This window comes from Virgibacillus oceani (assembly GCF_041521345.1).
Lineage (GTDB): Bacteria > Bacillota > Bacilli > Bacillales > Amphibacillaceae > Virgibacillus_N > Virgibacillus_N oceani_A.
Genome location: NZ_JBGOHB010000005.1, coordinates 1 through 115,343, shown reverse-complemented (window position 1 = coordinate 115,343; position 115,343 = coordinate 1). Strand labels below are relative to the sequence as shown.

Genomic DNA, 115,343 nt, shown 5'->3' with positions numbered 1-115,343 from the left:
GATCACTCTCCAAATAGCGAAGACTGATTTCCAGCTTCTTTGATTTTCTTTTATCGTCTAAATCCACTCCTGTTTCATCTGCTCCTGCCTATTTTCATCTACTTTTTAAATAAAGTTGAATGTCACGAATAGGTATAGTTGCTGTACGAAGACTGGCAATCAGCTTGACAATGGGAACTTGATCTTCTGAATACATACGATAATTGGTCTCTTCATTTCGTACTGTCTGCAGAAGATTGTTCGATAAGGTCGAGAGAAAATAGGAGACGCTTTCCAACTTGCACTTTTTAAGTTTATTATGAACTTTGGATTTCACTGCAATCTCTTAAAACAAATCTCACTAATACAAATCTTGTTTTTAACGTAAGCAAAAAGAGAGGCATCCACAATTTGTTTGCAGACTGCCTCACATTTTCTCTATTCTTCTTACCCATTACCAAACCTAGTTTTTCTGCACCCGGTGCAAATTGGCAAAAATCCCATTATGTTGCAATAATTCCTCATGTGTACCTTCTTCTTCAATTCCTTCCTTTGTCACCACCATAATACGATCCGCATTTTTAATCGTCGTTAACCGGTGGGCAATGACCAGGGTTGTCCGGTCTTTCGACAGCTCTGTCAGCGCTTTTTGAATGATCTTCTCTGTTTCCGTATCAAGTGCTGAAGTTGCCTCATCCAGTATAAGGATCGGCGGATTTTTTAAAAACATCCGGGCGATGGCAATCCGCTGCTTCTGTCCGCCTGAAAGTTTGAGTCCCCGCTCACCAACCTGTGTCTCATAGCCATCTGGCAGCTCGTTAATAAACTCCACCATATGCGCCTGCCGTGCAGCTTGCTCAATTTCCTCCTTCGTCGCATCGAGCTTTCCATAAGCAATATTTTCCCGCAGCGTACCTGTAAATAAAAACACATCCTGCTGCACAATCCCTATCTGGCTGCGAAGCGATTCCTTTGTCATACCCCGTATATCCATACCGTCTATCGTAATAGCCCCTTCATCCACATCATAAAACCGCGGGATCAATGACGATATCGTTGTCTTCCCGGCACCTGAAGGCCCGACAAATGCAACCGTTTCTCCGGCACGAAGACGAAAGCTCAAATCATTCAGTACAGGTTTTTGCGTTTTTTCATACACAAAGGTCACATCATGAAAAGCAATATTTCCTTTTAGCACATCCACTTCTTGGGCGTCCGGCAGGTTCTCTACATCCGGCTCCACATCCAAAAGTTCCGTAAATCGCTTGAATCCAGCCATTCCTTTTGGGTACATCTCCAAAAGGGCACTGATTTTTTGAATCGGACTCGTCAGCACATTCACCATCAATACGAAGAAGACCAGCTCACCCATTTGCATCTGGTCATTAAATGTAAACCAAGTTCCGACGACCAGGACGATTAATGTAATTAAACGCATTACCATATAGATACTCGAGTTCACAAGCGCCATTACCTTATAGGCGCCAACTTTTGCTTTACGGAAACTGTAATTATCTTTGGTGAAGCGATCCATTTCAAATGCTTCATTGGTAAAAGACTGCACAACACGTACACCGGAAACTGCGTCCTCCACACGTGCATTTACCGCAGCAATATCTTCATACATCTTTTTCCATGCTTTATTCATCTTAATATTACTGAATGCGATGAGAAAAATAAGAATCGGCACAGAAAATAAAATGATCAGCGCCAGTTCCAGATTAATCGTAAACATGATCATAAATGCACCGACGAAAGTCATGATCGCAATGAAAAAATCTTCCGGCCCGTGGTGGGCAACCTCGCCGATATCAAATAAATCATTGGTAATCCGGCTCATTATATGGCCTGTTTTTGTATTATCAAAAAATCGAAACGACTGCCTCTGCACATGATGGAAGAGTTCCTGGCCCATATCTGTTTCAATATTGACCCCGAGCTTATGCCCCAAGTAAGTCACAACATATTGCAATAATGTACTTATTATATAAACAAGCAATAACAAAATACTGACCGTTACGATCAGCCCCCAGTTATCACCCGGCAATAATTCATCAATAAACCACTGTACAGCTACAGGAAAGAAAAGCTCCAATATAGCCACTATAACAGCTGCGGTAAAATCAATGATAAACAAGCGGTGATGCGGCTTGTAGTAAGAAAAAAATCGTCTTATCACCAGTTGCACTTCCTTTTCTTGAATTCACTTCTATTATGAGGGTTTCCAAAGTATGAAAGCCCAAAGAAAATTATAGACATAATTTCACGACTTGGCAATATACCAAGCCGATTATAACCAAACTTTCTTCCAGGCTAACCACTTCTTTTAAAAAGCTTGTCAAGGTTGCCTCACTTAATGCATATACATGAAATCAAGGCGGGAATAGGCAGATGCTGATCAAGCCTTAGGACAGGAGGTGGAAACGGATGAAATGGAAAATGAATTTATCCATGGAAGCATGGATTTGTTACGCGGTAGGTTATGTTTTTATTGCTTCTGCTATTTTAAAATTTTTAGATGGCAGTTTTAAAGGCATGTTCTTTCAACTCGGGCTTCCCTTCCCTGAGACGACTTTATTTCTCGTTGCAATTACCGAGCTGGGCTGTGGAATGCTAATTGCCGGCCGTATGTATTTAAGACTGGCCTTGCCTCCATTGATTCTGATCATGTTAGGGGCATTGTACGTTACAAAAATCCCCATTCTTCTTAATGAAGGGATGCTGAAATTTGCCTTTGAAGCACGGCTTGATATCGTCATGCTTATTTTATTATTGCTTATTTGGCAGCACCGGGGACGCTATGGTTCAGAAAACCATTAAATATTACCCACAGCAATTGTGAATATCTATGGAAAATGAGGTGGATAAGCTGATAACAAGTCTAAAAACAGCATACTTATCCACATTTTTACACACATATGCACAAATGTTCGTAGCTATATTGACATAGAACATAATTTCTCCACCATATATTGAATAAGTCCAGATTGCTTACCCACTATTTGTGTATAAATCACCTTTTCTTGTGGACAACCTCCCCTCGCAGTCAAAACACAGATCTAAAACCCAAAAAAGCTATTTGCACTTGTTAGCAAATAGCTTTTTATTACAACGAAAGCTCTACAATAAGCCAAACTTTCGGCCATTCCGAAATGCTGGTCTCTTACTTCCTACACCGTTACTGGCTTCCCAACTCCAACGTTGTTTGCTGTTGTTCGCCATCCCTGTAAAAGGTAATGGATACTTCTTCCCCTATTTCTTTTTCCTGATACAAAACTTGTCGCAAATCAATCATATTATGGACAGGCTCTCCGTCCATTTCCGTAATGACGTCCAATCGTTCCAGACCTGCCTGGTCAGCTGGGGATAAGCGCTCTACACTCCAAATATACACGCCGCCTTCTACTTCTTCCGGCAGATTCAGCGTTGATCTCCATTCAGATTGCGGCACTTCATCCAATGAATAAATTTCCACGCCGAGATATGGACGGATCACTTCACCGGTTGCTTCCAGTTCTTCCATAATCGGAATGGCACTATCCACAGGTATGGCAAAACCAATACCTTCAACTGCAGCCTGATTAATTTTCATGGAATTGATGCCAATCAGCTGGCCATACATATTGATCAGTGCCCCGCCGCTATTTCCAGGATTAATTGCAGCATCCGTCTGGATTACTTCAGCTTGCCAGTCGGCACGTCCGTCCTGGTTAAAATCCTGTGGAATCGTTCGTTCCGTTCCACTGATCACTCCCTGTGTCACTGAACCGGAAAACATCAATCCAAGTGGGTTTCCAATCGCGATTGCCGGCTCTCCTACTTTTATATCGGAAGAAGATCCAATGTCAATCACATGATCGACATGCGCGGCGTCAATTTCTAACACTGCCAAATCGGAAAACAAATCTCCACCGATCAATTCGGCTTCGATATGTGTTTCATCGTATAATACGATTTCGACCTCATCAGCACCTTCTATAACATGTTGATTCGTTACAACATAGGCGGTATCACCGTCAACTTTATAAATGACACCGGATCCCTCACCGGCTTGGGCACTATCTCCTTCCTGCCAGAAATCCATGCGCTGCTGAATATTAATAATACCGACGACGGCAGGGGAGACTTCCTCTACAATTTCGGTGATTTGTGTGGAAACATCCACATTGACGGATGTATTAATCGTTCCTTCCTGTTCACTTTCCTTCTCATCGCCAGCTATTTGCGGCGATTCTTCTGCATTATCCTGCGTAAAATTTCCGGACTCTAAAAAAGCAGGGACCACGAAAGTGACAAGCAGAATCCCGATAATAATACCGAGCAGTACTGGGACTAAACGCTCTTTACGTTTCTTCCGGTGCGGATTAGGCGGGTAATTCTGATCATAGTAACCCATACATATTCAACCCCTTTTTATCTCTCCGTAATTTGAGAAAATTGCTTTACTGCAAATAAGTAAAATGTACTGAAAAATAGTCTCTATAATTTAAAAAAACTTATTCCATTACAAAGTTTATCTATATCTTATTTTACCCCATTCTCTTTAGTTATTCCTTATTTTACGGCGAAATAAACAACCAAATACTAGCTTACCTCGTACAGGGGGGTCGGGTTATTCGGATCTGTATCCTTTAAATCAAGTGTAATTCCTCTTTCTTTCAAAATACTGTCCACGGACATGCGCGCCAGATCCTTCATATTGTTATCCTGGCTTAAATGCGCCAAATAAATGCGGTTCGTATTATTGCCGATTATATCCGCCAATGCCAGACCAGCGTCTTCATTGGACACATGGCCAGAATCTCCGAGAATGCGTCGCTTCACATTCCATGGATACCTGCCCATTCTGAGCATTTCCACATCATGATTGGCCTCAAAAATATAGGCATCCGCTTCTTCCACCATCTTTTTAATCCGTTCAGAAACATAACCAAGATCTGTCACAAGCGCGACCTTTTTTCCTTCATGATGAAATGTATAAAACATCGGCTCTACAGCATCATGGGAAACACCGAATGAGGTGACATCCAAGTCATTAAAAGTTTTCACTTCTTCCAATTCAAACAAAAATTTTTGATCCGTGGTGATTTTACCTATAGCATTTTCCATCGAACGCCACGTTTTCTCATTTGCATAGATTGGCAGATTATATTTCCGCGCAATGATACCCAGCCCCTTAATATGATCACTATGCTCATGGGTTACTAAAATACCCGACAGCTCTCGCGGATCGACTTCAATTTCATTAAATAACCGATCCATCTGTTTACCGCTTAAACCTGCATCCACTAAAAGTTTCGTCTGTTTTGATTCAATATAAAATGCATTTCCTGTACTGCCTGATGCCAGTACGCTAAAACGTAATGTCATTCCATGTCACTCCGATTATCTTCATTTTCCCGCATACCATTCAGATGATCCTGCATATCCTCTTTCCATTCATGATCATCATCCAACTGCTCGATGACCCTGTTAGTTAAATCCAGCATTTCCAGAATAAATTCCGCTTCTTCACTTGGAAAAGTCTGTCCTTCAATCGCATTGACAAAATAACTGCGCTCGTCATTCACCGATATATGGTAGCTTGGAGCAAAAACTTGTTCCCCATTTGCAAGCGGGATCCTTGTGTGATAGCCAAGTTCTACCGGGTTTACCACGTCATCGGGGTAGAGATGATTTCGATCGTATAGCGTCCCAAGCGCCTGTATGGGCTGTATTAATGATTTTAAATCTTCCTGTGGCTCTGGTTCACCGAGCATCGACTGTGTATAATAAACCATTTCATTCTCCTCATTCAGATAAACCATCAGCAGCGCGTAAGCATTAAAGTAAATCGGCCTGTCCCTTGTTTCCTGAAAAAACAAAAGTACGTTCATTTCTTCATTCCACTCTCCGAAACTGTAAGATTCCGGAAAAACAATATGGTTTCTAACGATATTATTGATATTTTCTGGGGTGGCTGTTTCCGGAATGGCAATTGGATCATCCACTGCTGAAACAATAAAACTGTCGTCAAAAATCACCGGCGTTTGATCACTTAAATCCGCTAATTCTTCCTTTTCAGCATCTGTAAATATGTGCTGGGAAACGGAAATATACGTATCTTCACTTACATCAACATCTACATCCTCAATTGTTATATTTTCCGATTCTAGCTGCTCTTCAAGTGGTGTATCCTGATAGTTGAGTTCGACGAAATCCTGTCTGTCCTGCTTATCTATATACTGAATCAGCAAGTAAATATTAAGCACGAGGAAACTTAGGATAAATAAAGTTTTTATTTTACTCCATTGCATTCCTAACTCCCTCCCTGAATAGGTGAGTCATCATTCGTTTTAAACTGGATCTTCTGCCAGGAATTATTATATTCCATAAACCAACTCGGCTCGAGTGTGACATAATCATTTAAATCCGGATCATGGTAAGTTAAATCATAGCCTATCCTGATATCGGTAATATCCTCCAGGTTATAATCTGATTCCTCCTCATCAAGTAAAAAGTTATATAACCCTTCGCCCGATAAGATTTCCATCTCTTCTGTTCCAATTGAATTATTCAAACGGAAAAGTGGCCGTTCATACCGGTATAAAGAACTTTGATCGCGCCATTCCTGCACAATATTGGTCATTTGAAAATTATTAAATACCGGATAACCTTCATAATACATTTGATAAGTGATTTGATTACGTGCCTGATCCATTTCCTGCAGGTTGTATTCTCCTGTCCACCCCATATGATCATTTACATGTTGTATACTGGTTCTCATTAACTGTGCCATGCCCATGCGCGGATACTCACTTGCGGCTGGATTGAAGAATTCCATTGCTGTATCTCCCGGATCAACAGTTAACTCGCGAAACCCATCTGTGAAATAAACTCCGCCGGAATTCATATTCGGAGAACCAGTCCTGCTGACAATAGATGGTCTTGAAAATAAAGCATTCACCAGCATATCAGCTGAAGTATGAATCACGGACAGCGAGTGGCGGGTCAATGGATCTATTTCCTTTGGAAAATAAACCGGATTTTCCGCTTCATTTATGACCAACAGTTCAGCCAATTCTCCCTGGGTAGTGAGGTGTGAAAATAATTCATTATAGTGATCATTATTCGTGATCACCGCCCGTGCCTCACTCCGTTCATCTATGGATGGAATTGTCACCTCCAGCACTTGGGAACTTTGATCAAACGTGACATACATCCTGTTAAACGACCAGCTTGGCATATCCTCACTATTTTCTCCGGTAGAAAAAATAAGCGTCACCATTTCCATGGGAATATCCTCAGGGAAAAGCAGTTCCACTTCATAATCCTCCGGTGTTCTGTCCGAATCCGCCTCGTCAACTTCGAAACTGTCCATCTCCCATGACTGCATTTCACTGAATAATTCATGCTGGGAGGCTGGATCTTCAAAACCATAGTATTCGTCATAGTAATGGAAAACAATCGCATTTGGCTGAACCATCGTGTTGCGTCTTTCTTCCATTCCTCCAATATTTACTTCATTTACCAGTTCATCACTATTTAGTGGTTTATTATTCGGCTGGTATGTCCAAAGCGCAAATGTTAGAAGGAGGCTGGTTCCGATCAATATAATTAAAATAAATGTCTTTACTGTTTCGAACTTCATGAAGCACCCCTCCGCTTCTGATTCATCAGCGGCAATGTAAGGTAAACCGTCGTTCCTTTGCCTTCCTTACTCTCGGCCCAAACACTTCCATGATGTGCCTCTATGAGTTCTTTGGAAATAGCAAGTCCCAGTCCGGTTCCACCAAGCTTTCGATTGCGTGCTTTATCTGCCCTGTAAAAACGCTCAAATACTTTTTCCAGCTTATCATAAGGAATCCCAAGTCCCTGATCCTGAATACTGATTAAAATATGATGTCTTTCCCGCTCTGCCTTCAAGCGGATCGTTCCCCCTTCAGGAGAATATTTAATGGCATTGGAAATAATATTATCCAGCACTTGCGTCATTTTATCTGTATCCAGCCACACGAAATATTTCCCTTTTTTTGGTATCTCGCGTTTCAGTGTAACATGCTCCGGTACATTCATATCAAAACGGTCAATAACCTCATGAAAATACGCGGTAAACTCAGTGCGTTCTTTTTGCAGTTGATATTCATTAGCATCCATTTTTGAAAGCTGCAGCAGATCATTCACCATGCGGATCATACGATCAGTTTCATTTTGCGTCACTTTCAAAAACTTCGGTGCAATTTCCTTATCCTCCCACGCGCCATCATTCAAGGCTTCTATATAACTTTTCAATGTAGTTAATGGGGTACGTAGCTCATGGGAAACATTCGATACGAATTCCCTGCGCTCCGCTTCAATCTTTTCCTGCTCCGTCACATCACTAAGCACGGTAATAAATCCAGTCACTTCCTCTTGGTCATCCAAGACGGTGGAAAAGTTGGCCCGGACAATAAAGGTCTGTGTGTCATTACTGAAATCGATGATCATCGAACCGTTTTCCTGCAAGCCGGAGATATCCACCACTTTTTCTTCCAGCTGTAATACATCCAGTAAACATTCGCCGATGAGACTTTCCGGATTTCTGCCAATTTCCTTGCCGGCTGCTTCATTCACTAAGGTAACAGCCCCACTGCTATCAGTAGCAATAACGCCATCCGACATATTGGATAATACCGAACTCAGTTTTCTCCGTTCCTCTTCAATTGTTGCATAGGAATGCTTCAGTCTGCTGTTTAAGTCATTAAACGTTTCTGCCAGCTGACCGATTTCGTCTTTTCCATACACATTTACTTTCTGTGTAAAGTCTCCTCTTGCCATCGTTTGTGCCTGTCTTTGCATTTCACTGATCGGCTTGGTGACCGTCCGGGCCACCAGTATCCCGATAAAAGCAGCTACCGTAATGGCAAGCACCGATCCATTGAAGAAGATTTCATTAATATTTTGCAGCTGTTCGTACGCGTCCTCCTGGGAAGCTTCCGCATAAACGACACCAACTACATTCTCTTCATCATTAAAAAGAGGCTGGGCAATCACATATACTGGATTTCCCGTTTCTTGGTCATACATTGTTCTCTGCTGATGGGAGTCAAAAAACAACGCCTGCTGGATCATATCCAGCGTTGTTTTTTTTCCTATATCCTCCCTGGCAGTAAAATCATTGGTTGCGATAATCCGGCTCTGATTGTTAATCACCTGGATGTTCGTCACAATATTGGAGCCAACATCCGAAATGATGCTTTGCGCTTCCTGGGATAAGGTTGGTTCATCTTCATCTTCCTCATCACGTTCTCTGTCAAAAGCCTGCTCCAGATTATAGCTGATCAGTTCCACACGGTCATTGACAGATCCTTGGAAATTATCTATCAGATCCCGTTCCAGTTCATTTGTAAAAAACGAGCCAATCACCTGGAAGGCAACCAGTAACAAAAGAATGAAGATAAGGATAAACTTCAGTTGTATAGAGCGAAAGAAGCCTACTTTTTTCATTAAACCTACTCCCGGTCAGGATTACGTAAATAATAGCCCACCCCGCGGCGGGTAACAATCCATGTAGGATTGCTTGGGTTTTCCTCAATTTTTTCCCTTAACCGTCTAACGGTAACATCCACGGTACGTACGTCCCCAAAATAATCATAGCCCCACACGGTTTCAAGCAAATGCTCCCTTGTCATGACTTGTCCCATATGACGTGCTAAATAATGCAATAGTTCAAACTCCCGGTGTGTCAGCTCAACCTGCACACCATCCCTGGAAGCAACATATGCATCCGGGTGAATAGCGAGGGATCCGATTTCTATATCCTTTGTCGTTTTCACGTTATCTTCCGGGTCCACCTGCTGTCTGCGCATATTTGCCTTCACCCTGGCAATTAATTCACGATTGCTGAACGGCTTGGTAACATAATCATCCGCCCCAAGCTCCAGCCCAAGTACTTTATCAATTTCCGAATCCTTTGCCGTCAGCATAATAATCGGCATCGTTTGTGTTTTACGGATTTCCCGGCACACTTCATTACCATCTTTGCCCGGCAGCATAATGTCCAGCAAAATGAGTTCCGGCTCTTCTTCCGCCGCCATCTCAATTGCCTTATCTCCATCATGCGCCACGACTACCTGGTATCCTTCTTTCTCAAGATTAAATTGTAAAATATCTGCAATTGGCTGTTCATCATCGACTACTAAGATTTTCTGAGCCATTACTGCCACATCCTTTTCTATAGTTACGAAGTATTTATATCATGTATGTGTAGATTTAATATAGTTATCATTCATTGTATCCACTTTAAACATATGAAGCAACAGAGTGCAAATTTCATAAAAATACACTTTGTTCTATTTTATCTTACTTTCAGGAAAATGTCTGTAGTTGACGGTAAATTGTTTGCACAAGGGGACAGGTACATCGACCCATTTCTGAACTTTGGCGATCGGATTGTAAGGTTTAACTTAAAAAAATTGGCCTTTTTCACCTCAAGGTATCTCTTGGATAGGGAGTGTGCGTAAACCAATGAAGAAATCAAAAGGGAGCACGAGCTGCGCAGGGAATGGAAATAGTATTCATTCTACCAGCACCATAGAGAAATACTTTTCGAGAAAAAGCAATTTTATGTTAAAATAAGTGTGTTAATTGTGACTTTTTTGGATACTACATAAAGCAAGTTGAACCAACGAGGGCGTATTGAGCGAACATAGAAAGGGTGGTTTTTTGCGCGAATTTGTTAGGAGCTCCTTTTTAACTTTAGTAGCTGCTTTTTTGATTTATATATTTTTCAATCACGTGGAATTTCTGTACATTCATAATGCCATTCAGCTTATCATTTATGCTCTGGCTATTGTGATTATCATATGGATGGTGAAAAAGTTGAATAAATGGATGGCATCATTTCATCTGAAGTTTCCTGTCGAATTAATCATGAGTTTACTACTCATTCTTTTCTTCGCACATGAGTTTTTCACACCGTATTTTTATACTGATAATTATTTGAAACAAGCTGGACTTGAAAAAATTGAAATCTACCAGCAACTTTCCAATACGGAACTTCGTGGCGAGGAACGTGCGGAACTTGCTGAAGAAGCCGTAGTCAAAGGTTTAGCTGAAGCTTATTCTGCAATGGAAATCTACCCAACGTTCAGTGTATTAGAACAAGTTGAAATCAAAGATGTTACTCGCAGTTTTTATCAATATAAGTTAGTTGTTGAGGGACAACACCATGATCAGGAATTAGCCAATACATTTACATTTCAAAAGGATGGCCTGGAATTTAAAATCAACGGCTTTTCAATGCGATAATGAATAGTCAGGAGGTATCTCGTCCCAAATGATGGTAAAATGCGGTCTAACTCTCTATCCGCCGCTGCGGAGATACCCCTCGCTTTTGCGCGGGTGGCTGGTGAGCCTCCCACGGAAAGCGAAGTATATTTCCGAAGCGGGTCATAATATTAATGTTGTTCGGATTTTCGTTTGCTAAAATGGTTCTGTCCCAGCCTCAACTTACATTTTTAGTGTTTACGATAGATAAGAACCCGTTAGCTTAAAAGTCCCTATTCCAGCTCCCCACTCAAATAATAAATCTAACAAAAATAGAAGCCACCTCATAACGAGGCGACTTCTATTTGTTTACGGTCCATATACACTTCTCACCACATTTGTCTGCGAACGATCCGGCCCTACAGAAAAAATCGATAATGGAATTTCAGTCAACTGAGAAATCCGCTCCAGATAATGCCGGGCATTCGCAGGCAGTTTATGCAGACTTTTGACACCGGTTATATCCTCTGTCCAGCCTGGCATTTCCTCATATACTGGCTCACATTCAGCTAATGCTTTTAAACTTGCAGGAAATTCATTGATGACTTCCCCTTTATAACGGTAAGCTACGCAGATTTTCAAAGTTTCGATTCCCGTCAATACATCAAGAGAATTTAGCGATAAATCGGTAATACCACTCACACGGCGTGCATGACGCACAACAACACTGTCAAACCAACCGACACGGCGCGGTCTTCCTGTTGTTGTACCGTATTCCTTGCCGACTTCCCGGATTTGATCCCCGATTTCATCATGCAACTCTGTCGGAAACGGACCATCGCCAACGCGGGTTGTATATGCTTTGGATACACCAACTACATGATTGATTTTGGACGGACCGACACCGGAACCAATGGTGACACCACCCGCGACCGGATTGGACGACGTCACAAACGGATACGTTCCCTGGTCAATGTCCAGCATCACGCCCTGTGCCCCTTCAAACAGAACACGACGTCCTTTATCAATTGCATCATTCAGCACAACGGATGTATCACAGACATATTTCTTCATTTGCTGACCATATTCATAATACTCCTCTAAAATATCTTCCACTTGTATTAGGTCGCACTCATAAACTTTTTCAAACAGGCGATTTTTCTCTTTTAAATTTTGCTCCAGCTTCGTGCGAAATTCCTCTTTATCCATCAAATCGGCAATCCGGATTCCAGTCCGGGCAGCCTTATCCATATAAGCAGGCCCGATACCTTTTTTTGTGGTACCAATTTTATTAATCCCTTTTTCCTCTTCCTGCAAAATATCCAGCTTTAAATGGTATGGCAAAATCACATGTGCCCTGTTGCTGATCCGCAGATTATCCGTAGAAATGTTGCGTTCATGCAAATAAGCAATCTCCTCCATAAACGCTTTCGGATCGATCACCATACCATTTCCCAAGACACAAATTTTATCATCAAAAAATATCCCCGATGGAATTAAATGTAATTTATACGTTATGTTATCAAATTTTATCGTATGTCCTGCGTTGTTTCCCCCTTGATAGCGGGCAACAACTTCGGCATTCTGTGATAGGAAATCGGTAATTTTCCCTTTTCCTTCATCTCCCCATTGCGTTCCAACAACTACTACTGAGGACATTTGCGCACCTCCACTGATTCACGTTTTATTAATTACATGAGTAAGTTTACCAATATTAATGGTAATAGTCAATGCGAAACACGAACGTTATTAAATGAAATTCGTATATCGTTCGGTTAAATGTCGGTCTATGTTTTTCAAGTTCTTTTTTAAAAGAATTTGATTATAGTATGGTTTAATCAATCTATAACTCCACTATATATTCCAAATACCAATTATTAATAAATGATTTTTACATAAAGTAATAAGGCTTTTACTGGAACAAAGGAACTCTAGGAGCTCCCTTATCTTTTATATAAAACCAACAATAATAATTCTTAACTCCATTACCCTATCTTTCTTTGAAATATTTGATTCAACAGGATAAGCCACCCAATCGTAATAATCTTACCTATCAGGAAAGCATGAATCCAATCATCATTATGACTTATTAAGATAAACGTATATGCCGGCCAATACATCGGCAAAATCATCATCACTTTTGCCAGTGGATTTGTAATTGCATAATCAATCAATGGCGCCAGCATAGACAGATTAATCACTTTGGCAAGGGCTAAACCCTCCACTTTATTAGAAGCAAGACTAGCCATCAGCATCGTAATCAGTGGTGTTTGCAGTGCTAGTAATAGTGCAATCGGAACAAACATAATGATCTGCCATTCGACCACCCCTTGAATCAGGATGACGATGAAAGATAGAAAGAATGTTATGATCATCGGTAGTAGTAACCTGCAAAAGAGATAACCAACCTTCGTTAACGGAGTTACAGCATAATAAAGTAACACGCCCTCATCTCGTTCATCTAATATGACAAATCCATATAGCATGCCAATCATCAGTGGTGTCATCAGTAACACCAAGCCAACAATTAGAGGGAAATGTTGTGTTAATTCAAAAGTTGTATGTGTATCAATCAGTTTATCGAGCTTTGGTAGACCAAATCGAACAAGTGAAGCCAATAGTAAAATTCCGAACATCGAAAAAATGAGTAACGGATCCCTGCGAATATTCTTCCAATCGCCGATCGATAGTACGACAACCTTTTTAATCATATGCTTCCCCCTAAGTAAAGCAATTATCTTTTAAAAATTGTTGAAATGATCGGTACGTCCATAGGTACACTAGACCAATCCAAACAGCTAATATAACAACAGAGTACAGGTATATTCCAATCGATACTCCTCTAAACGCACCTTCCATCAAGAGCATAATTGCCTGTGTTGGCAAAATGAAAAAAATAGGTGTATCGTAAATCCCAATATAATCGACTAATGGCAAAAAAAACACAATCACATAAAGTGGGGACGTATATAGAAACGCATTGACTGACTTTACCCGAACAGCCAAGTTAATACCTAACAACGTAAAAAACATTGAACAAAGTATGACCGCAAGTAGAAACGGTACTACATGAAACGAAAATTGATGAATTACGACAAATAAAACTATGCTAGTAACTGCTGCGAGAAGCGTTAACGACATTACTTTACTAATTAAATACTCGTGAATCTTCAATGGTGTGACGTATAATGTACTGAAAATCGATTGATCGCGCTCAAGCAGGACGAGTCCACCAACAAAGAAGAAGCCTAAAACTGATGGGTCAGTGAACACAATTAGAATTGAAGCCGTTTGTACATAGGCTTCTGGGATGAGTAAGAGTACGCCAATGTAAAAAATAGTAACAAGTGCATAAGCATAATAAAATCCATGGCGCAATTGAAATTTTACATCCATCTGGAACAATTCGACTACTCTCATATAAGCTTCCTACCTGTCGTTTGAATAAAAATATCCTCTAGGGTTGCTTCCTTTGTGTGCATCGTAATAATCTCATAAACTTTTAGAATCTCCTGGAATCTAGCATTCTCATCTAAACGTTGCAGTGAGAACACCTCATTCTTAACGGATTCTCTATCACGGTACTCAACGTTTAACTCTTTTTTCCCGTTTGCTACCTTTAAATGTTTAGGAGAATCAATTAAAGATATGTTTCCATCGACGATAAAGGCAACACGGTCACAAAGTTCCTCGGCAGTCAGCATATTGTGAGTGGTGATAATAATCGTCTTCCCCTTGTCTTTCTCTGCTTGTATAAGTTCCCTTAGCTTCTTTGCGTTCACTGGATCTAAACCTGACGTTGGCTCGTCGAGAAACATAATGTCTGGGTTATTTAGTAAGACACGACAAAAATTCAAGCGCGTCTTCATCCCTTTTGAATAATTGCCAAACTTTACATCAGCAGCTTCCTTCAAACCAACACTTTCTAACAACTGCATCAGATCCTGGGTAGCATTTTCGTATAGCCGACTAAAAAACTTTAAGTTCTCCAACCCAGAAAACTTCTGATAAAAATTCGGAAATTCAAACCCAACACCAATCCGTTCATAATAGGAAGAATCAAGTGACTTTAATTCACATCCATCAATCATCACACTTCCCTTGTACCCTTTTAAAATACCTATAAGGATTTTCTGAGTCGTACTCTTTCCGGCACCAGAAGGACCAAGGAAGCCAAAAATTTCCCCTTTGTTCACAGTAAACGATATATCTTTAATACTATCTTCCTTTTTACTTGGATAGCGATAAACAAGGTTATTCACACTAATCATCTGTCGTTTCCCTCTCTAACTAATCCCGCCGATAAACACTCGGCAAGTAAATCAACAACATCTGGGTAAACTTCCTCACCGATTTCCTGTTTGTGAAGTAGCATCATGAAAAAGCCTCGAATCGCACCTGTGATAATAGCTGGGTCCTTGTCTACTAACACATTACTCCTTTGCCATTTTATTAACAATGGAGACAGTACAAATTCATCCTTTTCAAGATGCTGCTGGATTCTTTCTGGAGGTAACTTTCTTACTAGATGTTCCATACTCTCTTCTTGAAAAAGGCTTTTAATAATTGGATGTTGATCGATCATTGAGATCCCGAATAAAAGCATGTCCTTAAAAGCCTGACGTGTCATTGGCTCTTCACCAATTTTGTCCAGCAATTTCTGCTTTATTTCCTTTTCCTCGTCCTCTAAAATGTCAAAAAACAACTCTTCCTTGGATGCGAAAAACTGATAAAACGTCCCTTGCGCAATCCCAACAGCCTTCGTAAGCTGAGAAATGCTAGTTTTCTTAAGCCCAAAAACACTAAACAATTTTTTTCCTTCTAGAATTAATTTGCTATAGATTATTTGCTTCTCATGTTTACTAAAACCTTTAACCATTTCCACACCTTCTTGAACATATGAATTATATTATTTTTTATTCACATAAGATTATAAACCTAATTACGGGAAATGTAAAAGAAAATATAAAATGCTTGTATGTATATTTACTGTTAAATGAAACAGGAGGAGATTAAGCATGAATATATAGTGGACAATTGCACTGGAAAGACTTTGAAAGGTTACAATGCTAGATACTGATTTGAATGATGGGAGAATAAACAAATATGACGTGGTACCTAGGAAACTTCGGAAAGGGAGATAGCCATGAATGAAGAAATATAATCGATGAAGTAAAGTTCTTGCAAAACAAAATCCATCATTTAATTCTATTTTCAGCTCTGGAAAAATGCCTGGTGATATTTCATCGTTTTGATCATAAACTCCTGTCTGTTTATAAGAGCCTTTTTCCAGTTTATTAACCTCCACCGTCATGTTCATCGGACCCACGATCCAATACTCTTTCACGCCTGCTTTTTCATAGCTGTTGTATTTAATCCAGCAATCATTACTCGCAGTGGAAGGAGAGAGTACTCCTATTATAAAATCCGGAGCTCCAGTTATTTTCTTTTCCGTAATTTTATCAGCATCATATACTGCAAATATATCAGGCTGAACCCAGTCCTGAATATCTTTCTCGGCTGTTTCGTTATCTGCAAACAGGCAAACATCCATCGGAGCAGAATATGACTTACAATCTTCACCATGCAAAAACATTTTTAACTCTGCTGACAATTCACCACTAACATCCTGGTGTTTCTCTGTCGGAGATGGTGACATGCTAATTATTTTGCCGCTAATCACCTCATAAATCACATTATCCTCCATAACAGTATATTCTGCATATGTATATTTCTTTTTCCCTTACGGTAGCATATGAATATCCCTCATTTCAGTTAAATGAAAGTGCTTTCCTTTACTTATTAAGTCATATTTATTTGCAATTATATTCGAATCTAACAAAAAACCACGAACCAGGACACCACCCCTGATCCGCAGTTCTACTAACTTCTACACCGGCACAGGCGGCACATCACTCTCTTGATACCTGTGATCCAAGTCTACGAACTTATTATATTCCTTCACAAATGCAAGCTCCACGGACCCAACCGGACCATTACGCTGCTTGGAAATAATAATTTCGATAATATTTTGCTTCTCCGACTCTGTGTCATAATAATCATCCCGGTATAAGAACCCGACGATATCCGCATCCTGCTCTATACTTCCCGATTCCCGTAAATCCGACATCATTGGACGCTTGTCCTGTCGGGATTCCACACCACGGGAAAGCTGGGACAAAGCAATTAACGGTACATTCAGTTCACGGGCCAAAGCTTTCAATGAACGGGAAATTTCGGAAACTTCCTGCTGCCTGTTTTCCCTGGAATTCGCACTTCCCTGAATAAGCTGCAAGTAATCTATGAGAATCATGCCCAGGCCGTGCTCCTGCTTCAGACGGCGACACTTGGAGCGGATTTCCGCAACGCGAATACCCGGAGAATCATCGATAAAAATACCTGCATTGGACAAACTTCCCATCGCCATTGTCAGCTTACTCCAGTCATCTGACTGAAGCTGTCCATTCCTTAGTCTTTGCGCGTCAATATTTCCCTCCGCACAAAGCATCCGGGAAACAAGCTGCTCAGCACCCATTTCTAAGCTGAATATCGCTACATTTTCATCCGTATTCACAGCCACATTTTGCGCCACATTCAGTGCAAATGCTGTCTTACCAACAGACGGACGCGCTGCCACAATGATTAAATCATTTCGCTGAAATCCGGAGGTTAATCGGTCTAGGTCTCGGAAGCCGCTGGCAACCCCAGTTACATCCGCACTTTGATTATGCAGCATCTCTATATCATCGTATACTTCAATTAAAACATCCTTGATTGACTTAAAAGCACCGGTATTTTGTCTGGAAGAAACCTCAAGGATGTTTTTTTCTGCTTCATTTAAAACTTCTTCCACTTCATCTTCCCGCTCAAAACCGGAAGTAACAATATCCGTAGCCGTACGAATCAATCGGCGAAGCATGCCTTTTTCTTCAACAATTTTACTGTAATAGCCAATGTTTGCAGCGGTTGGCACACTTCCTGCCACATCGGAAAGATAAGAAACCCCGCCGGCTTCATCCAGCTCTTTTCGATTGTGCAAAAAAGAAGTCACCGTAACAAGGTCAATGGGTTCCCCCTTGTCTGCAAGATGCACCATCGCATTGAAAATACGTTGGTGCCCTGCACGGAAAAAATCTTCCGGCATCAGCACCTCCGAGGCAGTTGAAAAAGATTCCGGATCCAAAAAAATAGCACCAATCACGGATTGCTCTGCTTCAATATTATGGGGCGGTATACGGTCATTCCAGGCCTCACTCATCGTTGTCTCCTGGTTACTAAAACCTACAAAAAACTATATTTTAGTTTCAATAGTATATTTTCGCCCCCGAACCAGGTAAGAGGACTTCCGCGACGATTCTAACGTCGTTTCGTCAGGAGAGGGGTTAACCTCTGTCATGAACCTGTTGTCCAAGACTCCCCGCGACACTCTATTAGAGCCAGCATGCTCACAGCAAACCATTCCTTCCACTGTTCAGTCTGCTGCAAGTGGTTTTAGTACCAGGATTACACCTCCTTCAGTTGTAATTCCTGATTTGTTATTTTTAATGTTTTGTGGACTACATTCCATAATTTCCATTGGTGGTTGTTTTTGGCAGTTAAGAAATTATAAAATTAATTTCTTAACTGCATAAGTGCAACTAAGGCATTTGCCCAAGGGCTTGGCAAATGCCAAGTTTTCTAAAATTCATCAATGTTTTTTAGATATAATCCTAGCCGTTTCCGTCTCTGCTTTCCATATTTTGATTTTTTCGGCCCAAGCATGTTAATCAAATGTGGTGTTACCAAAGTCCGAAGTTCGTCCAGCAGTTCTTTCGGAATCTTTTCTTCAAAATCCATTCCCCTTCTTGCAATAACAAACGAAGCTGCCTCATGTTCAGACATGCCATATTCTTTATTATATTTAAATCGCCTTATAACAGAAGTATAGACTGGGTTTACCTCATTTATTTGAAATCCATTCCTCAAAGCACGAGAGTTTATTGCTTTTTGAAGTTTGTTTTTTGCGAATGTTTGGGTCAACCGGTTGAAATTTTTGTTTGTATCATGGTCTTGTTTTAACGTGATATCTTCTAAAACAATTTGCTCCAGCATTCCATGAAAGCATGTAATCCATCATTTCTTTAGCCAGTTCTCCAGCAATGTTATCTCTTTTATTCGATGAAACATATTCCATTTCGTGAAAATAAAAGATTTTATGATCAAGAAGATTTCCTTGTTTACTCACAATGGAAACAGCTACCCTGTCAATGTTGACATCAATGCCAGCAACAATGTCAGAAGTGGTTTTTTCTTTGAATTTTAGTTCGCAACCGGATGTTTCCATATCATAAGTAATAGCACAAGATATTGTCCGTTTTTTCTATCTTCTTTTGAATATTTTCGATGAGTGAAGGTAACAACTCTTTTTGGCTGCTAATAATACCTTGTGCAAACAGTACAGCATCTTCGGCATATCGTTTATTCAGGTCAAAATTAACATTTACCTTTTTAATCAAGTTACTTTTTGTTTCACCTTCTAATAAGCGATTAAAAGCATACCTTATTGCTGAAGAAAACACAGCCATCAAAGTAAATTTTTGTTATCTTTCTCAATTAAAATAGGAATTCCCCTTGTTATCTTCATTCCCTCACCCTTTTCAAACCTTTGTTCTACTTAGAGTATACCCTATTCTATTTCCTATTTGAATAGATATCTGAATTTTTTTATAAGAGCTTATTTTAGTATTTTAAATTTTTAATAGTAATTTGGAGACTGTTTCAACCTCCTGCTGGAAATTACAAGGCAAATAAGACTCACCCTAAAGTGAGTCCTGTATCTCTTATCTTACTTCTGCTCCGTCACATGCACTTTCACAGAACCTGAAACCTCCGGATGGAGTTTTACCGGTACTGTAGTATATCCCAATTCCCGGATCGGCTGATCCAATTCAAGTTTTCGCTTATCAATTTTATAGCCATGCTGCTTATTTAATGCCTCTGCAATCTGCTTGTTTGTGATCGAACCGAACAGCCTGCCGCTGCCTCCGGATTTTGCCTTCATTTCTACTGTTAAATCAGCTAGTGTATCCTTCAGATTCATTGCCTCTTCCTTTTCTTCCTGCTCCATCTGTTCATTTTTCTTTTTCTTTAACTCTAAAGCCTTCAAATTTCCAGCTGTTGCTTCCTGGGCGAGATTATTTTTCAAAAGGTAATTTCGTGCATATCCGTCTGAAACATTTTTGACATCACCTTTACTCCCTTTTCCTTTCACATCTTTTAGAAAAATTACTTTCACGCTTCTTCTCTCCCTTCAAAATACTCGGTTAAAATATCTTTTAACAGCTTTTCTGCATCTGATATGGTTGTATCTTCTATTTGGGTGGCAGCGTTGGTCAAATGACCACCGCCATCCATTCTTTCCATAATCACCTGTACATTGATGTCACCTAAAGACCTTGCGCTAATACCAATTCTGCCATCTTCCCGTTCGGAGATAACGAAGGAAGCACTCACGCCGCTCATCGTCAGCAAAGTATCTGCCGCTTGAGCAATGACAACAGGACCATAGGTAATACCACTTTCCGCTGCAGAAATCGCAATGCTTTCCCGATAGATTTCTGTTCTTTCAATCAGCTTGCTTCGTTTCACATAAATATCAATGTCTTCTTTCATGAACCGCTGAACAAGCACTGTGTCTGCCCCTTTGGAACGCAAATAAGAGGCAGCATCAAATGTACGGGAGCCCGTGCGTAATGTAAAACTCTTCGTATCAACGATAATGCCAGACAATAGTGCCGTAGCTTCCAGCATTCTCAGCTTTTTCGTTTTTGGCTGATACTCTAAAAGCTCGGTAACAAGTTCAGCTGTAGAAGAGGCGTATGGTTCCATATAAACCAAGGTCGGATTCTCTACAAATTCCTCCGATCTTCTATGGTGGTCAATAACCACTTTATGGTCGGTTAACTTCAAAATACGATCCGTTGCTACCATCGATGGTTTGTGGGTATCCACAATAACTACAAGGCTTCTCGATCCTGTTTTCTCTTCAGCTTCATCCGGCGGGATAAAATGCTGCCATAATTCCTCGTCCCCTTTTATCGCTTCAACGAGCCGGTAAACCCCTGTATCAACATCATCCTCATCAAATACAATATAGCCATCCACCTTATTGGCGTGGGCAATATTCAATATCCCTATAGCTGCACCGAGCGAATCCATGTCAGGCGATTTATGGCCCATAATAATCACATTATCACTCGCTCTAACAAGATCTCTCAACGCATGGGAAATCACTCTGGCACGGACCCGCGTTCGTTTTTCCATCGGATTTGTTTTCCCGCCGTAAAATCGAACTTTTCCTTGCACATCTTTAATGGCAACCTGGTCACCACCACGACCCAACGCCAAATCAAGACTTGATTGTGCAAGTTCACCAAGTGCGGGCAGGGTCTCCTCCCCGGAGCCAACGCCAATACTCAAAGTAACCGGATTTCCCTGCTCCACATCCAAGCTGCGGACTTCATCCAAAATATCGAACTTTGATTTTTCCAGTTTCTGCAATATTTCTTCCGTGCCTACTGCTAAAAACCGTTCCTGTGACGTACGTTTTAAGTAGAGGCCATGGTTTTTTGACCATTCATTTAATTTGGCAGTAACTTGCGAGTTAAGCTGACTCTTATGTGTATCATCCATGTTCTGGGTAATTTCTTCATAATTATCCAGAAATATAATAGCTAAAACCGTCTGTTCATTACGGTACAATTCTTGTAATTCCGATTGCGCCGTCCGATCAAATACATACAGCAGACGCTCATCTTTTCTTACTACGGTCAAAAAATCATGATTCTCCATGCTGAACCATAATTCCTCTTTATTTTCCTTAATCATCGGAATAAGGTTCTTAGATAGATCATTCAACGAATTCCCAACAAGATTTTCATCCTCGCTGAACTCACTCATATATGGATTCGTCCACTCGATCTTGTATTCTTCATTATATAATATAATACCAAACGGCATTTCCAGCAGTGCTTCCTCACCGACTTTTTTAATCCGGTGGGAAAGCGTGGTAATATACCTTTCCGCTTCACTTTGTAAGTTTTTTTCCTTTCGCACACTGTAATAAAAGGATACGCCGAGTAAAACAGTCATGATAAGACCCAGCACCCATTGGAAATACCAGATAACTGCAAGCAAAATGATAGATAATAAATAAATGATCCATAAATGGCTGCTAAATCTTGATTTTTTTTGTACATCCGCCATAGCCTTCAGCTCCTACTAACGGGTATAATTACAAATCCGGCTTGACTTTGCTGTTCCCTTTTTCATAAGGCAAGAAAATCCCTGCACCAGCACGGGCTAGAAATCATTCACTATGCAGGCTGGTATTTTTAAAGTTTATTTTCACCATGCTTTTTGATGAAATCCTTTGCTTCCTAATTCTCCGACATAGCCCTTGGGTATGCCAGGGCATCATTCTTTATCAGCAAGCCTATCTCTTAAACCAAATCCTAAATCAATTATACCTATTATTCGTATCAAATAAAGAAAAATCATTGGAAAAAGTACTGTTAAAATTATACTGAAAATCGGAAGTGCTTTTGTCATTTTTTTATGATGTGCGTAGAAAAAGATAAAGGAAAAACCTTGAACGGCCATGAATAATCCGGTAAGTACAAACAAGTTTTGCACCGCAATATACAAACTGCTTTCAGGATCCGTCACTAAAAACGACAGTATAAACGCCCCGAAATAAATCCAGATCAGTGATATAGGAAATCGTAAATTTCGGAATGGCGGAAAACGGTAGTCTTTCTTCTCTATCCTGTTGATGATCTTATAACTGACCCATTGACTAATCAGTGCAAGCATTACAGCAGCACCTGCCAGAAGTACAGGAAATAAATCAAGCATAACACCAATCATATCCTGCATCATAGCCTGTGTTTCTTCCATCTGTTCCCGTACAACAAACCCTTCGAACATATTTCCCGTCATTTCCAATGATTTATTCATCATTTGTTCCAGCTGCTCCAGCAAATTAATTTGGAAAACAAATTGCATGAAAACAAATGCAAATAACAGGCCGGCAACAAAACCAAGTGTACCTCTTGCCCATGTCTCATAAACAGACAGATTTTGATGTATCGCATTCCCAATAAATATTCCACCTAATGCCATCATAACAGCTATAGGGAGGGAAGCAAAGGTTGCCAGCAGCATAGACAAAATAAAAGCTGCTACAGCCATTAAAGCTGCGGACTTCCAATCATAGCGAGCAGCAAATATAACAAACGGTACAGGTAAGAAAAATAGTGCAAAAAACGATATAATCGGCACAAAAACCGCTACCATCAGCAATACAATAAAAATTGCCGTGAGCATCGCCCCATCCGTTATTTTCTTTGATTGATTCATAGAACACCTCAAAATGCGTATGCGTGTGTATTTTTATTTGTTATATTATGATAACATGTTTTTAAACCTAACGGCGAGAATTCTCCTTACAAACCTTTATTATGCATGTTAGGTTCGGCTGAAATATTTGTCGATTGGTATAGAATAAAATATTTCCCGGGTAATAATTTGACGGATTCGTAAATTATTACTGCCAGATCGCCTTTGTACATGAAATGAACAGGAAATACATTCGTTATTTACGAAATGTCACTTTTTGTCCAACCCCAAAGCAGGAATTTATCATCTTTTTGTCTTATAATGAGATTATGCTTTTTTCTGCATTTCACTAATTGAACAGTATATACTCAAAAATTTATATACAAAGGGTTGTAATCATGATTTTCTTGCAAGCATTTATATATAGTATCAAACTTCCAAATAAGAACGCAATATTTAAATTGAACAGAAGCGGTATGGACATTACTGTTATTTATATGTTCATTCTCCTTTTATTTGTGACAGTTCCCTCTTTTATCGATCAATGGGGAGGGGCGGACAATCTGACTGCAAATATGAACTTCCTTTTTTTCATCATTTATTTTTTTATATTTTTTTATTTGCCATTAACGATGATCGTATTTTTATTTCTTTCCATCCTTGCTTATATTGCCGTGAAGATAGCCCAGCTGATGGGGAGAAAACTCAGGTTCTCGATTCTTTGGAAAATGAGTGCCTATACGACGACAATCCCTGCTGTTTTATATACAGCGATTGCACTGTTCGTACCAGTAAGCAATTTCTTTTTACTTGCAGCCATGCTTTTTATTTTTGTGATGCTGCTGGCTATTATTTCTGTTTATCCAAAACGGAAAAAACGCCAAAGAAAGTAATGATTTCATAACCTTTCAGTGATGAAGGAGCTTTTCAATGAAGTATTTAGTCATTTTAATGGTTGGCTTGGTTAGCTTAACGAGTTGCGGTAATCAATCGGAGGATGAGCTATTTCAGCCTTCCACAGAGGAAAGTGAACTCTTTATATCCGCTGCAACGAGCCTTTCTGATGTAATGAATGATATTACGGAAGCTTTTGAAGCATCCCATCCTTATATTCATATAACTGTAAATTTTGGCGGCTCCGGTACCTTATCCCAGCAAATTCAGCAAGGGGCTCCGGTTGATGTATTTCTTTCTGCCGACCAGATACAAATGGATTTTTTAGAGGAACAGGATTTAATCCTTCCCGATATGAGGACAGATTTTACCGGAAACCGGCTTGTCATGATAGGGGAAAAAGACAATGGATGGGAAGTGGATTCAATGGAGGAACTGCATTCCCTGGAGGCAGATAACATTGCCATTGCCAATCCGGACAGCGTACCGGCAGGGAATTATACCCGAGAGGCACTGATCAGCAGTAATGTATGGGAAGATTTATCCGATCAGTTTATTTTTGCAAAAGACGTTCGGCAAGCGATGACTTATGTAGAATCGGGAAACGCGGATATCGGTTTTGTTTATTACACGGACGCACTAAAATCAAGTAATACAGAAATTATTATGGAAATAGATACTTCCCTGCATGATACAATCACTTATCCGGCAGCTGTAATGACAAATAGTACAAGCAGTAGAGAAGCGGAATATTTTATTGAATTTTTAGAAAGTCATACAGCAGAAGAAATTTTTGAAGCGCATGGATTTGCGAATGAATAATTTTTACAAAGGAAGTAGGCAGGGATGAATTTCACACCATTCTTTTTATCGTTACAAATTGCCGGGATCGCTACGGTAATTGTGTTTGTCATCGGAATTGTATTAGCGCGAATCATTGCCAGGAATGAATTTCCCGGCAAACGACCGCTGGAAGCTTTAATCATGCTTCCGCTCGTTCTTCCTCCTACGGTAGTGGGTTTTGGACTATTATACTTATTTGGCAGGAACGGACCGATTGGCAGTTTTTTGCTAAATGTATTTGATTTTCAAATTGTATTTACATGGGTGGGGGCAGTGCTTGCAGCGATTGTGGTATCTTTCCCGTTAATGTACCAAAGTGCCACAGCTTCTTTTCAAAAATATGATAAAACACTGGAAAATGCGGCATTGACCATGGGTGCTTCCAAAAGGAAGGTGTTCTGGACCATTTCTTTTCCCCTGGCCTGGCCGGGGCTGCTTGCTGGTTTAGTACTAACCTTTGCCAGGGCACTCGGTGAATTTGGTGCGACATTAATGGTTGCAGGATACATACCGAATGAAACAGAAACCATTCCGCTGGCGATTTATTTTGCAGTAGAATCCGGAGACACAGAAGCGGCAATGTTTTGGACGTTAAGTATCATCATCATCGGCTTTGCTGCTATTCTTTGGCTGAATTGGTGGAGCGGGCGTAATATTTTGCGGTTTACTTCGGATAAATGATGGGTGGTATTTTTAATGCTTTCAGTGACGATGACGAAAAAACTTAAACACTTTTCCATAGATGTTTCTTTCAAAGTACATAATGAGATTGTTGTTTTATTTGGCCCGTCAGGCTCCGGAAAAACAACCATTTTAAATGCGATTTCAGGAATCACCAGCCCAGATCAAGGTGTTATTCAGTTGAATAACCGTATTCTTTTTCAAACAAAAAAAAACGCACTTCAGATTCAGAAACGCCGAATTGGATATTTGTTTCAGGATTATGCTCTTTTTCCGCATATGACGGTGAAAAAGAACATTCAGTATGGAATGAAGGATAAGACGCTGGTAAAAAGATTAGTAGATGTTGTTGGCATTCATCCTCTTCTTAACAGCTATCCGCATCAGATTTCCGGCGGGGAAAAGCAGCGGATTGCTTTGGTTCGGGCACTGGCTACAAAGCCAGAGGCACTACTGCTGGATGAGCCTTTTTCCGCCCTGGATGAAAAAACACGCATTGAATGCCAGGATGAATTGCTGCGATTGCATGCGGAATGGAATATTCCTGTTATCATGGTAACACATAATGAAAGAGAAGCTGAGAAGCTTGGTGATCTTATTTTGCATATAGAAAAAGGGAGATTGCAGTAAAAAAAACACCATGAAAGAAATAATAATTATTTCTTTCATGGTGTGTTCACATTTACTATTCACTTTTTCTGTTCTTAAATATCATGGTTGCAGTTACAAAAGATATAATAAGCAATCCACCAAACCAGGCAATGGTCAGCCACAAGTTGTTATCAATTGGTGCACCAGTCAGAAGGCCGCGCAACGTTTCAATTAATGGAGTCATTGGCTGATTATCTGCAAAGACATGAAGCCAATCAGGCATTGTATCAGTTGGAACAAAGGCACTGCTTATATAGGGCAGAAACAACATCGGAAACGTTAATGCATTCGCAGTGTCCACACTTTTAACAATCAGCCCAATGAGTACAAACAGCCAACTGATGGATAACATGAAAAGAGCTAATACCCCGATTACACCAATCCACTCTAGTGGTCCTGCATTGGGCCGAAACCCAATGAGCACTGCAACAAGGAAAGTAATTGTCGTTGCAATCCCATTGCGGGACATTCCGCCAATTACATGGCCAATCAGTAAAGATGATGGAAGAACTGGCATGCTGCGTAAACGTTCAAATAAGCCACCAGTCATGTCCTGCGTAACATCTATCGCTATCAACGAACTGCCAAAAGCAACACAGGTAATGATCACACCCGGAACAACATAATTAATATAGTCAGTTCCTGTTTGGATCGCACCTCCAAAAATATAGACAAACATTAGCATAAGCGCTACCGGTAAGACAATACTCATTAATAGTGATTCAGCATTCCGGAAAATATGTTTTAAATTGCGCCGTGTCATTGTCCATCCATCCATAATAGCCCAATACCATTTTGTTTCAGCCATACTAAGACATCTCCTTCTGTTTGCGGTTTGTTATTTCCATAAAAACATCATCAAGTGTTGGTTTCCGAAAATTAATAGCTTTAGGTTCTATTCCTTTTTCATGCAAACTGTTCAGCAATTGACGTAAGTCCCCAGTTGATTCCGCTGCAATTGAAATACTTTGTTCCGTTTTGTTTACATGCCCTTGTAAAAGCTCTTGAGCTCTTTGCAATGTATCCTCATCAGCAAATTTCAATTCCAACTTTTCATCACCGACAATATTTTTCAGCTCTTCGGCAGTACCTTCCTCTACTATTTTTCCGCTATCTATGATGGCAATTTTATCTGCAAGCTGATCTGCCTCTTCCAAATATTGCGTTGTTAAAAAGATAGTTACGCCATCGTCTGCAAGCTGTTGAATCAAGTGCCACATATTTCTGCGGCTGCGCGGATCTAGTCCGGTTGTCGGCTCATCAAGGAAAATAACATCCGGTGTAGAAAGCAGACTAATAGCAATATCAAGCCTTCTTCGCATCCCGCCGGAATAAGATTTTGCAGGTTTTTTAGCAGCTTCTACGAGATCAAATTGCTCAAGCAATTCAGTAGTTCGCTTTTTTACAGTTTTGCTATCCAAATGATTTAAACGGCCCATCATCATTAAATTTTCTTCACCTGTCAGCAATTCATCTACAGTAGCATATTGTCCAGTTAAGCTGATTAATTTTTTAACTGACGCAGCTTCAAGTTTTGTATCAAACCCTGCAATCTTCGCATCTCCGCTATCAGCATGAATTAATGTGGATAGAATACGTACTGTAGTTGTTTTCCCAGCACCATTTTCTCCCAGCAATGCAAAGATGGATCCATGTTCTACTTTAAAATTTAAACCGTCTAAAACGGTAGACTTACCATAGGATTTTTTTAAATCCTTAGCAGATATAACAATGTTATGCATAAAATCTCTCCTTTTATGATTGACTTAGTCAGTCAATAAACCTATAAAAATGTGACTGAACTTTGATTGATTTGTTCAGTCAATAATAATTTATAATAAAACCTCCCTTTTGTCAATATCTTTTTCACTTTTGATTAAGGGGAGGAAATAGTTACATTATTAATGAGTAGAAAGCATTCGTAAAAAAATATCCACTTTCCAATCCATATTTTCTTGCCAGAAATCAATGTCATCTGCCATAACTCCAGAGATTATGGTTAGGAATAGCCCTACTAAATCTTCAGGATCACCCTGGATAATTTCACCAGACTCCTGGCCCTCTTTTACTATGGGAATAAAAAAATTAATATACATCAAGCCTAGACTATCCGTAAAATCCTTTACTTCCTTAGGAATACCTTCTGATCTCTCCAGATTTTGAATGATTCGGAATATATTGCTGGAAGTTGAATCATTTACTGAAAAGGCGAACTTGGTGAATCTCTTCATTTTTTCTAATGGCGATTGTGACATCTCGTTTAATTTTTGAAGGAAATTACGTGTTTCATTTAATGCCACTGCCCACTTAAGGCTTTCATAAAGCACTTCTTCTTTGGATGTAAAATAATGGTATACCAGTCCATGACTGACGCCCGCTTCTTTCGCAATCATGCTTATCTTCGTGAGTTTAACACCGTTATCTGCAAAAACCTTAATGGCAGCACGCATTATTTGTTCCTTGCGTTCATTACGTATATTATCTAATTGGTCATCAGGTAAACGTGCCATAGGAATTAAACCTCCTCAAGCTTCTATAGTATCCATTCTATCATACTTTGTTAATGTTTTTTTTGAATTCTATCTTCCTTATGCATATCCCGTTTCAGTAATAATTTATACTAATTGCTCCTCTTTGATTGTTTTATAACAAAATAAGCATAAACCCAATAGCCATATATTTTGGTGTGCTTTCATCATTTTGGCTGCAAAAAAAAGTCCATTCCAAAACAAAAACCTCCAAACCCGGATCCTATCCGAATTTAGAGGTTTTGTCATTACTCAGTCACATATGGCAATAATGCCATTTGACGAGCACGTTTAATTGCTCTTGTCAGTTTACGCTGATACTTTGCAGATGTTCCGGTTACACGACGGGGAAGAATTTTCCCGCGTTCGGAAACGAAACGTCTTAGCAAATCTACATCTTTATAATCAATGTGTGTAATTCCGTTCGCTGTGAAGTAACACACTTTACGACGCTTTGCACGTCCGCGACGAGCTGCCATGTGTATCCCTCCTATTTAGGATTTCTCAAACTATTTTAGAATGGCAAGTCATCATCAGATATATCAATCGGATCCCCGCTTGATGAAAATGGGTTTTCCTGATTCTGGTTTTGACTTGGGTTTTGATTTTGATTTTGACTTTGGTTTTGATTTTGATTCGGCTGATATTGGTTCTGGTTTCTATTTTGCTGGAATCCTGATGGTTCTTCTCCACCCCTATTTTGGGATGAACCCTTTGATTCTAGAAACTGAATGTTTTCTGCGAGAATTTCTGTGACAAATACCGTTTTTCCTTCCTGGTTATCGTACCTCCGTGTCTGTACACGTCCATCTACACCGATCATACTGCCTTTTTTCATATAGTTGGCTAGATTTTCAGCCTGTCTGCGCCAAGTGACACAATTGACGAAATCAGTTTCACGTTCGCCTTGCTGATTCGTAAAAGGGCGATCAGAAGCTACGGTAAAATTGGCTACTGCTGTGCCATTAGCTGTGTAACGTAAATCAGGATCCCTCGTTAACCTGCCGACTAGTACGACACGATTTAACATCAGAACCACTCCTTATTATTGATCATCTTCTCGAATTGCCATATGGCGAATGATATCATCGGAGAACTTGGCTAAGCGATCAAACTCATTGATTGCTGTTTCGTCAGCCTTAAAGTTGATGATAACATAATATCCATCACGGTAGTCGTTGATTTCATACGCAAGTCGCTTCTTGCCTTTTTCATCAACTTTTTCAATCTCCGCCCCGTTATCAGTCAAAATATTGTTGAAACGCTCAATTAAACTTGTTTGCGCCTCTTCTTCAATGTCCGGGCGGATGATATACATGATTTCGTATTTTCTCATCCGGTACACCTCCTTTTGGTCTTGGCGGCCCCTATTTTCTATAGGAGCAAGGAGTAATCGATATTCCATTACTCACGATAGTTGATTATACCAAAATAGTTTTCAAATAACAAGCCTTCGAGAGATCCTTTTTTACGTTAAGCTTTTTACACATTAAATCTAAAATGAATAACATCGCCGTCTTTCACAATATATTCCTTTCCTTCCAAGCGCACTTTTCCATTTTCCTTTGCCTGAATCATAGTTCCTGCTTCTGTAAGGTCATCATAAGAAACGGTTTCCGCACGGATAAAGCCTCTTTCAAAATCTGTATGAATGATTCCTGCTGCCTCCGGTGCTTTTATCCCTTGGCGGAATGTCCATGCCCGTACTTCCTGTTCTCCAGCTGTAAAATAAGTAGCCAGCCCCAACAAGCTGTAGGAAGCTTTAATCAATTGATCCAGTCCTGATTCAGCAATCCCCAATTCTTCCAGATACATTTCTTTTTCGTTCTGATCCAGTTCTGAGATTTCTTCTTCAATCTTAGCACAAATCACAATGACTTCCGCATCTTCTTTTACGGCATAATCCTTCACCTTTTGCACATATTCATTGGCATCCGGATCAGCTACTTCATCCTCACTCACATTAGCGACATAGAGAGCTGGTTTACTGGTTAATAAATGGAGCTCTTTAACTACCTTCCACTGCTCTTCGGTAAATTCAAGTGCACGAACTGGTTTTTCAGATTCGAGTCCTTCTTTCAATACAGAGAGTACATTGAATTCTGCCAATGCTTCTTTATCCTTTTGTCTTGCCATCTTTTCCACACGCTGATTACGCTTATTCACGGTTTCTAGATCGGCAAGAATTAATTCCAGGTTTATGATCTCAATATCATCTATCGGGTCAATTTCCCCTGAAACATGGGTAATATTTTCATCCTGAAAACAACGAACAACCTGACATATGGCATCGACTTGACGAATATGTGATAAAAATTGGTTGCCGAGACCCTCCCCTTTACTTGCACCTTTTACAATACCTGCAATATCTGTAAACTCAAAAGCTGTAGGTACTGTTTTTTTCGGTTTTACTAATTCAGTTAATTTATTTAAGCGATTATCGGGTACCTCTACAATCCCCACATTTGGATCAATCGTGGCAAATGGATAATTCGCCGCTTCTGCCCCCGCCTGTGTAATTGCATTGAATAATGTAGATTTCCCTACATTCGGCAACCCAACAATTCCTGCTGTTAAAGCCATGCTACTTTCCACTCCTTAAGGATTTCCATTCATATGAACGCGTCTACCATCTAATTATAGATATTGCCTGTCCACTTGACAAGTTCGCAAAAAACAAAAACAGGCATATTAATATGCCCATTTTTGCTTTTTACCCTATTATCTTTGTAATTTCTCTTTCTCTATGGTGCTATTTTACCATTTTATCAGCAGGTTCGTCTATTTTTATCTATTTTTAAAAGAATTATTTTGTAAAATATATCTCATATAACGTAAGTTCATCGTGCACAAATTTTATTTAAGAAAACACGCATGAATATTATTTTAAGAATTCTTAATTATGGACTAAAATATATTTTTCTTGAGGAGAAAAGGTAAACTCAAAACTGAAAATTATTGACAACATTAAAAATAGAATTTATAATACATATAACTAAATAGTTATATGTATAAAAAGAGGAATGTTAATGTCTAATATTTATCGTGCATTGGGTGATATTACACGTCGCCGTATTTTGCACATGCTAAAGCAAAAAGCTATGACACAGAAGGAAATTGTAGGGGAATTTACTATCTCACAGCCAGCTGTGAAAAAGCATTTAAAGGTGCTGTTGGAGGAACAGTTGGTCAAAGAAGAGATTATGGGCAAATATCGCATCTATCATCTCGATTCAAATATGCTTTGGAAAGCTTATCAAAAAATGCTTCATGATATCGGAGACTTGATGGATGATAAACTGGACAGCTTGAAAAATTTTGTAGAAAAGGGAGAGGATAGCAATGGACGAGGTTAAAGATTCTGTGAAGTGTGAAATTATGATTCGTGCACCACTCAATAAGGTGTGGGATGCACTAACAAAACCGGAATACCTGAAACGCTGGTATGCCAAACAAGCAGATGTAGATTTTCAAATTGGTGGAAAAGGCTATATTGAGCATGGCTGGGGTGTGGTGTCATCTGGTATCTACACGGAAATATCAGAAGGAAAAAAGTTCGTGCTCGAAAGTGAAGATGGCAGCTTTAAAACAATCACAATATTAAAGCAGGAAAATGAAGGGGTACGTGTTTCTATTGAATATAAGATAACGTTTTTGGGCGAAGAAGGTGAAGCTGTCAAAGAAAATATGCTATATGGCACCTATCAGTTCCTTAAAAATCTCAAAAGTGTATATGAAATGGATAATGACTTGCGATCTGAGATGTGGAAAGGCTGGATTGGAGCCGTGCATACAACCAGCAACGGGGAAACCCAAGGCAGCAAAGTATTAAAAGTGGGGGCTAAGGGACCTGCAGATCGTGCTAGTATACAGTCTGGTGATGTAATTACTGCTCTTGATGGTGAGGCGATTTCTGGATATGAAGATCTAGAAAATGCTGTAAACAAGAATGGTGCTGGGAGTATTGTTCAGCTGAAAGTTATTCGGGATGGCAAATATTTGGATATTGCTTGTGAAATTAGCGAATATCCTGTTGCCTATTAATTGATAAGGCTGAACATATTTGTTCAGCCTAGTCTTTAATCCCCTGCTTTTACCAACACTTTTTTCATTTTCTTCGTAAACTCTCGTCTCGGTAGCATAACACTATGATCACAGCCAAGGCACTTGATTCGGATATCCATTCCCATACGGATGATTTTCCAGCGGTTTTCTCCACATGGATGTGGTTTTTTCATTTGCACAACATCGTTTAATCCAAAATCCTTATCCGCCATAGATAGTACTCCTTTTTTTCTTACCATTATACCAAATATTATTGTTCCCGCTCACGGTTTTGTTCCCGTAATTTATTTTCTTCCTCTTTAGAGTACATAACCACACGCGGTGCTGGAATTTCAATACCTGACTGATAAAGTTTATCCTGCATTTCTTTGCGGATATTTCTTTCTCCCGCCCACTGGAAACCAGGTTTTGTATCTGCAATAACTCTAATTACAAAATGGGACACTTCCAAGTTTTGAACACCAATAATTTCCGGTGTACCTACTAGAAAATCGTATTTTTCCGGCAGCGTGATCGCCACATCATTTATTATTTTTTCTGCCTCATAGACACTGCTTTCATATGGTATATTGATATCTACCAAGGCCAGCCCATTATGGACGGAGTAGTTGGTTACTTGCGTGATATCCCCATTCGGGACCACATTCATCTCCCCTGTCCAGCTTAATACCTTCGTAGTACGGAGCCCGATTTCTTCCACTGTACCTTCTATCCCGGCTACAAAAATATAGTCTCCTACAGAAAATTGATCTTCAAATATAATAAAAAATCCAGTGATTATATCACGAACCAGGTTTTGTGCACCAAAACCAATGGCAAGTCCTGCAACACCAGCACCAGCAAGCAGTGCGCCAACCTGAAATCCTAACACATTATCAAGAATCATGATAATGGCAATAAAATATACAATATAGGCCACGACGTTACTGGCTAGCTTTTTTAATGTTTTTTCTCTGCGTTCCGAGATACGAATAGGACCCCTTTGCCTATTTTGAAATATCCGGTAAATTAACTTTCTTGTTACTCGAACAACGATATAAGCCAAGATCACAATAATTAACACGCGAATTAAAGCTGCTCCTATCGTAGCCCATAACTCAGGTCCTGTTATATACTCCCAAAAATCTGTCATTTCTCTATTCACTTCTTCCATGTCGAGTCCTCCTGTCTTTGCCACATTAAACACTTTTTCGTTTATACCATAAAGGGAATAGCAACAGTCTTGTTAATACATATAAATTCAACAATCCATAGATCGGATATAAATAGTTAACCAGAGTGGAAAAACCTAATAAAGATAAAGGGATCATTGTTAGTAAAATAATGACTACCATCAACCATAATGGTCCCTTAAAATATTCTTTCATTCTTGTAACCAGTCCCAGTATCCCTGCTGCTGCTGTGGTAAATATAGCAAACCATAATAGAATTGTCATGAAAATTACCATTTCAAATGGATAGTTTCTCAAAATAGCAAACAAAGGAATTTCATACAACAGTAATTCATCTGCTATTTGTATTAAGCTATTGTTATATATATAAGATACGACACCTAAAGTAGCTCCACTGCCGATCGATGCAACTAAAATTTCCGCTGTTGATTCCACCTTATTTCCTATCGCTCCGAGCACGGCAATTAAAGGGAGTATATTCAATGCAGTAAACGGAAAAGCTGCCATCCAATTCCGCTGTTCATGCCAATGAGAAAATAACGCAAGCTCCTGATCAAATGTAAATAATAACAATACATACAACAGCCCGATAATTAATAAAGGCAGTATGAGCTGATTTATGGATAATAACCCGTTTATCCCTTTAATAAACAGGAAAATCAAGGCAAGTACAATAATAACAATTCCCAACCAGTATGAAAAGTTAAACGCCTGTCCCGTCGCACCGCTTCCGGCAATCATGACGACAGTAGTTGTAAATAAATATAGAAATATCATTACATCATAAAACTTCGTCAATTTTAACCCAACAATTTCTTGTAACACAGGCAAATAATGAGAAGATTTTTTCTGATAGCTTACATACAAAATCACGGCGCAGGAAACTGAAAAAAATAAAGTGAAAATTAAAATAGCCAGTCCACTTTCATGGCCAAAAAATTGCCACAGTTCCCTCCCTGACGCATATCCTGCCCCTATCGTTGTACCTATGATTAAAAACATCCACTTCATACCAGCTCGCAGCATCGTTTCTCCCCCAATATTTTATTATCTATGTATACATTGCTTAAAAAATCCGTATACTATAACAATATGTTTTTGGAGGATAAGCTATGAATTTAAAAAGAAATTTAGCAGCGAAAAAGAACCAATTGCGTATGCTTCATTCAAAGGCAGAGATTTCGGAAATGATGAGTAACACATTAATTTCATGGCTTCCCGAAGTCCCCCGTGAATATGTGATTGTTTGTGTAGGTACCGACCGGTCCACCGGAGATGCATTCGGCCCACTTACAGGCTATTTCCTGTCCGAATTAAAGCCCAAGCATATCCATGTTCATGGAACATTAAAAAATCCCGTTCATGCAACGAATATGGAGGATCATGTTAGTCATATTAAAAATACATACCGCCGCCCCTATGTGATTGCGGTGGATGCCTGTCTTGGCAAAGCTTCTTCTGTCGGTCATTTAATTTCCGGATTAGGGAGTATTAAACCAGGTGCGGCGCTAAATAAATCCTTACCTGAAATCGGAGATATACATATAACAGGAGTAGTAAATGTCAGCGGATTTATGGAGCATTCCGTCTTACAAAACACAAGACTTTCTGTTGTAGTGGATATGGCAAAAAAAGCAGCAGATATATTATATAATGTCGATCAAGCCTTAACATATCAAATTACCTCCCCCTCCATTGTTATGCAGCGGAAACACCATGAAAGTTCCATTTAAAAAACGGGGCTGGGGTAGTAAATGAAAATCCAAACATTCCTAAACTTGCATTTAAAAATTGCTCCGGAAATATACTACGCTTTCACCGCGGGCACAAGTGCGACATCACTTCAAACTCCCTTTGGTCGTTTTCAGCGTGTCTTCTTTGCCGCGGGCGGCTGGTGAGCCTCCTTGCTTCGACAAGGGGTATCCCGACGTTGCTCGCAAAGGGCGGTTTTAGTCGGCCTTCATTAATAATACTGCGGGATCTCACCGATGCCTTCCCTCCCGCAAATCTTTACGGTGGGGCGAGCATTTAGCGCAGCCCCAGGAGTCTACGTATATTTCCGGGACTACCATAGTAGATTGTTCGTCTTTTCAATGTTTTCTTTGGCTATATCCAGTCTCAGTCATTAAATCAAGTAATACATAAAATAGATAGGAATAACCATGAATATAGCTGGCAGTAAATTCCCTATGCGTATATGAATGATTTTTAATAAATTCAATCCAATTGCTACGATTAATAAACCGCCTACTGCTGTAATCTCAATAATCATTCCTTGTAAAATATCTGCCGGTACCCACCGATCTATTTGCGTTGCCAGCAGTGCAATGGCGCCTTGGTAAAGAACCACGGGAAATACAGAAAGAATGACGCCTAAACCGAGTGTTGTTGTTAAAACAAGCGCAACAAAGCCATCAATAAATCCTTTTGTAATCAACACTTCATGATCCCCTCTGAGCCCTCCGTCCAATGCGCCGATAATCGACATGGCACCAACAACGAATATTAAAGAAGCCGTAACAAATCCCTGGGAAATACTTATGTCATCCTTTGAATTTGTAAACTTGCTCCCGATCCAAGTGCCAAATTGATTTAACCCTTCTTCTACTTTAAAGAATTCACCAATAATTGCGCCGGATAGTAAACTTAGTAAAACAATAACTATAATCTCAGTGGATAATGCCATTTGTAATCCGATCAATGTAACCACAAGCCCAATTCCATGCATTACTGTTTCTTTATATTTTTCCGGGATTTTAGTAAAAAACAATCCAAGTATACTGCCAACAATAATTAATATTCCATTAACTAACGTACCATATAAAATCATGCTTCCAACTCCAACAATTAAATTTCCTGATATGCTTCTGCTATTTCATTAATGGCTTGCAAAAACTGATCAATTTCTTGCTCTGTATTATAATAACTTAAACTTGCTCTGATTACACCCTGGTTTGAAGTATGCAGCACCTCATGGGCAAGCGGGCTACAATGCAAACCTCCCCTTACTGCAATATTATAATGCGAATCCAGTATGGCTGCTATTTCTTGTGAATGTATATTTTTTATATTAAAAGCTACGATAGGAAGTCTGTTCGAACTTCGCGGAGGTCCATATACATTTACATCCGGCACCATTTGAAGCCCTTCCAGCAGCTTGTTTGCCAGTATTGTTTCACGTGGAACATTTTCATCTTTGCTCTTCTCATATACTTGCAGTGCAGCCAAAAGCCCAGCAATCCCTGGTGAATTCAGCGTACCACTTTCTAATCTTTCCGGTAATTGCTCCGGCTGATCAGGCAGCTCCGAATAACTCCCTGTTCCACCATGATGAATTGGATTCAAAGGAATCTCCCCTTCCACCAATAACATGGCAATTCCTTGTGGCCCAAGCACGCCTTTATGACCTGGAAAAACAAGCATATCCATTTGCTGTTCCTTCATATGCAGGTGCCTATGCCCAGCTGTTTGAGATGCATCCACCAAGGTCGTTATATCATCCTGTTTAGCGAACTTCAATATGTTTTCAATTGGAAAAACACCACCTGTTACATTGGAGGCGTGTGTCATCGCAATCAATTTAGTACGCGGATTTATTGCTTTTTCTATTTGCTCTATGACCAAACTCTCGTCCTCATCCCAATCTATATGTGTAACACGGACGCCATAATTTTTTTCCAAATATACTAATGGCCTGCGTATAGAATTATGCTCAAAAGAAGTGGAAATAATATGGTCCCCTTTTTCCCATGTTAACCCTTTGACTGCCTGATTTAATGCCACCGTGGCGTTATTAAAAAAAACTGCTTGCCTTGGATCAGCGCACCCAAATAACTGTGCAGCTTTTTCTCTTGTCTGATTAATTAATTGTGCCGCCTGCCTTGCCAGTTGATGTGATCCCCTCCCTGGATTTGCAGCAGTTTCATTAACTGCTTTAATCATTGCCTCGGCAACTTCCGGCGGCTTGGGAAAAGAGGATGCAGCCTGATCAAAATAAATCATTTTGAAGTCCCTCTCTCTTTCGATTTTTTATGCTAAAAAAGCTAACGGCATTCGCGTTAGCTTTTTGTATATTTATTTTTCCAATACATCAATGATACGTTCCAAATCATTATCATTATAAAATTCGATTTCAATTTTTCCTTTTCGTTTGCCACGCTGTATGTTTACCGCGGTACCAAGCCGATCTCTTAAAACTGATTCCTGTTCTTGTAAAAATATATCTTTCTTCGGCTTTTCTTTTTTCTTCTTATCTGTACCTTCATTTAATTTAACAATCAACTGCTCTACCTGTCTAACATTCAATTTTTCTTTTCTAATTTTATTTACGAAAGGAACGATTTTATGCTTTTCTTTAATGCCTATTAAAGCACGTCCATGGCCCATGGATAACTCGCCGTTATTTATATAAGCTACTACCTGTTCCGGTAATGATAACAACCGAACGATATTTGCAATATGGGATCGGCTTTTTCCCAATCGTTTGGAAAGTTCTTCTTGCGTGATTTCCAACTCTTTCATTAAATTGGAATAAGCATATGCTTCCTCTATTGGTGTTAAATTTTCCCGCTGCAGGTTTTCAAGCAATGCAAGCTCCATCATGTTTGCATCCGACAGTTCTTTTTCAACTGCAGGAATGGTTTCCAGCCCAGCCTCTTTAGCAGCGCGATAACGGCGTTCTCCTACAACAATCTCATATCCTTTAATGCTTTTGCGGACAATAATCGGCTGAATGATACCATATTCCAGAATGGATTCCTTCAATTCCTCAATGGCATCCGCATGAAACGTTTTTCTCGGTTGATACGGGTTCGGTCTGCACTCTGAAATTGCAATTTCCTTAATCATATTTTCATCATGTTCTTCTATATCCGGAAAAAAAGCATTGATCCCTTTACCCAACCCTTTCGCCATTGGCCATCACTTCCTTCGCTAAGTCAAGATATACTTGTGCACCTTTTGATTTTGAATCGTACATGATGATAGGCTGTCCGTGGCTCGGTGCCTCACCCAGCCGAACATTTCTTGGTATAATAGAATTATATACCTTATCCTGAAAATACTTCTTTACTTCCTCAATAACTTGAAGCCCTAGATTGGTTCGTGCATCAAGCATCGTCAACAACACGCCTTCTATCATCAATTTCTTATTCAAATGTTTTTGCACCAGTCGGATTGTATTTAACAATTGACTAAGTCCTTCCAATGCATAGTACTCACATTGAACAGGGATAAGTATGGTGTCTGATGTGGTTAATGAATTAAGTGTAAGCAGGCCAAGTGACGGAGGACAATCAATAATAATATAATCATATTCATTTTTCAGATGTTCCAATGATTTTTTCAAGCGGACTTCCCTTGATATGGTTGGTACCAGTTCTATCTCCGCTCCAGCAAGCTGGATCGTCGCAGGAACAACATCCAAATTAGCTGTGTTTGTCGAAACTACTACATCATCAGCTGTCATTTCTTCAATAAGTACGTTATAGATACAATGTTTTACATCTGCTTTATTAATTCCTACCCCGCTTGTTGCATTCCCCTGAGGGTCTATATCTACCAGTAGTACTTTATTCCCCAAATGTGCAAGGCTGGCACTGAGATTCACGGAAGACGTGGTTTTTCCTACGCCGCCTTTTTGATTTGCAATCGAAATTATTTTACCCATTTGTGTTGACACCTTCCTAAAACTATATAACTATTATTCTATCATTAATTGAAGTAAAAAGAATAGATATTTTGTTTTTGTAAATCATTTTTAATTTAAGTAATAAAGTGAAACTTCATTCAGTGGGAGTTTTAGGCCTACAGGACGTAGGTCATGCAGACGTTGCCACAATGTTTTTCGGTGGGACGAGGAACCACTGTACCGTAGTCCCAGGACGTGGCGATTTTAGTCTGCGTTCCCCCTTCCCCCACTTAATGTTAGTACCTCAAGGGTATGACCTAAAGGCCCTTGAACGAATCGGGCCGTTACTGGCTTTTAGATCTCCCACTTAGCATTTTCATGTTTTCTACATTCTTGAAGTGGGAGTCTTACAGCCTGTTACACTGAGATAAATTTGTTCTTTTTATGAGTTAAAAATACCCACCTTTCTGGAGAGATGGGTATTTTAATTTATAATTAATAATGAAGTTATTATTTCTGTTTCGGTATTTTTATCGTTATCTGGTAGTAGTCATCCAGTTCCTTTTCATCTGATTCCACGTTCATACCGGTATCATTTACCATCGCTAATGATTGCCGAATTGTGTTCATTGCAATGCGTACGTCTTTATTAACGCCTTTCCATTGGTTACGCTTTTTCTTTTTTTCTCCTTTGGGTGCATTCAGCTTACTTATTCGCTCTTCTGTCTGTTTTACATTCAAATCGAACTCCAGAATATCTTGCAAAAGTTTTACTTGTTGTTCCGGATCACCTAACTTGATTAAAGCCCTTGCATGACGCTCCGTAATTTGTTTATTCAGTAGCGCCTCTTGAATTTCCTCAGATAACTTTAATAAACGCAGCTTATTAGCGATGGTTGATTGGTTTTTTCCAAGCCTTTGGGCTAATGCTTCCTGTGTTAAGGAATGAATCTCCAATAACTTCGCATAAGCATTTGCTTCCTCAATAACTGTTAATTCTTCCCGCTGCAGGTTTTCAATGAGAGCGACAGAGGCTATCTCCGTATCATTCATTTCTCTAACTATCACAGAAACATTTTCCCATTCCAGTTCCTGAACAGCTCTCCACCTTCGTTCACCTGCGATTAGTTCATACTTTTCTTCTTCTATTTGGCGTACGACGATCGGCTGGATCATTCCATGTGTATGAATAGTCTGTGCCAGCTCCTGAATTTTTTCCTCACTGAAAATTGTCCTGGGCTGATATCTATTTGGTTCAATAGATTGCACGGGAATTTGAACAACTTCATCCGGATGAAAGTTTTCCACTTCTCTTTCTTCACCCTTTTCACCCAAACCAAAAATTCGGTTAAAAGGTTTTACCATCTTGTTAACACCACCTTTTAAAGCAAAATGTTTCACGTGGAACATTTTGTATTATCTGTATAAGTACAAGAACCTTTAGGTCATGGCATGAAGCCGATATTCCTATCAAACAATATAAACACAACGAAGACTTTCACCGTGCTATCGGTGAAAAGTCCGTTAAATAAAATAAAGCAATATATGTAAACAGGCTATTAATCTATTATTATTCTATCATAAATGACCTGAAATGAACATTACAAAACCTGGCTCTTGTAAAGTCTTTGTAAAAGAACAAAAGCGCAAGCGCATGTTTAGCGATATACGAACTGCGCCTTAGGATGCGCTTAAACGCTCGTCCCACCGCAAAGATTTGCTATCACTGGAGCTGGCTATGGCTATTTCTATATTAAAAATTATCCCAGACCCTACGTTTTATCATTTTCCAGGCATTGAAACATGATTTTTCACTCTGCAATGCGTCAGTCCCTGCAGCATTTCGTTTGCACAAATGCAGGTGAAAACAACTTATTCGATGGGTTCTTTATTTGGTGTTCCTGCTTTCCTTGGGTATTTCTTCGGTGTTTTTCTCCTTTTATCGACAATGACTATGGAACGCTCACTTTTTTCTTCTGGGAGTAAAAAGGTATGTGTATCTTTTATGTTGCCCCCTAATACTTCAATCGCGGAATCTGCTTTTTTCAATTCCTCTATGACCTGTGCACCTTTCATTGCGAGAAAAGTGCCATTCATTCTCACCAACGGCAAACAGAGTTCTGCTAAAACAGACATGCGGGCTACAGCTCTTGCTGAAACAACATCAAATTTCTCCCTAAAATCGGCGTTTTTACCAAAAGACTCAGCACGATCATGATAAAATGCAACATCTTTTAAATCCAATGCAACGCCCAGCTGATTTAAAAAATAAATTCGCTTTTTTAACGAATCAACAATCGTCACTTTAATATGAGGAAAGCAGATCTTTAGCGGGATGCTCGGAAACCCTGCTCCTGCCCCAACATCACATACGTCCATTGGCTTTGTGAAATCATAATAAAAGGCTGCTGCAATCGAGTCAAAAAAATGTTTTTCATATACATCAGCCTCTTCGGTAAGGGCGGTAAGGTTTATTTTCTCATTCCATTCTACCAATGTTTTAAAATAAATCCGGAATTGTTCTAGCTGATGATCATTCAGTTCGATTCCCTGTTCTTTTAAACGCAGCGCAAATGTCTGTTCATTCATCTTTTACAATTCTCCTTATGTAGAAGAAGATCACCAGAAATTAGTGATCTTCCAATAAAACTTAATTTGCTACTCTCGCGATATCCCCTTGTTCAATATAGACTAATAAAATAGAAACATCAGCAGGGTTTACACCGGATATTCTGGATGCTTGACCGACGGATAATGGGCGAATACTTTTCAGTTTCTCTTTTGCTTCTGTAGCAATTCCATTTATCGCATCGTAATCAATATTCTCGGGTACTTTTTTATCTTCCATCTTTAGCATCCGGTCAACCTGATCCATCGCTTTCTTAATATAACCCTCATACTTAATTTGAATACCAACCTGCTCTTTTACTTCACCCGGCAAATCAGGGTCCGGCTGCAGGATACGTTCAATATTCTCATAGGCTATCTCCGGACGTTTCAGAAGATCATATGCTTTTACTGCTTCTTTCAACGCCCCAGCACCGGTCTCCTTCAGAAAACCATTTACTTCGTCGGTAGGTTTGATGATCAATTTATTTAATCTTTTCTTTTCCTGTTCTACCGATCGATTTTTTGCTGCATATTTTGCGTAGCGCTCCTCACAGACCGTTCCTGCTTGATAACCGATTTCTGTCAGGCGGAGATCCGCATTGTCATGGCGCAATAGTAATCGGTATTCTGCACGAGATGTGAGAAGACGGTATGGTTCATTCGTCCCTTTTGTCACCAAATCATCAATCATTACGCCGATATAGGCCTGAGAACGATCGAGGATGATCGGTTCTTTTCCTAATAATTTGGCAGCCGCATTCATCCCTGCCATCATGCCTTGTCCTGCCGCTTCTTCATAACCGGAAGTTCCGTTAATTTGTCCGGCTGTAAACAAGTTTTCGATTTTTTTCGTTTCCATTGTAGGCCAAAGTTGTGCAGGAACGACTACATCATATTCAATGGCATAGCCAGCCCGCATGATTTGTGCATTTTCCAGACCTGGAACGGTTTTTATCATTTCATGCTGTACGTATTCCGGGAGCGATGTAGATAGCCCTTGTACATACACTTCATCTGTATCTCTTCCTTCCGGCTCGAGGAAAATTTGGTGTCGTGGTTTATCATTAAAACGGACAATTTTATCCTCAATAGACGGACAGTACCTTGCTCCAGTTCCGCGTTTCACGCCAGAATACATGGCAGACATACCGAGATTATCATTAATTACCTGATGTGTGAATTCATTCGTATACGTTAACCAGCATGGCAGCTGATCAACGACCCGCTCTTCTGTTTCATAAGAAAAATACTTGGGATTCTCGTCGCCTGGCTGGATTTCCGTTTTGGAATAATCAATGGAATGACTAATCACCCGTGGTGGTGTACCTGTTTTAAAACGGGTCAGCTTAAAGCCGAGTTCCTCCAGATTATCGGAAAGCTTCAATGTGGGACGCTGATTATTCGGCCCGCTTTCATATTCCACATCTCCAATCAATACTTTCCCCCGCATAAAGGTGCCGGTGGTGATAATGACAGATGCTGAAGTGTAAACAGCCTTCGTTTCCGTCACAACCCCTTTACACATACCATCTTCCACGATCAGGGAATCTACCATCCCTTGTTGTAAAGTAAGGTTCTCTTCCATTTCCAGCAATTTTTTCGCTTCCTGCATATAAACGTTTTTATCAGCTTGTGCTCTTAGAGCCTGCACAGCAGGACCCTTTCTCGTGTTGAGCATACGCATTTGGATATATGATTTATCAATCAATTTACCCATGACACCACCCAGTGCATCCACTTCCCTGACAACAATCCCTTTGGCGGGACCGCCGATGGACGGATTACATGGCATAAATCCAATCATATCAAGGTTCAGTGTGAGCATTAATGTCTTCGCACCCATCCGGGCAGCAGCAATACTTGCTTCTATACCTGCATGGCCGGCGCCAACAACAATAACATCGTAATGGCCTGCATTATAAGTCATCATTTTCACCCTTTCTATCTATTTTTCTCGCGTTCCTTATTTTCCTAAACAAAACTGGGAGAATAGCTGATCAATCAGACTGTCGCTGGCTGTATCGCCAATAATTTCTCCTAAAAATTCCCATGTTCTCGTTACATCTATTTGTACAATATCAAGCGGCATATCAAGTTCGATCGCTTCCATCGCATCCTCGAGCGCCTGCTTTGCTTGTTTCAGTAATTGAATATGTCTTACATTGGACACATACGTTAAATCACCTGTGTCAATTTCCCCGGCAAAAAAGGTGTTTGCGATCACTGCTTCCAGTTCATCTACCCCTTTTTCCTCAATTAATGAAGTGGAAATGACAGCATTCTCCCCGGCTAATTCTTTAAGTTCTTCCATATCAAGCTTTAGTTCTAGGTCTGTCTTATTGACAATAATAATATATTCGAGTCCTTCTATCGCTTCAAACAGTTTTTTGTCTTCCGCTGTCAATTCCTCGTTATAATTCAACACAAATAAGATAAGATCAGATTCTTTCAGCACCTGTCTGGAGCGTTCCACACCAATTTTTTCGACAATATCTTCCGTTTCCCGGATGCCGGCAGTATCAACCAGTCTTAGTGGCACTCCCCTTACATTTACATATTCCTCAATAATATCCCTAGTTGTACCCGGAACTTCTGTAACAATTGCTTTATTTTCCTGAACAAGTGTATTCATTAAAGAGGATTTTCCCACGTTTGGCCTGCCTACGATCGCTGTGGCAAGGCCTTCTCGTAAAATTTTCCCCTGTTTTGCTATACCCAGTAGTTCCTCAATCTCCTGATGCACTTCCTTCGTATTCTCCCGCATCATATTATGGGACATTTCTTCTACATCATCATATTCGGGGTAATCAATATTTACTTCCACGTGGGCCACTGTTTCGAGCAGCTCCTGCCTTAATCGCTTAATCAAACCCGACAGCCGTCCGTCCATCTGTTTTAATGCCACAGACATCGCTTTATCCGTTTTCGCCCGAATTAAATCCATCACAGCTTCTGCCTGGGATAAGTCAATACGTCCATTTAAAAAGGCACGTTTTGTGAACTCTCCTGGCTCTGCAAGCCTTGCTCCCTGACTCAATACAATTTCCAATACCCTATTTACGGATACCAGTCCGCCATGACAGTTAATTTCAACAATATCCTCCCGGGTGAACGTTTTAGGGCCTCGCATGATGGAAACCATCACTTCCTCTGCAACCTCATTTGTTGCCGGATCAATAATTTTACCATAATGCATCGTATGGGATGCCACATCCAAGACATCTTTCCCTTGAAAAATAGCAGCTGCCATCTGAATCGCTTCAGGCCCGCTCAACCTGACGATAGATATAGCACCCTCACCTATTGGAGTGGATATTGCTGTAATCGTATCTGTTTCCATCTGCTGCACCTCCTTGCTTGCGCTTAAATCTATATTTAATTAGTAACTGAATTATTTTATTGTCACTAACAAAACAGAATATCACAATCTCATGCAAAAATAAAGTTATCCACAGAAATATATTATAGCAAGAAAGAGGGTCCCTATTCACATGTGAATAGACAACATGCTAATGACTAAATATTAACATGTTGATTACTTATATTGGGAAGGAGGGACAGATACATTTTACCAGCTGTCCCTCTCCCCAAATCAGTTTAAATAATATATGTTATTTTATTCAAAAGTGTATTAACTAAGATAACATTCCATAGGTGCAAAGTTAAGATGGGCTAACAGCATTGGTATAAATACCCCTTTTAAGTTTTAAAAAATATGGAACTGAAAAGAAACAGAGGTAAACTATTCCTCTGTTCCTGGTTTTTCTGCACAGAATGGTGATGTTAACTAACTTTCGTGAACTACTCGCCACTTAGCTACGTTTGAAGTGGGAGCTTCTCACTTCCACAACGAAAGCAAACTTTCTTCTCCATGAGCGTTACTTCGGAAAGTTCCTTCCCTAGATGTCCGACGATTCAGAGTTTCTTTCGTTACCTTGGATATTTTACGATGGAAGGATAGCTTGCTTTTCGCATTTAGTTTCGCCATACAACCACATATATCCAGTTATCAAAGAACACTTCATATTTTCATAGTATCTTATGTTCGGTCAATTAGCACGTCTAAAGACGTACTTGACCGAAGCTAATTCATCTCCACCTTACCGTTGGGCTATCGTGCTTTACACGCTTGAAGATGGAGACTTCTTGGCTAAAAACGTTAAAATGGTCTAACTGTAATTTCATTCACATTTACGTGATCCGGCTGTGTCACGGCATAGACGACTGCTTTTGCAATATCAGCTAATTCGAGCTTTTTCCGGCCATTTTCAAAAGGACTTGAACTAGATAAGTAAATACATCTGCTCTACCAAACTGGACATAGAACCTGTTCCGTATCCCTTTATTACCACTAAAAAATTAAATTATCAAAATCTAATCCAAAATAAAACTCGCACTAAAAAACCGTCATCCCACTGGAAATGACGATTTACTTAAGAAAATATCAGCATGTTACTTACTTTTCTGAGCTATTTCTTATTATATCTATCGTTCCATCTCTATACGCATTTTCTACCTGATCATGCGTAATAGTCAGTTCTTCCCCGTTAATATGATTTTCCGGATGATATGTTTTACCTGCAACTTTTTTTGCTTTCTCCTGGTGATCAGCATGCTCCCTGTTTTGCATTTTTCATATCTCCTTCCTGGTTCTGTCTTGCTTTTTACATTTTCCCTAAATTAAACAAAATAAAACGCCTGATAAAACATATCAGACGCCCTTTAGAAATTTATCACAGTGTAACTGGCTGGCCGACAAAAACCCCACGTCCTGGGACTAGGGACAGTAGTTCCTCGTCCCATCATAAAAAATTATGGCGATGTTGGCACTAGTACGTCCTGTGCGTCGTATGACTCCCGCTTCAAGAATGAAGGAAACATGAAAATGCTAAGTGGGAGAAACAACAGCCAATAACGGCCCGATTCGTTCAAGGACCTTTAGGCCATACCCTTGCCGTGCTTACATTCATTGGGGGAAGGGGGAACGCAGACTAAAATCGCCACGTCCTGGGACTACGGTACAGTGGTTCCTCGTCCCACCGAAATACATTGTGGCAACGTCTGCATGACCTAAGTCCTGTAAGCCTAAACCCCCACTGAATGAAGTTTCACTTTATTTAATTTGGTTTAATGACAATATGACGATGAGGCTCTGCACCATCGGAATAGGTTGTAATGTTCCCTTGATTTTGCAATACACTATGAATAATTTTACGTTCAAAGGCAGGCATTGGCTCCAGTGCTACCTTTTTATTCAACCGTACGGCTTTATCAGCCATTTTTCCGGCCAGCGACTCCAATGTTTCTTTTCTTCTTCCCCGGTAACCTTCTGCATCCAGTGTAACCGAATAATATTCCGCTGCATCCTTATTTAAAGCAAGATGCACCAAGTATTGCAAAGCATTTAATGTTTGCCCGCGTTTACCAATGAGCAGCGCAATATTTTCTCCATTCATTTCATACGTGACATGATTTTCTTCTATAGTGGTCGTAATGTCCACATCTACATTCATATTTTTTGTCATTTCATAAATGAATGTTTCTGTTTCTTCAATATGATTCTTTTTGATTTTCATTTTTACGTAAGCACGCTTGGATCCAAATACACCGAGTAATCCTTTTTTACCTTCATCAATTATTTCGATTTCCACTTGGTCCCTTGTAGTGTTTAACTGCTCTAATGCTGATTGGACCGCCTCTTCAACTGTTTGTCCACTAGCAGTTATTTCTCTCACTTTTTGACGCCTCCATTATCTGCAGATTTCGCCATCATTGGTTTACGGATAAGGATTGTTTGAGCAATCATAAAGAAGTTACCGATTACCCAGTACAATGCTAATGCTGCTGGGAAGAAAAACGCCATGACACCTATCATAATTGGCATGACCCAAAGCATGACCATCATTTGCGGGTTTTGTGATGCCGGTGAACCTGCCATCATTAATTTTTGCTGCAGCCAGGTTGTAGCTCCTGTGATGATTGGCAAAATGGGATCGGTTGTTCCCAGCTCAAACCATATAAATTTCCCTTGGCTTATTTCTTCTGTACGCATAATTGCGTGGAAAATAGCAATCAATATCGGCATTTGCACGAAGATCGGCAAACAACCTGCAAGCGGGTTTACGCCATGCTTTTGGAATAAAGCCATCGTTTCCTGCTGTAATTTCTGCTGTGTATTGGCATCTTTAGAGCTATATTTTCCCTGTAATTCTTTTAACTCCGGCTGTATATCCTGCATTGCCTTTGAGCTTTTCAATTGTTTTATGTTCAATGGCATAAGGAGCAAGCGGATAAGTATGGTAACAATAACAATAGATAGTCCGTAGTTTCCACCAAACATATCGGCAAAATACGTGATTAACCATGATAATGGATAAACAAACCAAGTATTCCAGAATCCTTCACTTTCAGATGTGATTGGTTGATCGATTTGAGTACAACCGGAAAGTATTGCTACGGTTATTAATAACCCCGCGAGCAATAGATACTTTTTACGCAAAACCTTTCCTCCTAACTATATTACAAAGCTCAAGGCTATCCCTAAGCAATAAATCAAAATGGTTGAAAAATGAAAGAATAAATCCTTTTACATTCTTCTATCTGCTATTTTAGCTTATATGTCCATAAGATTCTATACTAAGCAACAACTATTTTTTGAACAAACGTTCTTTATGTATTAAGTGAACCAGACTTTTCTTTATTTCTTCCAAATTCATATGTTTGGTTTGCTGTCTCGCTATGACGACATAATCGTATTCGTTTTTAACATTTCCATCCAATTCTTGAAAAGATGTACGCAAATAGCGCTTGATCCGGTTTCGCGTCACTGCATTTCCTATTTTTTTACCAACGGATAGTCCTACTCTGAAATGAGACTGCTCCGGTTTTTTTACATAATAGATGACAAGCTGCCGGTTTGCAAAAGATTTCCCCTTCTTGAAGACTGCCTGAAATTCTTGATTTTTTTTAATCCGAAATTCTTTTTTCATTACTTATCACCTTAGTTACGCTAACGTATATGCTTGTCCAATTTCATCTATGTACAAAAAGATTTTATTCCATCCTGAAAAAGACCACTGAGTAGTCAGTGGCCTATGCAGATAATACTTTTCTTCCTTTGCGGCGACGGCGAGCAAGTACTTTACGTCCATTTTTTGTACTCATTCTTGCCCGGAAACCATGCACCTTTTTACGTTTACGGTTATTCGGTTGAAATGTTCTTTTCATTTATGTTGCACCTCCAAAAAAAGGATGTAAAATCTTAGAAAACTTAGCTTATCGCTAAAGGAATTCTCGAAAGCGTACATTGCTTCCCTAGAAGCCCTTATGCTGTCAAGTGCAAGATCTAATGGCGAAAGCCCTAGTTGCACTTATGCAGCAAGCAAGTTTTATACTTACTTAGCTGCCAAAGTAAAAGTCATCCATAAGACAGTCTTTGTAATTATACGTAATGAATAAGGCATCTGTCAACATTGATTTTTAATATCTGGACAGGGTTGGTAATATATCGTGATTAAAACTAGTATCATACCGATTAACAACGTTTTCATATAAAAGCTACTGATAAGAATATATGAGGTGATGAAAAGGTCGTTGGAACGATCTACTATTTCACAAAGCTATTTTCTTTCATTTACACCTATTTATTCCCCTCTTCCACCTTGAATTAACTGCTTGTTTAAAATTATTTCTATATCAACATACAATTTTCACTCTTATAAATAAGATATTCACAATTAGCTGGACAATTAGCGCCTATCTAACAAAAAAAATCCTTTTTCTATAGCTAGTTTCCGCTATTAATCTACACCCTCTTTTTTTATCAACACTCCCTGTTCATCATTTTTCTCCTTTATTTTTTCATCCACAACAATTATCGACAAGAAAATCACAAAATATAGTAGTGTGCACAAACTTTGTCTACAACCTGTTGAATTTGTGGATAAGTATCTAAAAACCATTGCAGTGTCAGGTTATTTTTGATATTATAATTGTGTTTAACATGTTAAAGATGGATGAGGAAAAATAAGTTATCTACAGATTGTGGATAACTTGTGGATATTAATTCACATACCATAGTATAATGTTATCAACAGCTTTGTGGAAAACGTTTATAAGTTCTCTAACCTTTTTATTCGTCTCTATAATTCTGTCCACAGGCTTTTTTTACATCTTTTTTGGATATTTCCTTTCAAATCGATTTATTTATTAAGGATTTAGACCTTTATATGAACCCTAATAAAATAACAAGAGGTAAACCAAATATGTTTTTGGCACTATTCGACAAAATGCCTTTTTCATCTTTTTTGAGATAGAGAGAGGCTTTTTGTGTCATTTAAGCAACTATTTTCCAGAATCACAGTTTAGAAAACTTATTCGCCTCCAAGCCTCCCTAGCGGAGGTCTTAGTTGCTTAAAAAATTTGTCTTAGAAAGGAGTGAAAACATAAGTGGAGAATATAAATGATTTATGGGTAGCAACACTAGAAAAAATAGAAGAAAAGATAAGCAAACCAAGCTTCGAAACATGGCTGCAATATACAAAAGCATTGGATCTTGATGGAGACACACTGATAATATCCGCACCAAATGAATTTGCCAGAGATTGGCTGGAAAACCAATATACAAAATTTATTTCCGAGATTTTACTGGATATTACAGGAACGGAATTACACACAAAATTTATCGTTCCAGACAGCAGCCGAAAAGAAGACAAAGAAGAGAACGCTCAATCTAAAGCGAATTCGACTATGCATAGAGAAGTAAATAAAACCGTGCTGAATGATAAATATACATTCGATTCATTTGTTATTGGCGCCGGAAACCGTTTTGCCCATGCTGCCTCCCTGGCCGTTGCTGAAGCACCGGCGAAAGCCTACAATCCGCTTTTCATCTATGGTGGTGTTGGTCTGGGAAAAACCCATTTGATGCAAGCGATAGGCCATTATGTCCAGGATCACGATCCAGATGCAAGGGTCGTTTATTTGTCATCGGAAAAATTTACGAATGAGTTTATCAATGCCATTATGGATAATAAAACGACCGCTTTCCGCAATAAATACCGGAATGTCGATGTATTATTGATTGATGATATTCAATTTATCGCAGGGAAAGAATCTACGCAGGAGGAATTTTTCCATACATTTAATACTTTGCATGAAGAAAGTAAGCAGATTATTATTTCCAGTGACAGACCGCCGAAAGAAATTCCGACACTTGAAGACAGGCTTCGTTCCCGGTTCGAATGGGGGCTAATTACGGATATAACACCGCCCGACTTGGAAACAAGAATTGCCATACTGTCTAAAAAGGCAAGAGCAGAAGGCCTGGACATGCCAAATGAAGTTATGCTGTATATTGCCAATCAAATCGATACAAATATAAGGGAATTGGAAGGTGCACTCATCCGGGTTCAAGCATACTCCTCTTTGGTAAATCAGGATATTGATGCCTCACTTGCTGCAGATGCGCTAAAAGACATCATTCCAAGCAACAAACCACTCGTTATTACGATACAGCGTATTCAGGAAACTGTCGGGGAAAAATATAATGTCAAGCTGGAAGAAATGCTTGCAAAAAGACGGACGAAAGCTATTGCCTTTCCAAGACAAATTGCCATGTACCTATCAAGAGAGCTAACCGATTCTTCCCTTCCTAAAATAGGAGAAGAATTTGGTGGACGGGATCATACGACAGTGATCCATGCGCATGATAAATTAACCAGGTTAATGGAAAATGATACGCAACTGTCAAAAGATATCGAACAAATCAAAGAGCAGCTGAAAACTTTATAAACAAAGTGCCCTGTGAAAAGTGTGAAAAAGCATAGGAAATAACAAACAGTTTATCCACATGTGAATAACTGGTGTGAAATAACCGAAATGCATTTATCCACAGTAATAACAGCCCTTATTATTATTACTGTAATTAATATTAAATAAAATATATATAGTACTTCCACGAGGAGGATAATTGGATGAAATTCATTATTAAACGAAATCACTTAATGTCAGCATTACAGGATGTTACAAAAGCTATCTCATCACGAACAGTTGTACCTATCCTTACAGGGGTAAAACTAGATGCAGTACAAAGAGGTATAACATTAACCGGGAGTGACTCGGACATAACGATTAAATCTTTTATACCAGCAGAAGAAAATGATGAAATAATCGTTAAACAAATTGAAGAAGGCAGCATTGTTTTGGATGCTAAATATTTTCCCGACATCATTCGTAAATTACCAGAAGAAACTGTGGAAATAGAAATGGATGAACAATTAAAAGTAACCGTCCGTTCAGGAAAAGCTAAATTTAATTTAAATGGACAGGATCCGGATGAATATCCGCTAGTTCCAGAGCTGCAAACAGAAGACAATTTTGAAGTATCCACAAGCACATTAAAAGCTTTAATTAAACAAACGGTTTTTGCGATAGCAACGATGGAAAGCCGTCCAATTTTAACCGGGGTGCAAATAAAATTACTTGATAATAAACTGACATTTTCCGCAACAGACAGTCACCGGCTAGCCATGCAAGAAATTTCGGTTCCCGATTCACAGACTGAAATTACAAGTCTGGTTATACCTGGTAAAAGTTTGAATGAATTGAATAAAATACTAACCGATAGCGATGAACAAGTAGAAATAAGTGTAACGAATAATCAAATTCTATTCCGCACTAAAAATATTTATTTTCTTTCCCGACTGCTGGATGGTAAATATCCGGAAACTTCACGTCTTATCCCGGAGGAAAGAAAAACCGTCCTGCGAGTAAAAACGAAAGAACTTTTGCATACGATTGATCGAGCTTCTCTCCTTTCTAAAGACGATCACAATAATGTCGTGAGACTGACGACAAATGATATTAATAATGCAGAGATTACCAGTAATTCCCCGGAAGTAGGAACCGTCTCAGAGGATATTGCTGTTCAATCGATGGAAGGGGAAGACTTGAAAATCTCTTTCAGTTCAAAATATATGATGGATGCTTTAAAAGCAATTGATTTTGATGAGGTTGAAATAGAATTCACCGGCGCCATGCGTCCATTTATCATTCACCCTGTTGACGGGGAGAAAATCCTGCAGTTAATCCTGCCGATAAGAACGTATTAAGACAATCTCAGGGATCCAGAGGCCGGATGTCAACGCGGAAGAAATAAGGGGTTTCGTTAATTCGAGGATACAAAAACGATATGATTTATATTCTAAAAAATAAATACTTATTCACAACTAGGCTCATTATCCAAATCATTGATAGTGAGCTTTTTATTTTTTCGGCTGTTTTCTCATAGTTTTTCCTAGTAAGAACATAGATACCTTAACTTTAAAGTTATGTTCCAGATTCTATTTTATTTTTTTAGGTGCAGATAAATATATTTTAAATTTAAAACACTCAATAATAAATTAAATCTTCTTAAAAAATTCTCTATCGTATTTTTCATCTCCAACTTTCTACCCACTTTTAAAAACAATTTAAAGCCTAAATAAGCCTATTTGAATAAATTAAGGGGTAAACCTTTCAATAAAGCAAAAACTTTAGTAAAATAGGTTTATAAGACTTCTATAGGTAATATACTAATAAATAACAATAGAATCGGTGATGAAATGCATGAACAAGTTAACATAAGTACGGAATACATTACTTTGGGACAATTTATAAAAGTCATCAATATTCTGGAATCCGGCGGTATGGTTAAGCTTTTTCTTCAGCAGGAAGGTGTTATCGTAAATGGCGAACAGGAACACAGAAGAGGAAGAAAGCTGTACCCTAATGACTTAGTCGAGATAGAAGGCATCGGTTCCTATATCGTTACAAAAGAGGATTAACCATGCATATCAAGAAGCTGGAATTAAAAAATTACCGAAATTACGAGGAATTAGACATTTCTTTTGATGATAAAATCAACGTCATTATCGGGGAAAATGCCCAGGGGAAGACAAATCTGATGGAAGCGATCTACCTGCTTGCATTTACAAAATCTCACCGGACACCAAGAGAAAAAGAACTTATCCAATGGGAAAAAGAATATGCTAAAATAAAAGGCAGGGTAACAAAACGGAACCAGTCGTTTCCGCTGGAAATTATTATTTCACCAAAGGGAAAAAAAGCGAAATTCAATCATTTGGAACAACAGCGGTTAAGCAATTATATCGGTGCACTGAATGTCGTCATGTTTGCTCCTGAAGATTTAACGATCGTCAAAGGTTCTCCGCAAATACGCAGAAGATTCATGGATATGGAGCTGGGGCAAATCCAGCCGATCTATGTTTATCATTTGGGACAGTACCAAAAAATATTAAAACAGCGAAATGCAATATTAAAGCAGATGCAGCGGAATATTCATCAGGACAGAAGTATGCTTGAAGTATTAACAGATCAGTTAATTACGCATGCAACAACATTACTGGAAAGACGGTTTGTTTTTCTGGATTTATTGCGTAAATGGGCAAGTCCCATTCATTACGGGATAAGCCGAGAACTAGAGGAGCTTGACATTGCCTACGCACCAACGATGGAAGTTTCTGAAAATGACAGTGAGGATAAAATAGCATCTCTTTATATAAAAAAATTTCATGAAATGCAGGAAAAAGAGATAGAACGAGGCACTACGTTAATTGGCCCGCACCGGGATGATTTACTGTTTTATGTCAACGGCAAAAATGTACAAGTCTATGGTTCACAGGGACAGCAGCGAACGACGGCTTTATCTGTAAAGCTTGCTGAAATCGAACTTATTTATAACGAAGTTGGTGAATACCCTGTTTTATTGCTTGATGATGTATTAAGTGAATTGGATGATTACAGGCAATCCCATCTGTTAAGTACAATTCAAGGAAAGGTACAGACATTTGTCTCTACGACAAGTGTGGAAGGAATAAACCATGAAACGTTGAAAAAAGCGGAACTCTTTCATGTGAAAGATGGAAAAATAGATACATAATGCGAAAGGAAGATCCCATGTTTATTCATATCGGAAACGATAATGCGATCAGATCCCAGGATGTTATTGCCATTCTGGATTATAATTTAATTTCATCTTCCATCATTATGGAGGAGCTTATGGAAGGATCGGAAAAGGAAGGAAAAGTTGTCGGTCTGGAATCAGAAGCCAAATCGGTCATGGTAACAAGGGATATTATTTATTACAGTTCGCTATCTGTGACGACTTTGAAAAAAAGGGCAAGTATGATTTCAACGATCGATAAACTCGATGACTTTTCGGATGAGGTAAATGGCGTAGAAACGTAGCGCTCATCCGTTTTTAAAAAAAATAAAATGTATAAATTTGTTCTTCTGATCAGATTAAAGCGTTTGGATAAAGAAATCGCTACTGCGATGATTTTTCACAATCCGCCATCTGATCTCTGACACCTTGAAAACGAGGCGGAAGTCCGATTTTCTTATTTAGATAGAAATGGAAGTGAAACTATGTCAATGCAAGATAACGTTACAAACAATCAAGCATATGGGGCAGATCAGATTCAAGTCCTGGAAGGGCTGGAAGCTGTACGCAAACGGCCAGGGATGTATATTGGTTCCACTGCAGAAAAGGGCTTGCACCATCTCGTATGGGAAATTGTCGATAACAGTATTGATGAAGCGCTGGCAGGCTACTGTGACAAGATTGATGTCATTATTGAAAAAGATAACAGCATTACAGTGAAGGATAATGGCCGGGGTATTCCGGTTGATATCCAGAAGAAAACAGGAAGACCCGCGCTAGAAGTTATTATGACTGTGCTGCATGCCGGCGGTAAATTTGGCGGTGGGGGCTATAAAGTTTCCGGCGGTTTGCACGGTGTCGGGGCCTCAGTTGTAAATGCCCTTTCATCCATACTGGAAGTACATGTGCATCGTGATAATAAAATTCATTATTTGGAATTTAATAAAGGTATTCCTCAGGGAGAAATTGAAGTAGTCGGAGAGACGGATATTACTGGTACGGTTACCCATTTTGTTCCTGATGCGGAAATTTTTACAGAATCCATTGAGTATAACTTTGATATTTTATCTCAGCGTTTGCGTGAACTTGCCTTTTTAAATAAAGGACTTACGATCACCATAGAAGACAAACGGACGGATGAAGAAAAGATAAGCTACTACTACGAGGGTGGCATCAGTTCCTATGTAGAATTTATTAACCGTACAAGAGAAGTCCTTCATGAGCCTTTTTATGCGGAAGGAACTGACCAGGAAATCGCAGTGGAAGTAGCGATCCAATATAATGACGGATTTGCAAGCAATCTGTACTCCTATGCGAATAATATTCACACGTATGAAGGCGGAACCCATGAATTCGGTTTTAAAACTGGTTTAACCCGTGTGATCAATGATTATGCAAGAAAAAATAATTTATTTAGAGAATCTGACCCTAACTTATCAGGGGAGGATGTGCGTGAAGGTATAGCTGCAATTGTATCGATTAAGCACCCAGATCCGCAATTTGAGGGACAGACGAAAACGAAACTTGGTAACAGTGAAGTCCGGACTGTAACGGATCATGTATTCAGTGAACTGTTTTCCAAATTTTTATTTGAAAACCCGTCTGTCGCCAAGATTGTCGTTGAAAAAGGTTTAATGGCTTCCAGGGCCAGGGCGGCTGCTAAAAAGGCAAGAGAATTAACGCGAAGAAAAAGCGCTTTGGAAGTATCCAATTTACCAGGGAAATTGGCAGACTGTTCTTCAAGAGATGCGGAAATCAGTGAGCTTTACATTGTGGAGGGAGACTCTGCCGGCGGCTCTGCCAAACAGGGACGGGATCGTCATTTTCAGGCAATTCTTCCTTTGCGTGGTAAAATCTTAAATGTGGAAAAAGCCCGGCTGGACAGAATTTTATCCAATAATGAAGTGCGTTCCATGATCACTGCTTTAGGCACAGGTATCGGAGAAGATTTTGATATAACGAAAGCGCGCTATCATAAAGTGGTTATTATGACTGACGCCGATGTGGATGGTGCTCATATCCGTACTCTTTTATTAACCTTCTTTTACCGATATATGCGCCCATTGATTGAGCACGGCTATATTTATATTGCCCAGCCGCCACTCTACAAAGTACAGCAAGGAAAAGCTGCTCATTATGCTTATGATGAGAAGGAAATGGAGCGGATATTAGAAGAGCTGCCAAAATCGCCCAAACCAGGTCTGCAGCGGTATAAGGGACTTGGGGAAATGAATGCGGAACAGCTTTGGGAAACAACGATGGATCCGGAAAATCGCACTTTGCTGCAAGTGGAACTATCGGATGCGATTGATGCGGATCAGATCTTTGATATGTTAATGGGGGATAAAGTGGAGCCTCGGAGAAACTTTATTGAAGAAAATGCCCAATATGTAAAAAATCTTGATATATAAAACAGATGTAAAATGCTAGAAGTCAGAACAGATGTCAGGGGCAAGGAGTAAGAACCAGGAATGAATCCGATCTCTAACTTCTGGCCTCTGACATCTAGAAAAACGCAACAGCGTTTTCTCTATGGGAGGTAGGAAAATGGCAGAGGAACGACGGCCAAATGTTCAGGAAATAAATATTAGCAACGAAATGCGCACATCTTTTTTGGATTATGCGATGAGTGTTATTGTTTCGCGTGCTTTACCGGATGTGCGTGACGGGATGAAGCCTGTTCATCGCAGAATATTATATGCTATGCATGATCTCGGTATGCATGCGGATAAAGCATATAAAAAATCAGCCCGAATTGTCGGGGAAGTAATCGGTAAGTATCACCCCCACGGGGATTCTGCTGTTTATGAAGCCATGGTAAGAATGGCGCAGGATTTCAGTTTCCGTAACATGCTTGTGGATGGGCACGGAAACTTTGGTTCAGTTGATGGTGACTCGGCAGCAGCAATGCGGTATACAGAGGCCAGAATGTCCAAAATTTCTATGGAATTGTTGCGTGATATTAACAAAGACACGATAGAATATGCAGAAAACTATGATGGGACAGAGCATGAACCAGTCGTTTTTCCAGCCCGTTTCCCAAATCTGCTTGTTAATGGCGGTTCCGGAATCGCCGTTGGTATGGCGACAAATATCCCGCCGCATAATCTTGGAGAGACAATTGATGCGGTTCTTGCCGTCAGTAAAAATCCTGATATTAGCATCGATGAATTGATGGAAGACTATATTAACGGACCGGATTTTCCAACTGCAGGACAAATACTTGGCAGAAGCGGGATTCGCAAAGCCTATGAGACAGGGAAAGGCTCTGTAACGATTCGTGCAAAAGTAAATATTGAAGAAAAAGCAAACGGTAAAGCGACCATTATTGCAACAGAGCTGCCTTATCAGGTAAATAAAGCCAAATTAATTGAAAAAATTGCCGATCTTGTCCGTGAAAAACGGATTGACGGAATTACAGATTTACGGGATGAATCCGATAGAAATGGTATGCGGGTTGTAATCGAACTGCGTCGGGATGTTAACCCGAATGTGGTATTAAATAATTTATATAAACACACCGCATTTCAGACTACATTTGGTGTGAATTTGCTGGCACTTGTGGATGGGCAGCCAAAAGTGCTGACGATTAAACAATGCCTGGAGCACTATCTCGATCATCAGGTCATTATTATTAAACGCCGGACCGCATTTGAATTGCGTAAAGCAGAGGCAAGGGCGCATATTTTGGAAGGACTTCGGGTGGCGCTGGATAATCTGGATGAAGTTATCTCACTTATCCGAAGTTCCAAAACAGCTGATATTGCACGTGACGGTTTAATGAATAATTTTGATCTGTCGGAAAAACAGGCACAGGCCATCCTTGATATGCGCCTGCAGCGTCTAACTGGCTTAGAACGAGAAAAAATTGAAGACGAATATAAAGAATTGATGCAGCTGATTGATGAATTGAAGGCAATTTTAGCTGATGAGGAAAAAATACTTGAAATTATTCGTGAAGAACTAACAGAAATTAAAGAACGATACAATGATGAGCGCCGAACAGAAATTGTGATGGGTGGGGCAGGATTTTTAGAGGATGAAGATTTAATACCGGAAGAAAACATTGTCATTACCTTGACGCACAAAGGTTATATCAAACGTCTGCCATCCTCCACCTACCGTACACAAAAACGCGGTGGCCGTGGTATTCAGGGTATGGGCACAAATGATGATGATTTTGTGGAGCACCTCGTTTCTACATCAACCCATGATACGATCCTGTTCTTTACGAATAAAGGGAAGGTTTATAAAACTAAGGGGTATGAAATTCCCGAGTTTAATCGGACTGCTAAAGGGCTCCCGATCATTAATCTCTTACAGGTAGAAAAAGAGGAATGGGTTAATGCCGTTATTTCGGTTAGTGAGTACACAGAAGATGCCTTCTTATTCTTTACGACGAAATACGGGATTTCTAAACGGACGAGTCTTTCCCAATATGCAAACATTCGAAAAGGCGGATTAATTGCTGTAGGTTTAAGGGAGAATGATGAGCTTATTTCTGTACGTTTAACAGATGGCAACAAACATATGATGATTGCTACGAAAAACGGCTATTTAATCCGATTCCCGGAGGATCAGATCAGATCGATGGGAAGAACCGCAGCCGGGGTAAAAGGAATTTCACTCCGGGGTAATGACGAAGTGGTTTCCATGGAAATACTGCAAAAAGATGCCAATATCCTGCATGTAACAAATAAAGGATACGGGAAACAAACGAAAGAAACGGAATACCGAGTTACCAATCGTGGCGGCAAGGGTATCTTCACCAGTAATCTGACAGATAAAACAGGACATGTCGTTGCTGTTAAAGCAGTGGATGGAGATGAAGACCTGATGCTGATTACGATCGCAGGTGTATTAATCCGCATTCCAGTAAAGGATATATCTGAAACAGGGCGTAACACCATGGGGGTTCGCTTAATTCGCCTTCAGGAGGAAGAAGAAGTGGCAACTGTGGCCAAAGTTGATTTGGAGGAAGAAGAGCTGGAAAATGTATTAGAAGAAGAAAATGACATAGATGAGTAAACAGACGAGTAAGACAGGGAATCAGCAGGCAGCTGATTCCCTCTCATTTGCAGGATATAATTTTTTCAATGGTATGAATTTAGATATTGAAAACAGCTATTTTTGCTGATATTTACAATCCGGCTTCTGGGCTCAGGAAATACGAGGCGGCAGCCGAGTTTTTCTAATGGAGGGGGATTCTATACGGGTCAAACCGGCACAATTAATTCCTGGATGTGTTCTACTACAGTAGGTAATAGGAAAATCAAACAAACCATTAGTTCCCAAAGATACGGTTTTAACAGAAACACATATTACCTTTTTGGAGAAGTTTTTCATTTCTTCCGTGGACGTATCCTCAAAGCTTGCAGACGGGAAAACTTTTCAGCCAACAGAAATAGTTGAAGAAGAAAATAAAGTACGGCATAAAGTAAAAAAGGAACAACTGGCAAAAGAACTCCCCTTTCAAGAACATTATGATCAGGTCGTTCACATGTATAAAAAGGAATTTGAAAAATGGTAAAACGGCATGGCCATTGATATGCCTGATATAAGAAAACATGTGATTCCTTTACTCGAGCGGATGTATGACATAGAAGAAGAAGTATACATACTCCACCGCTACAGCAGGAAGGAAGAATATTTATATTACCATAGTGTTGCTGTAGCAGTGCTTTCTGCTTATTTGGGTATGAAAATGGACTTCAGCAAAGGAGAATGGCTGCAAATTGGCATTGCCGGTCTGTTAAGTGACAGCGGGATGGCAAAAATAGACTCCGATATTTTATTAAAAACACATGGTTTAACCGACATAGAATTAAACGAAATAAAGAAACACCCTACTTATTCGTATCGATTAGTGGAAAATATACCTACGATTACTCACAGCGTAAAAATAGCTGTATTGCAGCATCATGAAAGACTAGATGGAAGTGGTTATCCGTATGGGCTCAGCAAGGGTAAAATACATAGATATGCACGGATTATTGCCCTTTGTGATATGTATCATGCCATGACAAGTGCTCGTTTATATAAAGCAAGCAAGTCCCCTTTTAAAGTGATAGAAGCGTTACAAAATATAAAATTCATCAAGCTGGATCCGGAAGTTGTAAAAGCGTTTGTTGACAGCCTGGCGAGCTTTTCCATCGGTACAAAAGTAAAATTATCCAATCAGCTGACAGGAGAAATTGTATTTATTGATCATGATGATCCTGCAAAGCCGATTGTACGCCTGCCTGATGAGCAGATTGTATCCCTTCAGCAGGAAAAATCGGTTTTTATTGAAGAGATTATTAAGTGAAAGGAAACGAATTTAAAGTTAGCTTCTTTTCCAATTTATCCTCAAGCATCGCAGGAATCTTTTCCTGTGTGCATTGCAGAAACTGGAGGATAAAGGGGTAATCTATTTCTGACTTTGCGGCAAATAGATCGCCCCACCATTCTGTTTCATACCGGGAGAGCATACTCAAATTATATAATAATAAATAGTGAACGATGATTTCGGAAATGGGTAGCAGCAGATCTCTGTCTGCCGGAAAATATAAATGCTTTGTAGAAGCATGGACAAAGAAGGGTGTGTTTCGTTCTTCAATTGATTGAACCAGTTCTATCCGAATCATCTCTTTGTCGATATCAACATACTTAATTTCAGGTACAAAGTTTTTTATTTTGTTGATAAACGCTTTTTCCGTCAGATGATAGCTGTCCAGTAAGGAAACCGGGAATTCAAGCAGGGGTGAATGCTTTTTGCCTACAATAATGATCTTTTTCCTGTCTTGATATTGAAATAAAGGGAGCATTTCCGGAATGCATGCTAAAAGATCTTCCATTTTTATTTTTTCAAAAGGAATGGTTTTACTTGATAGAAGATGTGCCGCCATGTATGGAAATAGTCCTTTATGCTGAATTTTTACTTCATCCTTCATAAAAGCGTAGTTCTTTTTCTTTCGTTTTCTGGCTGTAACGCCGTGTGCGAGCAGGTTAGTGGATTCGGGATAATCCGGGCGAATCGTTAAAAGACACCCTTTTACCAGATGAACCATGCCATAGAAATATAATATTGGCTGCATGTTGGCTGATAGTTTTGCACCCTGCTCATACATTTGCATACCACGATCCAGATAATACATAAATGCACGGCAGTTTTCGTAGCTCTTCTTCTCCGCATCCACATTTTCCAGTCTTTGATAGCATTGTGCCAAATAGTTGCGTGACGTTTCTTCTGATTGTAAATACGTGAAGAACATATAATTTTCCTCTCATAGCTGGTTAAATTTTTTGAATCTATTTATTTTTTCATTTCCAATAACAGGTGGTTGAAAAAGGATTTAGGTTGGAGTAAAGTATATAAAAATACCATTACATTCCATAGTGTAAACAAAGTTATTTACTGACATACATACTAAAAATAAAGGAGGAGTAGAAATGCGGGAGGATAAATTTGCTAAAGAAGGGTTAACATTTGATGATGTGTTATTAATGCCTGCTAAATCAGAGGTGCTGCCAAAAGATGTCGAAGTGAGTACGCAGCTTACACCGGATTTAAAGTTGAATTCCCCATTTATTAGTGCAGGTATGGACACGGTAACCGAGGCGAAAATGGCGATAGCGATTGCCAGACAGGGCGGATTTGGTGTTATCCACAAAAATATGTCGATTGAAGAGCAGGCAGAACAGGTAGACCGGGTTAAACGTTCTGAAAGTGGGGTTATTACGAATCCATTTTTCCTCACGCCGGAACATCAAGTATATGATGCAGAGCATTTAATGGGTAAATTCCGTATTTCAGGTGTTCCAATTGTAAACACAATTGAAGAACAAAAATTGGTAGGTATTTTAACAAACCGCGATTTACGCTTTATTCAGGACTATTCCATCAGTATTTCAGATGTAATGACGAGTGAGAACGTAGTCACGGCACCGGTTGGTACAACACTTGATGAAGCTGAAAAACTATTGCAGCAGCATAAGATTGAAAAGCTCCCGCTTGTAGACGATAAAAATATTTTAAAGGGATTAATTACGATAAAGGATATTGAAAAAGTCATTGAATTCCCGAAAGCTGCAAAAGATTCCCTAGGCAGGCTCCTGGCAGGTGCGGCAGTGGGTGTTACAGGGGATGCTATGAAGCGGATCGAGAAACTGGTTAGCGCCGGTGTGGACGCCATTGTTATTGATACGGCACATGGCCATTCCCAAGGCGTTATTGACCAGGTAAAAGCAGTAAGGGAACAATATCCTGATCTTAGTATTATAGCCGGAAATGTGGCAACAGCTGATGCAACAAAGGAATTGATCGAGGCAGGTGCATCGGTCGTTAAAGTCGGAATAGGACCTGGTTCCATTTGTACTACCCGTGTCGTTGCAGGCGTTGGTGTGCCGCAGATTACCGCCATTCACGATTGTGCCCTTGCAGCAGCGGAATACGGGGTACCTGTTATTGCTGACGGGGGTGTAAAATATTCCGGGGATATTGTAAAAGCACTTGCTTCCGGAGCTCATGCAGTTATGATTGGAAGCATGTTTGCAGGGGTTGCGGAAAGCCCAGGAGAAACAGAGATTTTCCAGGGAAGACAATATAAAGTATACCGAGGCATGGGTTCTGTAGGTGCCATGAAAGCAGGATCCAAAGACCGTTATTTCCAGGAATCCTCCGAGACGAAAAAACTTGTACCTGAAGGCATTGAAGGCAGAGTGGCCTATAAAGGACCACTTGCTGATACGATTCATCAGCTTGTAGGCGGTTTGCGATCTGGTATGGGATATTGTGGTACAGGCACAATTACAGCCTTAAGGGAAGATGCCCGTTTTATCCGAATTACGAATGCAGGTTTGCGTGAAAGTCATCCGCATGACGTGCAAATTACGAAGGAATCACCAAATTATACCATTTCATAAATTTGTTGGAACCAACGGACAAAAAATAGAATCAGCTTTTAAAAAAAATTATAGATAGGGGCCAACCCTATCTATAATTTTGTTGTTTTATGTGGTAAAATAATTTAGGTGTATGATAAGCATATCTTTACATGAAGAACCCAAGGAAGGAAGCTTATTCCTATGGAAAATTTCCGGACTTGTTACTATAACGCTAAATTAGATTTTGGGGGTAAAGAAAGTTGAAACATAAAATAATGAAACATCTATCATTATTATTAACTGGATTAGTAGTAATGGTATTTGTACTTGTAAATCCTTTTTCAGTTGCAGCTCAAGACTTGGATGTAGAAGCTGAATCAGCTATCGTGGTGGAATATGATACCGGAAAAATCATTTATGCAAAAAATGCCGAACAAGCATTGCCACCTGCAAGTATGACAAAAATGATGACTGAATATCTGGTATGGGAAGCAATTGAAAATGGCGATATTACATGGGAAACGACAACACAGATCAGCGATTATCCCTACAGTATTTCAGCTAACAATTCATTTTCAGGGGTTGGCCTTAGACAAAATCAGGATTACACTGTGAGCGAATTATACGATGCGATGGCGATTAATTCTGATAACGCCACATCGATTGCCCTGGCAGAGCTGATTGCCGGTTCGGAAGGGGAATTTGTGAAAATGATGAATGAAAAGGGAGAAGAAATGGGTCTTCCTGAATTCAAATTTGTCAATTCCTCCGGCTTGAATAATGAATCACTCGGGGATAATTATCCGGAAGGGACAGAACCGAACGATACAAATCTTTTATCAGCAGAATCATCTGCATTGCTTGCTTATAATTTGGTCAAAGACTTCCCTGAGTCACTGGATATTTCTAGTGTGCCGGAAACAGAATTTGATGGACAGCAAATCCGCAACTGGAACTTTATGCTTGCTCATGATGCTGAATACCTGGAGCCGATGTACTATGAAGGTGTAGATGGTTTGAAAACCGGTTTTACTGAATTGGCAGGATACAGCTTTACAGGGACCGCAGAAAGAAATGGCGAACGTTATATTACAGTTGTAATGAAAACAGAAAGTGAAACCGAACGATTTGAGGAAACAGCCAAATTGCTTGATTACGGGTTTAATAATTTTTCAAAACAGGAGCTTTTCCCTGCCGGTTATCAGGTGGAAGGTGAATCAGCTATTCCTGTAGCTAAAGGAAAAGAGGACCAGGTTCAGGTGTCCATCAGTGAAGGAGTAACCCTTCCTGTGAAAGAAGAAGAGGCTGAATTATACAGTATTCAATATCATTTTGATGAAGAACATTTAAATGAAGACGGTGAATTGGTTGCTCCGATTGAAGCGGGAGATGTAGTAGGAGAAGCTGAACTCGTATATGAAGGAGAAAACGACTACGGATATATTACCAATGATGCAACAAACACCTTCCCCCTAGTCGCAGATGAATCAGTAGAAAAGTCTAATTGGTTCATGCTCACACTCGGAGCCATCGGCGGATTCTTCACCGACCTGTTCACCACCGTTTCCGACTGGGTGAAAGGATTATTCAGTTAATTGCAACACAAGGTTTTGTCACGAAAAACGGGATTGATGTTTCCGGCAAAGTACCCGAAATATCTTCCGAACCAAATATACATGAAAGAGCAATACCCAAGTTTAAATATTATAATCAAAAATTCCAACGCCTTCAATGGCTTTAAAAACAAGGGGAGAAAAGTATGACAAACACAGGGACTGAACGTGTAAAAAGAGGAATGGCAGAAATGCAAAAAGGCGGCGTCATTATGGACGTTGTCAATGCGGAACAGGCAAAAATTGCTGAAGAAGCGGGTGCGGTAGCAGTAATGGCACTGGAAAGAGTTCCATCCGATATTCGTGCGGCCGGCGGTGTAGCGCGTATGGCTGATCCAACGATTACGGAGGAAGTTATAAACGCAGTTTCCATTCCGGTCATGGCCAAAGCACGTATTGGGCATATCGTAGAAGCACGTGTATTGGAAGCAATGGGTGCTGATTATATAGACGAGAGTGAAGTTTTAACACCAGCTGATGATGTTTACCATATGAATAAATCCGACTTTACCGTTCCGTTTGTCTGCGGCTGCCGTAACTTGGGAGAAGCAACCCGCCGTATTGGTGAAGGTGCATCCATGCTGCGGACAAAAGGGGAGCCGGGAACAGGAAACATTGTAGAGGCCGTTCGTCATATGCGCGAGGTACAATCGGAAATCCGCAAATTGAGCGGTATGTCCAGAGATGAAGTAATGACATTCGCAAAAGAAATTGGCGCACCATTTGAATTGCTGCTCGGGATCCGTGAAGAAGGCCGATTGCCTGTAGTAAATTTTGCAGCAGGTGGAATTGCTACACCGAGTGATGCTGCACTGATGATGGAACTGGGCGCTGATGGCGTATTTGTCGGCTCCGGCATTTTCAAATCAGACAATCCGGAGAAATTTGCAAAATCAATTGTAGAAGCAACTACCCACTATCAAGATTATAAACTGATTGCAGAATTGTCCAAGGGTCTTGGCACAGCAATGAAAGGGCTCGAAATGAGCACGATAGAAGCTGGCGACCGCATGCAGGATCGCAGTGAGTGAAACAGAAAGAAGGAATCATGATGACAACAATTGGGGTATTGGCACTGCAGGGAGCAGTGCGTGAACATATACGGTCCATAGAGGCATGCGGTGCCAAAGCAATGGAAATCAAGCATAAAGAACAACTTTCTGAAATAGAAGGGTTAATTCTCCCTGGCGGAGAAAGTACAACTATGCGGCGGTTAATTGACAGCTATGGATTTTTTAATGCGATTAGGCAGTTTGGAAAACAAGGGAAGCCAGTTTTCGGAACATGTGCAGGGTTGATTTTAATGGCTAGTGAAATAGAAGGACAAGAAGAGCCGCATCTTGGCTTAATAGATATGAAAGTTGCGCGTAATGCCTTTGGGCGCCAGGTGGCAAGTTTTGAGGCAGCACTTGATATTCAGCATGCAGGAGATGATTTTAAAGCTGTGTTTATTCGGGCGCCGTACATTACTGATGTGGGCCCGGAGCTTGAAGTCCTGGCCACCTGGCAGGACAAAATTGTCGCAGCAAAACAGGACAATTATCTCTGTACTGCATTTCATCCCGAACTGACTGATGATAACAGAATTATCGACTACTTTATCTCTATGGTGAAACAGCGGGAGGGTTCTCCTGTTGGAGCAGAGGTATAAATATATAACTCTCATCCCTAAATAGATAGGGATGGGAGTTTTTTCAATTCAATATGGATAATTGGAAATAAAATTCCACAAGCTGGCAGCTCCATCAATATCCGGGATTTAAACAGAGCAATACACAGAAACATGTAATGTACTTTTGGATATGGTAAAATGATGTTAAGTATAAGTTGAAGGGAATGATTTGATGGCCATTCCGAACGAAAAAAGAAAAAACGTATATGCTGATTATCTCACATGGGATGAAGGAGAGAGAGTGGAATTAATAGACGGGGAAATTTTCAATATGTCACCTGCTCCTTCACGCAAACATCAACATGTTCTCAGAGAATTATCTGCAGCCTTTACGGATTTCCTGCGAGATAAAGAATGTGAAGTATATTTTGCCCCTTTTGATGTACGATTGTTAACAGAAAACAAACAGGTTGATGAAATAGATAATGTCGTACAGCCCGATTTGTCAATTGTGTACGATAAAGAAAAACTGGATGATAAAGGCTGTAATGGGTCACCGGATTTGATCATTGAAGTAATATCTCCTTCCTCTGTGAAATTGGATCGCTGGAAGAAATATCAGCTTTATGAAAAAGCTGGTGTAAAAGAGTACTGGCTTGTAGATCCAGTTAATGATTCTGTGGAAAAACATGTTTTAATTGACGGTCATTATGAATTTCAAGGAGTCTTAACAAAAAATGACTCTGTTTCCACTCATGTTTTAAGTGGATTGGAATTAGATCTGGAGCAAATATTTGGGATGTAACGTGTCAGATCAGAAACAAATCAAATCCGAAAAACAGTTGCATTAAGCTTTTAAATCAGATATGATATATTTTAAATTAACAGCAAAGTTACGATAGGAAACAGTAGCAGTATCACTTTCTAAAGAGAGTCGATGGCGGGTGAGAATCGACGTAAGTATATTGTGAATCCATCCTTGAACTGGTTTATGAAAAATGGAGATACTTTTCATATTTAAATAAACTCGGCTGGTGACCGTTAATAACCATGAGCCGGAAGATATTTTTCTTCAACAAGGGTGGCAACGCGGGAAATATAACTCTCGTCCCTATATTAGATTTAGGGATGGGAGTTTTTTTAATGCATAAAATTTATATAAGGAGGAAAAACCATGCTGGACATGAAGTACCTGAGAAATAATTTAGAAGAAGTAAAAGAAAAGCTTTCCAAAAGAGGAGAGAATTTATCCGAGCTGAATAGATTTGAGGAATACGATGAAAAGCGGAGAAACCTCATTTCTGAAACAGAAACACTGAAGGCAAAACGTAATGAGGCTTCCAAACAGATTTCCATACTGAAAAAGGAGAAAAAAGATGCTGAGCCAGCCATCCAGGAAATGCGTGCTGTTGGAGACAAAATTTCCGCCCTGGACAAGGAATTAAAGGAAGTAGAAGATAAACTGGATTATATGATGCTCTCCATCCCAAATATACCACATGAAAGTGTGCCAGTTGGTGAAGATGAAGATGATAATGTGGTGGAAAGAGAATGGGGAGAAGCTCCTGAATTCTCATTTGAAGCACAGCCTCATTGGGATGTAGCCACTAACCTGGATATTGTGGATTTTGAACGGGCAGGAAAAGTAACAGGAAGCCGGTTTGTATTTTATAAAGGCCTTGGTGCCAGACTTGAACGTGCCTTAATTAATTTTATGATGGACTTTCATTCTGATCATCACGGATATACAGAAATGCTGCCGCCGCAAATGGTAAACAGACAAAGTATGACAGGAACAGGACAGCTTCCGAAATTTGAAGAGGATGCATTTCTGATCAAGGATATGGATTATTTCCTTATTCCCACTTCAGAAGTGCCTGTTACCAACTATCATCGTGATGAAATTTTAATGGATTTACCGAAAAAATATGTAGCCTATAGTGCGAATTTCCGTTCTGAAGCAGGTTCTGCCGGAAGGGACACCCGCGGGTTGATCCGTCAGCATCAATTCAATAAAGTGGAGCTGGTGCATTTTGTGAAGCCGGAGGAATCCTATAATACGTTGGAAACATTGACCGGCCATGCGGAAAAAATGATGCAGCTACTCAATCTGCCGTACCGGGTTATGCGTATGTGCACAGGAGATTTAGGTTTCACCGCCGCAAAAAAATATGATATTGAAGTATGGATCCCGGCACAAAATACGTACAGGGAAATTTCTTCCTGCTCTAACTTTGAAGACTTCCAGGCAAGACGGGCAGGCATCCGTTTCCGCAGAGAAGCAAAAGGAAAACCTGAATTTGTACACACACTGAATGGCTCAGGGCTTGCCATTGGCCGTACGGTTGCTGCTATTTTGGAAAACTACCAGCAGGAAGACGGCACTGTCAAAGTACCGGAAGCATTACAGCCATATATGGGTAGCGTGGAAGTGATTAAATAAGTGTAATGCCCAGCGGGAAAAGATGATATTTCCCGCTGGTGAATACGCTTCTGTATAATTAAAATTTACCATGAGTTTCATTCTTGACATGAAAAATCATGCATGGTATATTATATCTTGTCGTCACGGAGGTATACCCAAGTCTGGCTGAAGGGATCGGTCTTGAAAACCGACAGGGGTGTCAAAGCCCGCGGGGGTTCGAATCCCTCTACCTCCTCCATTTATTAATTTAGCGCATAAAATTTGGAGATAAAAAACCGTTACATTTGTAGCGGTTTTTTCATTTAAAATGAAAATAGACTTGACATTTATCTAAGTAAAGCATATATTACATACAATAAAACAATTTAAATAAATACGATGATCAGGCCAGTAGTACAATAGTTGACCGAAAGAGAGTGGAATTCACCGGCTGAAAGATTCCATAGGCACCAGCATGTGCGAACCCTACCTGGGAGTTGTTAGTTAAAAACTAACCACAGCATACTGTGTTATCAATATAAAGCAGGGCATTTTTATGCCAACTTAGGTGGTACCGCGGAAACTCATTTCGTCCTTCTATGAAGGATTGGAATGGGTTTTTTTAGTGCAGTAAAAACCTAAAAGAGGAGGTTTTCCAGATGAATAAAAAAGTGGCATTTATTGGGGCAGGATCCATGGCAGAAGCAATTATTTCAGGTGTGATCTATAAAGATATATTGAAAAGTGATCAAATTACAGTGACGAATAAAAACAACCAGGAACGAATAAAAAGGTTGGAAGATAAATATCAGATTCAACGGATGGAAAATAAGCAAGTGCAAATTAAAGAAGCGGATATCATCGTTCTTTCTACAAAGCCATATGATTTGAAAGAAGCGCTTGATGTAGTAATAGATTATATAAAAGCCGATCAATTGATCATCTCCGTAATAGCTGGGGTATCGACAGCTGATATATCAGCACTGATTGGAAAAGACAATCCTGTAATTCGGGCGATGCCAAACACTTCCGCATCGATTGGTTTTTCTGCAACGGCAATTTCAGCAGGAAAATATGCATCAGATGAACAAGTAACAGAAGCCGAGAAATTATTTGCAGCCATTGGGACAACCGCTATCGTGGACGAGGAGGATATGCATATTGTCACAGGAATCAGCGGCAGCGGACCTGCTTATTTCTATTACATGGTTGAAGCGATGGAACAGGCAGCGATAGACTCGGGTTTAAATAAAGAAACAGCCAAGTTATTAATTACACAAACGATTATTGGAGCGGGAGAAATGCTAAAAAAATCGGATGAACCTGCTAATATGCTGAGGAAGAAAATAATGAGCCCAGCCGGTACGACAGAAGCAGGAATTAACACGCTGGAGAAAAATAATTTTCAACAAATCGTTATGGAGTGTGTAAGAAGTGCAAGAAATCGTTCTATTAAACTGGGGAGAGAATAAATAATTGTGTACAGTTTATGAGGATTTTTGTATGCAAGGGAGTAAATTTTTACCGGCTCCCTTTTCAATTGAACAGCTTTTTTGTATAATATAAATTGCTGAACAAAAAAATGCCCCCGTAGCTCAGGGGATAGAGCAATGGCCTCCTAAGCCATGTGCCGCAGGTTCGATTCCTGCCGGGGGCGTATCCAGGTCTTTTTTGGTCACGATATGACATTTGGATTTTACGCTTGAATGTTGATATATCAACGTTTAGGCGTATTTTATTCTTTTATAAGAACCCTACAGAAAACGATATAATTTGAAACCATTTTACACAAATTTTACACAAATTTTACACAAGCGCTTCTAACATCTTTTCTTCATCTTCTCTGCGTAGCTCTTTTACGATGTGCGCATAGTCCCTTATTGTCGTTTCAATATCACCGTGCCCAAGGAATTCTGAAACATAATATATGGATACACCCCTGTACAGCATGACACTGGCTTTTGTGTGTCTAAGTCCATGCATTGTTATCTCTCTAATCTTTAACTGTTTACATAATGAATTTAATTGCTTGTTTGCTGATGCGTTGCTTAACACTTTATATTTTGATTGCTGGCTAAAGAAAACGAGTCTATGTATATTGTCAGGCATCGTATCAAACAATTCAATAAACTCTCTCATTAAATCTGAATTCATTTTAATTTTCCGTACAGATTGTGGATTTTTTGTGGGTCCGAATCCTTTATGCATTTTTTTAGTGTGCCCCAGGTCTTATTGATGTTTATCGTATTGTTTACAAAGTCAAAGTCCTTACGAGTTAAACCGACAATCTCCCCGTACCACATACCGGATGTTAGACCGAGGAGTATCAGGTATAGTGTTAGTGTTTTATTAGGGTTGTCCATCAATGCATCGAGCAGCTTCTCACTTTCTCCATAATCAAGATGCTTTTCTTCTTTTGGTTTCCCTTCTCTCCCCGGGAACTTAGCATCTCTGGTAAAGTCTACACGGATAATACCCTCATCTATGGCATCCCGTGCGCAAGCTCTTATATGTGTATTTATTTTTTTAAGGGTAGCTTTAGCTTTATCTCCATCTTTTGCATAATCATTTAAAAAAGATTGATAAGCGGTCTTTGTAATTTGTTGTATCGGTTTGCTGCCGAAGTATTTTTTTACGTTATTTATCGAATCTTTATATCGAGCCATAGTGTTTTCTCCTACGTCGGAGCGGAATACCTTCACCCATGATTCGAAGTATTCGTCAAAAGGTATCGGATCCATTTGAGGTACAATACCTTTACGTAATTCAGATTCTATTTCAGCGGCAGCTGCTTCCGCTTCCTTTTTTGTGTGGAAACCCCCCTTACGAATAGGTTTTGACTTGCCATTTACCATACGGCTAATAACGTATTGCCATGATGGTTTTTTCTTTGTTCCACGGTTTGTAAAACTCGCCATAAATATCAACCCCACTAATAGTTTTAGCTAAGTATATCATACCAGATAATGCTTATATGAAATTTGATTTTGAAAATGGTCGTCCGCAAAAATCTGCCATTTTAACAACAAGTTCGATTGATATGGCAAAACAGTATTACCATGCGATAAAAGAGATGACGAAGGATCCAGAATGGTTAAAGAATGTGTTTGCTAATCAACCAATTCGAAAAGGAAGAACAATGGAAGATCCAGGTTTTCCGCGAATTGCAATCACATATTCTTTGGAAGAAAATGATGAAAAGGCAGCAGCAAATCAAGATGAAATGAAAGGGATTATAAAAGAATACAACGATTATTACGATACTGCATGGTCGCTCGAGAGTATCGATCGCTACAATGGTGATATTAATAATCGCTTGGCACGTAAGAGGGCAGAGTTTAAAGAGTTTGGAAAACAAGTGGATCTTGTTATTGTCGTTGAGCGTTTATTAACTGGTTTTGATGCACCAACTGCTCAGACTTTGTTTGTAGATCGTAATTTGGAATATGCCAATTTGATTCAAGCTTTTTCGCGAACGAACCGAACCTATCCTGGTAAAGAAAAGGGATTAATCGTGACTTTCCGAAAGCCAGCTACGATGGAATACAATGTCCAAGAGGCGACGAAAGTGTATTCTAATGAAGATGAAGCATCGACACTCATTTATCCAACGTATGAGGAATCAAAGAAACGTTTCAAAAAGGCGCATAAAAAGTTACAAAGTGTTGCGCCAAATATTGAAGAAATCGATGAGCATACACCAATTGAAACGCGAGTAGAATTTGTAAAAGCATTCCAAGAGTTAAATAATGCGTATGAAGCACTCGCTACTTATAACGAATACAATGATGATGTGGTATCTTCCAAATCGCTGCAAGGTCAAGTGAAGATTATTGAAGACTCTGTTGGTGTTTATAATACGGTGAAAGGTTCATTGATAGAGGAAGATGACCAGGGAGAAGAGGAAGTAGATTTCTCTGATATTGAATTTTACGGGGAAAATGCCGTTAAAATTTATGATGTGGACTCAAGCTATATTGATAAGTTACTAGAAACCTACTCAGCAAATAATAAAAATATTCGTGATGATATTGAGAATGCCTTGCAAAAATTAGAGAAGAAAGAAATCGTCAAAGAAGTGTACCGTGCGATTTTAAATGCGATTGATAATGAGGAAGTAGATGCAGATGAAGATATTTTCATTGTCAAACGTGCTTACTTCACAGATGCACAAAATAAAGCGATTGTAGAATTTTCGAATACATGGTTTGTTGACAAAGAAACACTTCATTTATCAAAGTTCAATATCTCGTTGGTATGGATCCAATACCAAATATTAGTGACATTATTAACAGTAGAGATTTTGAGAAGTATAAAGCTGAAAATCCGGACGCAAAACCATTAAAATACGGACCAGAGATGAAGCGTCGGTGGAGAAGGAAATTGGATGATGCAATTATTCCTTTGAGAGATGAGTTGAGATAACATGATTTTAAACTTAGGAAAGTTTGAATTTTAGCTTATTCCGGAAAGTGAATGGAAGAAGAGTATTAATGATATTTTTGAATCCAAAAAAACCATTTATATATTTTTTTATAAATGGAGGGTTAATCATATAAGCAATTTAAGGGGGAAGAATCCCCCTTTTTTCAATCATATAATATTTTTAGGTATTAATAATCCATCTTATAGTTAATCAGGTGTTGATTAAAAACAAAGTTGCAGTGATTGTAAAATAGATGCGATGATTATAAATGGCAAAAATAACATAATGTTATTCTTTTAATAGAGACAAATAATGGAATAACTCCAGGAAAAACGGAATAAGCATACTTAATTGTTAGAACATTTTTTGAAGTATGAGCCTTTTCACTATTCCCCCACTAGTAAAAAAATGGTACAATATAACTATAGATAATTTAGGGGGGAATGTTATTTTGAGTAAAACGTATAATCTTTTTATTAGTCACTCTTGGACTTATAGTGATAGCTATGGCAAATTAGTCTCGCTACTTGATAAGGGGTCTTATTTCAAGTATAAAAATTTCTCAGTGCCGAAGAACGATCCTATCCACAATGCCAGTAACGATAGGGAGTTATATGATGCAATTAGGCGGAAGGTAAACTCATGTCATGTTGTTATCATACTTGCCGGTGTTTATTCTTCTTATAGCAAATGGATAAAAAAAGAGATATTAATTGCAAACAAAGAATTCCTGGTTCCCAAGCCTATAATAGCTATAGAGCCTTTTGCTTCCGAAAGAACTTCAAAAATAGTAAAAGATGATGCAGATAGGATTGTTAAATGGAATTCTAGTTCGTTAATTAGTGCAATTAGAGAATTAGGGTGATTGCAAATGCGATTAAGAAAAGCGCTAGTCGTTGGTTTAAATGATTATGAAGCTGCTCCACTAGAAGGTTGTGTCAACGATGCAGTAAAAATGGAGACCATCTTAACTAAAAACGGTGACGGTTCACCTAACTTCCATGTAAAGCACATACTTGGCTCATCAAAAAGAAAGGAACTACGCCAAGCGATTGAGGAGCTTTTCGAAGGAGAAAATGATGTTGCATTGTTTTACTTTTCTGGTCACGGTCTAGTTAAAAGTACAGGTGGATATATTGTCACAACTGACGCCGAAAGCTATGACGAAGGTGTATCTATGGAAGAGATAATAAAATATGCCAATAAATCTAGGACCAGAGATAAAATTATTATATTGGATTGTTGTCACTCAGGGAATATGGCAGTCACAAACACAGAGCAAGATCAAGCAATATCACAGCTGTCAGACAATTTGACAGTCCTAACCTCCAGTCGAGGTCATGAATTTTCGATGGAGGAAGATGGTTCTGGTGTGTTTACTTCACTGTTATTAGATGCCCTTGAAGGTGGTGCAGCTGATTTAAGAGGTAATGTTACTCCTGGCAGTGTATACTCGTATATCGATGAGGCTCTTGGTGCATGGGAGCAAAGGCCAGTTTTTAAAACTAATGTGTCACGATTTACATCACTAAGACAGGTTACTCCGCTCATTCCTTTAGAGACTTTAATGAATATTACAAAATACTTCGAAGATCCGACTCAGGAAATAGCACTTGACCCATCATTTGAAGACACCGAACCTGGACATAATCCCGATAACGTTAAAATATTCAAGGATTTACAGAAATTCGTTTCTAAAGGTTTAGTAGTGCCGGTAGGGGAGGAACATATGTATTATGCTGCTATGAATTCCACCTCCTGTAAACTTACTGCGCTAGGATATCAATATTGGCGTTTAGTAAACGAAAATAAATTATATTGAGGTTAAATAGATTTGGATGCGCTCTTCTCATTTTTCATTCTAGGTATACCCGGGTTTTTGACTTACTTACTTTATAAGTACATAGGGGATTCTTCAACCAGTAATCGGTCTAATGTAGAACTGCTTGCAGTAACCTCTTTGCTGTGGGTTCCAACCGTGTTGATATCGATAATCATCTTTAATATTGCTATAAAAGTGACAGAATCGGCATTAATAGTTATGGATATAGGATATTTTAGAAAGAACAACATAGTGCCTATCTCCAACCTCAATGACTTAATAGATAATATTGAAGCGTTTGTATTTATAGGTTGGTTCGCGATAATATTGGTGTTTAGTAGTTTTATAGTATCTACTGCTATTCCTATACTGTCTGAATATGTAACTGATTTCATTAACGCTGTAAGAGTAAAGAAAGGTAATGCCAAACTTACATCGGGTGCTTCAGTGTGGCAATTATTTTTTGTAGCGAATAACGATACCCGGCAACAAATTAATGGAGAATCGCCAATGATTGTTGAAATTAGCTACTTAGATGATCCAGGTCATGTAATTTACGGCTCTTTGAAATATTATTCAGCAGATGGAAACCATAAAAAATTCTTCTATTTAGCAGCAGAAGAAGAATGGACAGCTTTTTTTGAAGAATTTAAGGATAGTAAAGGTAAGTCGATCCCTTATACGGGGACGTTCTTTGATGGGGATACAAAAGTAACAATAAGAGAAATAAATCAGGCTGAGCTATTTAGTATGATGGAGGAGGATACGAATGAGTGATAAGAAAAGAGTACAAAAAATTAAGAATACCGAAATAAAAAAGAGTTATGGCGAAGCCTTAGCGCGCCCGGTAATTAAGCCTCCCAAGAAAGCTATAGATAGAACAAAGAATAAATAGCAGCAGTATTTTTAATCTAGTCACATAAAGAATAGGATAAAGATAATTGTTCATGTTTTGTTCATGTTCATGTTTAATATTGGTCTTTTTTATGTTTGGTGAAAACAAAAAAACGCTGATTCAACAGGGTTTTAAGAGCTTGTTTGTTCATGTTTATATGGTTAATGTATGGGCGGCATGATGTAATAGTGTGATGCAGGTAGTATAAAAAGTGGATATTAGATTCCTAACTGTATATAAACCACCTTAAAGATACCTAGAAATAATACCATTATTTTATAACCCATCAAAATTTGTATAAGTGTATATGTATGATTTCCGGTGCTGGCAATTGGAAATGAAAATTACAAAATTCGTTTCAGGCTGCTGGATTTTCTACTAAAGACGGTCTGTAGGTCACAGGGGGAAGAAGAAGGAATAGCAGGTAATGGAGCGATTATCCGGCGGGAATTGGACACGTTCGCTCGAGCTGTTTTGGATAATCACGGGATTGTTCCTGGGTCTAGGTGTGGACTTTTGGCACGTGGGATTAATAAGACACTCAAATTCTTATAATGAATTAAGCAGAAATCCAGAAACAAAATTTAATAAATAGGTTTCCAGTATATAGCCTGCCAGCGTATGTATTTTAAATACCTTTTTGAATACCCTTTGCGGAAAATCAGTTAAAATCCCATGAAATACAAACAGGGAAAAATGTTGATTTAAAGCAGTTTATGAACTTCCATATAATATGGAAGAAAGCCGTCTGTGAAAGAGCGTAAGAAATACGGTCTTAAAAACGCACGTCGTTCACCACAGTTCTCGAAGCGTTAAAATCCCCTTCATACCAAGGGTTACGCCCTCTTTGCTCTCATAAAGTGGAGAGGGTTTTTTGTCCAAGTTTGGAATTTAATACCCCGAGCTAAAATGTCATAGTTCTGGAACAACTCCGCTGTTTTCTCCTTTGCTTCATCGGTCACATGTGTGTAAATATCCATCGTGGTTTGAATATCGGTATGACCAAGCCGAACTTGTACATCTTAGAAGTGCCGGCTGCAAACAATAAACTGGCATGTGTATGCCGGAAGGCGTGAACATTTATTTGTGGCAGCTCCGGGTTCTTATGATAAATCTGCTTCAGCTTTTCATTTAAGTAACTAAAAATCCCCATATTCAAATGGGCAAAAAAATTGCAGATGCATAACAATAACGAAAAAGCAAACAGAAATGCTAGTTTTAGTACACAAATTATACTGCCATTTTTACGTATCATGTAATACAACAGTATTCAGGATCTTTTATCATATTCCATATAACCTATGAAAATGGGAAGTTCAGGAACATGGTGGTATAATATATAAGAATACTTATATTGGAGTGGGATTTAATTCTATGACGTTAAAGTACGAGCAAATATTTAATTACTTTGAAAAAAAGATACCGGTTTATTACAAATCAGATTCGATAAGAACGTCTCAGGTACAAATGGCGATGGACATTGCGGATTTCGTCCAGAAAGACAATTCGGACGAAATCATGATTATAGAGGCACCGGTGGGAACAGGGAAATCCCTTGGGGCTATGGTTCCCGTATTAAACGAACTGAAAAATGACACATTTAATTCACGTTCGTTGCTTTATGCGACGGCGACGATAAATTTGCAAGGTCAGCTTATGGGCAGTGAGGTCCCGCTGCTTAATCATCTTTCCTTAGTGGAGAATTCGGTTGTGGCTAAGGGTAAGGCTCATTATTATTGTCATAAAAGATTCCTGCAAAATAAGGAAGGAGCTTTCTCCCCCAGAGAGAGAACCAGCCTTCAAGAGTTTTTTGAAAGGTCCAATACAGGTCAGAGGAGTGAATTGGAGGACGAGTATGGAGTAGAGTTATCTGATAATCAGTGGCGGAAAGTGGAATTGGAAGCCACTAAGGGTGAATGCGATCAATGTGAGTTGAATAAGGTCTGTACAACTATAAGTCACAGAAAAGGCTTTTTCTCTCCATCCAATGATTTAATGATTACGAATCATGACCAGCTGATTCAGTCGTACCTAAATATCAACAATGACCGAACTCCCATAATCCCTGTTACGCAGGGAGTCATTGTGATTGATGAAGCCCATCATTTCCTAGAGAATTTCCTTGGGCGATTGGAAAAATCTTTTTCACTAAGAAGGTTTCGTGGGATAGCAAAATCTCTGCAGACCAAATATAAATTAAAATTCAAAAAATTAATGGATTTGATCCAGCGGGATTTCCAGAGAGTTTCTGGTGAATTAAAGGGGTTTTCACAGGGGCGGTATAAAATCCCTGAATCTACCATTAGGGCATTTAAATCCGTCTATGATCTATTAAATGAATCCATTAATGATTACGAATCGGGTATAGGAAATTCGCAGCAAGCAATGGAATTGGACGAATGGACGGAAACCTTAGAATCGTTCATACATGAAGGGTATGTGACATGGGTGGACTATGAAAACAGTAAATTCAGCGCCATCTCTGATACCTTTCCGACGGACTTTAGGTGGATGATGGAATACTTGAGCCGGAGAAACAAAATCATCATCATGTCGGGAACGCTGACCGTAGGTGGTGATTTCGATAGTCTGATTGAGCAGTGGAGGTTAAAGGGGAGGAAGGTTGTCACCAAGCAATTCACTACACCCTTTGACTTCAAAAATCAATCAAAGATTTACGTGCCGACAGACATACCTCTACCCAGGGAAGAATCGTTTGTAAACGGTGTATTTGACACCATTGAAAGGTTAATTCGTCTTACAGAAGGGAAAACGCTCCTTCTTAACACCTCGAAAGAACATATGGACGTTTTCCATGAAAGATTAAAGCTGGTGACTGATGATTTAAGCGTGACCCTTTTCAAACAGGGGCAATACGGAGTTGAAAAGTTGACGAAGAATTTCCGTGAAGATGTAGACAGTGTACTAGTCGGAAGTGGAAGTTACTTTTCTGGTTTTTCAATCCCCGGTGTTTCTCTTACATCCGTTATATTGAATAAATTACCTTTTCCAGTGAACGATGACCCGTTCCTAGAGTTGATCGGTCAAGGATATGAAGGGGACGATTTTTTCGATTACATCAGGTTCCCGCACATGGTGAACAAACTCAACCAAGCCATCGGTCGGTTGATTCGTGGCATAAAAGATTTTGGGATTGTGACGATTTTGGACAAGCGCGTATTCACATCGAAACAATACGGACAATCTGTCCAACAAATTCTCGCTGACCAGGGTTACACCCTTACCAGGGATTGGTCTGAGGTTGAAGCGTTTTACGCGAGAAAAGTCGAGAGGGGTTCAGAGGCTGACTACTCAGCGTATTCGGATGAGCTGATCACGGTACCTCCAGCGCTTAATCGTCCTGTGAAATCATCCAAAGCAGCGGATCAGAAGACAACGAACGAAAAAGCCGAAGAAAAGAAGCCGAAACTCAATGGCGTGACTAAGAGGCAAAGGGAGTTTGTCAAAAAGGTTTGTGAGGAAGAAGGTATTCCAAAAATTAAGGGTAGGTATGTGGAGGACTTATATATAGAGTTTGTGTCTGCGCTTTATTTTGAATGGAAAGACATACAACCCATCAAAGATGACTTCCCGTTTAGGGATGAAAAAGAAAAGGCACTTTTGACGGCTTTTGTGCCGACAAAACGGAGAACGTTTTTACCGAAATGTACAAAGTTCGGGTGTAATGGAAATTGCAGCAGTAAAATAAAGGATGAAATAGTCCAATACTTCGAAGAAAAATATGACGCAGATCAAATATCATTTTCAGAATCTCCGAATCACTGCTGGGTGAATGTCACTCCTTTAACAATTCTATACAATGGTGAATTTAAACCGTCTAAATAAATTTGAATCGAAAAAACTGGAAATCTATTATGATTCTCAGTTTTTATTTTTCAGGAAAATTGAAATAAACAGGATTGAAGTAGGATGTTAAGCATAGTGAATCTAAAGCATAACAGACTATAAATCTCAGTCTTCAACAAACGGGACTATTGCGGACAAGACCGTATTAAATGTCTTAGTAACGATGCTTCCTTAATCTGACCTTTTCGACTGACTACTGTAAGTTATCAGAATAACAATATTATCAGCTTTATAGTACTTGCAGCCTGGACACTTTAGAGAAAGATAAGTATATTGCTGATCAGGGTGTAATGATCCACGACTCATAACATTATATTGCTCATATATTATGTATTCTAGCTGAATTGGGAACTGACTACTATGGTTCTTAGGGATGACCTTAATGGCTTGATTAATGGCTAAATAATTCAATTCTGATTTGATTTGTACTTTTTAGTTATTGTTCTCACCTATGTATAAGGACTTATTTTGCCGAAGACCATCAAGATAGTAATTTAAACGATCAGAGTACTAATTATGTAAAAGATTCTTTTTTCATGATATCACCTCACTTAATTAAATGAGGAGAGAGCAGAAAATATGCAGGTAATTGCTTCGCATTACGACGATGATTATACGTAACAAGTCAAGGTTTCAGAAGTTCAACAATACGATAGGGTGCAAGTCTGGAATAAAAGGCAGCCTCAAATTGCCATTGTTGGGCCATAATGGAAAAGTTATTTACGGGGAGATTTTATAAAGAGAGTTCTGGTATAGGCTTGTGCTGTTTTTTTCTTTTTACAACTTTATCAGCTTGCCATAAAGAATATATAGAATGGGTATATTTAAAAGTGGCCGTTATGGGGGACTAACCATAATATATGTTATAACCATATATCCTTGTAAACTTTTTTTAACCCCCTTTTCAATTAAAAGGTATGAAATGTGTTAACATATAAAAATTTAATGAAAGCAATGAATTTATGCACTGCGACAGCTAAAAAAACTGAATCTTTAAAGGTCAACATAATGAAATAAAATAAATGAAATCTTAATCTTACTATTGTAAGGGAATTACTGTTGACATTACGGGATTGTCAACAGTGAAATTGATTATCAATTAAATTATATCCAATGAAATGTACCAACCTTTTGCAAGTTTTTACCACAATAAAAGTAGCATCGCATCATGGAAGTTGGGTGCCGAGGTAGCAGACCGTGTTTTTCCTTAAGCATCACCCAGCATCTTTATTACTTCGGAAAGATCTGTAATCCAGAGTTTGGTGATCACGGGTAAGTCATCATTTACGGGTGTGGGAATACCACCAGAATAATGTTTTTGAAGCAGATTCATTACAAAATTCTGGTATGCATCGTGTGGAACAAAAACTGGTTTCAATATAAACACCTTAAATCATGGTAGTAAGGAAAAATATCCAACTACGATTATTCGGGGCTTAAGAAGTCAAGGGGTTTTGAGTGATTTTATGACAATTCTTTAACAATTTATCCGGTTTGAAAAATTGATTACAAAAGTGGGAGGAAATGAAAGTGATGGGGGTGGGAAATCCTTCACCCCAAATGGCTCGGTAAATACTGAGAGTCTTTATAATACGAGGGAGTGATATTAATGCAAAATTACTTCAATGAAACTAAAATAAGTTGGGGTTACTTAAGCATTACTGCTGAGCAGATTCATCATTACCCTTTTCATATAAATAAAAACCTCAGACTTATATACGTTTTTGAAGGTTCTATCAAAATAATTAACGTTTCTGGCAGTTCTATTTTGAATGAAAATGACCTTGAATTTATCAATTTAAACGAACCTTCTGAAATAATTGCAATTACTTCTGATAATACCGTATTGATAATGGAGATTGACCACAATTATCTATTCAGAATAAATCTCAATATCGATAAAATAATTCTGAATGTAGCGTCAACTCAGTTTTTCATTGCTTCTGAGCGCCATACTACACAAGAAAATAATAGAAAAAAGGAATTACTTAAAAGTATGTTTTTGGATCTACTACAGGATTTTACAACAAGTTATAACTCCAAAATTATCAAGCATAATTTGCAGTTTTTTTGCAATTTTATTTTAGAACACTTCGATGATATAAAAAAACACCTAAGTTATTTACCTCAGTTTAACAATAGTGTACTCCAGCGATTTCAACGGATTGATTATTATATTCAAGATCACCTCTCTGAAAAAATTGTATTGAACAACCTAGTTGACCTTGAATTTCTTTCACCTCAATATATTTCTGCCGAAATTAAAAAGAGGTACAAACGGACTTTCACGAGTATTATAGAATACTACCGTATCACAAATGCTGTTAGGTTTATTATAAATGATCACTCAATTAAATCTTATGAAATTGTGCAACGGAGCGGTTTTTCCAATAGTAAAAATTTTTATAGGGCTTTTAAAAGACATATGGGTTGCACACCTGCAGTCTTTAAAAAAAAGCTTGCTAGCGATGGAAACTTCACTACCAAGTTTTTGAATATCCAATCACATTACGTTGCCAAGCATCTAATAGAAGCAAGAAGAAAACCTCTTAAAGAAAACAACTTATCTACTAGCCTATCCCTACTTCAGGAGAGATATAATTGGTCGGAAGTACAGCCTGGTTATTGTGTCAGCTCTGTTGAATTAATAAATTTCCTAAATCAATATTATTCAATTTTTATGACCAGATTTAGATCAGTAGTAGAAATAACTCAAGATGAGATATGGTTTTATCATAGTGGAAACTCTTTAGAAATTTATGTTAAAAATCCATCCAATGTCGTTGAAAACAAACATATTGTTTTAGCAAATGAGAATGAAGGATCTAAAACCCATTTTATTTCTTTTTCTAAAGGAGATGTAATTTACGTTACTTCTGAAAAGGAAGAAGGTTTTACATTAATTAGCAGATTATTCCTTCCAAAAGAAAATAACGTTAATTAACTCAATGATGCTAAAAAAGTCTTTAAGATGATAAAGATGACCATTAAATGATTAAAAAAATACCTGTAAATATTAAAGAGGAATTGTTATCTTAAAAAATAAGTGATTATTTAAAATTCACTTAATTCTTATGGAGGTGAAGAAGATGGACATGAAAAACTATCCATTTACTACTAAAGGGTCTAGGATGATGGGAAATTCTTTTGTAGGAATTCCCTCATTTTTAATGAGCCCCTTATGCCTGGACCTAGACAATTTGGATGCGGATGTGGCGATAATTGGCATGCCCTATGATATGGGTACTGCAGTAAGAGGAGGGGCTAGGTACGGTCCAAGAGGGGTGAGAGAGGCATCAACATACTGGGCTTACGCACATGAAGGTTGGTATGACCCGGTACGAGAGGAAGAATTTCTTGGCAAGCAATGGAATATTGTTGATTGTGGAGATGTTGATGTTCTCCACACCCTATATGAACCTTCCTTCAAAAACTGCGAAGGGGCTGTGCGGAAAATTCTCTCTAAAGGTGCCATACCTTTCGTCATTGGTGGTGACCACGCTATCACTACTCCAATACTACGGGCTTTTGACAACTTTGAGGATATATGTGTCATTCAGTTCGATGCCCATATGGATTTTTCTTTTGCCCCCTTTGGAATTAGAGAGGGACAAGGAAGTCCCATGAGAAGAGCTTCGGAAATGGATCATATTGGTAAAATGGCACAAATAGGAATTCGTGGTATCGGTAGTTCTCAACTTTCTGATATTGAAGATGCAAAAAGGTATGGTAGCACAATTGTTACATCTAAGGAAGTCCGTTTGAATGGTGTTGAAAGTGTTATTGAGAAAATACCAGAGGCAAAAAAGTACTACATTACCTTTGATATTGACTGTTTAGACCCCACTTTAGCAAATGGTTGTGGAAGTCCACAAGCTTTTGGTCTTTATTATGAGGAGGTTATTCCCATTATAGAATCCATCACTAAGAAAGGAGAGGTGGTAGGATTAGATATGGTAGAAGTGTCACCACCGTATGATTCCACTCAGTTGATTGCTCAATATGCTGCTCAGATTATGCTGGATGCTTTGTCCTTTGTTTTAAAAAATAAAGAGATTAATGATTAGCGAAATTAAGGCCGTGTTTGAGGAGAGTAAGAAAATTTAATTTCCCCCATATTTATATATTATTGCTTATAATCATCTTTTTTGCTGGAGTACTAACATATATTATACCTGCTGGTAGCTTTGATACAATAACACTAGAAGATGGTCGAGAAGTTGTTGATCCAGATTCTTATACAAGTGTCGAACAAACTCCTGTTGGTCTAATGGATTTTTTGTCTGCAGTTCCGTTGGGTCTTGAAGATGCCGCTTCAATAATATTCTTTATTTTGATTATTGGTGGAAGTTTTAACGTACTTCAAGAAACAGGGGCATTGCAAGCAGGGTTAGGGCGTCTTACTCGGTTAGGTGGCGGTAAATCACCTTGGATCATTCCGATCTTGATGTTCGCTTTTGCTTTAGGTGGTGCTACTATTGGTATGGCAGAGGAGACATTGATTTTTATACCAATTATGATTAGCCTAGCTTTGGCTATGGGATATGACTCAGTTACTGGCCTCGCTATTGTATTTATAGGAGGGATGTCTGGTTTTGCTGCCTCCCTTGTTAACCCTTTTAACCTAGGAGTCGGTCAAGCAATTGCCGGGCTTACTCTATTTTCAGGAATGGGACTTAGGGTCGCATTGTTTAGTGTAACAGTATTGGTTTCCATCATTTTTGTTATGCGTTATGCAAAAAAGGTAAAAGCAAATCCAGAAAAAAGTGTAACTTATGAGATAGATCAAACTCGTAGTAATGACTTCGACCTAGAAAGTATGCCTAAATTTGGCCTGTGTGAAAAGGGGATATTTATAGTTGCCTTAGGTACCTTGATTCTTTTAATGATTGGTGTATTCCGTTATGATTGGTTTTTGACAGAGATTTCCGCCTTGTTTATAGGTATGTCGATGTTAATGGCGCCGCCTTGATTGTTGGTTTTGCAAGGGGAATTCTTATTATTCTGGAAAATGGAAACATCATGGATACTATCTTAAAATATGCTACTATGGGCCTGGAAAGTCTTCCGGGAGTACTTGCGGCACAGGCAATGTATGGAATCTTTTCCCTTATAAGTTTTATTATTCCTTCAGGGACTGGACAGGCCGCTGTATCTATTCCAATCATGACTCCGATTGCTGATATGGTTGGTGTTACAAGGCAAACTATGGTATTTGCATTCCAGTATGCGGATGGCGTCTCTGAGATTCTGACTCCTACATCTGGTTGGTTTATGGCTGGGTTAGCTCTAGCAAAAATTCCATATACAAAGTGGGTCAAGTGGGCTATTCCGATTCTTCTCATTTGGTATGCAATTGGAGCTATTTTTGTAATGATTGCACATATGATATCTTACGGCCCGTTTTAAAGTAGTGGTGGGGATTATTAGTTGCTTTACTATATATAAAGCGAATAAGCACTTAGTTTGAATATAACTATAACTATTAAGCTTGTAGAGAAGATAGGTATTTTTTCTCTACAAGCTTTTAGGGATATAAAGATAGATCTACCGAATAAATACCTATATTGTCGAGTTTTCGGTAAGTAAAAGGGATAGAGCATTGAACTTAAAAAATAGGTTGATGACAACAATTTGTAGTATTAATTTGCAAGCTAAATAAAAAACCGAGCAACATCCGAACTATATTGATTTATTAAAGCTCTAAGTTTTTCTTTTGGAAATCTTTGGCTAAATGAATGAGTTTTTTAATTTCTGGGGGTGTATTATATGTATCCCAAATAACAGATGTTTCAATCCTAGAAGTCTTTTTAATTTCTTTAAATGATATCTTTTTATTGTTAGAAAATAAATGTTGAATAGAAGATGGTAACAATGATATACCTAGACCAGCTGTGATTAATGCAATTATAGCTGTTGAACTATAAGCAGTAATTGTTTTAGTAGGATAAAAATTATTAATATTAAAGACTGAAAATGCAGCGTCATAATATGCTGGACTGACATTTCTTGGTGAAATAATAAATGTTTCATTTTTTAATTCGTTAATTGATATAGGTGAATTATAATTTGAAAGATAATGTTCTTTTGGTAAGACGATATTATAAGGATGTTTATTTAATACTAATGTATTATAGCGCCCTTGTGATATTGGTGTACATACAAAACCTATATCTATAAAATTATTTTCTATTGAAGATAGTTGGTTTGGTGAGCTGAGTCTATGCAATGTGATGTCAATATTATCAGATTTTTTTTTGAATGGTCTAACAATTGATATTAAATCTTCAAGAACAGTTTCAGAAAATCCGATTGATATCTCTTTTTTTTCATTTTTTTTAATTGTTTTCAAGTATTGCTTAGTGTCTTCTATCTCTTTTATAATTTTATACGATTTGAATAGAAAAGCTACTCCGACTTCAGTTAATTCTACTTTTTTATTATTTCTTATGAATAACTTTTGACCTAAAGAACCTTCTAAATCTTTTATTTGTTTACTCAATGGAGGTTGACTTATATTAAGTTTTTTTGCAGCTTTAGAAAAGCTTAATTCTTCTGCAACGGCTATAAAATACTTCAAATGTCTTATCTCCATATTATCATCATTCCCCTTTAAAAATCTATACGATATTTTATAAATATAATAACATGATATAGTAAGTATTGTACAATTTGATTATTATAAAGTATTGTAATTATTAAATAATAAAAAATAAACTTATCTTTTTAGAATATTTCTTTGTTTTGAAATGATAGGATTTAGGAAAAAGAGGTGATAAATAATGGGGTTTGGGAAATACTTACTTAGAAGAATTTTACAAATGGTACCTGTAATGCTTTTTGTAGTTATATTCAATTTTCTAATCATTAACTTTGCCCCTGGTGATCCTGTAGTTGTTTTGGCTGGAGAAAATGCTACTCAAGAATATATGGATGAGCTTCGAGAATCGTTTGGTTTAAATGAACCGCTTCACACTAGATTTGTAATATATTTTTCCAACTTATTACAAGGAGATTTGGGAGAATCTTATACATATAATGCGCCTGTGTCAGAAGTAATACAAGAAAAATTAAAAGTAACATTAATGTTGGTTATATTAAGTGAAACAATCACTATTATTGTTGGCACTATATTGGGAGCGCTTGCAGCAAAATATCGTGGAAGATTAATAGATAGTTCAATATCAAATATAACTATGGTTTTATATTGTTTGCCTGCATTTTGGATAGGGATGATTTTAATTTTAATTTTTGCTGTAAATTTACAACTACTTCCTAGCTCAGGTATGCAGAGTTTTGGTGGTGAATATACAGGTTTTGTAGACTTACTAAGGCATATAATTTTACCAGCTACCACTTTGTTTTTAGTTCAACTTCCTATATACGTTAAGATTACACGTTCTTCTGTTATAGAAGTAGCCCAAGAAGATTTTATTAAAACTGCACGAGCAATTGGATATAGTGAGAATGTTGTTTATAGAAAGTTTGCATTAAGAAATGCATTGCTGCCTACAGTTACTATAGCTGGATTGTCTTTAAGTACATTGTTTACAGGATCCCTACTTGTGGAGACAGTATTTTCATGGCCTGGTATGGGGAGAATGATATTTGATGCGATATCAGCAAGGGACTACCCCTTAATAATGGGTGGATTTATAGTTACAACATTTTTAGTTATTATTGGAACTTTAATAACTGATTTAATTTATACATACCTAGATCCTAGGGTGGTGAACTCATGAAACGATTTAAACAGTTATTTAAGGATAAATTTGCTGTAATAGGTTTTTCTGTTCTTGCATTATTATTTATGGTTGCTGTTTTTGCCCCTATTATTAGCCCAGGAAACCCACTTCATTCTGTAGGGGCCCCTATCCAACAGCCGTCTGGAGAACATTTTTTTGGGACAGATGAAATGGGAAGAGATGTATGGGATATGGTTATTTGGGGCAGTAGAGTATCGATGCAATTCGCTCTCGGTGCTGCAGGTTTATCTTTAATTATTGGTATAGTACTTGGAGCTTTATCAGGATATATTGGTGGTCTTTTTGATGATTTATTATCACGTACTTTTGAAATATTTTATGTAATACCAGTCACATTTTTAATTATACTCATGGTTGCTATATTTGGTTCTAACGTATCGTTAATGATTGCTGTAGTTGGTCTAACCATATGGCCTACTAATGCCAGAATTATGAGAGCACAGGTGTTAACTCTTAAAAACAGGTCGTTCGTCCATGCTGCAGATGTTGCAGGTAGTGGTAAGTTAAAAATTTTATTTAAACATATTGTTCCTAATGGTATGGGGCCAATTCTAACGAATTCAATGCTACAAATGGCACAAGCTGTTTTAATAGAAGCTAGTCTATCATTTTTAGGGCTAGGTGACCCTTCAGTTGCTTCATGGGGGAAAATACTTCAATCTGGTCAAGGTCATATTTCATCAGCACCATGGTTAGTTTTAATCCCAGGGTTTGCAATTGCTATGATGCTTTTATCTTTTAATCTATTTGGAACAGCTTTAGAAAGAAATCTTGATGTTAAACAAGGAATCCATGATTAAGAGGTAACAAAAAAAGTGAAATGTGAGGTGCCAAAATGGTTATTGATGTACAGAATTTATCAGTGGAATATAAAATAGGAGATAATTATTTAAAAGCAGTACAAAATGTTAATTTTTCCTTAAATAAAAAAGAAAGTTTAGGTTTTGTAGGAGAATCTGGTTGTGGAAAAAGTACACTTGCATATGCTTTATTAAATTTATTAGAAAAAAATGGTCGTATAAGTGATGGAAAAATAAATATAAACAATAAAGATTTAGTGAAATCTACTGATAAAGAGATTCGTTCCATTAGATGGAAGGAAATTGCAATGATATTTCAAAATGCTATGACAGCTTTAAATCCTGTTCAAAAAATAGGTGTTCAAATTATTAATGCGTTGATGGAACATGAAAAAGTGTCTAAAAAACACGCTACAGAAAGAGCAAAAGAGATTTTTAATAAAGTTGGTATCCCTCCATCAAGATTAATGGAATACCCTCATGAATTCTCTGGTGGAATGAAACAAAGAGCAGTAATAGCATTAGCATTAATATGTTATCCCAATATATTACTAGCAGATGAACCTACAACAGCATTAGATGTAGTCGCTCAGAGACAAGTTTTAGAATTATTATTAGAACTTCAAGAAGAATTTGATCTGACATTGATAATGATATCGCACGACATCTCGGTAGTAGATGAAGTTTGTGAAAAGGTCGCAGTAATGTATGGGGGAGAGATTATGGAAATTGGCAAAACTGATGATGTTTTTAAAAAAAGTAATCACCCTTATACTAAATTGTTAATAAATTCTTTTCCATCTTTATATCAAGAAGTAGCAGAGTTGGAACAAATTCCAGGCTATCCTCCAAGTTTGGAAGATTTACCTAAAGGGTGTCCATTTGCACCAAGGTGTTCTTATGCCAAGGATGTCTGTTTTTCGGAGAAACCTTCAATGCGTAATGTAAATGATAAAAAGTTAGTAAAATGTCATTTTGCACAGGAATTAGATTTTAATAAAGGAGGTGATTCTTTATTAGTGAAGTAGTGTTTGATAATGTAACCAAAAATTATACTTTAAAAACCAGTTTTTTAAAGCAATTGTTTGGGGAAAAAAATGTTGTTAGTGCCGTTAACAAAGTATCATTCGATATAAAACAAGGAGAAATTATAGGGTTAGTAGGAGAATCCGGCTGTGGAAAAACAACATTAGGTAAAATGGTAATGAAAATTGAAGATATTACAGAAGGAAATATTTTAATAAATAATGAAGGAATTTCTAAACTTAATAAAAAAAATCGTAAAAAGTTTCGCAAAAACGTACAAATGATTTTTCAAGATCCATTTGATTCACTTAATCCTAAAATGACAATTTATGACATTGTTGCAGAACCACTTAGAAGTTTGGGGTTAATGGAAAATGAAAAAGAAGTTAAAAGAGAAGTATTAGATATATTGCAACAAGTTAATTTGTCTCCAGCTGAACAATATTTATCTAGACACCCACATAGACTTTCAGGCGGTCAACGTCAACGTGTAGCAATTGCAAGAGCTTTAATAGTAGATCCAGACTTTATTGTAGCAGATGAACCAGTTTCAATGTTAGATGTTTCTATAAGAGCAGGAATACTAAATTTATTGAAAAGAATTAATAAAGAAAAAGGAGTTAGTATTTTATTCATAACTCATGATTTAGCAACTGCTCGATTTTTATGTGATCGAATAACAGTTATGTATTTAGGAGAAATAAAAGAAATATTACCTGCAAGAAAGCTAATAAATAATAATTTACATCCATATACCAAATTATTACTATCATCAGTACCAGATTTATTTGAACCAAAGAAAAACCGACTAAAACTAAAAGGTGAAGCTACTAGTGCAGTAGTTCCACCAAAAGGTTGCAGGTTTGCACCGAGATGCCCATTTGCTGAAAATAGATGCACCGAAGAGGAACAGATATTAGAATCTTATGAAGAAGACCATATGGTTGCATGTTGGAAAGCTGAGAAAATCAAAGAAGGAACAAATTTAAATGAGGAGGAGAAGTATTGGTTAAATTACAATTAAGTGAATTAGAAGAAGAAAGAGTAGATAAAATAATAGGTGAATCAATTTTTATAGATGGGTTATGCGGAAATTTAATTAATCCCGAGCCTCCCGTTAGAGATGGAAAAACATATATAGATCGTCTACTTGAATCTGGAATTACAATTCAAAGTATTACAATAGCATCCCCTGCTGCTAGCTTTGATTCGATTTTAAAAGAAATATATAGTTATTATAATTTATTTGATTTCTATCCTGATAAAGTGATGCAAATTACGTCTATAAAGGATATAGAAACAGCAAAAAAGGAAAATAAAATAGGGGTGATATTTAATCTACAGAATGCGTCAGCAATTGGTAGCGACTTTCATAAATGGAGTATTTTAAATAAGTTGGGATTAAGGATATGTCAACTTACTTATAATGAACCAAATATTTTTGGTTCAGGGTGTATGGCAGAAAGAGATAATGGGTTAACCTTTTATGGGAAACAAGCAGTTCGAGAAATGAATCGACAAGGAATAATAATCGATTTATCTCATGTTGGTGAACAAACAAGTCTAGAGGCAATCGAATTAAGTGAAAAACCATGTATATTTAGTCATTCAAATGCAAGGGAGGTTACGCCAACTACAAAAAGAAATTTAACAGATGAAATGATTAAAAGTGTTGCCAAAAAAGGAGGTGTAATTGGTTTAAGTTCACACGCATTTTTATCCCATCACACAGAAGGGATTCAACCAACCTTAAGTGATTATATGGAACATTTTAAATATTTACTGGATATAGTTGGTCCAGATCACATTTCAATAGGAACAGATATATATGAATATTACACTAAATTTTACTGGGAAACAAAAACAAAGTTACTTTACGATAGTCCATGGTACTTTGAAACTGTTTTCAACAGAGATTTAAAAAGGGTTGATCAGTACAAAAATGTTATAAGAGGGCTTATTCAATTGGATTTATCAGATGATGATATCCAGAAAATTTTAGGATTAAATTTAATGCGAGTAATGGAAGAGCATTGGAATGAAAAACTATAATATAATATTTAAAAAGGAATGGTGAATATGAAAAAACGATGGATGTTATGGAGTACATTATTATTCGTTTTTATAATGTTAGCTGCTTGTACAGATTCAGCTTCAGAGTCAGGTTCAGAATCAGATTCAGATACTGCTGAACAAGAGGATAATTTAATTATAGCAACTAAACTAGAACCAAGTAGTTATGTGATTAACTACACTTGGGATGGAGCAATTCCGTATATTAATAGAAATATATTTTCAAAACTAGTGGCTTATGATGACTCCAGTGGAGAATTATTCGGAGATTTAGCGGAAGATTGGGACCAATCAGAGGACTTAAAAACATATACTTTTAATTTACGGGAAGATGTAAATTGGCATGATGGAGAGCCATTCACATCAGCGGATGTAAAGTGGACTATTGAAAGTATAGTTGAAATGGGTGATGCTGCTAGTGGATATCCATTAGTTAGCAATGTTGATGATATTGAAACACCTGATGACCATACTGTTATAATCCATTTAAACGAGGAATCAGGTGTGTTTGTCCAAAAATTAGCTGACTATCAAGGTTTTGATATTTTACCTAAACATCTCTATGAAGATACAGATATAGCGGATAATCCATATAATACAGATCCTATTGGTACAGGACCTTTTATGTTTGAAGAACATAACTTAGGAAGTCATGTTATTCTTACAGCGAATCCAGATTATTATGGTGATGGTCCATATGTAGACGAGGTTATTTTTCAATTTATCCCTTCGGAAGAAACAGCTCTTACATCTATTGAATCTGGAGATGCAGATGCAATGACTGCTTCCCCTGCTTTTGCGGAAATTCCTCGTTTAGAAGAGCTTGATGGAGTAGGATTGGATGCTGATCCACAAGACATTGTTCAGTGGATATCCTTTAATATGGATGGAACAAGAGAACATATTTCTGATCCAGTAGTAAGGGAAGCAATTGTTACGGCTCTAGACAATGAAGAAATAGCTGAAACACTTTATATGGGTCTTGTTACACCTTCAGAAAGTTGGTATTTATCTACTATTGAATGGTCCGATAATACTTCTGTAAGACAGCCTGAAACTGATGTCGATCACGCAAACCAATTATTAGATGATGCTGGTTATGAAATACAAGATGATGGGTATCGTTTTACAATAAGATACCGTGCATTTGAAACCTCAATCTTCGGTACAACTGACATACCTACTTTTGTGCAACAACAATTAGATGCAATAGGAATTAACGTAGATTACGAAAGATATGAGTGGGCTCTTCGTACAGAAATGTTAGATGAAAGAAGAGACTGGGACTTAGCTGCTGGCGGTGGTAATAGAGGACCAGACCCATTGTTTTTTGCAAGTTTCCTAACAACAGGAAGTGCAACAAACAAGATGTTGTACGAAAACCCAAGAATTGATGAGTTATTTGAAGAAGGTGAAAGGGCTGGTACTGAGGAAGAACGGGCAGAATATTATCATGAAATTCAAGAAATTATTGCTGAAGATATTCCATTATATAACGTTGTAGAATATTATATTCCAAGAGTTTTTGATCCTGAATATACAGGTTTTCATTGGCAAGAAGATACAGTGAATTCTACTAATCATATGTACAATAGTGTAAAGAAAAAATAACTTCAAAAAAGAGGAGGAGTAAAATGTGTTTATTTTATAATTTTGGATTAGTTGATGTTAATAATAAACAATATCTCAAAGATAGTTATATGATTATAGAAGGAAAACATATTAAAAAAATAGGTAATCAAAATGAAATATCTGAAGATTATCTTAAAAAAGGAATTGATTTAAAAGGAAAAACTGTAATGCCAAGTTTGTTTAATTTGCATATACATGCCTTAGCAACACCTATTGCTAGGCCTCCTATCTTGAATGTGGAAGATCAATCAAAATTCGCTATTCGTGGCTCAGTACATTTACAACAGTATTTGAAGTCAGGAGTAACTTTCGTTAGAGATATGAATGGAAGAAAAAAAGCGGAAACAGGATTACGAGAAGCCATAGAAGACAATATTGTTCCAGGTCCTGAATATTATATTTGCGGACAAGCTTTGACAATGACAGGAGGTCATGGTAGTAATACAGGCAGAGAGTGTGATGGACCTGATGAATGTAGAAAAGCTGCTAGAGAGCAACTTAAACGAGGGGTAGACTTCATAAAACTAATTGCTACTGGTGGAGTTATGTCACCAGGAAATAATGCACATGAAACACAATTAGATGAAGACGAAATGGCCGCTGCAATTGCAGAAGCACATAAAGTAGGAAAGAAAACGGCTGCTCATGCACATGGTGCTGAAGGTATTAAAAATGCGGTACGAGCAGGAATCGATTCAATCGAACATGGAAGTTATTTAGATGATGAAGGTATTGATTTAATGCTGGAAAACAATACAGCATTGGTTCCTACTCTTTCAGTAGATTACTTTTTATTTAAATATGGTAAAGAAAATGTACCACAATATGCAATAGATAAAGCAAAAAGAGCAAAAGAAGCTCGAATAAAAGGTTTCTTAAATGCATGGGATGCAGGTGTTATGATAGGTATTGGCACAGACGCTGGAACGCCTCTCAATCCTCATTATGGTACTCATAGAGAATTTATCTCTATGGTTGAGTTGGGATTAAAGGAAATCGATGTTTTGTCGGCTGGAACTATTAATTCTGCCAAAATTGCAGGTGTAGATAAAGAACACGGAAGTTTAGAAAAAGGTAAACTTGCTAATTTTATTGTATTAGATAAAAACCCCACCCAAAATATTAATGCATTAAAGGATGTTAATGAAGTTTATCAGAATGGAGAATTAGTAGAGATTGGGGAGGTTGAATATTTACCCCATCTAGATTAATAAAATGAATAAGGATAGAATATCAACTGTGCAAGTAATAAATATCTGTATTATTTCTTGCACAGTTCTTGTTCTGGACTGTTTATATATGAAAATAAAAAAGTACATAGTAACCAGGCTACCATCGCTCTCGAATTGTAGAAAAGGAACATCAACTGTATAAAGAGGATTATTCTGTTTTTTAACCGTTGAAATTAAGTCAATTTGAATTTTTAAAGGCTAAAGGAGAATTAAAATGCATCTACAAAGAAGTATACCTGAAATTCAAGGGGTTCCGTCGAAGTCGATAATATCTTTTTTAGATTCTATAAAAAGAGAAAAAATAGAGTTACATAGTTTAATGCTTGTAAGAAACGGAAATATCATTGCTGAAGGAGCATGGTCACCCTATGATTTAAATAAGAAACATGAAATGTTTTCCATTACCAAAAGCATTACCTCAACTGCTGTTGGTTTTGCTATTGAAGAAAATATTCTTTCATTAGATGATAAAGTTGTGTCGTTCTTTCCCGAATATAGCGATCTTGACATGGATGAAAAAATGAGTACGATGACTGTACGTCACCTACTAACTATGACGTCTGGATATATCGAAAACATTCCTGGCAGTACAGAACTTAGTCAAATAGAAGGCAGCTGGGTCAAAGAATTTTTAGAATTGCCGTTAACATATGAGCCTGGCACAAAATTTGTTTATAATAGTGCCTCAAGCCACATCTTATCAGCAATCGTATCTAAAGTGACAAAACAGAATCTTTCTGAGTACTTAGAACCACGTTTATTTGGTCCTCTTAACATTAAAGGTTACACTTGGGATACCGACCTTGAAGGAAACAACACAGGAGGCTGGGGAATGCGCCTGAAAACAGAAGATGTGGCTAAGTTTGGACAATTTTATTTACAAAAGGGAATTTGGGAAGGTAAACAACTGCTTTCTCAGGATTACATTGAACAAGCATCCTCTTTTCAAGTTTCAAGTACTCACCATTCGGATGATGTCGATACGCAACAAGGTTATGGCTTTCAGTTTTGGAGGAGTCGTTATGGTGCTTATCGAGCAGTAGGTATGTTTGGACAAATTTGTATCGTTCTCCCACAGCAAAACGCTGTTTTTGTTGTCACTTCAGGTACAGAAAGAAAACAAGAGATATTGGATATATTTTGGAAAACTGTATATCCGAATTTTATATCGGGAAAACTAACAGAAAGCACCCAAGAAAAAAAATATTTAGAGATGCGTCTCAATAATTTAACTCTCTTTCCAAAACAACCACATTCAAGTTCTCCTAAAGAAAATAAAGTTTCAGGAAAACAGTACAGAATGAAAGCGAACGCTGATAATGTACATTTTGTAGAATTTAACTTTTCTTATAATTCATGCCTTTTTAAGTTAGTCGACAACACTGGCGAGCACCAAATAGAGTGTGGGCTTGAGAGTTGGATTGAACAAAAGACTACAATGCCAGGAGCTACCTTACACCTTTTACAACAACCTGCTGATTTGCCAGTGAAGGCGAGAGGATTTTGGAAAGATGAAACAACTTTTGTCATGACGTGGACATTTTTCCAGATGTCATTTACTGATACAATTACATGTTGTTTTGAAGGGCACCAACTTATTTTAATGCGGTCAGTTAACGATCATGGGCCCTACCCAGCAGAGCGACCAACTATAATTGGAAAGATTAATTAAAATAGTAAGGCAATCCACCCGAGACTCCTAATATTATTATTATGACAGTAATATTCCGCAACATTAACACTACATTTGGTTTTGAAAAAAACATGATATATAACACTTGATGGATGTTGGTAACACTTGAGTATACTATATACACTTCAATGGTAAGGATAAGGTCGGAGTAAGGAAAATGGAGGAGGGTTTATACATTAAACTCTCTTTCCACACAAAATGCTAATAAGCCTATAAAATTAACGTTGATTTTTATATACCGACCACCAGTTTAATATCTTTAATAATGAATTTGAATGTACAATTTGATTAAAGTACAAAAATCACATAACAAAAAAAGAAGTGTAAACACACACTTACCTACATACGCCTGTAGTTTTGTTTAAATTTTAATAGCCCCAAAACTGCCCCAATCTCGCCCCAAATTAATACTTTTTAATGCATTCTATTACATTTATAGAATCAGAATGTGTTTGTATATTTTTATAGAACTTTAATTTATAAATCGATTTCTAATATAATCGGACAGTGGTCGCTGCCCATGATATCAGGGTTTGTAGTTGAATCCTGTACTTTTCCAATCAGTCGTTCAGACACAATAAAGTAGTCAATGCGCCAGCCAATATTCCGCTCTCGCACCGTCTTCATATAAGACCACCGTGTAGAGAAAAACATTTTGTATAACTAACAGTTGACTCCTAAATTCTTTTTTACACGAATTTTACACAAAAAGATCAGTAAATGTTGATATGTCAGCACTTTGCCCCTTATAATATACGTCTGCCGGGGGCGTTAGTTTTTTCTTTAATCGCTAGGGTTACATGTTTTTCTAAGCAATCTTTTCAATTAGAATGACAGTTCTATTTCCAAATCATCACCAATTGTTTCAAAATCTTCATCATGTGCTCCATTTATTATCAGTTTTACCTTTTCTATTTCTTCAGCAGGTGTGTCCAGCATGAATAAAACATTTCCTTCCTGGTTTGTAGGACCATAAAATTCACCGCCAACAGAATCAGAAAAGAAAAGATCTGCGTCTACTTGATCACCAGCATTTGTCGTCAATACTGCTTGATCCGGGTACCAGGAAAGAGTATCTTCACTTGTATTCTCAGCTTTCATATCTACTGAAATCATGGTAACTTCATCTTTGTCATCAAACATATCTTTAAATTCATCACTTACAACTAGATTTCCGGATTGAATCGAATGAATCGTAAGCTCCATTGGCCCGCTGTCATACGTTTCGTTCAAATCCATATTTTGATTTACCATTGTAAAGGATCCAAGTTCATTCTCTGTTGTCTCTCCTTCCGAGCTGTCACCGTTATCCTTTTCACCTTCTTCAGATTCAGTTCCTTCTGTATTTTCTTCATTTGTCGTCTCTTCTATGTTATCTTCAGTTGTTGTATTATCTTCCGAAGATCCATCAGCTTCATCTCCACATGCTGCAAGAATAGTTGCTATCATGACTGTCAGAAACAACATAAATAATTTCTTCATCACTAATTTCCCCTTTTCTAATTATTTTTCAACAACTTATAGTTTAGCAAATTAGATATACATTTTTTTGTATGCCTTTTATTCAATTTTAAAGAAATTATCAATAAATCCCTTTGCTAAAAAATTTAAACTTTTTTCTTTAAAATTGTCACAAAATGTTCTAAAATAAGAATCACGTACAAATCATGTGAAAAATTTTATTACAGCATGGCAGATCAATCGCCTTTCTTACATCTGATTAACATCATGGGAAGGCTATAGGAAAAAGATTTGCACCTTTGGAAACGATTTCAACTAAAAGATGAGGTGATTAGATGGAGACAAAAAGAATACCGGCAAGAGCAGGGAATCATAATCTGAAAGACTATGAAAAAATGCGGGAAACTTTTTCATGGGATGATGTGAAGAAGCATTTTTCCTGGAATGAGACAGGGAAAGTAAACATGGCCCATGAAGCAGTCGACCGGCATGCTGAGGATCCGAACAAAGTGGCATTACTGTATTCTTCTCCGGACAGGGAAGAGGAAGTAACATTCAGCGAGCTTCGGGACAGGAGCAATCAGTTCGCCAATGTACTCAAGAAATATGATATCAAAAAGGGTGACCGTGTCTTTTTGTTTATGCCGAGGAGCCCAGAGTTTTACGCAGCTTTTTTTGGCATTTTAAAAACCGGTGCCATTGCAGGGCCATTATTTGAAGCATTTATGGAACAGGCTGTACGTGATCGTCTGGAAGATAGTGAAGCAAAAATGCTTATTACTACGCCTGATTTATTATATCGTGTTCCACAGGCTGACCTGCCTCACTTGGAGAAAGTTGTCCTTATAGGGGAAAGTAAGGAAAGCGGAGATCAATATATTGATTTTCAAAAAGAAATGGAAGCAGCTTCTACGGATTTTTCCATCGAGTGGGTGGATCTGGAGGATGGGATGCTGATTCACTATACATCCGGCTCCACCGGGAAGCCAAAAGGGATTTATCATGTGCATAACGCTATGATTCAGCAGTATGCGACCGGCGAATGGGTGCTTGATTTAAAAGAAGATGATGTTTATTGGTGTACAGCTGATCCTGGCTGGGTAACCGGCACCAGCTACGGCATTTTCGCCCCGTGGCTGCATGGGGTAACCAATGTGGTACGCGGAGGGCGTTTTACGCCGGATGACTGGTATGGAACATTGGCAAATTACAATGTTACCGTCTGGTACACAGCGCCCACAGCATTGCGTAAGCTGGTTAGTGCCGGGGAGGAAGCGGTGAAACGACATGACTTGTCTTCTTTACGTCATATTTTAAGTGTGGGAGAGCCATTGAATCCGGAAGTTATCACATGGGGACTGGAGGCATTCGGCCTGCGTATTCACGATACATGGTGGATGACAGAAACTGGTGCACATTTGGTTGTAAACTTTCCGTCTATGGAAATCCGCTCCGGATCGATGGGTAAACCAATTCCGGGTGTGGAAGCTTCCATCGTGGATCAGGAAGGAAATGAGCTTGGCCCCAATCAGATGGGGAATCTGGCGATCAAAGAAGGCTGGCCGGCGATGATGCGTGCCGTTTGGAATAACCAGAGCAAATTTGAAAGCTATTTTGTTAATGGCTGGTATGTATCCGGGGACAGCGCGTATAAGGATGAAGATGGCTATTTCTGGTTCCAGGGACGCCTGGATGATGTGATTAATACTTCCGGGGAACGTGTCGGTCCGTTTGAAGTGGAAAGTAAACTAATTGAACATCCGGCTGTAGCAGAAGCAGGTGTTATCGGAAAACCGCATCCTGAACGCGGAGAAATTGTAAAAGCGTTTATCACGCTAAATGAGGGATATGAGAAGTCAGAGGAGCTGCTTGAAGAAGTCCGGCAATTTGTAAAAACCGGATTGAGTGCCCATGCGGCACCAAGAGAGCTGGAAGTGAAGGATTCCATTCCGAAAACTAGGAGCGGCAAGATCATGCGCCGCCTGTTAAAGTCATGGGAGCTTGGGCTGCCGACTGGGGATACTTCTACTTTGGAAGAATGATAAGTCTATTTATAATAAAACTTCCACCTTACAATGTGAGGGTGGAAGTTTTTAGTTAACTTTAATAAATCTTTCTGTTACTTTCTTTTATGTTCATCTTGTTTTTCAAGCACAAACAAGGCAGGATTCACACCCTTCAAACTCAAAGGATAAGATTCCAGACAAAAAAAGCCAAATCGTTTTGCCTCCCAAATCAATTGATTGACACTCTCAGACAAAATAACAGCTCTTCCGTTCGGTTTTAAGACTCTACATAATTCAATCATCATATGGCGATTGAACAATTCTAAATCCTCGTCAGGGGAAATTTGTCTTCCAAATGGAAGGTTAGTTACAATTTTATCGACACAACTATTAGAAAAAGGCAATTTCCGTGCATCCCAAACATTAATTTGTACATTTAAATCATCAAGATTACTCTTAGCAACCTTTGTGACTGCTTCAGATAAATCTCCACCAACTATCTGATTTGCAGGGTATGTGGCTCTTTCAGACAAAATGGTGCCTGAACCGCAACAAGGGTCTACGAAAATATCTGTCGGTTCAGGGTCTGACAACCACACCATCGCATGAGCCACAGTAGGAAGCAATGATGCACGGGAGAACCGTCGTGTCTGATTACGAAACCGAAAAGTCGCATCGGTAAGCCGGAGTGAAAAAATTACATGATGATGTTCAATGTCGAGTCGGAATTCTATCTCGTGATTTTGAGGCGTTCCCATGTTCCAATCAGGGTAACGCTTATTTATACCCTCCATTGCTTTTTCTGCTGCTTCAAAACGACTATAGGTTTGTTTTCCTTTACGGCTTGCATTTACCCAGAATAAATCTTTATGATCAATAAAACCCAAATCCAATTGGGATATTCGCTCACTTACTTGAGGTAAGCGCTTTTTATGTGGACCAATTTGAAATTGATCAATTACTTGAAACAAGTTATCTGCCGACCTTAAAGAACTTAAGCATGTAAAAGACTCAGCTGTGGTAAAGAAAACCTTCCCTCTATTTATTTGAATTATTTCAGAATCACTCACCTTGTTGTTAATTTCATTTGATAAAACGTATTCTAATCCAGGCAATACGCTCGCAAAATAAAGAGTCATACTAACGCCTCCAATTTTTTGAACGCCGTTTTAGGAACACAAAAAAGCCGTGAATGAACCACCCTAAGATTCATCACGACTTTCTGTAAACTTTATTTATAAACTGTTTTTACACGTGAATGCAGACAGTATATTTAACGGCATTATGATGATTTAGTTCATTGACTTCTGATACTCGAAAAGTGCACAACAAATTGACCCCGTTTATCAAGGGATTTCTTCAAGTATCATGGTTATTCAATTTGTGATTATCGAATAACTGTCAAGAACACTGCCATCATCATGATTAGAATACCTCCACTCATTTAATATTACTATAATTCTAAAACATCGGATTAAAAAAATCAATAATTTATCGTCTTAATTTTTCTTTCCAATAACGTAAGCTGCTTTTATAATTTATAGTATGAACTGCTGTAAGTTCACTCCCGGATTAAACCAACAATCTTTTAATTAAAAGGATAGGGCTGTTCAGTTCTTTTTATTTTTACCTATTGACCTTTACGCAACGTAAAGGTATATGATAGCAAATGTCAGGAGGTAACCATATGGAATATACCGTTCAAAAACTGGCCCGGCTTTCAGGGGTAAGCGGCCGCACACTCCGTTATTATGATCAAATTGATCTGTTAAAGCCGGCAAGAATTAATTCCTCCGGTTATCGGATTTACGGGCAAGAGGAAGTAGATAAGCTGCAGCAAATATTATTTTTCCGTGAATTGGAAGTGAGTCTGGAAGAAATCAGGAGAATTATCAGCGACCCGGCGTATAACGAAGCAGAAGCATTGCAGCTGCACTATAAAAAACTTGCGGAAAAGCGTGACCGGCTGGACAGATTGATGAAGACAGTGGAAAAAACTATTACAAGCAAAAAAGGAGGAAATTCCATGCAGGATAAAGAAAAATTTGAAGGCTTCAAGGATCAACTTATTGATGAAAATGAACAAAAGTATGGAAAGGAAATCCGGGATAAATATGGGGACGAAACCATTGATGCCAGCAATGCCAAACTGCGGGGCATGACGGAAAAAGATTTTGACAGGATGAAAGAACTGGGAAGTGAAATTCTCGAATCGCTGAAAGAGCTGGTTAAGACAGGTGATCCAGCGTCTGAAGCAGCACAGGAAATGGCGGTCAAACATAAAGAATGGCTCATGTATTACTGGAATGACTATTCCAAAGAAGCCCATGCAGGTTTGGCTGAAATGTATGTTGCCGATGAGCGTTTTGCCGCTTATTATGATAAAGCTGCAAATGGTGCGGCAAAATTTTTACGGGATGCCATTTTGGTTTATACCGATAACAAATAAAATTAATCTGGAATGCTCTACGGATAATCAAAAAAAGGGTGACAGGAATGAAAATAATAATTGAAGACACAATGGAACAATATGAAAAATTGTTTTCCATGGAAGAAGATAGAGAAGATTTCTATCGGTATTCCATGATGAAGCCTTTCGAAAAGATGTGGAATACAATTAATGTACCGTTAAAGGCTAAGCAGCCCAACGGTTATGACGTACTAATGGCAACAAATATGCTTGGCTATCTTCATTTATCGGATACTAAAACTGGAAGAAAAGCCTTAGAGAAGTTGAAAGAAATTCAGGCTCTTCAAACTGCAAATAGCACCTTGAATGATTGTGTTGATTTTATTGATAAAAATAATCTAAATATAAATGCTGATGAATTGATATTTGGTATGTATATAGCTGATCCGAAAAAGCTCGAGTTACAAAAAGGTTATTGTGGCTTTGGAGGTATACCAGGATTTATTCAAGTATCTATTTACCCCAACTCCTATAATACTCCAAGACTTCCTACTGTAATTGCACATGAATTTCATCATAATATTCGTTTTTCCTATTTCGATTGGGATCATGGAGACGTTACTGTGGGGGATTACTTGGTTATAGAGGGTTTGGCAGAGTCATTTACAAAAGAGCTTTATGGAGACAACCTTTTAGGACCTTGGGTTACTTCTTTTGATACAGGGGACTTAGAATACTCAAAGGAAGTAATAAAAGATTCATTAGATGTGAGAGGCTTTGCTGAGGTTAGCAGTTACATGTTTGGTGACACTATTGCAAAAGAACAAGGTTATCAACCTGTTGGATTATCACCATTTGCAGGATATGCGGTCGGATACCAAGCAGTACAATCCTTTATGAAAATCAATAATGTAGGGATAGAGGAAGCTACCTTACTTGGTACAGATGAAATACTAAGTAATAGTGGAGTTTTTTAAAAATAACACTATTAAATGGATTGCTATCAATCAATATATGAGAAAATTTCGGTGATTACTGTTCCACATTGTTAAAGCGGTGAAATGGATTTTAACTCACCCTCAAACTATTATCTGGATTACTATGTTTTACACATGTCCAAATAGGAAATACAAATATTGTAACCCAAAAGAAAGGAGCCGATATGCAATGGCTAAAAAAATAGCAACCGTAATTACAGATATGTTTGAAGACGTAGAATATACAGATCCGGCGAAAGCATTTCAAGATGCAGGACATGAAGTAATTACCATTGAAAAAGAAAAAGGTAATAAAGTAACCGGAAAAAATAATGAAGCAGAAGTAAACATTGATGAAGGTATTGACAATGTAGATCCGAACGATTTCGATGCCTTATTTATTCCAGGAGGTTTCTCTCCGGATATGCTGCGCGCAGATGACCGTTTCGTGACATTTGCAAAGCATTTTATGGATGAGAAAAAACCGGTAGTAACCCTTTGTCATGGCCCGCAGCTTTTAATTACCGCGAAGGCACTGGAAGGCAGAACAGCTACAGGCTTTAAATCCATCTTGGTGGATATGGAATATGCCGGGGCAGATGTAAAAGATGAAGAAGTAGTTGTTTGCCAGAATCAATTAGTTACAAGCCGTGATCCGAACGATCTCCCGGCATTTAACAAAGAAGCATTAAATGTTTTAAATCAATAGTAGAAAAAAAGCCTGGGACAGAACCTGAGGAAACACTGAAAAGACGAACAATCTACTATGGCAGCTCCGGAAATATACGTAGACTCCGGCGGGAGAAAAGGCATCGGTGAGACCCCGGAGTGCTTTAATAATGAAGGCTGACTAAAACCGCCCTTTGCGGGCAACGTCGGCATACCCCTTGTCGGGGCAAGGAGGATCACCAGCCGCCCGCGGCAAAGAAGACACACTGAAAGCGAGCGTCCAAAGGGAGTTTGAAGTGATGTCGCACTTGTGCAGTGGTGAAAGCGTAGTATATTTCCGGAGCGGTTTTTAAGTGCCATTTTAGTGATATTCGGATTTTTGTTTACTTCAATTGTTCTGTCCCGGCCTTTTCTTTATTCCAATTTTGTTATTTCAAAATTATCCTCGAGCAGAAGCCAATTCTGCGGAAAAGCCAAACCCAATTTCCAATACGCAATTCCCAGTAAATCCAATTCCTTAATCAAATCAAATTTCGCTTGGATGGATCTTGCATCTTCAAACCAAACCTCGTGCTCGTTCCCCGCGTCATCCGTATATACGAAAAATGGTGCCTGTGCTGTCTCGTCATATTGAATCTGAGCATTATTTTCCCTGGCAATCGTAATTGCTTGCTGTGGACTAATTGCACGCGCAGCCTCGCCTCCTTCTACAAAAGGAAGTGTCCAATCATAGCCATATAAATTTTGCCCTAATATGATCTTTTCAGCAGGCATTTCCGTTAATGCATATTCCACCACTTGTCTCACTTGGTCGATCGGAGAAACAGCCATTGGCGGACCGTAGCTATACCCCCATTCATAGGTCATCAATACAACAAAATCGGCAATTTCCCCATGTGCAGCATAATCATGTGCTTCATACCACTGTCCGGTCTGTTCAGCACTTGTTTTCGGTGCAACTGCAGTGGACATGAGTAATCCTGCTTGGGATAGTCGATCTTTCGCATTTTGTAAAAATTGATTATATGCTTCCCTGTCCGCTGCCGGCAAAAATTCAAAATCGAAATGCACATCTCTATACCCTATTTCCTGGGCAATGTTTATAATTTGATCAAGCAATGTATTCTGGACAGCCTGCACAGTTAATATGATATGCCCCAGCTCCGCACTAAACTGCCCCTCTTCCAGATTGGTGACAACGAGCATTAATGCTGTATCGTTTGCATTTGCTGTCTCCACCAGACCATTTAGGGGCGGCGGTGTTAATGTGCCATCCCGATTGACCTGGTAGCTGAATATAGCAAGAAACGTAAGGTATGGGGTGGCTTTCGCAGCCGCATTTTCCAGTGTTTCCGAGACAGTTTCGCCAATTGGTTCAATGTACGCATTCGATTGAATCGCACGCTTTTCCTGGGGTGGTATATATAACCGGAGACCGATAGGAAGTATATTATTTACAGGAATCGCATTAATCTGGGCAAGTTCCTGATAAGACATACTGAATGCTTGAGCAATGGAATATAAACTGTCCCCCGGCTGTACAAAATAATATTGGCCGGTAATCGGTATAACGAGCGTTTGACCGACTACTAATTGATCAGGTGTCTCCAATTCATTTGCATCTGTAATTGCTTGGATGGATATATCGTATGTATTGGCAATTTGAAACAACGTCTCCCCTTGTTGTATAACATGAATTTGCAAAAAAATCCCTCCTTCATAAAAGAATTGCTGCTTACATTTTATGAGGAGGGAGCCTTGGATATGTCACAAATTAAAATGGATCGATGTTTGCTTTCATCACGGAGTTCATTAAATACAGGGCATATTCGTTATTCTCTTTTTCCTCGGATGCCATACAATTTTTTGGTATATGCATATCATACTGGTACATATAAGCGTCCTTTGCGGTAAACAAAATACAAATATCCCCGGCAATACCTCCTATCATGAGGTTTGTCCGATTCAGCTCAATCAGAAGGGATTGAAGTGGTGTCTGAAAAAACGCAGAATGCTGCGGTTTGATAAAAAAGTAATCTTTATCATCCGGTTTCAGCGCGTCAATTACTTCTTCACTTCTCTCATTTTTACAATGATCGATAATTTTTTGAAAGTCTGCTTGCCACAGGCCATAATGGTCATTAATATATATGATAGGCAGATGATTTTCCTTTGCAAATTTTCGCAGTTTAATCAGGTTTGGCAGGATTTCTTTCGTATGCTTTTGCAGGTGTTCTCCACCTTTAAAATCGAAATCATTAATAATATCTACGAAAAGAACAGCCGTATTTGCGAATGAATTTTCCATAATTGCCTCCTTGGTACGTTTAGTGAGGAAAAAAACGTTATAATAGGTTGTTCAAAAAGTCCGGTAAAAATGACACGTCGAATTTCTTCGTTGGCTTGTTTTTGCGCTACTCATGTATCTAAATACATACATTCCGTTGCTCAAAACTGCCCCGCCTCGAACTTCTCGGTCCTTTTTATCCTCCTTTTTGAACACGCACTATAATATATACGTTATCCTTTTTGTCTTTTTTTAAAACTTTATCATAAAGTGATGTGATCATAATGACAGATGAAAAATATATGCAAATAGCGATAGAACAGGCAAAAGAGGCTTTGAAATATGACGAGGTGCCGATTGGGGCAATTATTGTTTATGAGGATAATATCATTGGGACAGGTTATAATTTACGGGAAACTTCCCAAACCACGTTGTCCCATGCAGAGCTGATTGCCATCCAGATGGCAAATGAAAAGATAGGAAGCTGGCGTCTGGAGGATTGCATCCTCTATGTTACTTTAGAGCCTTGTCCGATGTGTGCAGGGGCTATTTTGCAGTCTCGTATAAAGCGGGTGGTGTATGGTGCTCCGGATCCAAAGGCGGGAAGTGTCCATTCGTTAATGAACTTGCTTGAAGATAAGCGTTTTAATCATCAGGCTGAGGTGACTTCTGGTGTTTTGGACAAGGAATGCGGGGAGCTGCTGAAGGATTTTTTTAAGGAGTTGCGGGAGAGGAGAAGGAAAGGATAAATAACAAACAAAAAAAGCTCAGATTTGATTTCGAGCTTTTTAAAATGCTGTGAATTTACTATTTTATTCAGGAATCTTTTATTTAACTGATCATTTCCTCGACATCAATTCCTGTTTTCAGAATTTGATCAACAATACCCAAGCGTTCGTCATATTCTTTTCCGGTGAATGCGATTGGTGCCAAATCCAGATCAAACTCCTGGGCTTGAATAAGTAAGTAAGTTGTTCCTTCTACCCTTAATACATTCTCGAAGTATTCGGAAAATATTGCCAAATCTATATCGCTATCTTCATGGTATGTACCGTTAGCAAACGAGCCAAATAGAACTGCTTTTTTTACAGGAATATCTGCGGAAATTTTAGATAAAAAAAGCCTAATGGATTCTATAACTTTCGGAGGGATTCCAGCCATGTAAACACCTCCCGGGATTTTTTCAAAACTTCCTCAGCCTTTTCTTTCCTTATCGTATGAGACAGTTTCTCACGGTAAGAAGGATATCGATCCGATATATAGTATGCTAAAAGCTCTGCAAAAAAAGGTGCATATTCGTTTTCTTTCTTTATAAACGCCTCGTCTTTTTGTTCAGAATCAAATGCTTTTTTAAAAACGGAATAAATATTATGTGTTCTGGGTGCTTCTTCTCCTTGTTTTAAAACATGAATACCTTTGGTGAGTTTTCAATCGCTTGTTGACACATGAACACCACATAAAGATAACGACCAGTCTGATACATGGCTTCCGCAGTATCTAAATCATACTTCGCTATGTCCTTCCAATGTTCAAATTTTTCGGTATCGTTCACGCTTTTCCCACCTTTTAACATCATTTTTTTAATTATAGCATTAAATGGGTAAGGAATAAATTCTTTCATAAAAACCTCAATAAAGTTATAACCATAGGAGATTGGTGAAATTTCATTGTTTGTCGCTTATAGGCAGATGGATGGACAAGGAACAATTTACAGTATACTTAGGATGAGGACCATTTATAAGAAGGTCCTCTAACTGGAAGTGATATTTTCACCAGTCTTATAGAGATAAAATTTAAATGCCGATAGTGTACCTGGGTATTCCTATTGTTTTCTGATTTCCAAAAAATCCCTTATTGCATTTTCAGTGAGACATGTTATAATGAAGAATGCCGTGCTAAGCGGGGAGGTAGCGGTGCCCTGTACTCGCAATCCGCTATAGCGAGGTCGAATTCCCATCTGAGGTGAGGCAGCTTTATGGTCTGCCTTAACGGATTGGTGTTGACGATCAGGTCCTGCGCAACAGAAACCCATGAATTCTGTCAGGTCCGGAAGGAAGCAGCAGTAAGTGGTTATTTCTGTGTGCCGCAGGGTTACCTGATCCGAGCCATGAAATTAAGTAACGCACAGGGCTGTCACATCGATGATGGGTGCACGGCTTACATATCTCTATTATCCCTTTACCAAAAGTTCAATTGGTAGAGGGATTTTTAGTTATCCAGAAATGATAAAATGTCATAATTATTTAGTTTAATCCCTCTCTTACACCATTTTGCTCACCATTCTTGTCTAATTTTATATTCTTTTGACTTTGATTGTCGAATGTATTGATTTTTTATGTGAAATAGGGATAATTACTCATGGCTGTGTTTTTCTGGCTACTATAGATAGAAAGGAAAAGGAAATATGGATCAAGGGGTAGTACGAGAAGTACCGAGTGACTTTCATGTGCCAGATAAAATTACAATAAAGAAAAAAGAGATGATTGAACTCGGTGAAAAGTATGGATTACAGGATGAACGAACCATTAAATGCAGTCAGCAGCTCGATCAGCTGCTGAATAAATATATAAATTTGCATTTAAAAAGCGAATTCGTTCTTAAATAAATTTCGCTTAATCCTTTTCATGAACAAAGGCGGAAGCGCCCGGTTATCGACGTACAGACTGGACTGAGCCGTAGGAGATAAAGGAAACATGCCCCCGCATCGGGGGTATGCCGACGTTGACCGGCAAGGTCGTAGTTAGTCGGCCTTCCTTTACCCGTAAGGAGCCGATGTTGACTTATCGCACGGAGGTGAAGGAAGTCTGATAGTCGCTGGGCGTTGGAGCTGGACGTGACTAATCCGATACTAAAAGTATCGGTAGGTTATAATTTTTATAATCTCCTAAGCATCTAAGAAAAAGAGAAATCGGCTGCATGCTGATTTCTCTTTGGCAGCCCCCGCCACTGGTATCTCTTCTCTAAAAATAAACCTCCGAGGTTCACAATCACCCCTTAAATAGAGTATAATAGAAGAAGCTAAAAGAGGGGATTTGGATTATGAGCTATCAGGCGTTATATCGCGTTTGGCGACCAAGACAATTTCAGGATGTAGTTGGACAAACTCATATTACAAGAACGCTGCAAAATGCGATTGTTCAGGAAAAATTTTCTCATGCCTATGTATTTTCCGGTCCTAGGGGGACGGGGAAAACGAGTGCTGCAAAGATTTTTGCGAAAACAATTAATTGTGAGCATTCCCCGGTGAAAGAACCATGTAATGAGTGTACCGCATGCCGCGGTATTCAGGATGGTTCCATTTCTGATGTTATTGAAATTGATGCTGCCTCAAATACGAGTGTAGAAGATATCCGGGAAATTCGTGATAAAGTAAAATATGCTTCCAGTTCTGTTCCATATAAAGTGTATATTATTGATGAAGTGCACATGATCTCCGTAAATGCCTTTAATGCATTGTTGAAAACATTGGAGGAGCCACCACAGCACGTGGTGTTCATTTTAGCCACAACAGAACCGCATAAAATCCCGCTAACGATTCTTTCCAGGTGTCAGCGGTTTGATTTTAAGCCAATCTCCAATCAGACTATTGTAGACCGGATGAAAACGATCCATGATACAGAAAATATAACCGTTTCCCAAGAAGCACTGGAGACAGTTGCTTTAGCAGCGGAAGGCGGCATGCGTGATGCCTTAAGTATTTTGGATCAGGCGATTTCCTACAGTGAAGATACAGTAGAACTGGATGACGTGCTTGCCGTGACAGGCGGTGTTTCCCAGCAAATCCTGACAGATATTGTAAAAGTAATGCATGAAAAAGATGTACAACAAGCATTAACCTTACTGGATGAGCTGATTGCAGGCGGAAAAGACCCTGCCCGCTTCGTCTATGATCTGATCTATTTTATGCGGGATTTGCTGCTGTATAAAAGTGCGCCAAGCCTAGGAGGCCTGCTGGAACGTGCGAGAGTAGATGAAAGCTTTAAAGCACTCACGGAACAAGTTTCCAACGAATGGATTCAGGAATCGATCATGGAGTTAAATCGATGTCAGCAGGAAATAAAATGGACGAATAGTCCAAAGGTATTTATTGAAATTGCTGTTATCACGATTACAAACCGTTATCAAAAACAAGAAACCACCACTCCTGCCACAGATTCTGATACGGTGATCAAGCTGACTTCCAAATTGGATCAGCTCGAAAAAGAAATAGCCGGATTAAAACAGCAATCAGCAGGTAACACACAGCCTGTGCCAAGAAGAGAACCACAAAGAATGCAGTCAAGATCATCGAGGAATAGTTTTAAAGTATCTTATGAAAAAATTCGCAATGTCGTTCAACAGGCAGAAAAGAATTTAAGAAAAGAAATTCAAGGCAAATGGGCTGACTTTTTATCCCAGTTAAAATCGACAAATGCGCCTGCACATGCTACCATTCAGGATAGTAATCCTGTAGCAGCGTCAGATGAAGCAGTTGTCGTAGCTTTCAAATATGAAATTCACTGTTCGCTATTTCTTGATAACCGGCAAACAGTAGAATCGGTATTGGGCAGTGTGATGGGAAAATCATTAACCATTATTCCGATACCTGATGAAGCATGGCAGGAAATGCGCACAGAATATATAAATAAGCAGGAAAAAACAGAAACCAAAGATGAAGGACAAAAAACGGATTCCATTGTAGAGCAAGCCAGAGAGCTTGTCGGAGAGGATTTATTGGAAATCCATGATTAGAGGTTTCGGATTCCTTAGTAGCAATGTAAAATATGAAATGTGTAAATAATAAACGAAAAGGAGTTGTTTCCATGAAGGGTATGGGAAATATGAATAATATGATGAAGCAGATGCAGAAAATGCAAAAGAAAATGGTGAAAGCACAGGATGAGCTTTATGAAATGACGTTTGAAGCCTCTGCCGGTGGTGGAATGGTTACAGTAACTGCCAACGGTAAAAAAGAAATTACCGATGTACAAATTAAGGAAGAGGTTGTAGATCCAGACGATGTTGAAATGCTTCAAGATCTTGTTCTTGCAGCCACCAATGACGTCATTAAACAAGTAGATGATAAAACAAATGAGACAATGGGAGAATTTACAAAAGGAATGAATATGCCGCCGGGAATGATGTAAGTTGGCATATATAAATGATTGATTGGGCTTCATCAGTTCATTCCGGTGATAAGTCTTATTTATCAGTGGCCTTTTATATGCAGTCTGCTCATGTTGCAGATTGCATCGTTGTTCTAGGAGGAACATCATATGTATTATCCAGAACCAATATCCAAATTAATTGACAGCTTTACGAAATTGCCGGGGATCGGGCCAAAAACAGCAGTCCGTCTGGCATTTTTTGTTTTAAATATGAAAGAAGACGATGTGTTAAATTTTGCAAATGCATTAGTTAATGCAAAGCGGCAACTGACACATTGTTCTGTCTGCGGACATATTACAGACGAGGATCCATGTCCGATATGTAAGGATACAACACGCGATTCATCGATTATTTGTGTTGTACAGGATCCAAAAGATGTCATTGCGATGGAAAAAATGAAAGACTACCAAGGAAAATATCATGTCCTGCACGGGTCCATCTCCCCCATGGACGGGATTGGGCCGGAAGATATTAATGTACCTGGGCTGATCAATCGGTTGAAGGATGAGGAAGTGGAAGAGCTAATCCTTGCCACCAACCCGAATATTGAAGGGGAAGCTACGGCAATGTATATCTCCCGACTTGTAAAACCATCAGGAATCCGGACGACAAGAATTGCCCACGGATTACCTGTCGGCGGGGATTTGGAGTATGCAGATGAAGTAACATTATCCAAAGCACTTGAAGGAAGAAGAGATTTGTAGGGTCGGGTGACATGCATGGCTAGAAAAATAAAGAAGAAAGATATGGATGCAGAATTATTAGATGCTATTTTTTCATTGCAATCGGAGTGGAGACGGGTTCAATCCATCATAGACCAAAGTATGGAACCAACAACGAATGGATATCATCAGGCAAAAGTCCTGCAGGCGAATTATTTATTTTTGCTGCGTGAAGCTCGGCACCGTGGTGTAAGTGCGATGAAGATGAAATGATAGATTAGTATATTTATGGCCTGTAATATTTTTCACTATTTATTCCTTTTTGTTAAAAATAAATGGCTTACCGAATATCGATAAGCCATTTCCATACATATTGTTTTATTGAGATAATGCGATTTTTATATGGGCTAAGTGATGCTCTTCATGCCAGGATAGCTTTGCCATTTTTGTTGCCACTGCTATTTCACCGTTTACCTCATGTGTAAAAACTCGATTTAACTGCGCTTCTGTTAAACTATGTCCTAACGAGACGATGCGCTCATTGATACCTTCTAACATGTTGATAGAACTCTCCACCGGAAGCTTTGTATCCGGTTGAATCGCCCACTTATCCTGGTCAAAAGGTGGTACTGTTGGATTCTCATCTGTTAAAGCCAGCTTCAGACGCTGATACATGTTTAACTGAGAGTCAGCGATATGATGAACAAGCTCGCGAACTGTCCAGCTGCCTTCACGATACGTTTTATTTAATTCCTTATCTTTTAAGTCATCAACAGTTTCTCTTAATCGAATCGTGTAAGTGTCAATTTCCTTCAACCATGCTTGAATATGGTCCAATGTTACTTTCTCAGGAACTTGTAATTGTCCAATTGGAAATTTCACGTCCATTTTGAATCCCCCTTGTTCTTATTCATACCCTTTTTATATTTTAACATAGATATCTGATTACCTCATTTAGTGTAGATTACACTGGTTTTATATAGTATCATTTCATCGTTAAGGAATGTAACAGTTAGCGAGGGATTTGTCTGTTGATGATTTACTATCTATTTCTTTATAGTCAGCTTTTGTTACTAAAATTCCTTTAAATATATCAAACAGAAAATCTATTTGCGACTTTTCAAAAAAATAAGCAGCTCTTGCCAGAGTTACCGGTTTATTCACAAAAAGACCAAGTGCTAATGAAGCCTTTGCTTTAGTATCCAGATTCGATCCTTCTAATCCATCAAATAATGGGTAAACCCCTTTAGGTACATTGATTTGAAAAGCGTCGGCTGTATAAAATGGTACCCCCTAAAATTTATTGTAACCAACCTCTTTCAAAGACCTCCTTATTAAAAGCTCTTGTGGACTTGTTCCATTTTATTGTTATTCACTTTTTTCTGCGCTCGCCAAGTATTAATCATACTAGGAACACCGGCTAACATACTTATCATAAAACTCCATCCAACATAGCGCCAATCTCCTGTGAAGATCGACACTCCTATAAAAAAAATTAGCTGCCCAACCAGTGCAAACCACGAAGCTACCCAAGCAAATTTTAAGTTTTCTTTCATGCTTTCACTCCTCATATATCTGAAAAAAATGTAAACCTAATTGACCAATATCAAACCGCTCTTTATTCTCCTGTTTTCATCATTTATTTTATAATACACATTAATAAATGATAAATTATCACTTTGTTTATAATAACAGAAATCAAGCTGATTTCATGCCTTTTCCTGTTCTTTTTTCATGCGCTAACGCATATGTACTATAAAGGGGACAAGGAAAGGAATGGTATATCGTGAGTTCTACAGTCGTTATTACAATCATGGTAGCATTAATTATTTTATTATTAATTGTCGGGGCTCCAGTCAAACCGATGCGTTTTATTGGCCATACAACGATTAAGCTTGGGATAGGCATATTATTTTTGTTTTTCGTAAATGTATTCGGGGGAGCGATTGGTTTACATATCCCAATAAACTTATTCACGGTTGTTGTTTCCGGTTTTCTAGGTTTATTTGGCGTAGGTTCACTGGCAGCCATCCATTTATTTATTATTCCTTGATTAATAACATTAAAGTTTTTTAGTTTCCCTGCATAAAATACGTTAGATTGGGAGATACTAGATTCTAACGGAGGTGGGGACATGGAAAAAATAAATCAACGCTGCGGTATTTGTGAAGAAGAGAAGGCAAGAGGAATTCATTTATATACCATGTTTATCTGTACGGACTGTGAGTATAATATGATTCATACCGAGCCAAGAGAAGAGAAATACAATTACTATCTGCGTAAATTAAAAAATGCAACAAAACCAAAACTATATTCATAGAAATTAAAGTCTTTGTCCGCAAAGGCTTTTTTTGTTGGTGTAAAAATGTCTTGCATATTCATAAATCCTAAAAAAACA

110 protein-coding genes, 2 tRNA genes, 1 other RNA gene, 7 pseudogenes and 2 other annotated features are annotated in these 115,343 nt (G+C 38.6%); of the genes and pseudogenes, 58 read left to right on the top strand and 62 right to left on the bottom strand.

The window, feature by feature from the left end; genetic code table 11:
* Nucleotides 1-94: 94 nt before the first annotated feature.
* A complete protein-coding gene (locus ACDX78_RS05705) occupies nucleotides 95-316 on the bottom strand; it encodes a MerR family transcriptional regulator (RefSeq protein WP_486026067.1) in 222 nt (73 codons plus the stop codon).
* 126 nt (nucleotides 317-442) lie between these two features.
* Nucleotides 443-2,158 carry an ABC transporter ATP-binding protein gene (locus ACDX78_RS05700; RefSeq protein WP_486026065.1) on the bottom strand — a complete coding sequence of 572 codons (1,716 nt, stop codon included), beginning with the start codon at nucleotides 2,156-2,158 and terminating at the stop codon, nucleotides 443-445.
* A gap of 248 nt (nucleotides 2,159-2,406) precedes the next feature.
* On the opposite strand from ACDX78_RS05700, the gene ACDX78_RS05695 reads away from it, so the two are divergent.
* Complete coding sequence (locus ACDX78_RS05695) at nucleotides 2,407-2,799, top strand: DoxX family protein (protein ID WP_486026064.1); 393 nt, start codon at nucleotides 2,407-2,409, stop codon at nucleotides 2,797-2,799.
* Between the two features lie 358 nt (nucleotides 2,800-3,157).
* Here the strand turns inward: ACDX78_RS05695 and ACDX78_RS05690 are convergent, their stop codons facing one another.
* From ACDX78_RS05690 to yycF, 6 genes are all read right to left on the bottom strand, one after another.
* Complete coding sequence (locus tag ACDX78_RS05690; protein ID WP_486026062.1) at nucleotides 3,158-4,375, bottom strand: S1C family serine protease; 1,218 nt, start codon at nucleotides 4,373-4,375, stop codon at nucleotides 3,158-3,160.
* Nucleotides 4,376-4,563: 188 nt separating this feature from the next.
* Entirely contained in the window at nucleotides 4,564-5,349 is a 786-nt protein-coding gene (locus tag ACDX78_RS05685; protein ID WP_486026061.1) for an MBL fold metallo-hydrolase, read from the bottom strand.
* Nucleotides 5,346-6,275 (bottom strand): two-component system regulatory protein YycI, encoded by a 930-nt coding sequence (locus ACDX78_RS05680; protein WP_486026060.1) that lies wholly within the window; start codon nucleotides 6,273-6,275, stop codon nucleotides 5,346-5,348. Before ACDX78_RS05680 ends, ACDX78_RS05685 begins: the two co-directional genes overlap by 4 nt.
* A gap of 2 nt (nucleotides 6,276-6,277) precedes the next feature.
* Nucleotides 6,278-7,609: a YycH family regulatory protein gene (locus tag ACDX78_RS05675; protein WP_486026058.1), complete on the bottom strand. Its 1,332-nt coding sequence runs from the start codon at nucleotides 7,607-7,609 to the stop codon at nucleotides 6,278-6,280.
* Complete coding sequence (gene walK / locus ACDX78_RS05670) at nucleotides 7,606-9,444, bottom strand: cell wall metabolism sensor histidine kinase WalK (protein ID WP_486026056.1); 1,839 nt, start codon at nucleotides 9,442-9,444, stop codon at nucleotides 7,606-7,608. Before walK ends, ACDX78_RS05675 begins: the two co-directional genes overlap by 4 nt.
* A gap of 5 nt (nucleotides 9,445-9,449) precedes the next feature.
* A complete protein-coding gene (yycF, locus tag ACDX78_RS05665) occupies nucleotides 9,450-10,154 on the bottom strand; it encodes a response regulator YycF (protein WP_486026055.1) in 705 nt (234 codons plus the stop codon).
* Nucleotides 10,155-10,818: 664 nt separating this feature from the next.
* Here yycF and ACDX78_RS05660 point away from each other — a divergent pair.
* Nucleotides 10,819-11,247: a hypothetical protein gene (locus ACDX78_RS05660; protein ID WP_486026053.1), complete on the top strand. Its 429-nt coding sequence runs from the start codon at nucleotides 10,819-10,821 to the stop codon at nucleotides 11,245-11,247.
* Nucleotides 11,248-11,574: 327 nt separating this feature from the next.
* On the opposite strand, the gene ACDX78_RS05655 is transcribed toward ACDX78_RS05660, so the two are convergent.
* From ACDX78_RS05655 to ACDX78_RS05590, 14 genes and pseudogenes are all read right to left on the bottom strand, one after another.
* The gene (locus ACDX78_RS05655) at nucleotides 11,575-12,864 is read right to left on the bottom strand and encodes an adenylosuccinate synthase (RefSeq protein WP_486026052.1); all 1,290 of its coding nucleotides are present in this window, start codon (nucleotides 12,862-12,864) and stop codon (nucleotides 11,575-11,577) included.
* 326 nt (nucleotides 12,865-13,190) lie between these two features.
* Nucleotides 13,191-13,916: a hypothetical protein gene (locus ACDX78_RS05650; RefSeq protein ID WP_486026050.1), complete on the bottom strand. Its 726-nt coding sequence runs from the start codon at nucleotides 13,914-13,916 to the stop codon at nucleotides 13,191-13,193.
* A gap of 10 nt (nucleotides 13,917-13,926) precedes the next feature.
* The gene (locus tag ACDX78_RS05645) at nucleotides 13,927-14,625 is read right to left on the bottom strand and encodes a fluoroquinolone export ABC transporter permease subunit (RefSeq protein ID WP_486026048.1); all 699 of its coding nucleotides are present in this window, start codon (nucleotides 14,623-14,625) and stop codon (nucleotides 13,927-13,929) included.
* Nucleotides 14,622-15,476, bottom strand: coding sequence for an ABC transporter ATP-binding protein (locus ACDX78_RS05640; RefSeq protein WP_486026047.1), 855 nt, complete (start codon nucleotides 15,474-15,476; stop codon nucleotides 14,622-14,624). Before ACDX78_RS05640 ends, ACDX78_RS05645 begins: the two co-directional genes overlap by 4 nt.
* Entirely contained in the window at nucleotides 15,473-16,084 is a 612-nt protein-coding gene (locus ACDX78_RS05635; RefSeq protein WP_486026158.1) for a TetR/AcrR family transcriptional regulator, read from the bottom strand. Before ACDX78_RS05635 ends, ACDX78_RS05640 begins: the two co-directional genes overlap by 4 nt.
* A gap of 63 nt (nucleotides 16,085-16,147) precedes the next feature.
* Nucleotides 16,148-16,912, bottom strand: coding sequence for a Uma2 family endonuclease (locus ACDX78_RS05630; protein ID WP_486026045.1), 765 nt, complete (start codon nucleotides 16,910-16,912; stop codon nucleotides 16,148-16,150).
* A 183-nt stretch (nucleotides 16,913-17,095) separates the two neighbouring features.
* Nucleotides 17,096-18,463, bottom strand: a complete 1,368-nt coding sequence (gene dnaB / locus ACDX78_RS05625) for a replicative DNA helicase (RefSeq protein WP_486026043.1) — start codon at nucleotides 18,461-18,463, stop codon at nucleotides 17,096-17,098.
* Between the two features lie 419 nt (nucleotides 18,464-18,882).
* Nucleotides 18,883-19,086: a hypothetical protein gene (locus ACDX78_RS05620; protein WP_486026162.1), complete on the bottom strand. Its 204-nt coding sequence runs from the start codon at nucleotides 19,084-19,086 to the stop codon at nucleotides 18,883-18,885.
* Nucleotides 19,087-19,182: 96 nt separating this feature from the next.
* Nucleotides 19,183-19,296 (bottom strand): annotated as a pseudogene (locus ACDX78_RS05615) (hypothetical protein); the annotation flags it as partial.
* Nucleotides 19,247-19,528 (bottom strand): hypothetical protein, encoded by a 282-nt coding sequence (locus ACDX78_RS05610; RefSeq protein ID WP_486026041.1) that lies wholly within the window; start codon nucleotides 19,526-19,528, stop codon nucleotides 19,247-19,249. The pseudogene ACDX78_RS05615 and the gene ACDX78_RS05610, both read right to left, overlap by 50 nt.
* Before the next feature lies 1 nt (nucleotide 19,529).
* Entirely contained in the window at nucleotides 19,530-19,769 is a 240-nt protein-coding gene (locus tag ACDX78_RS05605; RefSeq protein ID WP_486026040.1) for a hypothetical protein, read from the bottom strand.
* A gap of 260 nt (nucleotides 19,770-20,029) precedes the next feature.
* Nucleotides 20,030-20,479 (bottom strand): 50S ribosomal protein L9, encoded by a 450-nt coding sequence (gene rplI, locus ACDX78_RS05600; RefSeq protein WP_486026039.1) that lies wholly within the window; start codon nucleotides 20,477-20,479, stop codon nucleotides 20,030-20,032.
* Nucleotides 20,476-22,449 carry a DHH family phosphoesterase gene (locus ACDX78_RS05595; protein WP_486026037.1) on the bottom strand — a complete coding sequence of 658 codons (1,974 nt, stop codon included), beginning with the start codon at nucleotides 22,447-22,449 and terminating at the stop codon, nucleotides 20,476-20,478. The genes rplI and ACDX78_RS05595 overlap by 4 nt, the downstream gene beginning before the upstream one ends.
* A 210-nt stretch (nucleotides 22,450-22,659) precedes the next feature.
* Complete coding sequence (locus tag ACDX78_RS05590) at nucleotides 22,660-23,604, bottom strand: YybS family protein (RefSeq protein WP_486026035.1); 945 nt, start codon at nucleotides 23,602-23,604, stop codon at nucleotides 22,660-22,662.
* 377 nt (nucleotides 23,605-23,981) lie between these two features.
* Here ACDX78_RS05590 and ACDX78_RS05585 point away from each other — a divergent pair, with 377 nt between their 5' ends.
* The 4 genes from ACDX78_RS05585 to ACDX78_RS05570 are packed head-to-tail and all read left to right on the top strand — an operon-like array spanning nucleotide 23,982 to nucleotide 26,631.
* A complete protein-coding gene (locus tag ACDX78_RS05585) occupies nucleotides 23,982-24,476 on the top strand; it encodes a DUF1189 family protein (RefSeq protein ID WP_486026033.1) in 495 nt (164 codons plus the stop codon).
* A 37-nt stretch (nucleotides 24,477-24,513) separates the two neighbouring features.
* Nucleotides 24,514-25,299, top strand: coding sequence for a molybdate ABC transporter substrate-binding protein (gene modA / locus ACDX78_RS05580; RefSeq protein ID WP_486026031.1), 786 nt, complete (start codon nucleotides 24,514-24,516; stop codon nucleotides 25,297-25,299).
* Nucleotides 25,300-25,323: 24 nt separating this feature from the next.
* The gene (gene modB, locus ACDX78_RS05575; protein ID WP_486026030.1) at nucleotides 25,324-26,001 is read left to right on the top strand and encodes a molybdate ABC transporter permease subunit; all 678 of its coding nucleotides are present in this window, start codon (nucleotides 25,324-25,326) and stop codon (nucleotides 25,999-26,001) included.
* 15 nt (nucleotides 26,002-26,016) lie between these two features.
* Nucleotides 26,017-26,631, top strand: coding sequence for an ATP-binding cassette domain-containing protein (locus ACDX78_RS05570; protein ID WP_486026028.1), 615 nt, complete (start codon nucleotides 26,017-26,019; stop codon nucleotides 26,629-26,631).
* Between the two features lie 55 nt (nucleotides 26,632-26,686).
* Here the strand turns inward: ACDX78_RS05570 and ACDX78_RS05565 are convergent, their stop codons facing one another.
* The 7 genes from ACDX78_RS05565 to ychF all read right to left on the bottom strand — a co-directional run bounded on the left by ACDX78_RS05565 (nucleotide 26,687) and on the right by ychF (nucleotide 31,763).
* The gene (locus tag ACDX78_RS05565) at nucleotides 26,687-27,460 is read right to left on the bottom strand and encodes an ABC transporter permease (protein ID WP_486026027.1); all 774 of its coding nucleotides are present in this window, start codon (nucleotides 27,458-27,460) and stop codon (nucleotides 26,687-26,689) included.
* A gap of 1 nt (nucleotide 27,461) precedes the next feature.
* Nucleotides 27,462-28,394, bottom strand: a complete 933-nt coding sequence (locus tag ACDX78_RS05560) for an ATP-binding cassette domain-containing protein (protein ID WP_486026025.1) — start codon at nucleotides 28,392-28,394, stop codon at nucleotides 27,462-27,464.
* Between the two features lie 159 nt (nucleotides 28,395-28,553).
* Nucleotides 28,554-29,162, bottom strand: coding sequence for a TetR/AcrR family transcriptional regulator (locus ACDX78_RS05555; RefSeq protein WP_486026023.1), 609 nt, complete (start codon nucleotides 29,160-29,162; stop codon nucleotides 28,554-28,556).
* 266 nt (nucleotides 29,163-29,428) lie between these two features.
* The gene (gene rpsR / locus ACDX78_RS05550; RefSeq protein ID WP_077623759.1) at nucleotides 29,429-29,659 is read right to left on the bottom strand and encodes a 30S ribosomal protein S18; all 231 of its coding nucleotides are present in this window, start codon (nucleotides 29,657-29,659) and stop codon (nucleotides 29,429-29,431) included.
* 35 nt (nucleotides 29,660-29,694) lie between these two features.
* Nucleotides 29,695-30,210 carry a single-stranded DNA-binding protein gene (gene ssb / locus ACDX78_RS05545; protein WP_486026021.1) on the bottom strand — a complete coding sequence of 172 codons (516 nt, stop codon included), beginning with the start codon at nucleotides 30,208-30,210 and terminating at the stop codon, nucleotides 29,695-29,697.
* Nucleotides 30,211-30,225: 15 nt separating this feature from the next.
* On the bottom strand, nucleotides 30,226-30,516 hold the full coding sequence (rpsF, locus tag ACDX78_RS05540) for a 30S ribosomal protein S6 (protein WP_486026020.1): 291 nt from the start codon (nucleotides 30,514-30,516) through the stop codon (nucleotides 30,226-30,228).
* 146 nt (nucleotides 30,517-30,662) lie between these two features.
* Complete coding sequence (gene ychF / locus ACDX78_RS05535) at nucleotides 30,663-31,763, bottom strand: redox-regulated ATPase YchF (protein WP_486026019.1); 1,101 nt, start codon at nucleotides 31,761-31,763, stop codon at nucleotides 30,663-30,665.
* Between the two features lie 446 nt (nucleotides 31,764-32,209).
* On the opposite strand from ychF, the gene ACDX78_RS05530 reads away from it, so the two are divergent.
* Both ACDX78_RS05530 and ACDX78_RS05525 read left to right on the top strand, forming a co-directional pair.
* On the top strand, nucleotides 32,210-32,536 hold the full coding sequence (locus ACDX78_RS05530; RefSeq protein ID WP_486026017.1) for an ArsR/SmtB family transcription factor: 327 nt from the start codon (nucleotides 32,210-32,212) through the stop codon (nucleotides 32,534-32,536).
* Nucleotides 32,523-33,224, top strand: coding sequence for an SRPBCC family protein (locus ACDX78_RS05525; protein ID WP_486026015.1), 702 nt, complete (start codon nucleotides 32,523-32,525; stop codon nucleotides 33,222-33,224). Before ACDX78_RS05530 ends, ACDX78_RS05525 begins: the two co-directional genes overlap by 14 nt.
* 35 nt (nucleotides 33,225-33,259) lie before the next feature.
* Here the strand turns inward: ACDX78_RS05525 and ACDX78_RS05520 are convergent, their stop codons facing one another.
* The 3 genes from ACDX78_RS05520 to ACDX78_RS05510 are packed head-to-tail and all read right to left on the bottom strand — an operon-like array spanning nucleotide 33,260 to nucleotide 35,443.
* The gene (locus ACDX78_RS05520) at nucleotides 33,260-33,457 is read right to left on the bottom strand and encodes a DUF951 domain-containing protein (RefSeq protein WP_486026013.1); all 198 of its coding nucleotides are present in this window, start codon (nucleotides 33,455-33,457) and stop codon (nucleotides 33,260-33,262) included.
* Between the two features lie 38 nt (nucleotides 33,458-33,495).
* Nucleotides 33,496-34,398 carry a mechanosensitive ion channel family protein gene (locus ACDX78_RS05515; RefSeq protein ID WP_486026012.1) on the bottom strand — a complete coding sequence of 301 codons (903 nt, stop codon included), beginning with the start codon at nucleotides 34,396-34,398 and terminating at the stop codon, nucleotides 33,496-33,498.
* 25 nt (nucleotides 34,399-34,423) lie between these two features.
* The gene (locus tag ACDX78_RS05510) at nucleotides 34,424-35,443 is read right to left on the bottom strand and encodes a YkvI family membrane protein (protein WP_486026011.1); all 1,020 of its coding nucleotides are present in this window, start codon (nucleotides 35,441-35,443) and stop codon (nucleotides 34,424-34,426) included.
* 86 nt (nucleotides 35,444-35,529) lie between these two features.
* Between ACDX78_RS05510 and yyaC the strand changes: the two genes are divergently transcribed.
* Entirely contained in the window at nucleotides 35,530-36,150 is a 621-nt protein-coding gene (gene yyaC, locus ACDX78_RS05505) for a spore protease YyaC (RefSeq protein WP_486026009.1), read from the top strand.
* Nucleotides 36,151-36,542: 392 nt separating this feature from the next.
* Here the strand turns inward: yyaC and ACDX78_RS05500 are convergent, their stop codons facing one another.
* The 14 genes and pseudogenes from ACDX78_RS05500 to rpmH all read right to left on the bottom strand — a co-directional run bounded on the left by ACDX78_RS05500 (nucleotide 36,543) and on the right by rpmH (nucleotide 49,883).
* Entirely contained in the window at nucleotides 36,543-37,247 is a 705-nt protein-coding gene (locus ACDX78_RS05500) for a DUF554 domain-containing protein (RefSeq protein ID WP_486026007.1), read from the bottom strand.
* Nucleotides 37,248-37,264: 17 nt separating this feature from the next.
* On the bottom strand, nucleotides 37,265-38,419 hold the full coding sequence (locus ACDX78_RS05495; protein ID WP_486026006.1) for an aminotransferase class V-fold PLP-dependent enzyme: 1,155 nt from the start codon (nucleotides 38,417-38,419) through the stop codon (nucleotides 37,265-37,267).
* Between the two features lie 72 nt (nucleotides 38,420-38,491).
* Entirely contained in the window at nucleotides 38,492-39,331 is an 840-nt protein-coding gene (locus tag ACDX78_RS05490; protein ID WP_486026004.1) for a ParB/RepB/Spo0J family partition protein, read from the bottom strand.
* Nucleotides 39,312-40,085, bottom strand: coding sequence for a ParA family protein (locus tag ACDX78_RS05485; protein WP_486026003.1), 774 nt, complete (start codon nucleotides 40,083-40,085; stop codon nucleotides 39,312-39,314). Before ACDX78_RS05485 ends, ACDX78_RS05490 begins: the two co-directional genes overlap by 20 nt.
* Nucleotides 40,086-40,556: 471 nt before the next feature.
* Nucleotides 40,557-41,411, bottom strand: a complete 855-nt coding sequence (gene noc, locus ACDX78_RS05480; RefSeq protein WP_486026002.1) for a nucleoid occlusion protein — start codon at nucleotides 41,409-41,411, stop codon at nucleotides 40,557-40,559.
* 507 nt (nucleotides 41,412-41,918) lie between these two features.
* Nucleotides 41,919-42,635: a 16S rRNA (guanine(527)-N(7))-methyltransferase RsmG gene (gene rsmG / locus ACDX78_RS05475; protein WP_486026001.1), complete on the bottom strand. Its 717-nt coding sequence runs from the start codon at nucleotides 42,633-42,635 to the stop codon at nucleotides 41,919-41,921.
* Nucleotides 42,636-42,696: 61 nt separating this feature from the next.
* On the bottom strand, nucleotides 42,697-44,583 hold the full coding sequence (gene mnmG, locus ACDX78_RS05470; RefSeq protein ID WP_486026000.1) for a tRNA uridine-5-carboxymethylaminomethyl(34) synthesis enzyme MnmG: 1,887 nt from the start codon (nucleotides 44,581-44,583) through the stop codon (nucleotides 42,697-42,699).
* Nucleotides 44,584-44,619: 36 nt separating this feature from the next.
* Nucleotides 44,620-45,996 (bottom strand): tRNA uridine-5-carboxymethylaminomethyl(34) synthesis GTPase MnmE, encoded by a 1,377-nt coding sequence (gene mnmE / locus ACDX78_RS05465; RefSeq protein WP_486025998.1) that lies wholly within the window; start codon nucleotides 45,994-45,996, stop codon nucleotides 44,620-44,622.
* Between the two features lie 819 nt (nucleotides 45,997-46,815).
* Nucleotides 46,816-46,917: pseudogene (locus tag ACDX78_RS05460) on the bottom strand (oxidoreductase); the annotation flags it as partial.
* Nucleotides 46,918-47,112: 195 nt separating this feature from the next.
* Nucleotides 47,113-47,286 (bottom strand): DUF4025 domain-containing protein, encoded by a 174-nt coding sequence (locus tag ACDX78_RS05455; RefSeq protein WP_486025996.1) that lies wholly within the window; start codon nucleotides 47,284-47,286, stop codon nucleotides 47,113-47,115.
* 487 nt (nucleotides 47,287-47,773) lie between these two features.
* Nucleotides 47,774-48,391 (bottom strand): RNA-binding cell elongation regulator Jag/EloR, encoded by a 618-nt coding sequence (jag, locus tag ACDX78_RS05450; protein WP_486025995.1) that lies wholly within the window; start codon nucleotides 48,389-48,391, stop codon nucleotides 47,774-47,776.
* Nucleotides 48,388-49,155, bottom strand: coding sequence for a YidC family membrane integrase SpoIIIJ (gene spoIIIJ, locus ACDX78_RS05445; RefSeq protein WP_486025994.1), 768 nt, complete (start codon nucleotides 49,153-49,155; stop codon nucleotides 48,388-48,390). The genes jag and spoIIIJ overlap by 4 nt, the downstream gene beginning before the upstream one ends.
* Nucleotides 49,156-49,303: 148 nt before the next feature.
* A complete protein-coding gene (gene rnpA, locus ACDX78_RS05440) occupies nucleotides 49,304-49,645 on the bottom strand; it encodes a ribonuclease P protein component (RefSeq protein ID WP_486025993.1) in 342 nt (113 codons plus the stop codon).
* A gap of 103 nt (nucleotides 49,646-49,748) precedes the next feature.
* Entirely contained in the window at nucleotides 49,749-49,883 is a 135-nt protein-coding gene (gene rpmH, locus ACDX78_RS05435) for a 50S ribosomal protein L34 (protein WP_010094630.1), read from the bottom strand.
* A 1,221-nt stretch (nucleotides 49,884-51,104) separates the two neighbouring features.
* Here rpmH and dnaA point away from each other — a divergent pair.
* From dnaA to ACDX78_RS05390, 9 genes are all read left to right on the top strand, one after another.
* Complete coding sequence (gene dnaA, locus ACDX78_RS05430) at nucleotides 51,105-52,448, top strand: chromosomal replication initiator protein DnaA (protein ID WP_486025990.1); 1,344 nt, start codon at nucleotides 51,105-51,107, stop codon at nucleotides 52,446-52,448.
* Nucleotides 52,449-52,630: 182 nt separating this feature from the next.
* Nucleotides 52,631-53,767, top strand: a complete 1,137-nt coding sequence (gene dnaN, locus ACDX78_RS05425) for a DNA polymerase III subunit beta (RefSeq protein WP_486025988.1) — start codon at nucleotides 52,631-52,633, stop codon at nucleotides 53,765-53,767.
* 492 nt (nucleotides 53,768-54,259) lie between these two features.
* Nucleotides 54,260-54,481, top strand: coding sequence for a S4 domain-containing protein YaaA (yaaA, locus tag ACDX78_RS05420; RefSeq protein WP_486025987.1), 222 nt, complete (start codon nucleotides 54,260-54,262; stop codon nucleotides 54,479-54,481).
* Between the two features lie 2 nt (nucleotides 54,482-54,483).
* The gene (gene recF / locus ACDX78_RS05415) at nucleotides 54,484-55,596 is read left to right on the top strand and encodes a DNA replication/repair protein RecF (RefSeq protein WP_486025986.1); all 1,113 of its coding nucleotides are present in this window, start codon (nucleotides 54,484-54,486) and stop codon (nucleotides 55,594-55,596) included.
* A gap of 17 nt (nucleotides 55,597-55,613) precedes the next feature.
* Entirely contained in the window at nucleotides 55,614-55,904 is a 291-nt protein-coding gene (gene remB / locus ACDX78_RS05410; RefSeq protein ID WP_486025985.1) for an extracellular matrix regulator RemB, read from the top strand.
* Between the two features lie 180 nt (nucleotides 55,905-56,084).
* The gene (gyrB, locus tag ACDX78_RS05405; RefSeq protein ID WP_486025983.1) at nucleotides 56,085-58,010 is read left to right on the top strand and encodes a DNA topoisomerase (ATP-hydrolyzing) subunit B; all 1,926 of its coding nucleotides are present in this window, start codon (nucleotides 56,085-56,087) and stop codon (nucleotides 58,008-58,010) included.
* Nucleotides 58,011-58,146: 136 nt separating this feature from the next.
* Nucleotides 58,147-60,627 carry a DNA gyrase subunit A gene (gene gyrA, locus ACDX78_RS05400; protein WP_486025982.1) on the top strand — a complete coding sequence of 827 codons (2,481 nt, stop codon included), beginning with the start codon at nucleotides 58,147-58,149 and terminating at the stop codon, nucleotides 60,625-60,627.
* Between the two features lie 325 nt (nucleotides 60,628-60,952).
* Nucleotides 60,953-61,129 carry a hypothetical protein gene (locus ACDX78_RS05395; protein ID WP_486025980.1) on the top strand — a complete coding sequence of 59 codons (177 nt, stop codon included), beginning with the start codon at nucleotides 60,953-60,955 and terminating at the stop codon, nucleotides 61,127-61,129.
* Between the two features lie 6 nt (nucleotides 61,130-61,135).
* Nucleotides 61,136-61,906 (top strand): HD-GYP domain-containing protein, encoded by a 771-nt coding sequence (locus tag ACDX78_RS05390; RefSeq protein WP_486025978.1) that lies wholly within the window; start codon nucleotides 61,136-61,138, stop codon nucleotides 61,904-61,906.
* Here ACDX78_RS05390 and ACDX78_RS05385 read toward each other — a convergent pair.
* Nucleotides 61,899-62,852 carry a YaaC family protein gene (locus ACDX78_RS05385; protein ID WP_486025976.1) on the bottom strand — a complete coding sequence of 318 codons (954 nt, stop codon included), beginning with the start codon at nucleotides 62,850-62,852 and terminating at the stop codon, nucleotides 61,899-61,901. The genes ACDX78_RS05390 and ACDX78_RS05385 overlap by 8 nt on opposite strands.
* A gap of 178 nt (nucleotides 62,853-63,030) precedes the next feature.
* Here ACDX78_RS05385 and guaB point away from each other — a divergent pair, with 178 nt between their 5' ends.
* The 9 genes from guaB (at nucleotide 63,031) to ACDX78_RS05340 (ending at nucleotide 71,750) form a co-directional block, all read left to right on the top strand.
* A complete protein-coding gene (gene guaB / locus ACDX78_RS05380) occupies nucleotides 63,031-64,503 on the top strand; it encodes an IMP dehydrogenase (protein ID WP_486025974.1) in 1,473 nt (490 codons plus the stop codon).
* Between the two features lie 221 nt (nucleotides 64,504-64,724).
* Nucleotides 64,725-66,059, top strand: a complete 1,335-nt coding sequence (locus ACDX78_RS05375; RefSeq protein WP_486025972.1) for a D-alanyl-D-alanine carboxypeptidase family protein — start codon at nucleotides 64,725-64,727, stop codon at nucleotides 66,057-66,059.
* Between the two features lie 164 nt (nucleotides 66,060-66,223).
* Nucleotides 66,224-67,108 carry a pyridoxal 5'-phosphate synthase lyase subunit PdxS gene (gene pdxS, locus ACDX78_RS05370; RefSeq protein WP_486025971.1) on the top strand — a complete coding sequence of 295 codons (885 nt, stop codon included), beginning with the start codon at nucleotides 66,224-66,226 and terminating at the stop codon, nucleotides 67,106-67,108.
* Between the two features lie 20 nt (nucleotides 67,109-67,128).
* Nucleotides 67,129-67,728 carry a pyridoxal 5'-phosphate synthase glutaminase subunit PdxT gene (gene pdxT / locus ACDX78_RS05365; RefSeq protein ID WP_486026156.1) on the top strand — a complete coding sequence of 200 codons (600 nt, stop codon included), beginning with the start codon at nucleotides 67,129-67,131 and terminating at the stop codon, nucleotides 67,726-67,728.
* Between the two features lie 193 nt (nucleotides 67,729-67,921).
* Nucleotides 67,922-68,494 carry a Uma2 family endonuclease gene (locus tag ACDX78_RS05360; protein ID WP_486025969.1) on the top strand — a complete coding sequence of 191 codons (573 nt, stop codon included), beginning with the start codon at nucleotides 67,922-67,924 and terminating at the stop codon, nucleotides 68,492-68,494.
* Nucleotides 68,495-68,575: 81 nt separating this feature from the next.
* Nucleotides 68,576-68,805 (top strand) — a binding site (T-box leader).
* A gap of 58 nt (nucleotides 68,806-68,863) precedes the next feature.
* Nucleotides 68,864-70,132, top strand: coding sequence for a serine--tRNA ligase (gene serS / locus ACDX78_RS05355; RefSeq protein WP_486025967.1), 1,269 nt, complete (start codon nucleotides 68,864-68,866; stop codon nucleotides 70,130-70,132).
* A gap of 127 nt (nucleotides 70,133-70,259) precedes the next feature.
* A tRNA-Ser gene (locus ACDX78_RS05350) sits at nucleotides 70,260-70,352 on the top strand.
* Nucleotides 70,353-70,483: 131 nt separating this feature from the next.
* Nucleotides 70,484-70,693: a binding site (T-box leader), on the top strand.
* 59 nt (nucleotides 70,694-70,752) lie between these two features.
* Nucleotides 70,753-71,565: a pyrroline-5-carboxylate reductase gene (proC, locus tag ACDX78_RS05345; RefSeq protein ID WP_486025965.1), complete on the top strand. Its 813-nt coding sequence runs from the start codon at nucleotides 70,753-70,755 to the stop codon at nucleotides 71,563-71,565.
* A 112-nt stretch (nucleotides 71,566-71,677) separates the two neighbouring features.
* A tRNA-Arg gene (locus ACDX78_RS05340) sits at nucleotides 71,678-71,750 on the top strand.
* A gap of 149 nt (nucleotides 71,751-71,899) precedes the next feature.
* Here the strand turns inward: ACDX78_RS05340 and ACDX78_RS05335 are convergent.
* Entirely contained in the window at nucleotides 71,900-72,247 is a 348-nt protein-coding gene (locus ACDX78_RS05335; RefSeq protein WP_486025964.1) for a tyrosine-type recombinase/integrase, read from the bottom strand.
* Nucleotides 72,244-73,011 (bottom strand): tyrosine-type recombinase/integrase, encoded by a 768-nt coding sequence (locus ACDX78_RS05330; protein WP_486025962.1) that lies wholly within the window; start codon nucleotides 73,009-73,011, stop codon nucleotides 72,244-72,246. The genes ACDX78_RS05335 and ACDX78_RS05330 overlap by 4 nt, the downstream gene beginning before the upstream one ends.
* Nucleotides 73,012-73,046: 35 nt before the next feature.
* On the opposite strand from ACDX78_RS05330, the pseudogene ACDX78_RS05325 reads away from it, so the two are divergent.
* From ACDX78_RS05325 to rpsI, 6 genes and pseudogenes are all read left to right on the top strand, one after another.
* Nucleotides 73,047-74,518: pseudogene (locus tag ACDX78_RS05325) on the top strand (type I restriction endonuclease subunit R, EcoR124 family); the annotation flags it as partial.
* Nucleotides 74,519-74,970: 452 nt separating this feature from the next.
* Complete coding sequence (locus ACDX78_RS05320) at nucleotides 74,971-75,384, top strand: TIR domain-containing protein (protein WP_486025960.1); 414 nt, start codon at nucleotides 74,971-74,973, stop codon at nucleotides 75,382-75,384.
* A gap of 6 nt (nucleotides 75,385-75,390) precedes the next feature.
* Entirely contained in the window at nucleotides 75,391-76,341 is a 951-nt protein-coding gene (locus tag ACDX78_RS05315) for a caspase family protein (protein ID WP_486025958.1), read from the top strand.
* A gap of 57 nt (nucleotides 76,342-76,398) precedes the next feature.
* Nucleotides 76,399-77,118 (top strand): hypothetical protein, encoded by a 720-nt coding sequence (locus ACDX78_RS05310; RefSeq protein ID WP_486025957.1) that lies wholly within the window; start codon nucleotides 76,399-76,401, stop codon nucleotides 77,116-77,118.
* Complete coding sequence (locus ACDX78_RS05305; RefSeq protein ID WP_486025956.1) at nucleotides 77,111-77,236, top strand: hypothetical protein; 126 nt, start codon at nucleotides 77,111-77,113, stop codon at nucleotides 77,234-77,236. The genes ACDX78_RS05310 and ACDX78_RS05305 overlap by 8 nt, the downstream gene beginning before the upstream one ends.
* A 738-nt stretch (nucleotides 77,237-77,974) precedes the next feature.
* Nucleotides 77,975-78,052 (top strand): annotated as a pseudogene (gene rpsI, locus ACDX78_RS05300) (30S ribosomal protein S9); the annotation flags it as partial.
* Between the two features lie 98 nt (nucleotides 78,053-78,150).
* Here the strand turns inward: rpsI and ACDX78_RS05295 are convergent.
* Nucleotides 78,151-78,377 (bottom strand): annotated as a pseudogene (locus ACDX78_RS05295) (tyrosine-type recombinase/integrase); the annotation flags it as partial.
* 233 nt (nucleotides 78,378-78,610) lie between these two features.
* On the opposite strand from ACDX78_RS05295, the gene ACDX78_RS05290 reads away from it, so the two are divergent.
* A complete protein-coding gene (locus ACDX78_RS05290) occupies nucleotides 78,611-81,082 on the top strand; it encodes an ATP-dependent DNA helicase (protein ID WP_486025954.1) in 2,472 nt (823 codons plus the stop codon).
* Nucleotides 81,083-82,310: 1,228 nt separating this feature from the next.
* Here ACDX78_RS05290 and ACDX78_RS05285 read toward each other — a convergent pair.
* Nucleotides 82,311-82,481, bottom strand: a complete 171-nt coding sequence (locus ACDX78_RS05285) for a hypothetical protein (RefSeq protein WP_486025952.1) — start codon at nucleotides 82,479-82,481, stop codon at nucleotides 82,311-82,313.
* 231 nt (nucleotides 82,482-82,712) lie between these two features.
* Here ACDX78_RS05285 and ACDX78_RS05280 point away from each other — a divergent pair, with 231 nt between their 5' ends.
* The 3 genes and pseudogenes from ACDX78_RS05280 to ACDX78_RS05270 all read left to right on the top strand — a co-directional run bounded on the left by ACDX78_RS05280 (nucleotide 82,713) and on the right by ACDX78_RS05270 (nucleotide 86,512).
* Nucleotides 82,713-84,047: a helix-turn-helix domain-containing protein gene (locus tag ACDX78_RS05280; protein ID WP_486025951.1), complete on the top strand. Its 1,335-nt coding sequence runs from the start codon at nucleotides 82,713-82,715 to the stop codon at nucleotides 84,045-84,047.
* Between the two features lie 145 nt (nucleotides 84,048-84,192).
* Complete coding sequence (speB, locus tag ACDX78_RS05275; RefSeq protein ID WP_486025949.1) at nucleotides 84,193-85,170, top strand: agmatinase; 978 nt, start codon at nucleotides 84,193-84,195, stop codon at nucleotides 85,168-85,170.
* Nucleotides 85,171-85,187: 17 nt separating this feature from the next.
* Nucleotides 85,188-86,512 (top strand): annotated as a pseudogene (locus tag ACDX78_RS05270) (YfcC family protein).
* 286 nt (nucleotides 86,513-86,798) lie between these two features.
* Here the strand turns inward: ACDX78_RS05270 and ACDX78_RS05265 are convergent.
* Nucleotides 86,799-87,698, bottom strand: coding sequence for a LysR substrate-binding domain-containing protein (locus ACDX78_RS05265; protein ID WP_486025948.1), 900 nt, complete (start codon nucleotides 87,696-87,698; stop codon nucleotides 86,799-86,801).
* Between the two features lie 187 nt (nucleotides 87,699-87,885).
* On the opposite strand from ACDX78_RS05265, the gene ACDX78_RS05260 reads away from it, so the two are divergent.
* The 8 genes from ACDX78_RS05260 (at nucleotide 87,886) to ACDX78_RS05225 (ending at nucleotide 97,304) form a co-directional block, all read left to right on the top strand.
* The gene (locus tag ACDX78_RS05260) at nucleotides 87,886-88,845 is read left to right on the top strand and encodes an ABC transporter permease (RefSeq protein WP_486025946.1); all 960 of its coding nucleotides are present in this window, start codon (nucleotides 87,886-87,888) and stop codon (nucleotides 88,843-88,845) included.
* Nucleotides 88,842-89,669, top strand: coding sequence for an ABC transporter permease (locus ACDX78_RS05255; protein ID WP_486025944.1), 828 nt, complete (start codon nucleotides 88,842-88,844; stop codon nucleotides 89,667-89,669). The genes ACDX78_RS05260 and ACDX78_RS05255 overlap by 4 nt, the downstream gene beginning before the upstream one ends.
* Before the next feature lie 35 nt (nucleotides 89,670-89,704).
* Complete coding sequence (locus ACDX78_RS05250; protein WP_486025942.1) at nucleotides 89,705-90,697, top strand: ABC transporter ATP-binding protein; 993 nt, start codon at nucleotides 89,705-89,707, stop codon at nucleotides 90,695-90,697.
* Nucleotides 90,697-91,719 carry an ABC transporter ATP-binding protein gene (locus ACDX78_RS05245; protein WP_486025941.1) on the top strand — a complete coding sequence of 341 codons (1,023 nt, stop codon included), beginning with the start codon at nucleotides 90,697-90,699 and terminating at the stop codon, nucleotides 91,717-91,719. The genes ACDX78_RS05250 and ACDX78_RS05245 overlap by 1 nt, the downstream gene beginning before the upstream one ends.
* Nucleotides 91,701-92,747 carry a dipeptidase gene (locus ACDX78_RS05240; RefSeq protein ID WP_486025939.1) on the top strand — a complete coding sequence of 349 codons (1,047 nt, stop codon included), beginning with the start codon at nucleotides 91,701-91,703 and terminating at the stop codon, nucleotides 92,745-92,747. The genes ACDX78_RS05245 and ACDX78_RS05240 overlap by 19 nt, the downstream gene beginning before the upstream one ends.
* A gap of 27 nt (nucleotides 92,748-92,774) precedes the next feature.
* Complete coding sequence (locus tag ACDX78_RS05235) at nucleotides 92,775-94,379, top strand: ABC transporter substrate-binding protein (protein WP_486025937.1); 1,605 nt, start codon at nucleotides 92,775-92,777, stop codon at nucleotides 94,377-94,379.
* A 23-nt stretch (nucleotides 94,380-94,402) separates the two neighbouring features.
* Nucleotides 94,403-95,611 (top strand): metal-dependent hydrolase family protein, encoded by a 1,209-nt coding sequence (locus ACDX78_RS05230; protein ID WP_486025935.1) that lies wholly within the window; start codon nucleotides 94,403-94,405, stop codon nucleotides 95,609-95,611.
* 235 nt (nucleotides 95,612-95,846) lie between these two features.
* On the top strand, nucleotides 95,847-97,304 hold the full coding sequence (locus tag ACDX78_RS05225; protein ID WP_486025933.1) for a serine hydrolase domain-containing protein: 1,458 nt from the start codon (nucleotides 95,847-95,849) through the stop codon (nucleotides 97,302-97,304).
* A 498-nt stretch (nucleotides 97,305-97,802) separates the two neighbouring features.
* Here ACDX78_RS05225 and ACDX78_RS05220 read toward each other — a convergent pair.
* Together ACDX78_RS05220 and ACDX78_RS05215 are read right to left on the bottom strand one after the other, a co-directional pair.
* Nucleotides 97,803-97,967, bottom strand: a pseudogene (locus tag ACDX78_RS05220) (exodeoxyribonuclease III); the annotation flags it as partial.
* Nucleotides 97,968-98,150: 183 nt separating this feature from the next.
* Entirely contained in the window at nucleotides 98,151-98,807 is a 657-nt protein-coding gene (locus ACDX78_RS05215; RefSeq protein ID WP_486025931.1) for a hypothetical protein, read from the bottom strand.
* 314 nt (nucleotides 98,808-99,121) lie between these two features.
* Here ACDX78_RS05215 and acsA point away from each other — a divergent pair, with 314 nt between their 5' ends.
* Entirely contained in the window at nucleotides 99,122-100,828 is a 1,707-nt protein-coding gene (gene acsA, locus ACDX78_RS05210; protein ID WP_486025929.1) for an acetate--CoA ligase, read from the top strand.
* A gap of 77 nt (nucleotides 100,829-100,905) precedes the next feature.
* On the opposite strand, the gene ACDX78_RS05205 is transcribed toward acsA, so the two are convergent.
* A complete protein-coding gene (locus tag ACDX78_RS05205) occupies nucleotides 100,906-101,931 on the bottom strand; it encodes an EmtA family 23S rRNA (guanine(2470)) methyltransferase (RefSeq protein ID WP_486025927.1) in 1,026 nt (341 codons plus the stop codon).
* Between the two features lie 548 nt (nucleotides 101,932-102,479).
* On the opposite strand from ACDX78_RS05205, the gene ACDX78_RS05200 reads away from it, so the two are divergent.
* The 3 genes from ACDX78_RS05200 to ACDX78_RS05190 all read left to right on the top strand — a co-directional run bounded on the left by ACDX78_RS05200 (nucleotide 102,480) and on the right by ACDX78_RS05190 (nucleotide 104,888).
* Nucleotides 102,480-103,241 (top strand): MerR family transcriptional regulator, encoded by a 762-nt coding sequence (locus ACDX78_RS05200; RefSeq protein ID WP_486025926.1) that lies wholly within the window; start codon nucleotides 102,480-102,482, stop codon nucleotides 103,239-103,241.
* Between the two features lie 47 nt (nucleotides 103,242-103,288).
* A complete protein-coding gene (locus ACDX78_RS05195) occupies nucleotides 103,289-104,179 on the top strand; it encodes a DUF2268 domain-containing putative Zn-dependent protease (protein WP_486025925.1) in 891 nt (296 codons plus the stop codon).
* 190 nt (nucleotides 104,180-104,369) lie between these two features.
* Nucleotides 104,370-104,888 (top strand): type 1 glutamine amidotransferase domain-containing protein, encoded by a 519-nt coding sequence (locus tag ACDX78_RS05190; RefSeq protein WP_486025924.1) that lies wholly within the window; start codon nucleotides 104,370-104,372, stop codon nucleotides 104,886-104,888.
* Nucleotides 104,889-105,262: 374 nt separating this feature from the next.
* Here ACDX78_RS05190 and ACDX78_RS05185 read toward each other — a convergent pair whose 3' ends face one another.
* Nucleotides 105,263-106,552 carry a LysM peptidoglycan-binding domain-containing protein gene (locus tag ACDX78_RS05185; RefSeq protein WP_486025922.1) on the bottom strand — a complete coding sequence of 430 codons (1,290 nt, stop codon included), beginning with the start codon at nucleotides 106,550-106,552 and terminating at the stop codon, nucleotides 105,263-105,265.
* Between the two features lie 70 nt (nucleotides 106,553-106,622).
* Nucleotides 106,623-107,156: a cysteine hydrolase family protein gene (locus ACDX78_RS05180; protein WP_486025921.1), complete on the bottom strand. Its 534-nt coding sequence runs from the start codon at nucleotides 107,154-107,156 to the stop codon at nucleotides 106,623-106,625.
* Nucleotides 107,157-107,419: 263 nt separating this feature from the next.
* Between ACDX78_RS05180 and tadA the strand changes: the two genes are divergently transcribed.
* The gene (gene tadA, locus ACDX78_RS05175; protein ID WP_486025919.1) at nucleotides 107,420-107,884 is read left to right on the top strand and encodes a tRNA adenosine(34) deaminase TadA; all 465 of its coding nucleotides are present in this window, start codon (nucleotides 107,420-107,422) and stop codon (nucleotides 107,882-107,884) included.
* Nucleotides 107,885-107,966: 82 nt separating this feature from the next.
* On the opposite strand, the gene ACDX78_RS05170 is transcribed toward tadA, so the two are convergent.
* Genes ACDX78_RS05170 through ACDX78_RS05160 form a run of 3 tightly spaced genes read right to left on the bottom strand, consistent with a single transcriptional unit; the run spans nucleotide 107,967 to nucleotide 108,756 of the window.
* Nucleotides 107,967-108,296, bottom strand: a complete 330-nt coding sequence (locus ACDX78_RS05170) for a nucleotidyltransferase domain-containing protein (protein WP_486025917.1) — start codon at nucleotides 108,294-108,296, stop codon at nucleotides 107,967-107,969.
* Nucleotides 108,269-108,502, bottom strand: coding sequence for a HEPN domain-containing protein (locus tag ACDX78_RS05165; protein ID WP_486026155.1), 234 nt, complete (start codon nucleotides 108,500-108,502; stop codon nucleotides 108,269-108,271). The genes ACDX78_RS05170 and ACDX78_RS05165 overlap by 28 nt, the downstream gene beginning before the upstream one ends.
* A gap of 32 nt (nucleotides 108,503-108,534) precedes the next feature.
* Nucleotides 108,535-108,756: a HEPN domain-containing protein gene (locus ACDX78_RS05160; RefSeq protein ID WP_486025915.1), complete on the bottom strand. Its 222-nt coding sequence runs from the start codon at nucleotides 108,754-108,756 to the stop codon at nucleotides 108,535-108,537.
* A 269-nt stretch (nucleotides 108,757-109,025) separates the two neighbouring features.
* On the opposite strand from ACDX78_RS05160, the gene ffs reads away from it, so the two are divergent.
* The 6 genes from ffs (at nucleotide 109,026) to ACDX78_RS05130 (ending at nucleotide 113,218) form a co-directional block, all read left to right on the top strand.
* Nucleotides 109,026-109,291, top strand: an RNA gene (ffs, locus tag ACDX78_RS05155) — signal recognition particle sRNA large type.
* A 248-nt stretch (nucleotides 109,292-109,539) separates the two neighbouring features.
* Complete coding sequence (locus ACDX78_RS05150) at nucleotides 109,540-109,740, top strand: Spo0E family sporulation regulatory protein-aspartic acid phosphatase (RefSeq protein ID WP_486025913.1); 201 nt, start codon at nucleotides 109,540-109,542, stop codon at nucleotides 109,738-109,740.
* 434 nt (nucleotides 109,741-110,174) lie between these two features.
* A complete protein-coding gene (gene dnaX, locus ACDX78_RS05145; RefSeq protein WP_486025912.1) occupies nucleotides 110,175-111,866 on the top strand; it encodes a DNA polymerase III subunit gamma/tau in 1,692 nt (563 codons plus the stop codon).
* A 71-nt stretch (nucleotides 111,867-111,937) separates the two neighbouring features.
* Complete coding sequence (locus tag ACDX78_RS05140) at nucleotides 111,938-112,261, top strand: YbaB/EbfC family nucleoid-associated protein (protein ID WP_486025911.1); 324 nt, start codon at nucleotides 111,938-111,940, stop codon at nucleotides 112,259-112,261.
* A gap of 129 nt (nucleotides 112,262-112,390) precedes the next feature.
* Entirely contained in the window at nucleotides 112,391-112,987 is a 597-nt protein-coding gene (recR, locus tag ACDX78_RS05135; protein WP_486025910.1) for a recombination mediator RecR, read from the top strand.
* A gap of 15 nt (nucleotides 112,988-113,002) precedes the next feature.
* Nucleotides 113,003-113,218 carry a YaaL family protein gene (locus ACDX78_RS05130; protein ID WP_486025908.1) on the top strand — a complete coding sequence of 72 codons (216 nt, stop codon included), beginning with the start codon at nucleotides 113,003-113,005 and terminating at the stop codon, nucleotides 113,216-113,218.
* Between the two features lie 105 nt (nucleotides 113,219-113,323).
* Here the strand turns inward: ACDX78_RS05130 and ACDX78_RS05125 are convergent, their stop codons facing one another.
* On the bottom strand, nucleotides 113,324-113,833 hold the full coding sequence (locus tag ACDX78_RS05125) for a YfiT family bacillithiol transferase (protein WP_486025906.1): 510 nt from the start codon (nucleotides 113,831-113,833) through the stop codon (nucleotides 113,324-113,326).
* A gap of 446 nt (nucleotides 113,834-114,279) precedes the next feature.
* Nucleotides 114,280-114,501: a hypothetical protein gene (locus ACDX78_RS05120; protein WP_486025904.1), complete on the bottom strand. Its 222-nt coding sequence runs from the start codon at nucleotides 114,499-114,501 to the stop codon at nucleotides 114,280-114,282.
* 230 nt (nucleotides 114,502-114,731) lie between these two features.
* Here ACDX78_RS05120 and ACDX78_RS05115 point away from each other — a divergent pair, with 230 nt between their 5' ends.
* Both ACDX78_RS05115 and ACDX78_RS05110 read left to right on the top strand, forming a co-directional pair.
* The gene (locus ACDX78_RS05115) at nucleotides 114,732-114,998 is read left to right on the top strand and encodes a pro-sigmaK processing inhibitor BofA family protein (protein ID WP_486025903.1); all 267 of its coding nucleotides are present in this window, start codon (nucleotides 114,732-114,734) and stop codon (nucleotides 114,996-114,998) included.
* 81 nt (nucleotides 114,999-115,079) lie between these two features.
* Complete coding sequence (locus ACDX78_RS05110; protein WP_486025902.1) at nucleotides 115,080-115,265, top strand: sigma factor G inhibitor Gin; 186 nt, start codon at nucleotides 115,080-115,082, stop codon at nucleotides 115,263-115,265.
* Nucleotides 115,266-115,343: the final 78 nt, after the last annotated feature.

What these genes read in the sequence shown, in the direction of transcription:
- dnaB (WP_486026043.1), bottom strand. Translation starts at nt 18,463, where the DNA reads ATGAGTGAGGCCTGGAATGACCGTATACCGCCCCATAATATTGAAGCA.
- ACDX78_RS05235 (WP_486025937.1), top strand. Translation starts at nt 92,775, where the DNA reads ATGAAAAAACGATGGATGTTATGGAGTACATTATTATTCGTTTTTATA.
- walK (WP_486026056.1), bottom strand. Translation starts at nt 9,444, where the DNA reads ATGAAAAAAGTAGGCTTCTTTCGCTCTATACAACTGAAGTTTATCCTT.
- modB (WP_486026030.1), top strand. Translation starts at nt 25,324, where the DNA reads ATGAATTTCACACCATTCTTTTTATCGTTACAAATTGCCGGGATCGCT.
- ACDX78_RS05290 (WP_486025954.1), top strand. Translation starts at nt 78,611, where the DNA reads ATGACGTTAAAGTACGAGCAAATATTTAATTACTTTGAAAAAAAGATA.
- ACDX78_RS05630 (WP_486026045.1), bottom strand. Translation starts at nt 16,912, where the DNA reads ATGGAGGATAATGTGATTTATGAGGTGATTAGCGGCAAAATAATTAGC.
- ACDX78_RS05215 (WP_486025931.1), bottom strand. Translation starts at nt 98,807, where the DNA reads ATGAAGAAATTATTTATGTTGTTTCTGACAGTCATGATAGCAACTATT.
- dnaX (WP_486025912.1), top strand. Translation starts at nt 110,175, where the DNA reads ATGAGCTATCAGGCGTTATATCGCGTTTGGCGACCAAGACAATTTCAG.
- gyrB (WP_486025983.1), top strand. Translation starts at nt 56,085, where the DNA reads ATGTCAATGCAAGATAACGTTACAAACAATCAAGCATATGGGGCAGAT.
- ACDX78_RS05170 (WP_486025917.1), bottom strand. Translation starts at nt 108,296, where the DNA reads ATGGCTGGAATCCCTCCGAAAGTTATAGAATCCATTAGGCTTTTTTTA.
- ssb (WP_486026021.1), bottom strand. Translation starts at nt 30,210, where the DNA reads ATGTTAAATCGTGTCGTACTAGTCGGCAGGTTAACGAGGGATCCTGAT.
- rpsF (WP_486026020.1), bottom strand. Translation starts at nt 30,516, where the DNA reads ATGAGAAAATACGAAATCATGTATATCATCCGCCCGGACATTGAAGAA.
- ACDX78_RS05385 (WP_486025976.1), bottom strand. Translation starts at nt 62,852, where the DNA reads ATGTTCTTCACGTATTTACAATCAGAAGAAACGTCACGCAACTATTTG.
- tadA (WP_486025919.1), top strand. Translation starts at nt 107,420, where the DNA reads ATGACAGATGAAAAATATATGCAAATAGCGATAGAACAGGCAAAAGAG.
- ACDX78_RS05130 (WP_486025908.1), top strand. Translation starts at nt 113,003, where the DNA reads ATGGCTAGAAAAATAAAGAAGAAAGATATGGATGCAGAATTATTAGAT.
- mnmG (WP_486026000.1), bottom strand. Translation starts at nt 44,583, where the DNA reads ATGACTTATAATGCAGGCCATTACGATGTTATTGTTGTTGGCGCCGGC.
- ACDX78_RS05500 (WP_486026007.1), bottom strand. Translation starts at nt 37,247, where the DNA reads ATGATTTTATATGGTACGTTAGTTAATGGAATATTAATTATTGTTGGC.
- gyrA (WP_486025982.1), top strand. Translation starts at nt 58,147, where the DNA reads ATGGCAGAGGAACGACGGCCAAATGTTCAGGAAATAAATATTAGCAAC.
- ACDX78_RS05595 (WP_486026037.1), bottom strand. Translation starts at nt 22,449, where the DNA reads ATGGCGGATGTACAAAAAAAATCAAGATTTAGCAGCCATTTATGGATC.
- ACDX78_RS05205 (WP_486025927.1), bottom strand. Translation starts at nt 101,931, where the DNA reads ATGACTCTTTATTTTGCGAGCGTATTGCCTGGATTAGAATACGTTTTA.
- ACDX78_RS05140 (WP_486025911.1), top strand. Translation starts at nt 111,938, where the DNA reads ATGAAGGGTATGGGAAATATGAATAATATGATGAAGCAGATGCAGAAA.
- ACDX78_RS05390 (WP_486025978.1), top strand. Translation starts at nt 61,136, where the DNA reads ATGGCCATTGATATGCCTGATATAAGAAAACATGTGATTCCTTTACTC.
- pdxT (WP_486026156.1), top strand. Translation starts at nt 67,129, where the DNA reads ATGACAACAATTGGGGTATTGGCACTGCAGGGAGCAGTGCGTGAACAT.
- ACDX78_RS05690 (WP_486026062.1), bottom strand. Translation starts at nt 4,375, where the DNA reads ATGGGTTACTATGATCAGAATTACCCGCCTAATCCGCACCGGAAGAAA.
- ACDX78_RS05605 (WP_486026040.1), bottom strand. Translation starts at nt 19,769, where the DNA reads ATGGCTGTGTTTTCTTCAGCAATAAGGTATGCTTTTAATCGCTTATTA.
- ACDX78_RS05305 (WP_486025956.1), top strand. Translation starts at nt 77,111, where the DNA reads ATGAGTGATAAGAAAAGAGTACAAAAAATTAAGAATACCGAAATAAAA.
- ACDX78_RS05510 (WP_486026011.1), bottom strand. Translation starts at nt 35,443, where the DNA reads ATGCTGCGAGCTGGTATGAAGTGGATGTTTTTAATCATAGGTACAACG.
- ACDX78_RS05180 (WP_486025921.1), bottom strand. Translation starts at nt 107,156, where the DNA reads ATGGAAAATTCATTCGCAAATACGGCTGTTCTTTTCGTAGATATTATT.
- ACDX78_RS05485 (WP_486026003.1), bottom strand. Translation starts at nt 40,085, where the DNA reads ATGGGTAAAATAATTTCGATTGCAAATCAAAAAGGCGGCGTAGGAAAA.
- mnmE (WP_486025998.1), bottom strand. Translation starts at nt 45,996, where the DNA reads ATGGAAACAGATACGATTACAGCAATATCCACTCCAATAGGTGAGGGT.
- pdxS (WP_486025971.1), top strand. Translation starts at nt 66,224, where the DNA reads ATGACAAACACAGGGACTGAACGTGTAAAAAGAGGAATGGCAGAAATG.
- ACDX78_RS05515 (WP_486026012.1), bottom strand. Translation starts at nt 34,398, where the DNA reads ATGGAAGAAGTGAATAGAGAAATGACAGATTTTTGGGAGTATATAACA.
- ACDX78_RS05125 (WP_486025906.1), bottom strand. Translation starts at nt 113,833, where the DNA reads ATGGACGTGAAATTTCCAATTGGACAATTACAAGTTCCTGAGAAAGTA.
- ACDX78_RS05150 (WP_486025913.1), top strand. Translation starts at nt 109,540, where the DNA reads ATGGATCAAGGGGTAGTACGAGAAGTACCGAGTGACTTTCATGTGCCA.
- noc (WP_486026002.1), bottom strand. Translation starts at nt 41,411, where the DNA reads ATGGTAAAACCTTTTAACCGAATTTTTGGTTTGGGTGAAAAGGGTGAA.
- ACDX78_RS05520 (WP_486026013.1), bottom strand. Translation starts at nt 33,457, where the DNA reads ATGGCGGATAAGGATTTTGGATTAAACGATGTTGTGCAAATGAAAAAA.
- ACDX78_RS05280 (WP_486025951.1), top strand. Translation starts at nt 82,713, where the DNA reads ATGCAAAATTACTTCAATGAAACTAAAATAAGTTGGGGTTACTTAAGC.
- ACDX78_RS05525 (WP_486026015.1), top strand. Translation starts at nt 32,523, where the DNA reads ATGGACGAGGTTAAAGATTCTGTGAAGTGTGAAATTATGATTCGTGCA.
- ACDX78_RS05675 (WP_486026058.1), bottom strand. Translation starts at nt 7,609, where the DNA reads ATGAAGTTCGAAACAGTAAAGACATTTATTTTAATTATATTGATCGGA.
- ACDX78_RS05635 (WP_486026158.1), bottom strand. Translation starts at nt 16,084, where the DNA reads ATGGTTAAAGGTTTTAGTAAACATGAGAAGCAAATAATCTATAGCAAA.
- ychF (WP_486026019.1), bottom strand. Translation starts at nt 31,763, where the DNA reads ATGGCTTTAACAGCAGGAATTGTTGGGTTGCCGAATGTAGGGAAATCT.
- ACDX78_RS05120 (WP_486025904.1), bottom strand. Translation starts at nt 114,501, where the DNA reads ATGAAAGAAAACTTAAAATTTGCTTGGGTAGCTTCGTGGTTTGCACTG.
- ACDX78_RS05360 (WP_486025969.1), top strand. Translation starts at nt 67,922, where the DNA reads ATGGCCATTCCGAACGAAAAAAGAAAAAACGTATATGCTGATTATCTC.
- rsmG (WP_486026001.1), bottom strand. Translation starts at nt 42,635, where the DNA reads ATGAATGAACAGACATTTGCGCTGCGTTTAAAAGAACAGGGAATCGAA.
- ACDX78_RS05335 (WP_486025964.1), bottom strand. Translation starts at nt 72,247, where the DNA reads ATGAATTCAGATTTAATGAGAGAGTTTATTGAATTGTTTGATACGATG.
- ACDX78_RS05620 (WP_486026162.1), bottom strand. Translation starts at nt 19,086, where the DNA reads ATGTCTGAACATGAGGCAGCTTCGTTTGTTATTGCAAGAAGGGGAATG.
- ACDX78_RS05255 (WP_486025944.1), top strand. Translation starts at nt 88,842, where the DNA reads ATGAAACGATTTAAACAGTTATTTAAGGATAAATTTGCTGTAATAGGT.
- ACDX78_RS05570 (WP_486026028.1), top strand. Translation starts at nt 26,017, where the DNA reads ATGCTTTCAGTGACGATGACGAAAAAACTTAAACACTTTTCCATAGAT.
- ACDX78_RS05555 (WP_486026023.1), bottom strand. Translation starts at nt 29,162, where the DNA reads ATGGCACGTTTACCTGATGACCAATTAGATAATATACGTAATGAACGC.
- ACDX78_RS05645 (WP_486026048.1), bottom strand. Translation starts at nt 14,625, where the DNA reads ATGAGAGTAGTCGAATTGTTCCAGATGGATGTAAAATTTCAATTGCGC.
- rpsR (WP_077623759.1), bottom strand. Translation starts at nt 29,659, where the DNA reads ATGGCAGCTCGTCGCGGACGTGCAAAGCGTCGTAAAGTGTGTTACTTC.
- ACDX78_RS05655 (WP_486026052.1), bottom strand. Translation starts at nt 12,864, where the DNA reads ATGTCCTCAGTAGTAGTTGTTGGAACGCAATGGGGAGATGAAGGAAAA.
- ACDX78_RS05560 (WP_486026025.1), bottom strand. Translation starts at nt 28,394, where the DNA reads ATGCATAACATTGTTATATCTGCTAAGGATTTAAAAAAATCCTATGGT.
- speB (WP_486025949.1), top strand. Translation starts at nt 84,193, where the DNA reads ATGGACATGAAAAACTATCCATTTACTACTAAAGGGTCTAGGATGATG.
- guaB (WP_486025974.1), top strand. Translation starts at nt 63,031, where the DNA reads ATGCGGGAGGATAAATTTGCTAAAGAAGGGTTAACATTTGATGATGTG.
- ACDX78_RS05250 (WP_486025942.1), top strand. Translation starts at nt 89,705, where the DNA reads ATGGTTATTGATGTACAGAATTTATCAGTGGAATATAAAATAGGAGAT.
- ACDX78_RS05490 (WP_486026004.1), bottom strand. Translation starts at nt 39,331, where the DNA reads ATGGCGAAAGGGTTGGGTAAAGGGATCAATGCTTTTTTTCCGGATATA.
- ACDX78_RS05230 (WP_486025935.1), top strand. Translation starts at nt 94,403, where the DNA reads ATGTGTTTATTTTATAATTTTGGATTAGTTGATGTTAATAATAAACAA.
- ACDX78_RS05680 (WP_486026060.1), bottom strand. Translation starts at nt 6,275, where the DNA reads ATGCAATGGAGTAAAATAAAAACTTTATTTATCCTAAGTTTCCTCGTG.
- acsA (WP_486025929.1), top strand. Translation starts at nt 99,122, where the DNA reads ATGGAGACAAAAAGAATACCGGCAAGAGCAGGGAATCATAATCTGAAA.
- modA (WP_486026031.1), top strand. Translation starts at nt 24,514, where the DNA reads ATGAAGTATTTAGTCATTTTAATGGTTGGCTTGGTTAGCTTAACGAGT.
- ACDX78_RS05495 (WP_486026006.1), bottom strand. Translation starts at nt 38,419, where the DNA reads ATGATTTATTTTGATCAGGCTGCATCCTCTTTTCCCAAGCCGCCGGAA.
- ACDX78_RS05315 (WP_486025958.1), top strand. Translation starts at nt 75,391, where the DNA reads ATGCGATTAAGAAAAGCGCTAGTCGTTGGTTTAAATGATTATGAAGCT.
- dnaN (WP_486025988.1), top strand. Translation starts at nt 52,631, where the DNA reads ATGAAATTCATTATTAAACGAAATCACTTAATGTCAGCATTACAGGAT.
- ACDX78_RS05455 (WP_486025996.1), bottom strand. Translation starts at nt 47,286, where the DNA reads ATGCAAAACAGGGAGCATGCTGATCACCAGGAGAAAGCAAAAAAAGTT.
- yaaA (WP_486025987.1), top strand. Translation starts at nt 54,260, where the DNA reads ATGCATGAACAAGTTAACATAAGTACGGAATACATTACTTTGGGACAA.
- ACDX78_RS05330 (WP_486025962.1), bottom strand. Translation starts at nt 73,011, where the DNA reads ATGGCGAGTTTTACAAACCGTGGAACAAAGAAAAAACCATCATGGCAA.
- ACDX78_RS05650 (WP_486026050.1), bottom strand. Translation starts at nt 13,916, where the DNA reads ATGATTAAAAAGGTTGTCGTACTATCGATCGGCGATTGGAAGAATATT.
- rnpA (WP_486025993.1), bottom strand. Translation starts at nt 49,645, where the DNA reads ATGAAAAAAGAATTTCGGATTAAAAAAAATCAAGAATTTCAGGCAGTC.
- ACDX78_RS05265 (WP_486025948.1), bottom strand. Translation starts at nt 87,698, where the DNA reads ATGGAGATAAGACATTTGAAGTATTTTATAGCCGTTGCAGAAGAATTA.
- ACDX78_RS05565 (WP_486026027.1), bottom strand. Translation starts at nt 27,460, where the DNA reads ATGGCTGAAACAAAATGGTATTGGGCTATTATGGATGGATGGACAATG.
- ACDX78_RS05190 (WP_486025924.1), top strand. Translation starts at nt 104,370, where the DNA reads ATGGCTAAAAAAATAGCAACCGTAATTACAGATATGTTTGAAGACGTA.
- ACDX78_RS05610 (WP_486026041.1), bottom strand. Translation starts at nt 19,528, where the DNA reads ATGGAAACATCCGGTTGCGAACTAAAATTCAAAGAAAAAACCACTTCT.
- ACDX78_RS05200 (WP_486025926.1), top strand. Translation starts at nt 102,480, where the DNA reads ATGGAATATACCGTTCAAAAACTGGCCCGGCTTTCAGGGGTAAGCGGC.
- ACDX78_RS05590 (WP_486026035.1), bottom strand. Translation starts at nt 23,604, where the DNA reads ATGAATCAATCAAAGAAAATAACGGATGGGGCGATGCTCACGGCAATT.
- remB (WP_486025985.1), top strand. Translation starts at nt 55,614, where the DNA reads ATGTTTATTCATATCGGAAACGATAATGCGATCAGATCCCAGGATGTT.
- yyaC (WP_486026009.1), top strand. Translation starts at nt 35,530, where the DNA reads ATGAATTTAAAAAGAAATTTAGCAGCGAAAAAGAACCAATTGCGTATG.
- ACDX78_RS05160 (WP_486025915.1), bottom strand. Translation starts at nt 108,756, where the DNA reads ATGAAAGAATTTATTCCTTACCCATTTAATGCTATAATTAAAAAAATG.
- ACDX78_RS05225 (WP_486025933.1), top strand. Translation starts at nt 95,847, where the DNA reads ATGCATCTACAAAGAAGTATACCTGAAATTCAAGGGGTTCCGTCGAAG.
- ACDX78_RS05585 (WP_486026033.1), top strand. Translation starts at nt 23,982, where the DNA reads ATGATTTTCTTGCAAGCATTTATATATAGTATCAAACTTCCAAATAAG.
- ACDX78_RS05260 (WP_486025946.1), top strand. Translation starts at nt 87,886, where the DNA reads ATGGGGTTTGGGAAATACTTACTTAGAAGAATTTTACAAATGGTACCT.
- recF (WP_486025986.1), top strand. Translation starts at nt 54,484, where the DNA reads ATGCATATCAAGAAGCTGGAATTAAAAAATTACCGAAATTACGAGGAA.
- ACDX78_RS05195 (WP_486025925.1), top strand. Translation starts at nt 103,289, where the DNA reads ATGAAAATAATAATTGAAGACACAATGGAACAATATGAAAAATTGTTT.
- ACDX78_RS05640 (WP_486026047.1), bottom strand. Translation starts at nt 15,476, where the DNA reads ATGATTAGTGTGAATAACCTTGTTTATCGCTATCCAAGTAAAAAGGAA.
- recR (WP_486025910.1), top strand. Translation starts at nt 112,391, where the DNA reads ATGTATTATCCAGAACCAATATCCAAATTAATTGACAGCTTTACGAAA.
- serS (WP_486025967.1), top strand. Translation starts at nt 68,864, where the DNA reads ATGCTGGACATGAAGTACCTGAGAAATAATTTAGAAGAAGTAAAAGAA.
- rpmH (WP_010094630.1), bottom strand. Translation starts at nt 49,883, where the DNA reads ATGAAAAGAACATTTCAACCGAATAACCGTAAACGTAAAAAGGTGCAT.
- ACDX78_RS05685 (WP_486026061.1), bottom strand. Translation starts at nt 5,349, where the DNA reads ATGACATTACGTTTTAGCGTACTGGCATCAGGCAGTACAGGAAATGCA.
- ACDX78_RS05695 (WP_486026064.1), top strand. Translation starts at nt 2,407, where the DNA reads ATGAAATGGAAAATGAATTTATCCATGGAAGCATGGATTTGTTACGCG.
- ACDX78_RS05530 (WP_486026017.1), top strand. Translation starts at nt 32,210, where the DNA reads ATGTCTAATATTTATCGTGCATTGGGTGATATTACACGTCGCCGTATT.
- yycF (WP_486026055.1), bottom strand. Translation starts at nt 10,154, where the DNA reads ATGGCTCAGAAAATCTTAGTAGTCGATGATGAACAGCCAATTGCAGAT.
- ACDX78_RS05110 (WP_486025902.1), top strand. Translation starts at nt 115,080, where the DNA reads ATGGAAAAAATAAATCAACGCTGCGGTATTTGTGAAGAAGAGAAGGCA.
- proC (WP_486025965.1), top strand. Translation starts at nt 70,753, where the DNA reads ATGAATAAAAAAGTGGCATTTATTGGGGCAGGATCCATGGCAGAAGCA.